96 protein-coding genes, 3 tRNA genes, 1 pseudogene and 1 CRISPR repeat array (1 of these 101 running past the window's edge) are annotated in these 115,343 nt (G+C 39.4%); of the genes and pseudogenes, 44 read left to right on the forward strand and 56 right to left on the reverse strand.

The genetic code is table 11. The annotated features are described in order from the left end of the window. On the forward strand, positions 1-371 hold a 371-nt coding region (locus DVR12_RS17855; RefSeq protein WP_199417139.1), incomplete at its 5' end, for a transposase. A gap of 201 nt (positions 372-572) precedes the next feature. Here the strand turns inward: DVR12_RS17855 and DVR12_RS17860 are convergent. The 3 genes from DVR12_RS17860 to DVR12_RS17870 all read right to left on the reverse strand — a co-directional run bounded on the left by DVR12_RS17860 (position 573) and on the right by DVR12_RS17870 (position 4,306). Continuing rightward, positions 573-645 (reverse strand) — tRNA-Lys (locus tag DVR12_RS17860). 78 nt (positions 646-723) lie between these two features. Next, complete coding sequence (locus DVR12_RS17865) at positions 724-3,147, reverse strand: penicillin acylase family protein (protein WP_116977163.1); 2,424 nt, start codon at positions 3,145-3,147, stop codon at positions 724-726. A 49-nt stretch (positions 3,148-3,196) separates the two neighbouring features. Continuing rightward, on the reverse strand, positions 3,197-4,306 hold the full coding sequence (locus DVR12_RS17870; RefSeq protein WP_116977164.1) for an aminotransferase class I/II-fold pyridoxal phosphate-dependent enzyme: 1,110 nt from the start codon (positions 4,304-4,306) through the stop codon (positions 3,197-3,199). 61 nt (positions 4,307-4,367) lie between these two features. On the opposite strand from DVR12_RS17870, the gene miaE reads away from it, so the two are divergent. Further along, positions 4,368-4,964 carry a tRNA-(ms[2]io[6]A)-hydroxylase gene (gene miaE / locus DVR12_RS17875; protein ID WP_116977165.1) on the forward strand — a complete coding sequence of 199 codons (597 nt, stop codon included), beginning with the start codon at positions 4,368-4,370 and terminating at the stop codon, positions 4,962-4,964. Here the strand turns inward: miaE and DVR12_RS17880 are convergent. Next, a complete protein-coding gene (locus DVR12_RS17880; RefSeq protein WP_116977166.1) occupies positions 4,961-7,234 on the reverse strand; it encodes a patatin-like phospholipase family protein in 2,274 nt (757 codons plus the stop codon). The genes miaE and DVR12_RS17880 overlap by 4 nt on opposite strands. 141 nt (positions 7,235-7,375) lie before the next feature. On the opposite strand from DVR12_RS17880, the gene DVR12_RS17885 reads away from it, so the two are divergent. Then, positions 7,376-8,872 (forward strand): MFS transporter, encoded by a 1,497-nt coding sequence (locus tag DVR12_RS17885; protein WP_233522422.1) that lies wholly within the window; start codon positions 7,376-7,378, stop codon positions 8,870-8,872. Positions 8,873-8,949: 77 nt separating this feature from the next. Here the strand turns inward: DVR12_RS17885 and DVR12_RS27825 are convergent, their stop codons facing one another. From DVR12_RS27825 to DVR12_RS17935, 10 genes are all read right to left on the reverse strand, one after another. Further along, positions 8,950-9,603 (reverse strand): hypothetical protein, encoded by a 654-nt coding sequence (locus tag DVR12_RS27825; RefSeq protein WP_199417140.1) that lies wholly within the window; start codon positions 9,601-9,603, stop codon positions 8,950-8,952. A 178-nt stretch (positions 9,604-9,781) separates the two neighbouring features. After that, entirely contained in the window at positions 9,782-10,756 is a 975-nt protein-coding gene (locus DVR12_RS17895) for a GSCFA domain-containing protein (RefSeq protein WP_116977167.1), read from the reverse strand. Positions 10,757-10,765: 9 nt separating this feature from the next. Beyond that, positions 10,766-11,617 (reverse strand): hydroxymethylglutaryl-CoA lyase, encoded by an 852-nt coding sequence (locus DVR12_RS17900; protein ID WP_116977168.1) that lies wholly within the window; start codon positions 11,615-11,617, stop codon positions 10,766-10,768. A gap of 30 nt (positions 11,618-11,647) precedes the next feature. After that, positions 11,648-12,466 carry a 23S rRNA (guanosine(2251)-2'-O)-methyltransferase RlmB gene (gene rlmB / locus DVR12_RS17905; RefSeq protein WP_233522423.1) on the reverse strand — a complete coding sequence of 273 codons (819 nt, stop codon included), beginning with the start codon at positions 12,464-12,466 and terminating at the stop codon, positions 11,648-11,650. Positions 12,467-12,486: 20 nt separating this feature from the next. Beyond that, a complete protein-coding gene (locus DVR12_RS17910) occupies positions 12,487-13,050 on the reverse strand; it encodes an NUDIX domain-containing protein (protein ID WP_116977169.1) in 564 nt (187 codons plus the stop codon). A gap of 13 nt (positions 13,051-13,063) precedes the next feature. Beyond that, the gene (locus DVR12_RS17915; RefSeq protein ID WP_116977170.1) at positions 13,064-13,504 is read right to left on the reverse strand and encodes a GNAT family N-acetyltransferase; all 441 of its coding nucleotides are present in this window, start codon (positions 13,502-13,504) and stop codon (positions 13,064-13,066) included. Between the two features lie 116 nt (positions 13,505-13,620). Beyond that, the gene (locus DVR12_RS17920; RefSeq protein WP_116977171.1) at positions 13,621-14,538 is read right to left on the reverse strand and encodes an EamA family transporter; all 918 of its coding nucleotides are present in this window, start codon (positions 14,536-14,538) and stop codon (positions 13,621-13,623) included. A gap of 115 nt (positions 14,539-14,653) precedes the next feature. Beyond that, entirely contained in the window at positions 14,654-15,139 is a 486-nt protein-coding gene (locus tag DVR12_RS17925) for a methylated-DNA--[protein]-cysteine S-methyltransferase (protein ID WP_116977172.1), read from the reverse strand. 8 nt (positions 15,140-15,147) lie between these two features. After that, positions 15,148-16,044, reverse strand: coding sequence for a DNA-3-methyladenine glycosylase family protein (locus DVR12_RS17930; RefSeq protein ID WP_116977173.1), 897 nt, complete (start codon positions 16,042-16,044; stop codon positions 15,148-15,150). A gap of 104 nt (positions 16,045-16,148) precedes the next feature. Continuing rightward, positions 16,149-16,595 (reverse strand): carboxymuconolactone decarboxylase family protein, encoded by a 447-nt coding sequence (locus tag DVR12_RS17935; RefSeq protein WP_116977174.1) that lies wholly within the window; start codon positions 16,593-16,595, stop codon positions 16,149-16,151. 100 nt (positions 16,596-16,695) lie between these two features. On the opposite strand from DVR12_RS17935, the gene DVR12_RS17940 reads away from it, so the two are divergent. Together DVR12_RS17940 and DVR12_RS17945 are read left to right on the forward strand one after the other, a co-directional pair. Then, a complete protein-coding gene (locus tag DVR12_RS17940; RefSeq protein WP_116977175.1) occupies positions 16,696-18,126 on the forward strand; it encodes an aminotransferase-like domain-containing protein in 1,431 nt (476 codons plus the stop codon). A gap of 43 nt (positions 18,127-18,169) precedes the next feature. Further along, positions 18,170-19,597 carry an aminotransferase-like domain-containing protein gene (locus tag DVR12_RS17945; RefSeq protein ID WP_116977176.1) on the forward strand — a complete coding sequence of 476 codons (1,428 nt, stop codon included), beginning with the start codon at positions 18,170-18,172 and terminating at the stop codon, positions 19,595-19,597. Positions 19,598-19,833: 236 nt separating this feature from the next. Here the strand turns inward: DVR12_RS17945 and DVR12_RS17950 are convergent, their stop codons facing one another. The 3 genes from DVR12_RS17950 to DVR12_RS17960 form a co-directional block, all read right to left on the reverse strand. Beyond that, on the reverse strand, positions 19,834-20,586 hold the full coding sequence (locus DVR12_RS17950) for an SDR family NAD(P)-dependent oxidoreductase (RefSeq protein ID WP_116977177.1): 753 nt from the start codon (positions 20,584-20,586) through the stop codon (positions 19,834-19,836). A gap of 18 nt (positions 20,587-20,604) precedes the next feature. Further along, on the reverse strand, positions 20,605-21,363 hold the full coding sequence (locus DVR12_RS17955; RefSeq protein WP_116977178.1) for a glucose 1-dehydrogenase: 759 nt from the start codon (positions 21,361-21,363) through the stop codon (positions 20,605-20,607). A gap of 133 nt (positions 21,364-21,496) precedes the next feature. Beyond that, positions 21,497-21,766, reverse strand: coding sequence for an ArsR/SmtB family transcription factor (locus DVR12_RS17960; RefSeq protein WP_116977179.1), 270 nt, complete (start codon positions 21,764-21,766; stop codon positions 21,497-21,499). A 227-nt stretch (positions 21,767-21,993) separates the two neighbouring features. Between DVR12_RS17960 and proB the strand changes: the two genes are divergently transcribed. Both proB and DVR12_RS17970 read left to right on the forward strand, forming a co-directional pair. Further along, entirely contained in the window at positions 21,994-23,028 is a 1,035-nt protein-coding gene (gene proB, locus DVR12_RS17965) for a glutamate 5-kinase (protein ID WP_116977180.1), read from the forward strand. Positions 23,029-23,043: 15 nt separating this feature from the next. After that, entirely contained in the window at positions 23,044-24,291 is a 1,248-nt protein-coding gene (locus DVR12_RS17970; protein ID WP_116977181.1) for a glutamate-5-semialdehyde dehydrogenase, read from the forward strand. A gap of 86 nt (positions 24,292-24,377) precedes the next feature. On the opposite strand, the gene DVR12_RS17975 is transcribed toward DVR12_RS17970, so the two are convergent. The 4 genes from DVR12_RS17975 to DVR12_RS27620 form a co-directional block, all read right to left on the reverse strand. After that, a complete protein-coding gene (locus tag DVR12_RS17975) occupies positions 24,378-24,800 on the reverse strand; it encodes an MAG6450 family protein (protein ID WP_116977182.1) in 423 nt (140 codons plus the stop codon). A 16-nt stretch (positions 24,801-24,816) separates the two neighbouring features. Beyond that, positions 24,817-25,281 (reverse strand): Panacea domain-containing protein, encoded by a 465-nt coding sequence (locus DVR12_RS17980; RefSeq protein WP_116977183.1) that lies wholly within the window; start codon positions 25,279-25,281, stop codon positions 24,817-24,819. A 200-nt stretch (positions 25,282-25,481) separates the two neighbouring features. Beyond that, positions 25,482-26,555, reverse strand: coding sequence for a class I fructose-bisphosphate aldolase (locus DVR12_RS17985; RefSeq protein WP_199417141.1), 1,074 nt, complete (start codon positions 26,553-26,555; stop codon positions 25,482-25,484). Positions 26,556-26,587: 32 nt separating this feature from the next. Continuing rightward, positions 26,588-26,755 (reverse strand): hypothetical protein, encoded by a 168-nt coding sequence (locus tag DVR12_RS27620; RefSeq protein WP_158563300.1) that lies wholly within the window; start codon positions 26,753-26,755, stop codon positions 26,588-26,590. A 178-nt stretch (positions 26,756-26,933) separates the two neighbouring features. Between DVR12_RS27620 and DVR12_RS17990 the strand changes: the two genes are divergently transcribed. From DVR12_RS17990 to DVR12_RS18015, 6 genes are all read left to right on the forward strand, one after another. Continuing rightward, on the forward strand, positions 26,934-27,509 hold the full coding sequence (locus DVR12_RS17990) for a histidine phosphatase family protein (RefSeq protein WP_116977185.1): 576 nt from the start codon (positions 26,934-26,936) through the stop codon (positions 27,507-27,509). 81 nt (positions 27,510-27,590) lie between these two features. Then, positions 27,591-28,310 (forward strand): response regulator transcription factor, encoded by a 720-nt coding sequence (locus DVR12_RS17995; protein ID WP_116977186.1) that lies wholly within the window; start codon positions 27,591-27,593, stop codon positions 28,308-28,310. Continuing rightward, a complete protein-coding gene (locus tag DVR12_RS18000; RefSeq protein ID WP_116977187.1) occupies positions 28,294-29,652 on the forward strand; it encodes a sensor histidine kinase in 1,359 nt (452 codons plus the stop codon). Before DVR12_RS17995 ends, DVR12_RS18000 begins: the two co-directional genes overlap by 17 nt. Before the next feature lie 108 nt (positions 29,653-29,760). After that, positions 29,761-30,243 carry a hypothetical protein gene (locus tag DVR12_RS18005; protein ID WP_116977188.1) on the forward strand — a complete coding sequence of 161 codons (483 nt, stop codon included), beginning with the start codon at positions 29,761-29,763 and terminating at the stop codon, positions 30,241-30,243. 11 nt (positions 30,244-30,254) lie between these two features. Then, complete coding sequence (locus DVR12_RS18010; RefSeq protein ID WP_116977189.1) at positions 30,255-31,169, forward strand: bestrophin family protein; 915 nt, start codon at positions 30,255-30,257, stop codon at positions 31,167-31,169. Between the two features lie 381 nt (positions 31,170-31,550). Next, positions 31,551-32,012 carry a hypothetical protein gene (locus DVR12_RS18015; RefSeq protein ID WP_116977190.1) on the forward strand — a complete coding sequence of 154 codons (462 nt, stop codon included), beginning with the start codon at positions 31,551-31,553 and terminating at the stop codon, positions 32,010-32,012. A 52-nt stretch (positions 32,013-32,064) separates the two neighbouring features. Here the strand turns inward: DVR12_RS18015 and DVR12_RS18020 are convergent, their stop codons facing one another. The 3 genes from DVR12_RS18020 to DVR12_RS18030 form a co-directional block, all read right to left on the reverse strand. After that, entirely contained in the window at positions 32,065-32,391 is a 327-nt protein-coding gene (locus DVR12_RS18020) for a hypothetical protein (RefSeq protein WP_116977191.1), read from the reverse strand. Then, positions 32,388-32,864, reverse strand: a complete 477-nt coding sequence (locus tag DVR12_RS18025; RefSeq protein WP_116977192.1) for a hypothetical protein — start codon at positions 32,862-32,864, stop codon at positions 32,388-32,390. Before DVR12_RS18025 ends, DVR12_RS18020 begins: the two co-directional genes overlap by 4 nt. Positions 32,865-32,999: 135 nt before the next feature. Next, complete coding sequence (locus tag DVR12_RS18030) at positions 33,000-33,875, reverse strand: serine hydrolase (protein ID WP_116977477.1); 876 nt, start codon at positions 33,873-33,875, stop codon at positions 33,000-33,002. A 148-nt stretch (positions 33,876-34,023) separates the two neighbouring features. Here DVR12_RS18030 and DVR12_RS18035 point away from each other — a divergent pair, with 148 nt between their 5' ends. The 4 genes from DVR12_RS18035 (at position 34,024) to DVR12_RS18050 (ending at position 36,765) form a co-directional block, all read left to right on the forward strand. Further along, entirely contained in the window at positions 34,024-34,821 is a 798-nt protein-coding gene (locus DVR12_RS18035; protein WP_199417142.1) for a helix-turn-helix domain-containing protein, read from the forward strand. A 75-nt stretch (positions 34,822-34,896) separates the two neighbouring features. Then, positions 34,897-35,265 (forward strand): VOC family protein, encoded by a 369-nt coding sequence (locus tag DVR12_RS18040; protein ID WP_116977193.1) that lies wholly within the window; start codon positions 34,897-34,899, stop codon positions 35,263-35,265. Positions 35,266-35,309: 44 nt separating this feature from the next. Continuing rightward, positions 35,310-36,191 (forward strand): SH3 domain-containing protein, encoded by an 882-nt coding sequence (locus DVR12_RS18045; protein WP_116977194.1) that lies wholly within the window; start codon positions 35,310-35,312, stop codon positions 36,189-36,191. Positions 36,192-36,294: 103 nt separating this feature from the next. Beyond that, entirely contained in the window at positions 36,295-36,765 is a 471-nt protein-coding gene (locus DVR12_RS18050) for an SRPBCC domain-containing protein (protein ID WP_116977195.1), read from the forward strand. A 62-nt stretch (positions 36,766-36,827) separates the two neighbouring features. Here the strand turns inward: DVR12_RS18050 and DVR12_RS18055 are convergent, their stop codons facing one another. Continuing rightward, on the reverse strand, positions 36,828-37,481 hold the full coding sequence (locus tag DVR12_RS18055; protein WP_116977196.1) for a hypothetical protein: 654 nt from the start codon (positions 37,479-37,481) through the stop codon (positions 36,828-36,830). A 154-nt stretch (positions 37,482-37,635) separates the two neighbouring features. On the opposite strand from DVR12_RS18055, the gene DVR12_RS18060 reads away from it, so the two are divergent. Continuing rightward, positions 37,636-38,085, forward strand: coding sequence for a DoxX family protein (locus DVR12_RS18060; protein WP_116977197.1), 450 nt, complete (start codon positions 37,636-37,638; stop codon positions 38,083-38,085). Between the two features lie 8 nt (positions 38,086-38,093). Here the strand turns inward: DVR12_RS18060 and DVR12_RS18065 are convergent, their stop codons facing one another. Then, entirely contained in the window at positions 38,094-38,939 is an 846-nt protein-coding gene (locus tag DVR12_RS18065; RefSeq protein ID WP_116977198.1) for an alpha/beta hydrolase, read from the reverse strand. Between the two features lie 152 nt (positions 38,940-39,091). Then, positions 39,092-40,225: a dienelactone hydrolase family protein gene (locus DVR12_RS18070; RefSeq protein ID WP_116977199.1), complete on the reverse strand. Its 1,134-nt coding sequence runs from the start codon at positions 40,223-40,225 to the stop codon at positions 39,092-39,094. A 234-nt stretch (positions 40,226-40,459) separates the two neighbouring features. On the opposite strand from DVR12_RS18070, the gene DVR12_RS18075 reads away from it, so the two are divergent. Continuing rightward, a complete protein-coding gene (locus DVR12_RS18075) occupies positions 40,460-41,296 on the forward strand; it encodes a sulfurtransferase (RefSeq protein WP_116977200.1) in 837 nt (278 codons plus the stop codon). Positions 41,297-41,563: 267 nt separating this feature from the next. Next, positions 41,564-41,995 carry a hypothetical protein gene (locus DVR12_RS18080; protein ID WP_116977201.1) on the forward strand — a complete coding sequence of 144 codons (432 nt, stop codon included), beginning with the start codon at positions 41,564-41,566 and terminating at the stop codon, positions 41,993-41,995. 67 nt (positions 41,996-42,062) lie between these two features. Here DVR12_RS18080 and DVR12_RS18085 read toward each other — a convergent pair whose 3' ends face one another. After that, complete coding sequence (locus DVR12_RS18085; RefSeq protein WP_116977202.1) at positions 42,063-43,067, reverse strand: PDDEXK nuclease domain-containing protein; 1,005 nt, start codon at positions 43,065-43,067, stop codon at positions 42,063-42,065. 590 nt (positions 43,068-43,657) lie between these two features. On the opposite strand from DVR12_RS18085, the gene DVR12_RS18090 reads away from it, so the two are divergent. The 4 genes from DVR12_RS18090 to DVR12_RS18105 are packed head-to-tail and all read left to right on the forward strand — an operon-like array spanning position 43,658 to position 46,462. Then, positions 43,658-44,437 carry a helix-turn-helix domain-containing protein gene (locus tag DVR12_RS18090; protein ID WP_116977203.1) on the forward strand — a complete coding sequence of 260 codons (780 nt, stop codon included), beginning with the start codon at positions 43,658-43,660 and terminating at the stop codon, positions 44,435-44,437. A 27-nt stretch (positions 44,438-44,464) separates the two neighbouring features. Further along, positions 44,465-45,220: a hypothetical protein gene (locus tag DVR12_RS18095; protein WP_116977204.1), complete on the forward strand. Its 756-nt coding sequence runs from the start codon at positions 44,465-44,467 to the stop codon at positions 45,218-45,220. A 7-nt stretch (positions 45,221-45,227) separates the two neighbouring features. Then, positions 45,228-46,022, forward strand: a complete 795-nt coding sequence (locus tag DVR12_RS18100; RefSeq protein ID WP_116977205.1) for an NAD(P)H-binding protein — start codon at positions 45,228-45,230, stop codon at positions 46,020-46,022. Continuing rightward, a complete protein-coding gene (locus DVR12_RS18105; protein ID WP_116977206.1) occupies positions 46,019-46,462 on the forward strand; it encodes an anthrone oxygenase family protein in 444 nt (147 codons plus the stop codon). The genes DVR12_RS18100 and DVR12_RS18105 overlap by 4 nt, the downstream gene beginning before the upstream one ends. A 212-nt stretch (positions 46,463-46,674) precedes the next feature. On the opposite strand, the gene DVR12_RS18110 is transcribed toward DVR12_RS18105, so the two are convergent. Beyond that, positions 46,675-46,759: transfer RNA gene (locus DVR12_RS18110), tRNA-Ser, on the reverse strand. A gap of 165 nt (positions 46,760-46,924) precedes the next feature. Here DVR12_RS18110 and DVR12_RS18115 point away from each other — a divergent pair. Continuing rightward, the gene (locus DVR12_RS18115) at positions 46,925-47,359 is read left to right on the forward strand and encodes an acyl-CoA thioesterase (protein WP_116977207.1); all 435 of its coding nucleotides are present in this window, start codon (positions 46,925-46,927) and stop codon (positions 47,357-47,359) included. Positions 47,360-47,422: 63 nt separating this feature from the next. Here DVR12_RS18115 and DVR12_RS18120 read toward each other — a convergent pair whose 3' ends face one another. The 3 genes from DVR12_RS18120 to DVR12_RS18130 form a co-directional block, all read right to left on the reverse strand. Beyond that, complete coding sequence (locus DVR12_RS18120) at positions 47,423-47,950, reverse strand: hypothetical protein (RefSeq protein ID WP_116977208.1); 528 nt, start codon at positions 47,948-47,950, stop codon at positions 47,423-47,425. 272 nt (positions 47,951-48,222) lie between these two features. Beyond that, positions 48,223-48,969: a GLPGLI family protein gene (locus DVR12_RS18125; RefSeq protein WP_116977209.1), complete on the reverse strand. Its 747-nt coding sequence runs from the start codon at positions 48,967-48,969 to the stop codon at positions 48,223-48,225. Between the two features lie 7 nt (positions 48,970-48,976). Beyond that, positions 48,977-51,763 carry an outer membrane beta-barrel protein gene (locus tag DVR12_RS18130; RefSeq protein WP_116977210.1) on the reverse strand — a complete coding sequence of 929 codons (2,787 nt, stop codon included), beginning with the start codon at positions 51,761-51,763 and terminating at the stop codon, positions 48,977-48,979. Between the two features lie 154 nt (positions 51,764-51,917). Between DVR12_RS18130 and DVR12_RS18135 the strand changes: the two genes are divergently transcribed. After that, positions 51,918-53,636, forward strand: a complete 1,719-nt coding sequence (locus DVR12_RS18135) for an IlvD/Edd family dehydratase (protein ID WP_116977211.1) — start codon at positions 51,918-51,920, stop codon at positions 53,634-53,636. A gap of 11 nt (positions 53,637-53,647) precedes the next feature. Next, positions 53,648-54,406, forward strand: coding sequence for an SDR family NAD(P)-dependent oxidoreductase (locus DVR12_RS18140; RefSeq protein ID WP_116977212.1), 759 nt, complete (start codon positions 53,648-53,650; stop codon positions 54,404-54,406). On the opposite strand, the gene DVR12_RS18145 is transcribed toward DVR12_RS18140, so the two are convergent. Both DVR12_RS18145 and DVR12_RS18150 read right to left on the reverse strand, forming a co-directional pair. Further along, on the reverse strand, positions 54,395-58,393 hold the full coding sequence (locus DVR12_RS18145; RefSeq protein WP_116977213.1) for a DEAD/DEAH box helicase: 3,999 nt from the start codon (positions 58,391-58,393) through the stop codon (positions 54,395-54,397). The two genes, DVR12_RS18140 and DVR12_RS18145, sit on opposite strands and share 12 nt — an antisense overlap. A gap of 14 nt (positions 58,394-58,407) precedes the next feature. Beyond that, positions 58,408-59,139 carry a GntR family transcriptional regulator gene (locus tag DVR12_RS18150; protein WP_116977479.1) on the reverse strand — a complete coding sequence of 244 codons (732 nt, stop codon included), beginning with the start codon at positions 59,137-59,139 and terminating at the stop codon, positions 58,408-58,410. 191 nt (positions 59,140-59,330) lie between these two features. On the opposite strand from DVR12_RS18150, the gene DVR12_RS18155 reads away from it, so the two are divergent. The 3 genes from DVR12_RS18155 (at position 59,331) to DVR12_RS18165 (ending at position 64,907) form a co-directional block, all read left to right on the forward strand. Beyond that, the gene (locus tag DVR12_RS18155; protein ID WP_116977214.1) at positions 59,331-59,939 is read left to right on the forward strand and encodes a hypothetical protein; all 609 of its coding nucleotides are present in this window, start codon (positions 59,331-59,333) and stop codon (positions 59,937-59,939) included. Between the two features lie 362 nt (positions 59,940-60,301). Then, complete coding sequence (locus DVR12_RS18160; protein ID WP_116977215.1) at positions 60,302-63,367, forward strand: SusC/RagA family TonB-linked outer membrane protein; 3,066 nt, start codon at positions 60,302-60,304, stop codon at positions 63,365-63,367. Positions 63,368-63,407: 40 nt separating this feature from the next. Then, positions 63,408-64,907 carry a RagB/SusD family nutrient uptake outer membrane protein gene (locus DVR12_RS18165; protein WP_116977216.1) on the forward strand — a complete coding sequence of 500 codons (1,500 nt, stop codon included), beginning with the start codon at positions 63,408-63,410 and terminating at the stop codon, positions 64,905-64,907. Positions 64,908-64,967: 60 nt separating this feature from the next. Here DVR12_RS18165 and DVR12_RS18170 read toward each other — a convergent pair whose 3' ends face one another. Then, on the reverse strand, positions 64,968-65,939 hold the full coding sequence (locus DVR12_RS18170; protein ID WP_116977217.1) for a quinone oxidoreductase family protein: 972 nt from the start codon (positions 65,937-65,939) through the stop codon (positions 64,968-64,970). A gap of 129 nt (positions 65,940-66,068) precedes the next feature. On the opposite strand from DVR12_RS18170, the gene DVR12_RS18175 reads away from it, so the two are divergent. From DVR12_RS18175 to DVR12_RS18210, 8 genes and pseudogenes are all read left to right on the forward strand, one after another. Then, complete coding sequence (locus DVR12_RS18175) at positions 66,069-66,560, forward strand: DinB family protein (protein WP_116977218.1); 492 nt, start codon at positions 66,069-66,071, stop codon at positions 66,558-66,560. A gap of 126 nt (positions 66,561-66,686) precedes the next feature. Further along, positions 66,687-67,478 (forward strand): CRISPR-associated endoribonuclease Cas6, encoded by a 792-nt coding sequence (locus DVR12_RS18180; protein ID WP_116977219.1) that lies wholly within the window; start codon positions 66,687-66,689, stop codon positions 67,476-67,478. Positions 67,479-67,883: 405 nt separating this feature from the next. Next, a pseudogene (cas1, locus tag DVR12_RS28155) lies at positions 67,884-68,306 on the forward strand (CRISPR-associated endonuclease Cas1); the annotation flags it as partial. Then, positions 68,306-68,569 (forward strand): CRISPR-associated endonuclease Cas2, encoded by a 264-nt coding sequence (cas2, locus tag DVR12_RS18190; RefSeq protein ID WP_116977221.1) that lies wholly within the window; start codon positions 68,306-68,308, stop codon positions 68,567-68,569. The pseudogene cas1 and the gene cas2, both read left to right, overlap by 1 nt. Positions 68,570-68,765: 196 nt before the next feature. After that, a CRISPR array of direct repeats spans positions 68,766-69,654; the repeat unit is 30 nt; unit sequence GTGCTAATCGAATCATTATGAGATTGAAAT. A gap of 180 nt (positions 69,655-69,834) precedes the next feature. Next, complete coding sequence (locus DVR12_RS18195; RefSeq protein ID WP_116977222.1) at positions 69,835-70,449, forward strand: 2,3-bisphosphoglycerate-dependent phosphoglycerate mutase; 615 nt, start codon at positions 69,835-69,837, stop codon at positions 70,447-70,449. 71 nt (positions 70,450-70,520) lie between these two features. Next, entirely contained in the window at positions 70,521-72,221 is a 1,701-nt protein-coding gene (locus tag DVR12_RS18200; RefSeq protein ID WP_116977223.1) for a GMC oxidoreductase, read from the forward strand. Between the two features lie 17 nt (positions 72,222-72,238). Further along, on the forward strand, positions 72,239-72,868 hold the full coding sequence (locus tag DVR12_RS18205; RefSeq protein WP_116977224.1) for a hypothetical protein: 630 nt from the start codon (positions 72,239-72,241) through the stop codon (positions 72,866-72,868). A 320-nt stretch (positions 72,869-73,188) separates the two neighbouring features. Beyond that, on the forward strand, positions 73,189-74,715 hold the full coding sequence (locus DVR12_RS18210) for an FRG domain-containing protein (RefSeq protein WP_158563301.1): 1,527 nt from the start codon (positions 73,189-73,191) through the stop codon (positions 74,713-74,715). Between the two features lie 187 nt (positions 74,716-74,902). On the opposite strand, the gene DVR12_RS18215 is transcribed toward DVR12_RS18210, so the two are convergent. Further along, entirely contained in the window at positions 74,903-75,925 is a 1,023-nt protein-coding gene (locus DVR12_RS18215; RefSeq protein ID WP_116977226.1) for an LLM class flavin-dependent oxidoreductase, read from the reverse strand. Positions 75,926-76,160: 235 nt separating this feature from the next. Further along, a complete protein-coding gene (locus DVR12_RS18220; RefSeq protein ID WP_116977227.1) occupies positions 76,161-77,150 on the reverse strand; it encodes a hypothetical protein in 990 nt (329 codons plus the stop codon). Positions 77,151-77,596: 446 nt separating this feature from the next. Here DVR12_RS18220 and DVR12_RS18225 point away from each other — a divergent pair, with 446 nt between their 5' ends. Continuing rightward, a complete protein-coding gene (locus tag DVR12_RS18225) occupies positions 77,597-78,049 on the forward strand; it encodes a hypothetical protein (protein ID WP_116977228.1) in 453 nt (150 codons plus the stop codon). Positions 78,050-78,195: 146 nt separating this feature from the next. Here DVR12_RS18225 and DVR12_RS18230 read toward each other — a convergent pair whose 3' ends face one another. The 11 genes from DVR12_RS18230 to DVR12_RS18290 all read right to left on the reverse strand — a co-directional run bounded on the left by DVR12_RS18230 (position 78,196) and on the right by DVR12_RS18290 (position 96,969). After that, a complete protein-coding gene (locus DVR12_RS18230; protein WP_116977229.1) occupies positions 78,196-79,251 on the reverse strand; it encodes a CRISPR-associated protein Cas7 in 1,056 nt (351 codons plus the stop codon). A gap of 12 nt (positions 79,252-79,263) precedes the next feature. Further along, positions 79,264-80,541 (reverse strand): hypothetical protein, encoded by a 1,278-nt coding sequence (locus tag DVR12_RS18235; RefSeq protein WP_116977230.1) that lies wholly within the window; start codon positions 80,539-80,541, stop codon positions 79,264-79,266. Positions 80,542-80,570: 29 nt separating this feature from the next. Beyond that, on the reverse strand, positions 80,571-82,688 hold the full coding sequence (gene cas3 / locus DVR12_RS18240) for a CRISPR-associated helicase Cas3' (protein WP_116977231.1): 2,118 nt from the start codon (positions 82,686-82,688) through the stop codon (positions 80,571-80,573). Next, positions 82,667-83,266 carry a hypothetical protein gene (locus DVR12_RS18245; RefSeq protein ID WP_116977232.1) on the reverse strand — a complete coding sequence of 200 codons (600 nt, stop codon included), beginning with the start codon at positions 83,264-83,266 and terminating at the stop codon, positions 82,667-82,669. The genes cas3 and DVR12_RS18245 overlap by 22 nt, the downstream gene beginning before the upstream one ends. 863 nt (positions 83,267-84,129) lie before the next feature. Next, positions 84,130-86,895, reverse strand: a complete 2,766-nt coding sequence (locus DVR12_RS18260) for an AAA domain-containing protein (protein ID WP_116977234.1) — start codon at positions 86,893-86,895, stop codon at positions 84,130-84,132. Between the two features lie 449 nt (positions 86,896-87,344). Continuing rightward, positions 87,345-87,429, reverse strand: a tRNA-Ser gene (locus tag DVR12_RS18265). 187 nt (positions 87,430-87,616) lie between these two features. Continuing rightward, a complete protein-coding gene (locus DVR12_RS18270; RefSeq protein WP_116977235.1) occupies positions 87,617-89,032 on the reverse strand; it encodes an efflux transporter outer membrane subunit in 1,416 nt (471 codons plus the stop codon). 19 nt (positions 89,033-89,051) lie between these two features. Beyond that, positions 89,052-92,216 carry an efflux RND transporter permease subunit gene (locus DVR12_RS18275; protein WP_116977236.1) on the reverse strand — a complete coding sequence of 1,055 codons (3,165 nt, stop codon included), beginning with the start codon at positions 92,214-92,216 and terminating at the stop codon, positions 89,052-89,054. A gap of 134 nt (positions 92,217-92,350) precedes the next feature. After that, entirely contained in the window at positions 92,351-93,526 is a 1,176-nt protein-coding gene (locus DVR12_RS18280; RefSeq protein ID WP_116977237.1) for an efflux RND transporter periplasmic adaptor subunit, read from the reverse strand. A gap of 347 nt (positions 93,527-93,873) precedes the next feature. Beyond that, complete coding sequence (locus DVR12_RS18285) at positions 93,874-94,758, reverse strand: helix-turn-helix domain-containing protein (RefSeq protein WP_116977238.1); 885 nt, start codon at positions 94,756-94,758, stop codon at positions 93,874-93,876. A gap of 90 nt (positions 94,759-94,848) precedes the next feature. Then, positions 94,849-96,969, reverse strand: a complete 2,121-nt coding sequence (locus DVR12_RS18290; protein WP_116977239.1) for an endonuclease MutS2 — start codon at positions 96,967-96,969, stop codon at positions 94,849-94,851. 427 nt (positions 96,970-97,396) lie between these two features. Here DVR12_RS18290 and msrA point away from each other — a divergent pair, with 427 nt between their 5' ends. The 4 genes from msrA to ygiD all read left to right on the forward strand — a co-directional run bounded on the left by msrA (position 97,397) and on the right by ygiD (position 99,916). After that, a complete protein-coding gene (gene msrA, locus DVR12_RS18300; RefSeq protein WP_233522424.1) occupies positions 97,397-98,038 on the forward strand; it encodes a peptide-methionine (S)-S-oxide reductase MsrA in 642 nt (213 codons plus the stop codon). A gap of 163 nt (positions 98,039-98,201) precedes the next feature. Further along, positions 98,202-98,612 (forward strand): hypothetical protein, encoded by a 411-nt coding sequence (locus DVR12_RS18305; protein WP_116977241.1) that lies wholly within the window; start codon positions 98,202-98,204, stop codon positions 98,610-98,612. Positions 98,613-98,668: 56 nt separating this feature from the next. Further along, a complete protein-coding gene (locus DVR12_RS18310) occupies positions 98,669-99,085 on the forward strand; it encodes an Rrf2 family transcriptional regulator (protein WP_116977242.1) in 417 nt (138 codons plus the stop codon). 6 nt (positions 99,086-99,091) lie between these two features. Further along, on the forward strand, positions 99,092-99,916 hold the full coding sequence (gene ygiD, locus DVR12_RS18315) for a 4,5-DOPA-extradiol-dioxygenase (protein ID WP_116977243.1): 825 nt from the start codon (positions 99,092-99,094) through the stop codon (positions 99,914-99,916). A gap of 63 nt (positions 99,917-99,979) precedes the next feature. On the opposite strand, the gene DVR12_RS18320 is transcribed toward ygiD, so the two are convergent. The 8 genes from DVR12_RS18320 to DVR12_RS18355 all read right to left on the reverse strand — a co-directional run bounded on the left by DVR12_RS18320 (position 99,980) and on the right by DVR12_RS18355 (position 114,909). Continuing rightward, on the reverse strand, positions 99,980-104,623 hold the full coding sequence (locus tag DVR12_RS18320) for a DUF3320 domain-containing protein (protein WP_116977482.1): 4,644 nt from the start codon (positions 104,621-104,623) through the stop codon (positions 99,980-99,982). Positions 104,624-104,761: 138 nt separating this feature from the next. Then, complete coding sequence (locus DVR12_RS18325; protein WP_116977244.1) at positions 104,762-106,606, reverse strand: outer membrane protein assembly factor BamB family protein; 1,845 nt, start codon at positions 106,604-106,606, stop codon at positions 104,762-104,764. Next, entirely contained in the window at positions 106,603-108,366 is a 1,764-nt protein-coding gene (locus tag DVR12_RS18330) for a RagB/SusD family nutrient uptake outer membrane protein (RefSeq protein ID WP_116977245.1), read from the reverse strand. Before DVR12_RS18330 ends, DVR12_RS18325 begins: the two co-directional genes overlap by 4 nt. A 21-nt stretch (positions 108,367-108,387) precedes the next feature. Further along, positions 108,388-111,612: a SusC/RagA family TonB-linked outer membrane protein gene (locus DVR12_RS18335; RefSeq protein ID WP_116977246.1), complete on the reverse strand. Its 3,225-nt coding sequence runs from the start codon at positions 111,610-111,612 to the stop codon at positions 108,388-108,390. Between the two features lie 46 nt (positions 111,613-111,658). Beyond that, positions 111,659-112,696: a FecR family protein gene (locus DVR12_RS18340; protein ID WP_116977247.1), complete on the reverse strand. Its 1,038-nt coding sequence runs from the start codon at positions 112,694-112,696 to the stop codon at positions 111,659-111,661. A 70-nt stretch (positions 112,697-112,766) separates the two neighbouring features. Then, the gene (locus tag DVR12_RS18345; protein WP_116977248.1) at positions 112,767-113,288 is read right to left on the reverse strand and encodes an RNA polymerase sigma factor; all 522 of its coding nucleotides are present in this window, start codon (positions 113,286-113,288) and stop codon (positions 112,767-112,769) included. A gap of 276 nt (positions 113,289-113,564) precedes the next feature. Further along, positions 113,565-114,155, reverse strand: coding sequence for a Crp/Fnr family transcriptional regulator (locus DVR12_RS18350; protein ID WP_116977249.1), 591 nt, complete (start codon positions 114,153-114,155; stop codon positions 113,565-113,567). A 157-nt stretch (positions 114,156-114,312) separates the two neighbouring features. Further along, positions 114,313-114,909, reverse strand: coding sequence for a hypothetical protein (locus tag DVR12_RS18355; RefSeq protein ID WP_116977250.1), 597 nt, complete (start codon positions 114,907-114,909; stop codon positions 114,313-114,315). Between the two features lie 322 nt (positions 114,910-115,231). Here DVR12_RS18355 and DVR12_RS18360 point away from each other — a divergent pair, with 322 nt between their 5' ends. Next, positions 115,232-115,343, forward strand: the beginning of a protein-coding gene (locus tag DVR12_RS18360) for a PorP/SprF family type IX secretion system membrane protein (RefSeq protein ID WP_116977251.1). The gene runs 887 nt beyond the window's last position; 112 of the gene's 999 nt are visible here — the first part of the coding sequence; its start codon is at positions 115,232-115,234; the stop codon falls past the right edge of the window.

Below are 115,343 nucleotides of genomic sequence, written 5' to 3' on the forward strand. Positions count from 1 at the left end.
ATCCCGTTCGTCTTATTAATGGGGATACAGCCAAACAATTGCTGGCCAGAAGCCGATATCTGCTCTTTAAACATCCCAGATTATGGACTAGAGAGCAACGACAAAGAGCAGAGATTTTGTTTGCAAATTACCCACTCATACATAAAGCATATCAGTTATCCCTGCGACTGGGAGAGATTTACAAGCATTGCAAATGCAAGGAAGAAGCATTTAAGAAGCTTGCATTGTGGTATAATGACGTAGAAGAATCGGGCTTATTATCCTTCAAAACCGTTGCCAGAACCATACGTACACACTATCTGGGTATACTCAACTTCTTTAACAACAGAGCCACTAACGCAGCACCAGAATCATTTAATGCTAAGATATAGTCATTTAGAAATGCTCTTCGTGGGGTGAGAAATGTGGAGTTTTTTCTGTTTAGATTACACAAGCTGTATGCGTAAAATTTATGCCATCCCCCAAGTTTTCAACTTGATCCCGAAGTTATGCATAAGCCTAAGTGCACTAATCACATATCGAATCAAAAAAGGCTTCAAAACTAATAAGTTCTGAAGCCTTTTTTATTTCTGTGATTCCGTTGGGACTCGAACCCAAGACCCATACATTAAAAGTGTATTGCTCTACCAACTGAGCTACGGAATCTTCTTTTTTTACCCCCTTATTTTCGTAATGGGAGTGCAAAGATAGGAATTATTACAAACCAACCAAATTTTTCTTAAATTATTTTAAAAACACAAGCTTGTAGCGGATTGCAGCATCATCCTTTTCTTCTTTTTGGAAGATATGAAGCTGGTAATACTTGCCCGCTACCCAATCATTCACCGCATTATCATAAAACGGACTTCCCGGATTTCCGCTTTGTCCGCCAGGATAAATTCCATATGCCAGAGTCTTATCTGTTAGTTCTACGATCATACGCCAGGAAGGACCAAACGTCTGCTTGGTAGCATTTACAATATGGGTACCTCCTCCTGTATTTAAATGTAGCGCGCTAAAGGCAGGAATTCCTCTGGAAAGGTGATTGATGTTGGTACCACGTGATTTACCTAATTCTAATTGATTCGCTTTATTTAGTTCAGATAAATCTTTCACAATACTTACAAAAGCACTATGCATTTGTTGAGTTAGTGTTTCCTTTTCAGGAGTATTGTTATTATCAATGAAACGCAGGCTCGAATCCTTAGTCAGCAATTGTAAAGTAACAGATGATTGCGGATAAATCATCACTGAAGAATCTTTTGGATGCATATCATCATACCAGAGATTATCCTCTAACTGAGCCCAGAACTTATTAAAAATCGTAGCTGCTTTACTATCTGGCGATGCAACAAAATCCCAGGATGATAATAATTGCCAATAAGGCTGCTGCTCTTCAGTGAATGATGTACTATCAATAAACTTTCTGATTAATGGCAATGCATTCGCAGCAAAGAGATTCATATCATCATTCTGTAGCTTCATCATATCCTGAGGTGTAATAGCACTCATTGCAGTTAACCGCTGATTAATGCGTACTCCACGATACACATCATACATTCCATAAACCGGATAAGGATAGGTATCGTCTGTAGCCCGCTGATTGGCAGAACTAACAAAACCACGCTCAGGATTCTTTATATGTGGTAATTCTTCGTGCGGAATATATCCCTGCCATGCAAAGCTGTTGTCTGTTCCCGGCATAATCCATTTTCCCTGATCTTTCCACCGCATAGGAAACTCTCCATTATGCCAGAGTCCAATATCACCGGATTTATCAGCAAAAACGAAGTTTTGGCCCGGACACGAATATCCTTTTAATGCATTCAGATAATCGTCGTAATTCTTTGCTTTATTTAGTGAGTAAAATGTATTCAGTTCATTCGAAGAATCAAGTGCCTTCCAACGCATAGAGAGAAATAATTCTCCTTCAACCTTATTCGGATAGCTATCATCAAAAATCACAGGTCCAAATACTGTGTATGCAACTGAATCGTAAAATGGCTGTTCACCCCGAACTTTTATTTCTTCAACCCGTATATCTGATTTCTGATAACTGCCATTAAATAAATATTCGGATTTGCCATTTCTAAATTGCATTCTGTAGAAATCCTTTACATCATCAGCTCCATTGGTAACACCCCAGGCTACATGATCATTAAATCCAATAATAACCCCGGGAGAGCCAGGTAATGAAGCTCCATATACATTCATTGTAGGTGTATGAATCTGGATTTCATACCACAGAGAAGGTAATGAAAGCCCTAAATGCGGATCGTTACATAAAATAGGCGCACCAGAACGGGTTTTACTGCCACTTACTGCCCAGTTATTACTTCCATTCTCAGGATCTGGTTTTTCCATTTTGAATTTCAGATAGGCTTCATTCGCCGCAATAACACTATCTGCCGGTGCTATGGCTTTTACTGAAGGAGATGGATAAACAGTTCCTTTGGGAATGATAGGATCTGTTGCATCAATGAAATCAGGATAAAGCTGATTAAAATCTTTTAATGTAAAAAACCTGCGGGCATTGGTGAATTCAAGATCTGAGCTGTAACCGGCAAGATCGTTCGACATATACTTCAACAGCAATGCTGTTTTCAAAGGATCCCAGTTCTCAGGCTTGTAGTCGAGTATTTTGTATTCTACAGGGTAAGCGGAAGGATTTAATGTGGCGATATAGGCATTTATTCCGGCTGTATAACTCTCAACCGCCGTTTTAGTAGCCGGATTCTTATTCATCTCGGTTACAGTTTTTTCTGCAGCATATACCATCCCCAAACGCCTTTGCTGCCTGTCATATGCAATCAGCTTAGAACCCAGAATTTCAGACAACCGCCCCGCTGCTGCAAAGGTCTGCAACTCCATTTGCCATAACCTGTCTTTTGCTGTTATATAGCCCTGAACGTAATAGGCATCGGCTTCACTGTCTGCAAAAATATGAGGAACCATTCTGTCGTCGTACCAAACTTCCACCTTTCCCTGCACTCCAGGCACCGATATTGATTGTTGCGGGAATTCCCCAACCGGCTCGGCATTTTGCCAAAATCCGGTTTGTGGACTCAACAACTTTCCCAAAGGAGGAATCTGCCCAAGTTTGTGGCTAAAAACGTAGGTTAGCGATAATGTAATGGCTCCGGTAATGACAGCTGGAATGATTCTCATAGTAACAAAACTGTTATCTATGAAAATACATTAATTTTCTATTACTACCTTATAACTGCAAGACTTTTATCAGCGCTGTTGTTTCCACTTCTGTATTAAAACTATGAAACACAATTCTTAAACGCTCTGCACCAGCCGGTACTGTTGGATGTAAAATTGGTCTTACATCCAATCCTGCTGCCTGTAAATTTCCTGCTATTTTTCTGGTATACTCATTACCCGGAGTTAAAACTGCCTGAATAGGTAAATTACCGGGCATCATTGTCGCATTGGTAATACCTGCTCTAAACTGCATGATTAATCGCTGCAAATGCCTGCGTTCTTCATCCATATACGGAAAATGTGAATAGCCGGCTTCAATAGCCGCCAGGGATGCAGGTGGTAAAGAAGTTGTATAAATAAATGATCTTGAAAAATTGATGAGATACTGCCGCAATAAGGCCGAGCCCAGAACTACCGCACCATGACAACCTACAGCTTTTCCGAAGGTATGTACACGAGCAAAGCAATCTCCTTCCAGTTTCAGTTCCTGCACCAATCCTGCACCAGCCGGACCTACCACTCCCGTAGCATGTGCCTCATCCACAATCAGATGAGCCTCGAACTTATTACAGATCTCTGCTATTTCCTTCAAGGGCGCCACATCTCCATCCATAGAGTATACCGACTCCACTGCAACGAAAATATTGCCTGTAGCTTTCTGCAGCTTCTTTTCCAAATCCTGCACCTCATTATGCGCAAATGAAAAAGATTGAGCCGCAGATAATCTCACTCCATCACGAATACTGGCATGAATTAACTGGTCATAAATAATGGTATCGTTTCGCCTTGCTACACTGGAAAATAAACCAAGATTGGCATCATAACCCGAATTAAAAAGCAATCCTGCCTTTGCTTTATGGAAGCTGGCCAGGTCCTGCTCTATCGACTCTATCCACTCATAATTTCCACTGAGCAAGCGGGAACCTGTACTTCCATGAGCCGGATGCCTTTCTTCCATCAATGTATGTATCTGCAGCCTGACGTCCGGGTTTCTGGCTAGCCCCAGATAATCATTCGAGCAAAAATCTACCTTCCCGGCAGGTAAACGTAATTCGCGGTAAGAATGAGCAGCTTTGCGCTCATCTAACCATTTCGACAAAAATTGCTCTCTATCCATACTTTTAACTTTTGGAACGCACAATTTAAACTTTGCAATTATCTTCGCAAAAAAAGCTAAAGTGAGTAAAGTTTCGATACTTGGATTAAAGTTACCTACAGATCCCCGCTGGGTGAATCTTGCAGCCATTTCTCTGCAGGATATACTTACCGATCATGCCTACTGTGAGCAAAAAGCTGCATCTTCCGCAATTTCGTTAATTCAGCGCAACCCTGAAAGAACCAAACTGGTTGAAGCATTGGCGCCAATCGTAACAGAAGAGTGGGGCCATTTTCGGCAGGTACTGGCCGAGTTAAAAAAGAGAGGCCTGGAACTAGGAAGACAAAGAAAGGATGAATATGTAAATGCATTGTTGGAAAACCGCAAAAAAGGCGGACATGCTGAAGATAGCTTCCTGGATGCTTTATTGATCTTCGCTTTAATCGAAGCAAGAAGCTGTGAACGTTTCCGATTATTAAGTGAAGGATTGGAAGATGAGTACCTGAAAGAATTCTACCGCCGGTTTATGATTTCGGAAGCAGGACATTATCGCCTGTTTATTGATCTTGCCAATGAATACTTTCCTGAAGAAAAAGTATATCAACGCTGGCAGGAATGGCTGAAATATGAAGCCGAAGTATTACTGAATATTGATGTCAGAGGAGATAGAATGCACTAAAAGTTGAATCCCAGGTTCACATAAAACCTGATTTTGCCAATTTGATCGCTATACATCATAGTGGCTTCAACAGGTCCTAAACGGCTGCTGTACGCTGCTCCCAGCCCATAACCCATAATAGAACTATATCGGCCACCACCCATAGGGGTTCCATCGTACAGCGCCCCTCCTATCCGGGGTATTGCATAAAAATTCCTGATAAACTCATATTGCCAGGCTAGTTGAGCAGCCCCAATCTTTGGTGTAACTATTTCTCCTTCGTATAGTCCTACCAGTGGCACCTGATTCCTTACCACATTATTCATCCCTCCAACTACATATCCGTTTACCTGCCATTCGTTATAATTCATATTATATCCCACATTGCCATCCAGTTCCAGAGTCGATTTCTTTCCTAACGGAATATAATATTTCAGGTTCATCAGGATACGCTGATAATCTTTAAAATTGATCCCTGCACTGTCTATATCCACCGGCACGCCGTCGGCATTGACCTTGATTCCGGAATGCTGATTATAAATGTATCCGGCTTCCAGATTCATCAGCAAACCTTTTGTAGGAAATTGTTTCTGATCAAGAGAATTTACTCCGAATGAAAAATAAGTATTTAGTTGGTTGGTGCTGCCACGTACTTCAACATAAGGAGAAAACTGTGGTTTATATTTAATATACTCCCACCTGGTACCTCCACCAAATGCAATATCCCTTCCAATTGTATACTGCATGCTCATATTCACATTAGCGTACTTGTTACGATAGGTTTGCATTTTATTAAAATCGGAATCAAAAAAGGCCAATCCATTGTTTTCGTAATAAGTACTAATTCCAAACCCAAATGTTCTGCTACGCCCCATATATTTAAAATATTCTGCTTCCAGCCGGGGGTTTTCACTGATGGCAGCCGAAACGAAGGAGCGGGAATTGGGTACGATGAAATTGCGTTGCGTCAGATTTACAATGGCTGTAGCTCCAGTAAACGTATTATAATTGAGCGCAAACTTTACATAGGTTAATGGATTCTCTTCTACCTGAATATCCATTTTGCTTCTACCATATCCTTCAGGCACCAGGTCATAGGTAATCAGTTTATAGAAGCGTGTTCCGTATACATTCAGAATAGCATTCCTTAATTGCTCAGCGGTATAACAACCTCCTGGTTTCAGATGTAATCTTTGTAAAAAGAATTTCTTATCAGAATGCACCAAACCCGAAACTTCAATGCTGCTCAATTCTATGTCTGTAACGAAAGGCATCCTGTCTTCTTTCTGTGGTGCTTCAGGATACAATGTTTTCAGAGAATCTGCCAGGTGTTTGAAAACCGGGTAAAGCTCCTGGCCTTTTCTTTGCCCGATTGTAATGATAGAATCTACACTACTACTGCCAAAACTGGCAGCGGAGTATTCAGACAATTCTTTATTAATGGAAATATAAATATCACAAACAGCTCTTTCTTTCTTAAAATCATCTGCATCTTTATAAAAACCTAATTGATAAACAATATCAATAGGTGTAACCAATTGATCTGCTTTTCTCAGCCCGGCACTTACATTGGATCCAATAACAATATCGGCCCCCATTTCCTTGGCGGTAATAACAGGAAAATTTCTAACCACTCCACCATCAACCAATTTCCTGTCACCTATCTTAACTGCAGTAAAAATAGAAGGAATTGCCATACTGGCCCGCAAGCTGGTTACAATTTCTCCACTATCGAGGGTAACTATTTCTCCGGTAGCAATATCGGTTGCAATACACTTAAAAGGGATATTGAAATCTTCAAACTTCTTTACATTTTTGGCAGGCCAGCATAATTTTGCTAATTCCAACCACAATGCTTCGCCGGATATTACCCCGGAAGCCAATTTGGGTTTGCCGTATTCGAAAGGGATTTCAATGATATATTTACTGAATTCTTTCTTTTCTTCGTATGAGATTTCTGTTTGTTCGGGTTGATTCGAGAACAGACTATTCCAATGTAGGCGGCGGGCTATTGTTTCTATCTGTTTTCCAGAGTACCCCATTGCATATAGCGCTCCTACAATGCTTCCCATGCTGGTTCCGGTAAGCCTGTCTATTTTCAGTCCGGCGCTGTCTATAGCCTGAAGAATACCGATATGGGCAAGCCCTCTGGCACCTCCTCCACTGAGTGTTAATCCAATTTTGGGCCTCTCACGTGCATTCTGCTGCCCTTTTGCGGTGAAAATCACCGCACCTAAAGCCAGCATTGTTAGCCCTACTATCTTCCAGATTGATATTAAGCCTTGCTTCATGATTTTTTATCCTTATTAAAGATAAGAGTTTATAGGTATTTACGGTCATGCCACTCCGTAGATTTTTCGTTATCATTCTTGTTGGCCAGCTAAATTTTTGTTATCTTGATTTGCTGCTTATCAACGCGCTAATTAACACGTATGAAAAACTCTACTTCCTTGCCTTTAATGCGCAAGCCTGGTAGTACCACCTCCACCCAGAATATCTGGCAGGTAATCCTGGCCTCTTCGGCTGGTACGCTCATTGAATGGTACGACTTCTACATTTTTGGTAGCCTTGCTGCTATTATTGCTGAAAAGTTCTTTCCTCCCAGCAATCCAACACTGGCTTATATTGCCACTCTGGCAACATTTGCCGTAGGTTTTATTGTAAGACCTTTCGGGGCAATAGTGTTTGGCAGACTTGGAGATATGGTTGGCCGTAAATACACTTTTCTGCTGACCCTCATTCTGATGGGAGGCTCCACCTTCGCTATAGGTCTGATTCCCAGCTATCACACTATTGGAATATTAGCACCTATACTGGTATTGCTGTTAAGGTTAGTACAAGGACTTGCACTGGGCGGCGAATACGGAGGAGCAGCTACTTATGTAGCAGAACATTCTCCGGAAAACAGGCGTGGGTATTATACCAGCTTTATTCAAACAACGGCTACATTGGGTCTCTTCGTTTCCCTGGGTGTGATTCTCCTTACCCGTATGTCGATGACCCCGGAAGATTTTAGTTCCTATGGCTGGCGTATACCATTCCTGTTATCGATTCTGCTGGTAATAATGTCGTACTATATCCGTATACGACTAAAAGAATCACCTCTCTTTGCTCAGATGAAAAAAGAGGGAAAAACAAGCACCAATCCCATTAAGGAAAGTTTCGGTAATAAGGAAAACCTCAAACTGGTATTAATAGCTTTGTTTGGAGCTACAATGGGGCAAGGTGTTGTATGGTATACCGGGCAATTCTATGCATTGTCTTTTCTGCAAAAAACAATGAATATTGAGTTTGTTCAGTCCAATACTATTATTGCTATTGCTTTATTAATGGGTACTCCGTTCTTTATTTATTTTGGTGGATTATCGGATCGGATAGGCAGAAAAAAAATCATGCTTACCGGGATGTTACTGGCGGCTCTAGCCTATTATCCTATTTACAGTGCAATGGATAACATAGGAAATATTAGTAGAAAAACTGAAGAAACTTCATTATTCCGTATAGAAGGCCATACTAATAAAGCTGAAAATGGAGAATTCATAACTACTACTACCCGTATTCACAGCTATTCCGATGGCAGTGTATTAAAGGAAACCGGAGATAAAAAAGAATTGACTGTTAGCAGAATGAATAGCGTATGGCTTGTGTTATTGATTTTCGTGCAAGTGCTATTCGTTACTATGGTTTATGCACCTATAGCCGCATTTTTAGTGGAGCTGTTCCCAACCCGTATACGCTATACCTCTATGTCGCTGCCTTACCATATAGGCAATGGTATATTTGGAGGTTTGCTGCCTACTATTTCAACAATACTGGTTGCAAATACAGGTAACCATCTGGCTGGCCTTATATATCCTATAGGAATTGCGCTTGTTTGTTTTGTTATTGGGTTGATTTATCTGAAAGATAAAAAGAACGAAGTATTATAAGTTGGATTATTGGCCGGAGGAATGACGGAACAAGTTCTTCCTCCGGTCAATAAGTTATATATTAATCCCAGCCCCAATTACAGCAACGTTTTCACTTCATTTTCCGGATAACTATTTATATCAAACCCACTCCTGTTCAGTGGTTGTGAATCTCCGCTATTCTTAATAATCACCAGACGCAATTTACGTTGTGTAGAATTTGTCAATTCTGAGTTATTCTGCGATTTTACTAATCTTACGCTTCCAACAGTAATTGTTGCAGTCATGGTAATATCAGTTACCGTATGAAATGGCAATAGCGTCCATTGCGAACCAAAATCTGAAGACACAACATATACCAGGATGGTTGAGCTATTTAATGTGGCTTGAGTCAGCACATTAGGCGCATTGATTACCAGATCGGAATACGTAACATGACCAACCCATGGCCAGTCATTAATATCCTTATCATAGACCATTACATTTGCATTACCTGTGGCACCGGTAGCACCTGTTGCTCCTGTAGCGCCGGTAGCTCCTGTAGCGCCGGTAGCTCCTGTAGCGCCGGTAGCTCCTGTGGCACCTGTAGCTCCAGTAGCACCTGTGGCTCCAGTAGCACCTGTGGCTCCAGTGGTACCTGTAGCGCCGGTGGCTCCGTTAGCACCAGGAGTACCTTGCGGACCTTGCGGGCCCTCTTTGGAACAGGAAATAAACAGGAATGTAAGCAGCGTTGCAACTAAAATGTGTTTCATTTGATTGAATATATTTATGGAGTAAAAATGCGTTGGTTTCTGGCTACTATTGGGGAAATAGATAAATGGTTACAACTAGATTTTTCAGGAAGAAAGGTAGGAAGTAAATGCTTTGGAAAATAGTAAAAAAACGCATTCCCATGATACCTCATAGCTAAGCATGGTATCACGGGAACGGTTATCTGATAAAAGACAATAATAAAGGTTGAAAATCAATTTGTGGATATAATATCATCAACTTTCTCACCTTATCTTCATATCGTTTCAGAAATAAGATATGCTTTTCACTTTCAGGGTTAAATGGTTTATGGGCGGCAGCTTTCCTGATTTCAGCAATTTCTTTAATCAATTCCTGGCTATCGGGAGAAATACAATATTTAGTTACATGCTCCCAGACATATTGAATAGCCTGCTCGTTTGGGTGAACAAGATCTTCTTTATAAAAACGATAATCGCGCAGGTCATCTATCACTAATTCATATGCAGGGAAATAATAAAGGCGATTGAATTTATTGACTAAATGATGTACTGCCTGCAGTAATATTGCTTTACTCAGATTATTTTCCACTACACCATCTCTCACATATCTGACAGGGCTAACGGTGTAGAGTATATTAACTTTTCTGTTTCTGAAAAACAAACGATGCATTACATTATCGAGAGAGGTTACAATTTCCTCTACTGTTAACAATCGTTTATCGAAATTGGAAGCCGGCACCTTATGACAGTTTCCAACTATCTGGGAATTTTCCTTAAGTGTATATGCATGGGCAGAGCCAAGTGTGATTATAAGCCAATCCAGCTTCTCAACTGCCTTAATAGCAGTAGTCTGAGATTGATTGATTTGCTGCAATACAGCTTCCTTGCTCAGTCCAGAGAACCGGCTATGATGTTGCCAGCTATGCCAGATATCCTGATGTTGAAAAAGATCTGATTCGGTATACAGCTTTCCATCCAGGTAACTGGTTAAAGCACGTGTAATACTGAGTGGATTAAATAAAATCCCATTGGGATTAATAATTGTGTTAAATCTATGGTCTGTTAATTGCGCCCCTACTTCCTCGGCAAAGCAAGAGCCCATAAGCATTAATTGCTGGTTATGCTGAATACCAGGAACTAATGGAGATATCGGAAAGCTTAAATGAAACTGCATGTAATCATGTTAATTGCGGAAAACGGTATCGGCCATAGCCTGAGCTTCCAATAAGGCACCCGGATCGAGTGATAATGGTTCGTTATGCGCTTTACTGAAAGCAATCATATTCTCAGTTGCCAGATTTCCCACCAGATCATCTTTCGCCATCGGGCAACCACCAATACCTTTCATGGCACTATCAAATCTTTTGCATCCATTGTTATAGGCAGCGAGTACCTTTTCCTGCCAGTTATCGGGAGCAGCATGAAAGTGCGCTCCTATTTCGATATTTGGATAAGCTGGAATTAAATGCCTGAATAGATTAGTGATAGTAAAAGGGTCGGCCACTCCTACTGTATCTGCCAGAGAAACTATTCCAATTTCCATTTTCGCCATTTCTTCCACATACCTTAAAACAATTTCAGGGCTATAAGCATCTCCATACGGATTACCAAAACCCATAGAGATATAAATAACAAGCTCTTTGCGGTTCTTTATGCATAACTCCTGCATAGCGTGAACCTGCTCCAAAGATTCTGCAATTGTTTTATTGGTATTTCTTAACTGAAATGTTTCTGATACAGAAAAAGGAAATCCTAAATAGGTAATCTCTTCAAAAGTAACAGCTTCTTCTGCTCCCCTAAGATTAGCAACGATGGCCAATAACTTACTCTTACTATTACTTAAATCCAGTTTTGTTACTACGTCTTTGGTATCGGCCATTTGAGGGATGGCTTTGGGCGATACAAAACTGCCAAAATCGATGGTATCAAATCCAACTTTAAGCAATGCATTCAGATAAGCAATTTTTTCCTCTGTCGGAATAATTCTGTGCCAACCTTGCATGGCGTCGCGCGGACATTCAATCAATTTAAGCATATCGTAATATTTTACAATTCAGAAGATTGATCAGACAGTACGTTGCTTCAGGGCTTCATAAAGAATAATCCCTGCAGCCACTGATACATTGAACGACTCAAAACTCCCTGCCATTGGAATATGGAACAGTTCATCAGAGGCCTTTATCAATGCAGGATATACCCCTTTATCTTCAGACCCCATAATTACCGCTACAGGTTCTTTCAGATTACAATCATACAATTTAGCAGGGGCTTCCATTTCGCTGGACAATACCTTAATTCCATTGAGATGCAGCGTATCTATCGCCTTATTCAGGCTATTTACCCGGCAAATAGCGATTTTTTCCAGTGCACCGGCAGATGATTTCATTGCTTCCTCATTTAAGGCTGCAATGCCTTTATCAGGAATAATAATTGCCTGGGCTCCGCAACAAACAGCACTACGGGCAATGCCTCCTATATTTCTTACATCTGTAATTCCATCGAGGATGAGAAAGAGTGGTGTAGCACCCTGCTCAATTACATGGGAAATTACATCCTGCAAATCGAGATAGGTAACATTACTGGTAAGCGCAATACAACCCTGGTGATTAGCCTGAGTAAGCGCATTGAGCTTTTCTACAGGTACATAATTTACAGGGATACTATTATTTTGAGCTAATTCTATTATTTGAGGGATAATATCTCCCGTGGCAGAACGCAGCATATAGATACGTTCGATTGGCTTGCCAATTTTCAGGGCCTCTAAAATAGGCTGACGGCCAATAACCATTGCCGATTGCTTAGGCCTTTGAGTAGCGTATTTATTCGGGCGATGCCCCCCTCCTGATTTTCTTTCTCCTTTGAAAGTATGAGATTTTCTTTCCATGTACCACAAAGGTAACGGGTTTATTTGTTTAATGAGCCTTCATAGCGCATTAACATCACTTTTTGTATGGCAGCAACAGTTATAGAATCAGTAATTTCTGCCTTATTGATCATATTATAGGCTTCTTCAAGCGGGATTCTCTTAACCAGAAGTTGTTCTGTTTCTTCCGGCTCAGGGGTTTCCTGGGTCAGGCCAGTTGCCAGGAAAATAACACCTTCCTCGTCAGATACGGAATTGGAAATATCTAATTTCAATATTTCTTCCCAATGTTGTGCTACCAGCCCGGTTTCCTCCAGTAGTTCTCTTTTGGCTGTAGCCAGGGGTTCTTCCGTCAATGGCCCACCACCTTCCGGGATTTCCCAACTAAAGCGGTTCATAGGAAATCTGTACTGCCCAACCAGATATATATATCCTTCATTATCTAATGCAACAATACCAATAGCCTTGTTTTTAAAATGGACAACACCGTAAATTCCGGGAGTTCCTGCTGGGTTTAATCCTTCGTGATGCCATACGCTGATCCAATTATTCTCATATCTTATTTCTTTGGAATGAATTTTCCAAGGGTTTTTTGTTGTGTCCATATACTTATGCTGGCTATATTTTCTTGTAATAGTAGTAAGAATTTGTATCCCGCACAAATCCTTCTTTTTCATACAGCGCCTGGGCAACAGTATTTGAAATGTAGGTCTGTAGCATTATCCAACCAGATTCAGTATCTTTTGCATGTTTATACGCTGCTGCCATAAGAGCCTTCCCTGCTCCAATTCCACGATGTTCTTCCAAAACATAGATATCATTTAAAATCCATGCCCGCTTCATTCCTATTGAAGTAAATATTGGATATAGCTGCAAGAAGCCGATTATTTCTTCCTCCAGCATTGCAATATAAATTATACTGTCTTTTTTGGTAATTCTGTCTGTAATATATTCGAGGGCTCCTTTAAAATCGGGGGCTTGATCGTAAAAACTACGATATGCATCAAACAATACTGCTACCTCATTTGTATGCAGCTCTGTTGCCTGAGTTACTTCCATAAGATAATAATTGAGAGGATTAAATACACTCTCAATTTAATTCATTTATTCAAACTAATAAAAAGATGCCCGATGGTAAAGACCATTAGAGCAGTTGTCATTCTACCTTAAAAAATTTATGATGCCGTATTCGACAGGTTTCGTTGCCGGTTGATGGAATAGTTCACCAGATATACTCCTCCAATTGTAACTAAAGAACAAAGACCGGTCAGCCAGGTCAGACTTTCATGTAAGACTATCCAGCCTAACAATACAGCCACAATCGGATTTATATAGGCATATATAGCTGCCTGTGCAGGCGGCAAATTTCTTAGTGTAAAAACATAAGCAGAATAGGCGAATACAGACCCTACCAAAATCAGGTACAGTAAGCTCTCCCAGAGATCAAGCGTAAAAGTGGAAGGATGAATTTCCTCACCCAGTATGAATGTGGAAATCAGTAACATTATAACTCCACTGAAAAACATCTGAAATCCAGCACCGTATAAATAATTAATACCAAGCGACCATTTCGCCGTTAATACAGAACCCAGCGCCCAGAAGATACAGGACCCAAAAGCTATTAGTATTCCAAACCGGAAATCGGGGTTCATTAAGCTCGACAAATAATTATAGAAGATCCCTGCAATTCCGGCAAATCCAAGCAGCATCCCTGCAATCAATTGCCAGGTGATACGGGTACGTTGCACCAGGAAGTAGCTTGCAATGGTGACCCAGATTGGGATAGTAGCCGCAATAATTGCTGCTAATCCGCTTGGGATATATCTCATTGCAGTAGTTAACAAACCATTTCCACCACACAACATCAGTGTACCAATGATGAATAGTCGGGATAAGGCCATTTTGCCCGGAATTTTATTTCCCTTCAGCAAAAAGAAGCTAATTAATAAAATTCCTGCCATTAATTGACGAATTCCTGCCAATGTAATTCCATGCATTTGCCTAACTCCAATACTCGAGGCCAGATAAGTGGTTCCCCAGAAAATACTAACAATAGCCAGTGCGATATATGCACTGTTACTCGGTCTGTTCATAAAAAAGTTTCAATTTTGAGGCCTTCATTCCTGCTTTGGAAACTGAACCCAAAATTGAAACTTTTATCACTATAAAAACAGATGCAGTTTTTACTATTATGACCAGATCAGTTTTTTATAACAATCCGGTAAAAAGATCTACTCTTTCATGTTCGATCAGCCAGCGCTTCCTCCATAATCCGCCCGCATAACCGGTAAGTGTACCATTACTGCCTATAACCCTATGGCAGGGCACTACAATCGCCAACCTGTTTTTACCATTAGTAGTTCCTACAGCCCTGATACTCCCTGGATTTTTAATCCGCCTGGCCAGCTGCTGGTATGAAATGGTCTGACCAAAAGGAATAGCCAGCAACTGAGTCCATACCTGTTGCTGAAAATCAGTTCCTTCCTGAAACAGGGGCAGGTCAAATGTTTTGCGGGTTCCACTAAAATATTCGTAAAGCTGCTGAGCGCAATCCAGCAACAAGGTAGGAGGTTTGGGAAAGTTTTCCGGTGGCTCTTCCGTAAATGAAATGGCATTAATAAATTCATGGGTGCCTGTAATCTGAATTGCACCTACGGGACTGTCTATACGTAAATGATAAATTCCTACTTCCATGAAAAATACTATTGGGGCAATAATGATCTCCACAAATAAAAAGTGGCATATGCTGTATGTTCCTTCCATAACCGGGTATATGTCTGCAACTCCGGCATTGAAGGCTTATTCTTCAAATTTAATCTATTTTTTATAGCATTTTGTAATCCAACATCTTCCAATAAAACAGATTGGGGAAAACGACGATATTTCATCAATGCATAATTGGCCGACCAATTGCCAATTCCTTTCAAGGCCACTAGACTTTCCCGGGCTGTTTCATAATCCATCTGATCTAAACGTTCGGGCGATAACTCCCCATTCACCATACTGGTTGCTGTGTTGATCAGGTATTGTGCCTTACTCCTGGAAAATTGCATTGGCTGCAATTGTTCCGGCGTCAAAGCAGCAATTACCGCGGGTTGAGGGTATAAGTAATAATCCATCCCGTTTACGTTCGTATGAAACCCGAATGTTTTAATCAGTCTTTCTCTCAGTGTATAGGCAAACGTAAGGTTAATCTGTTGCCCGATGATTGCCCAGCTAAGCGCTTCAAACAAATCGGGCATCCCTATCAATCTAAGTCCTTTAAATTCCTGTGCTAAACCTTTCAGCAAAGGATCGGTTTCTGTAAATTGATAAAAATTATTTAACGATTCATCCAAATGTAACCAACGGGTAATATAGGCGGCAATGGGGGCAGTAGCAACTGGTTCTTCCGGTGCCAGTACTTCCACTGTCAGGTAATCTGCTCCGGGTTCCATTGTTATTTCAATTACTGCAGGTTCTCCTTCAGTGAGGATCATCCGCCTGATTTTTCCATCAACAATGTAGTGCAGACATTCTTTGGGAGAACGGCTCAGAAAACATAAACATTCACTAAAAGAGAAGTTAACAGGATCGGTAATTGGCACTCTGAATTGCATAACTCAAAGATACATTATCCCTGTTTAAACAACATACAGACATGATATATTCTCTTAATACAGCAGCAATTTTTTACTACTGTATTAAGAGAATAAATAACTTATTATAAATTATCAACCGGTTGGGTTCTTGTTGATACAGCTATTCTGTTCCAGGAATTGATAATAACAATATTCATTATAATTTTCCCGATTTCCTCAGGTGTAAATACTTTCAGTGCTTCGTTGTAAACACTGTCTGGTACATGGGTACTGCTAACAAGGGTAATAGCTTCTGTAAGTGCCAGAGCAGCTCTTTCCCTATCAGTATAGTATGGAGCTTCTTCCCAGGCAGATAATGCATAAATACGTTGTTCAGTTTCCCCCTGCTTCCTGGCATCTCTGGTATGCATATTCAGGCAAAACACACAACCATTCAATTGAGAAGCCCGTATTTTTATCAATTCTGCAATAGTATGATCCACTCCCAGAGTATCTACAAAATTTTGCAGGTGTTTCATGGCATCATATGCACCAGGAACCAGTTTGTAAAGATTCATTCTTGCTTCCATTGTATATCTGTTTTTGATAAGACAAAATAACTACAATTACAGACACCAGAACAGATACAGAATATTACAACTTAAACCATAACAGTTTAACTTTGTGTGCATGGGAAAAAACATTGCTTACAAATACCTTCAGCTTGCTGAAAAATTGCAGCAAATGATTAGTGATGGCGCCTATTCAGAGGGGAATAAACTACCTTCAGTACGCACTCTGCATCTGGAGCATAATATCAGTATCAGTACAGCCCTTCAGGTATATGCTTATTTAGAAAAACAGGGCTGGATTGAAGCCAGGGAAAAATCGGGATACTATGTCAGATATTCCCACAGGCGCAATCAAAGAGCCCTTCCTCCAATTAGTAAACCAATATTGAAACCGGCTCAGGTTCAGGTAAATGAGCAACTGGCCCGGTTAAATCACTATAACGTTGGTATTAAATCAATTTCCCTGATTGGAGCAGCTCCCAATCCTAAAATATTACCAGTTGCCAGATTAAAAAAAGCTCTGGCCGCTACCGCCAGAGAATTAACAGATGAATATATCCCCTATGGTCATATTCAGGGATATGAGCCTTTGAGAAAGCAAATAGCCCGGCTTTCCCTGAACTGGGGCAGAGCTATTGCTCCTGGAGATATTATTATCACAAACGGGATGTTGGAAGCGGCAACCTTATGCCTGAGAGCCGTTGCCAAACCAGGTGATACCATTGCAATTGAATCTCCTACCTTCTTCGGATTATTACTGGCAATAGAAAATCTTGGTATGAAAGCATTGGAAATACCAACAGATCCGGTAACCGGCATACAGCTCGATAAACTGGAACATGCATTTAAGCAGAAGAAGGTGCAGGCTTGTTTGTTGGTTCCTAATTATGGTAACCCTCTCGGCTGCTGTATTCCTGATCCTCAAAAGGAACAACTGGCTAAACTGCTGCAGCAGTATCAGGTTCCGCTTATCGAAGATGATGTTTATGGTGATCTGCATTTTGGGATCGACAGGCCCAAAACTGTTAAATCCTATGACCAGGAAGGCTGGGTACTCTATTGCTCTTCTTTCTCCAAGTCAGTGGCGGCCGGCTTACGCATTGGATGGATCATTGGTGGCAGGTACCATGAGAAAATCTCTCAACTTAAATTTATGGCTTCAGGGGGCACCAGTACCTTACCTCAACTGCTGTTAAATAAATATCTCAATCAAAACCGCTTCGATCTGCATTTAAAAGCACTACGACAAGCCCTCAGTATGCAAACCAGGCAAATGAGTAAAGCCATTCAGGACTACTTTCCTGCCAGCACTCAACTTACCCAACCACAGGGAGGCCTGGCTATCTGGGTTGTTTTACCGCCAAAAGTAGATACCTGGCAATTGTTTGATGCTGCCCGGCAGGAAGAAATAATATTTACTCCCGGCCCCTTGTTTTCGAGTCAGCATGTTTATGGTAACTGCCTGCGATTAAGTAATGCCAATCCCTGGACCGAAGAACAGGATTACGCAATAAAAACATTGGGGAGGTTAATTAAAACCCAATTATAACAGTTGCTTTTTTTGTATTTTTGATCATATCAGATTTACTGTTATGATTAAAACCGCCGACCATCTTTATTTGCAGGTAGCAGATAATATAGAGCAATTGATTGAAAAGGAAGTAATGAAAATTGGAGAGAAACTTCCTTCCGTCAGAATGCTTAGTAAACAGCAGGGAATCAGTTTAAGTACGGCTTTCCAGGCTTATTATCACTTAGAAGCAAAAGGACTGATTGAATCCAGGCCCAAGTCGGGATATTATATAAAGTTCAATTCCCGCCGCATGCCTGCAATGCCTAGTGCTTCTGCACCGGTAAGGAAATCCTGCGAAGTAACAGTATCAGAGATGGTATTACAGGTATTTCATCAATACAGAGGAACAGGGATTATGGATTTCTCCATAGCCATGCCACCGGCTACTGTTTTGCCGGCAGCAAAAATGGCAAAAGCTGTTACACATGCACTGAGAACACTTCCGGATTATGGCGTGGGATATGAGCCTTTACAGGGGAATGCAACGTTGCGGCAACAGATTGCCCGGTTGTCGTTAAGTTGGGGCGCAGCATTTACGGGCGATGATATAATTACCACAAACGGTTGTATGGATGCCCTAACTCTTTCGCTGTCGGCATCTACCAAACCCGGTGATACAATTGCCATAGAAAGTCCGGCCTATCACGGCTCTATGCAACTGGCAGAAAGCCTGGGGCTTAAAGTACTTGAATTACCAATGCATCCGGTTCATGGGGTTGATCTGGCGTATCTCGACAAAGCCATTCCCAAGCATAAAATCAAAGCCTGTTTGTTTGTTACCAATTTCAATAATCCACTGGGTACCTGCATGGCGGAAAAGGATAAAAAGAAGTTGGTAGACATCATCGTGAAACATGATATAGCATTGATAGAAGATGATATATATGGGGATCTGTATTTTGGGAAACAAAGGCCGGTAAATTGTAAAACATTTGATAAACTTGGGCATGTGATCCTTTGTAGCTCTATCTCCAAATCATTAGCCCCCGGTTATAGAGTGGGCTGGGCAATACCAGGGAGGTATAAAGATAAAATGCTAAGGATCAAGCATAATCACTCATTGGCAACAGCCTCTATTACTCAGGCGGCAGTAGGACATTTTTTAGAAATAGGAAGATATGAGTTTCACTTGCGGAATCTCCGTAAGATATTACATACGCAATGTCTGCGGTATACACAGGCGATCAATGAATATTTTCCGGAAAGTACAAAAGTATCCAGACCTTTAGGTGGATGTGTGCTTTGGGTAGAACTGGAAGATCACATTAATACATTTGAGTTATTTCAGCAGGCCTTAAAACATCAGATCACGTTTTGTCCTGGCCGTATATTTTCTTTGCAAAACAAATACAATAACTGTTTACGTATTAGTTTCGGAACCCCTTTCAGTAAGCAGGTTGAAGATAGTCTGAAAACATTGGGAAAACTTATTCGGAAGATGAGTTAAAAAATTAACCGGGATAAGAATATCCCGGTATTGCTTAACCTACAACTAATGTCAAAATTCTTTTATTTAGCTGCCACCGGGCAATTTTATGACAAGCAAAATGCCCGGCCGGCAACTAAAAATGGGATTCGCAAACTTTCTAAACAACCATAACTGTAAATCAACAAAGGAATATCTTTTATCCGTGTTGCCAGGGGTCAGCTGAATGAGTTGACCCCGGTACAACTACTGGACTCTTATGAGGCAATCAACGGATGCACGAAAAGGCCGCCGTCTACATTATATTCTGCACCAGTAATAAAACCAGCATTTTCTGAAGCCAGAAAAGTTACCAGGTTTGCCACATCGGCTGGTTTCCCTAATCTTCCAACAGGTGTTTTATCGGCAATAAACCTACGGGCTTCTTCAGTGAGACCAGCTTTATCCAGCAATGGAGTTTCAATCACACCAGGGTTCACTACGTTTACTCTGATTCGCCGGCCAGCCAGTTCACGGGCCAGCGTTCTGGCAAGTGAATTCAGGGCCGCTTTGGAGGCGGAGAGAGCTGAAGTTCCCGGCATTCCTGCATTTGCATTGAGCGCCGATAAAATTGTGATGGAGCCACCATCCTTGATATATGGTAAAATGTATTGGATAGTGAAGAAGGCACCCTTAAAGTTGGTGTTCATGATTTTATCATACTCTTCTTCAGTTAATGCATCTGCAGGCCCCACGGCTGCAAAACCAGCGTTGATGAATAACGAATCTATTGTTCCAAACCTACCCTGTATATAATCTGCCAGTCTGCGTACTTCTTTTAAATCGCTCTGATCAGCTTTAAATCCTTCGGCAGGATGCCCGAGTGCATATACAGCCTGCTGTACTGCACCCGGATTTCGACCTGTTATCAAAACCTTTGCGCCTTTTTCTAAAAATGATGCTGCTGTTGTATATCCAATCCCGCTGTTACCACCAGTGATAACAACTATTTTATCTTTAAATGATGTCATTGATTTTAATTAGTTGAATTAGCCCAACAATGGATGTACAAACAACCCGCCATCGATATTATACTCTGCTCCGTTTATAAATTGTGCGTTATCTGATGCAAGAAATGTCACCAGCTTTGCTATTTCTGATGCTTCTGCTGATCTTCCTACCGGTACCGATTTTGCGAAATCCTTTCCAGCCACTACTTCTTCAGGAATACCTGCTTTAATGAGAATATCTGTTTTAACCGGACCAGGGTTTACTGTATTAACTCTGATTCTTCTGCTAACCAGTTCACGTGAAAGTGTTCGCCCGAATGCATTGAGGGCAGCTTTACTGGCATTGTAAACGATGGCGCCTGGCATACCACTTAAGGCATTTACGGAAGAAAGAAGGATAATTGTACCTCCGTCTTTTATTAAAGGAAGGAATTGTTGAATAGTAAAGAAAGCACCCTTAGTATTGATGTTCATTACTTCGTCAAAATTCTCTTCGGTCACTTCCGAGAAAGGCCCGATCTTCCCGGTGATACCTGCATTTACAAAGAGGATATCAATTTGCTTATATCGTTCATGTATAAACGCTGTAAGTTTTTTAGTATCGGCAAGGATACTTTGATCTGCGGTAAACGCCTCTGCCTGTGGTCCTAATGTTGCTGCGGCATTATTGATGGCAGCTTCATTGCGTCCTGTGATTATTACATTGGCGCCCTGTTCTATAAAGTCTTTGGCTGTAGCATATCCTATTCCACTATTTCCACCTGTTACAACAGCTATTTTATTTTCGAGTGATAACATTTATTGATTTATTTAAGTTTATCAATATTTAAACCCTTTAAAAAAGAGAATATAATTCTCTTCCATTCATTAATTTAAAAATATCAATATATTAATCTATAAAAAAAGCTTAGTGCTTTTGCCCGTATTGCACTTAGCTTAATTGAAGAAAGAACATCGACAGTTGTTTCATCATCTCTTTATTAAGAGTTAATTCAACTACTCGTCCGTTTTTGGTAGAATTAAGCACGCCACTGTCTACCAGAATTTTGACATGGTGAGAAACTGTTGGTTGTTTCAAGCATGTAAATTCACAAACATCACCACAAACCAGCGACCCTTTCCGAACTACTTCCATTAGTATGCTTAATCGATGTTTATCGGCGATGGCATTTGCTGCTTTTTCTATAACTGCTAAATCCATAACACAAATATAAGCACATTTTCGAAATATCGAAATATTTCGATAGATTTTTATTTTGAGATTTTTTAAAATGCTGAAACCTCGTTTCAATCGTAAATAGATAAATTGACGATTTCATAGTATTTACAGCAATTCTTATATTTTTTTCAACAATTCGAGGGCTTTATGTGAAATCATTCCAAAAAAGCCAGGAATAGTTTTTATTTTAGTCACCAAATCTGGAAAAAGTGAGTAAACCGATATTAGTTATAAAGTTTGGAACCGCATCCATAACACATCAAAACGGCGATCTTGATGAAACAGTTATTGCCGGCATTGCCCGTCAGGTTGCGGAATTACATGCCAATTATCATATAGTTTTAGTGTCGTCCGGTGCTGTGGCTGCCGGAAAGCAGTTCCTGCGCCATTATAATGGAACTATCAGTGAAAGAAAAGCTGCCGCCGCCATTGGAAATCCGCTACTTCTAAATAAATATAGCCGCTATTTTGCCCCCTATAATATTGCAGTAGCTCAAAGTCTGTGCGAGCGCCAGCATTTCTCCGATAGAAATCAGTTTTTACAATTAAAACGGACCTACGAAGAACTATGGGCCAGCAACATCATCCCGATAGCCAACGAAAATGATGTGGTAAGCAGCCTGGAATTAAAATTTTCAGATAACGATGAACTGGCTACACTGATTGCCGTTGGATTTGGAGCCTCCCTCCTGCTGTTTAGCACCTCCGTAGCCGGAGTGCTCGACAGAGAAGGAAAAGTAGTGCCCCAAATTGATGTAATTGATAAAGAAGCCCTGGGCCTTGCCGACAAAGAAAAATCGGCCCTCGGCCTCGGTGGAATGGTATCTAAATTAACCTTTGCACGATTAGCCACTCGTATGGGCATCCGTGTTGTCATTTTCGGAATCCGGACCGAAGACGGAATTCTGAATGCCATCAAAGGCAACACCGGTACTCTATGTCTCCCTCAGCCTTGCAGTATGCCAGCCCGTAAAAAATGGCTTGCAAGCGGAAGCCTGGTTACCGGACGCATTCAGGTTGATACAGGCGCCCAGGAAGCTTTAGAGAAAAGACACAGCCTCCTGGCCGTAGGTGTGAAAGCTGTACTTGAAAAGTTTGAATGCGGTGAGGTTATAGAAATAGTTAATGATACAAATATTGTAATTGCAGTAGGCAGAGCCAAAATTGCTTCCGATATACTGGAAGCCAATCATAGAGCTCAAAATATTGAGGTAGCACATGCCGATGATATTGTGCTGCTATAAAATTCTGATCTGATCATGGAAACGATACAACCTTTATTAGAAAAGGCCAGACAGGCAAGCATTTCGGTCAGGCAGCTTCCTGATTCACAAAAGCAGGCTTTACTCAAACACTTAGCTGCTGCGATTTTCGACAATACAGCCGCTATAATTGAAGCCAACAAAAAGGATCTCGACAGGATGTCGGATGCCGATCCGAAAAAAGACAGGTTACTACTAACTGAATCACGCATAGGTGATCTGGCAAATAGCTTGCACGAAATAGCTGCATTACCTGATCCCGCAAATGTTCTGTTATCCGAAAAAAGACTGGCAAATGGACTCCTGGTCCAGAAGAAATCAGTTCCTCTTGGCGTGGTTGGTGTTATCTACGAATCGAGACCCAATGTAACGATTGATGTAGCAGCTCTTTGCATACGCTCCGGAAATGGTTGTGTACTCAGAGGTGGCAGTGATGCTTTTGATACCAACACAATTCTTGTTCAAATTATACAAGCCTCACTAAAAGCATTTGGAGTAGACGAGCATGCAGTACAACTCTTACCTACAGATCGTAGTTTGGTCAATGAGCTACTTACTGCTGTTAAGTATATTGATATAATCATTCCCAGAGGTTCAGAACAATTAATTGAATTTGTAAGGGCTAATTCAAGGGTACCGGTTATTGAAACCGGAGCCGGAGTATGTCATACCTACATAGAAAAAACCGCGGATCTGGCCCAGGGCGCCACTATTGTAACCAATGCCAAAGTATCCAGACCTTCGGTTTGTAATGCTTTAGACACAGTATTGATCGATGCTCCTGTAGCTTCCGAGTTTCTTAAACTTCTATCCCCTCAGTTAGAAAAATTTGAAGTTGAAATTTTCGCCGACGAAATTTCCTATCCAATTTTGAAGGAACTGAAATATCCATATTTGGTAGCTGCAACCCCTGAGGATTTTGGTAGAGAGTTTCTTTCATTGAAATGTTCTGTCAAGGTAGTTGAGGATACGACAGCCGCTTTATCACATATCCAGCAATTCAGCAGCAAACATTCAGAAGCTATCATTACTAATGATGACGCTGCCAGTGAGCGCTTTTTAAATGAGGTAGATGCAGCAGCTGTATACCTGAATGCTTCCACAAGATTTACAGATGGAGGAGTATTTGGATTAGGCGCTGAAATAGGTATTTCAACACAGAAATTACATGCCCGCGGACCATTTGCTTTAGAAAAGCTGGTCACCGAAAAATGGTTTGTGTTTGGAAATGGGCAGATAAGATAGTTTAGGACTAAGCTATTGATACGGGTTGGCAGTGTCAATAGCTTAGGTATTATTACTTGTGTTTATACTCAGGACCTTACAATAGATTATTGACAGATCACATGATTCTTATCTAACCAGCAGATGTAAAAAAGTGCGTCCACTCTGAAACCATGAACTCTTTTTGTATGATCTATTCTCAGTTCAAATAATTGAACATCCTCTGTAAGCCCGGCTTTGAAATCACAATCAGGGTATTTGCTTCTTGGAATTATTGTTGGTGCCAGTCCTGTTTTATTATGCTTTCCTCCAGTATTCAATAAATCCTGCCAATTGTAGCGATGTAGTTTTTCGATAAACGTCCAAAACACCTTCATATCCTGTTTGCTCCAATCAGAAAAGCATTGATAGGTATGTTGAACAAATCTTATCGATGCAATAACACCAGCCTTATTTCCATCAAGTTTCCAGTCGTTAATATTAGATGCAAGTCTTGTAATTCTTGCTTTTTGTTGACCTATATTTGGCATAATTATTAACAGTTTACTATTCCATTTGCAGACTACTATAATATTCAATCATAGCTTCATGAGTAATTTTAGTATCGTTCTTTTCGTAAATTTGTAGTCCTCTTCTTGCCTCTATCCATGGAGGTTCACTATGAGTTAGTTTTTCGAGATACCCCGCAGAATGTTCTCCATAAACGAAATATACCTCCTCCAACAATTGATTAGTCGCAAATGGGAAATCAGTAACATCAGAAACTTCAAGACTATTTATTATTCCTTCCCTGCAGGTATCTTTAAATCTGTAAAATAAGCTGGGCACTACAGGTCCATGCACCCAGGCCTCAATTGGTTCGTCAAACAATGGTTTATTAAATTTTGTAAGATGCCAGGCCTGAGCATAGTAAACTAACTTCTGTAATTTCAGCGGAGAAATTGTATCTCCGGCATTTGTATTCAAATGGGCTAAAAACCAATCTGCTACTTTATTTGCGGTATAACTCATCAATGAAATTTTTATTTCCACTAAATATTCAATACTTGCTTTTCATTCTAATAGGGGAAAATCACTTTTGAGATTACTTAGGCTGTTATTTAACTCTTTATATCAATCAATATTTTCAAAACTACAATACCCTAAAAAAGAAGAACGAAAATACTATTATGGCTTATCGCCACAAAAAGCATTTTCGTTCATTTTGATTTTTATGCGATGGTTATTTGTTCATTTAAATATACATCCTGAATAGCATTCAGTAAAGCTGCTCCGTCAGCCATCGGGCGTTGGAAGGCTTTCCTTCCGGAAATCAGCCCTATGCCGCCTGCCCGCTTATTGACAACCGCCGTACGCACTGCATCCGCCAGATCAGCAGCCCCTGTTGATGCCCCACCGGAATTAATCAATCCCATTCTTCCCATATAGCAATTTGCTACCTGGTATCTGCATAAATCTATTGGATTATCGGAGGTCAGTTCTGTATAAATACGCTCGTCTAATTTCCCATATGAAGAAGTACCAGTATTGAGAGCTTTAAAACCTCCGTTATACATTGGTAGCTTTTGTTTGATAATATCTGCCTGAATGGTTACGCCCAAATGATTGGCCTGCCCTGTAAGATCGGCCGATAAATCATAGTCCACATCCTTCTTAAACGCATCATTACGAAGATAGCACCAAAGTATTGTAGCCATTCCCAATTCATGCGCTCTTTCAAATGCCTGGGCAACTTCCACTATCTGCCTGTCGGATTCTTCAGAGCCAAAGTATATCGTTGCGCCAACTGCTACTGCTCCCAGGTTCCAGGCTTCTTCTACCGTTCCGTACATTATCTGATCGAACTTATTCGGATAAGTAAGCAGCTCATTATGATTAATCTTAACGATAAAGGGTATACGATGTGCATATTTACGTGAAACCGCCGAAAGTACGCCAAACGTAGAGGCTACAGCGTTACATCCTCCTTCTATCGCCAGCTTTACAATATTTTCGGGATCGAAATATGCAGGATTCTTCGCAAAGGAAGCCCCACCACTATGCTCAACTCCCTGGTCGACCGGCAATATCGATACATAGCCGGTTTCTGCTAACCTGCCATGCCCGAAGATCTGACCTAAACTTCTTAATACCTGTGGATTGCGGCTGGTAGTCTGATAAATACGATTCACCGTATCAGGGCCCGGTAGATGCAACATCGATTTATCTATAGTCCTGCTCTGGTGATTTAAAAGGGTTTCACTTTCCTTCCCTAACAATTCACTGATCTTGTCTAATGATAACATAAGCATTGCTATTTAGAAATCAACAAAACAATTTAATAAGGTGTAGGACCCGGAGATTTTGGCACATCTTCCCGCTCCTCAGAAACCATTTCCGTACTTTCAAATGCCCCGCCCGAACCATCATGTATTATGGGTTCTTCTCTCTCTTTCTTTTCTGTTTTTTCAGGGGCTTCTGTAGCAGGTCGATTATCTTTCTCCATACAAACAAATATACATAATCCTAAAGAAGAGACATTTCATTAATCGTTCTTATAATTTATTCATAATATCAATATCCTCACCCTTTTGTTAATTTTCTTATAAGCAAACACCTCAGGAGTAGGATCAGCGTTTCTAATTTTCTATATTTGCCCCCCAGAAAATAGAAAAAGAGAAAATATGACTGAGATCGCAATTATTCGTCATGGTACTACTTCCTGGAATAAAGCAGGCCGACTACAAGGATATTCAGATATTCCGCTGGATGAAGAAGGCATTGCACAAGCCATGAAACTAGGTCAACGCCTGAGCAGCGAAAATTGGGATCTGATATTTTCCAGCCACCTGATCCGTGCCCGCCAAACCGCCGCTATTATCGCTCAGGAATTAAAACTCAACAGCGTAATTGAAGATAAAAGAATCGGAGAAGCAGGCGGTGGACTCATCGAAGGCACCACTGAAGAAGAAAGGCTCAGTAAATGGGGCGCCAACTGGAAACAATTAGATTTAGGCATGGAGCCCAGAGAATCTGTTGTAAACCGGGGCCTATCCTTTCTCCAGGAAATAAGTGCCGAAAATAAGGGCAAAAAAATAGTTTTAGTTACCCATGGCAGCTTTATACGCCAATTGCTAGATACTATTGTTCCAGCTCTGAACCCTACTCCAGCAATGAAAAACACGTCATTCACCAGACTTTTACGATTGGATGACAGTTGGAACTGCGAACTATTTAACTGTATTAGACATCTTGATTAACCTATCAAGATATTGTTAAAAAACTGCCTGTACCATTTATGAACTTTGTGACTTTAGTCATGAGGGTTATATTTGTTACCCATGAAATTATTGTTAATAGAAGATGAACCTGCTGTAGTATCAGTCATCACCCGCGGGCTTACCGAAGCCGGATATGAGGTTAGTGTTGCCCCCGATGGCAATAGCGGGTTTCAGATGGCCCTGAATAATACAAACTTCCGGTTAATTATATTAGACGTCATGCTACCAGGCATGAATGGTATTGAAGTATGCAGATCTCTCCGTCAATCGCAGATAGATACGCCTATTTTAATGCTGACCGCCCTTGGCACTACCGAAAATATAGTAATGGGATTGGATTCCGGCGCCGATGACTACCTGCTGAAACCTTTCAAACTACAGGAACTGGAAGCACGTATCCGTAGCCTGTTAAGACGCAAAAACGGAAATGATACACCCGTACCCGTTATCAGCACAGCTGCCCTTCTTAGCCTGTCGGACCTCTCTCTGAATACAGATACCAAAGCGGCCAGCAGAAATGGGAAAAGTATTCCGCTTACTGCTACCGAATACAGGTTGTTAGAATACCTGCTTAAAAATCCTCGTAAAGTATTATCCCGGCTCGAAATTCTGGAACACGTATGGGGTATAGAATTCAATATGAATACTAAAGTAGTGGATGTCTATATTAATTATCTGAGAAAAAAAATAAATAAACATAACCCAACTGAACTTATTCATACAGTAGTAGGATTAGGTTATATGTTGAAAGAAACCAAACTGGATGAGGATACGCACTAAAATATTAATGGTATTTGCAGGCCTGACTATTTCTACCATCCTGATGATGAGTATATTGGTGTATTATTTTGCCAATCAGCACTCCTTTGAGGATTTTTATAAACGCCTGGAAATACGTGCATATCTGGCCGCCAAAGCCACTCTTCCCAATTACGAATCTGATAGTGCCATTTACAATGAGATCAGAGATGAACATCTTGAAAAACTCCCTGCAGAAAAGGAATACTTTCTGTCGGTAAATACCAATGGTGCCGTAGCTACCAATGAGCAACTGGATCTGCCCCCCACCTTTTACCAGCAGGTTATCCGGGAAAGTAAAGCTACCCACCGCGAAGGTGACAGGTTCTTTGAAGGCGTCTTATATAAAAGCAAGCAGGGCCTTTATATTGTAATTGTTTCTGCTATTAATCAATATAGTATTGAATATCTTTCCTGGTTACGAAAAATATTATTTATCTGTTCGCTGGCTTCCAGCATCATTTTTATAACTGCAGGCATCTTCTTCTCTAAATATATTCTAAAGCCTATCAGGCAAATGATGATGCAGGTTAAAAGTATCAGCTCCAGAAACCTACACCTACGGTTAAACGTAGATAATAGTAAGGATGAAATTACCGACCTGGCAGATACATTTAATAATATGCTCGACCGGCTTGAAACGGCCTTTGAAACTCAAAATAACTTCGTCAGCAATGCATCACATGAATTAGGAACTCCCCTGACCGCAATCATCGGAGAAGCAGAATTAGCTTTAAATAAGGAAAGAACTTCTGAAACCTATATCTACTCTCTTCAAAATATTCTTAGCGAAGCAGAGCGACTGGAACATATTACCAGAAGCTTATTACACCTTGCCCAGACAGGATTTGATGGTAAAAAACAGGAATGGGAATTTATCCGCACAGATGAGCTCCTGTTCACCGCGAAACAGACCATTGATAAGATGTATCCCGATAACCATGTTGAAATAGATTATAGCTTGTTTCCGGAAGAAGAAGAAAAACTTCAGATTTCGGGTAATATGCAGTTATTAGAACTGGCTCTTACCAATATAATCGTCAATGCCATAAAATACTCCGGTAATAAACCTGTTTCTGTAGCATTGGCAGCTACAGAAAAGAAAAACATCTTTATTATAAAAGATATGGGCATTGGTATTCCACCCGAAGATCTGCCTTATATTTTCTCTCCTTTCTTCCGTGCTTCCAATACTTCATCCTTTAAAGGATATGGAATTGGACTGCCCCTGGCTATGAATATTATCAGAATGCATAAAGGCGATATTATTGTTAACAGCGAGGTAAACGAGGGAACAGAGATCAGAGTGGAACTTCCACTGTAGAACCTGCTTTCTTACCGAATTCTTACCAGATTTTTACAGCCTTTTAATTCCGCTCTTACTGGTTACTTATTTCACGATAATAATTTTGTCGTATAAAAGTTACCAGATATGAAAAATATACTCATTCCTACAGACTTTTCAATTCGCTCATTAAGTTATGTGCACAACATTGTAGCCCAGCATCCGGGAGAAAAGTTGAATATCATTTTTATGCATGCACTGGAAATGCCCGATTCATTGTTTGATCTGGTGACCTATACCCGTAATAGCAGGCATATAGAATTGATTTCATCAGATTTCCAGGATGGATGCGAGATTATCAGAAATAAATATTCTTCCGCCATTAATCAGTTAAAGATTGAATTCTTTCATGGTAGTACTAAAGCGGCATTAAGACATTTCCTCATTGCGCAGAATATTGATCTGATTATTCAACCGGCCGATCATGATTTTAATGCTCCTTCCAAAAGAAGTTATGATCCGGAGAAGCTGTTGAATAAATGTAACTATCCCAAAATGAGGATACAGATGCAGCGCAGGAAGTTCATTACCGACAGGTCAACAATCTCTGCGCTATTACTAGCTGAATAAAACACATTGTTATGTTACTTAAAAAGAACATTCCCTTAAAGTATGTTTTCGGTAAAATTAAAGTAGAGATGTTGTTGGTAACCATCTATACCCTCGCCATCAATTTGCTTTATTACCGATATGATTTCACCAGTCTGGTGATCCCACTGGCTGTACCTATGGTATTAGGAACAGTATTATCGCTACTCCTTGCCTTCAGATCTAACCAGGCATATGACAGATGGTGGGAAGCCAGAACAATCTGGGGAGCCATAGTAAATGATTCGCGTTCACTGACCAGACAGATTCTGTGCTTAATGGACAGTACTTACCAATCGGAAGAACTGACAGAGTTCCAGGAACGCATGGTAAAGCGACAGGCAGCATGGTGCTATAGCCTTGGACAATCGTTACGGAAGACTGATCCCCTCAAAGGTTTGGAAAGATTATTAAGCAGAAGGGAATTAAACTATGTGATGAGATATGATAATGTACCGGCTGCCTTGTTGCTTTTACACGGTAAGGATCTGAAGTTTGCTTTGGAACAAGGATGGATCAATCAATACCAGCAGGTAGAAATTGATAAAACCTTATCGAGGCTCTGCGATGCTATGGGTAAATGCGAAAGAATCAAAAATACCGTGTTTCCGGCCACCTATAGCCTGTACACCCATTTCACCTTGATATTCTTTATACTGTTATTGCCATTTGCATTGATAGATGTATTAGGCTTCATGGAAATTCCGATTGTAGTTGCCATTGCATCATCCTTTTTATTAATTGAAAAGATGGGCATCAACCTACAGGATCCATTCGAAAATAAACCTACAGATACACCAGTAACAACAATCGCAAGGAATATAGAGAAAGATTTGAGACAGCAGTTACATGAACAGTATAACACACCAGAGGAACAGTTAGAAGTTGGCCGATTCTATGTGTTATAAACTATTGATTTGTGTTTAAGGCGCCCTCTCCCACAGGGCCCGTAATTTATAGCGTAAAAAATGGCCCCGGTATCAACCGGGGCTTATTATTTTACTGGTCTACCAGTTCTTTTTAGATAGGTGGCAACCAAGGTTAATTTATTTACTGATTAGCTCCAAAATAATTAGGAAAATAATATTCATTTAAAGCAAATTCAACACGAAACCTTTATAAATAGGCTTCTTACTCATATAAACAGATTAATTGCCGGAGTATTGAAAAAAGAATTAATGATTATCAATCTCCATATTAAACAAAAATCATTTATCAGTGTTCTTATGAGTTAGCTATTCAATCGGAAACCAGGATAGCCCTAACTGATTCACTAAAAAAATTAAGTTATGAAACTTGTACATTATTGTCTGTTAGCTGCCCTATTTGTAGGCGCTGCTTGTCAGAATCCTCAAAAGCACGATGAAAAAATGGCGGAACAAAAAGCCGACGAAGCCACTCAATCTGCACAGGCTTCCGCTATGCACGAAGCAGCCAGCGATGCTAATGCTGCCAATGCCGCTGTAGCAGCTGTTCAATCAGCTATAAATGCTGCTATGTCTAAAATTCCAATGCCAGAATTTAAAAAGAATAATGCTAAAATGCTGGCTGAAGACTTTCACAAATACCTTTCAGAACTGGTAAATGCCAATAGCGGTAAAAAAGCCGGTGAATACATGGATAAACTGAATTCGCTCAGAGATGAATACAATAAAAAAGTAGCAGCTGAGAAAATTGATGCTGAAGATAAAGCTAAACTCGAAAAATACTACAATGATATGATCAACGCTGTTCAAACAGCGGCACCATAACAATTCAAATAGGTTTTATTTCTTTTGCTCAGGCGCTTCCAAAAGAGGCGCCTTATTTATCTCTGAAATCAAAGGGGCACGGGCAAGGCCCATCAATACCTAAAACTTCTGGTGTATGATCTGAGAACCCATTGAAATAAATGGAAAAAATAATTCCAACTATTAATACAGATAAAGCAGTTAGCATCATTAATCTATATAACTCCTTTTTTCTATAAAACAGAAAGAAAACAACCAAATACAATGACCCTACTATAGCTAATGTATGTGCTAAATAGTCGAATATTATAGTACAACTATCCATAGGTGCATAGGCGATTAAAAGCCCAAAGAACATAGCTATCCCCCATAAAAAAACAATTAAAATCAGTTTCTTCATGTTGCCGGTTTTATCTCTTTTAAATTTCCTTTCACATAAAAACCTTTCAATGGCAATTTCCTGTTTTCATACAAAATCTGAAAGGCTGGCGTATCATATGTAGTAAATTCATTTTTATTATTTCCAACTAAAAACATTGCCAGTTTTATAGTGCCATAATAATACTGCAGCTCACCTTTATAAATAGTAGGAGAAGTATTGATGATATATTGAACAGATGACTTTTTCACATACGCTCCTTCAAAATTGCAGAAGGCTTGCGGATCATCAATACCAAAGGAAGTTTTGGATAAAGCCTCCCAGATTGATAAAGAAGAATCCGGGCATGGCTGGAATAATTTTGCACCGTCTAAGTTGATAATATAACCAGAAATAACAACATCCAGACTATCATTAGATTTGCTCTTTCTTTGCTCAAAACCTGATTGAATACCAATTAGAACAACAAGTAAAAATGTAAATAAAGCTTTCATAAGAAATTTCATATCGCTCCGCTAAACTTATCGACATACCACCTCAGTATGAAATTTTTAAAGGTTTATGCATAGCCTAATAGCAACCGGATAGGGATAAAATAAATAAACATTGCCAATGTAGTGAAGAAATTCCTATTTCTCAAAATGCTTCCAGACTAAAGCTGATATTGACCTGATGAGCATAACAGCTTCATTGTCGTCTGTCCACCTTTGATCCTGAATATCTTTGGTACCTACATACAAAACATAATCTCCATGTGGTGCATTCACCAGCAGCACTTCCGACTTCGAATCATCTACCGACCCGGTTTTGGCAGCAACCTGGATATAAGCAGGAATTTGCGCAACAGCCTGTTCATCATAATATCCCTTCGTCATTAAACGATACATTCTGTCACTCGCTTTAGGACTAACTACCTCGCCCCTACGAATTTTAACCAAAAGTGCCGCCATCTCCCTGGGAGTGGTTTGCCCCCAACCATATATCTTTCTGATTGCCTCTCTGCCCGGTGTGCGGGAATTGACCCTCGTATCCTTTAACCCATATTGTTCCATCAGTTTATTGACAGTTGCCCCTCCGCCTGCCAGATCCTGATTCCATAAGGATGAGGTATTATCGCTGTACGACATCATTAAAGCAGCCAGCACACTCAATTCTGTTTTGGTACTGTCTTTAAAGAATTGCATGATTCCAGACCCTCCATACCTGATAGAATCCCTATATAACATAGGCTGATGATATTGTAATTCACCTTTATCAATTTTATCGAATAACCCTACCAGCAAAGGGATTTTTACAATACTGGCTGTAGGAAAGACAGTATCTGCATTTATAGCCGCAAACCTGCCTGTGGAAAGCTGACATACATAAATACCTGCAAAGCCTTTAAACTGACTAACTGTTTCTTCCAATTTCTTTTGCAAAACCTTATCGTGCTTCAACTTCTTTTGGGCATAGGTAAAAACAGGCAACAATAGTAACAGGGTAAATATTTGAAACTTTTTCATTCCAACAAAATAAGCTATCGATATAAAAAAACAAAGAAGGATAATAACTGGTGTGGGAAAATCCATATATCCTATGTTTGAACGTTAGGATTTCGATGTGTAAAAGATAATTGATATCTTAGGAGAAGGAAGTTAATATTCATTTGTGATGATGAAATATCTTACTATTCCACCTGCTCCAAGATTCAGGGAGATTATAAGATCCTATTGGTTATTGGAAAGTGATGAACCTTATACTCATCACTCTATGGCTGATATGTGTCCTGAATTATTATTTCATTATGATGGCCGTTTCAATGAGATATTTAAAAACGGTAAGCAGGAAAGTTCATTTACCGCAGGAATTCACGGTCAAAGTCGTGTTATCCGGCAATTTCACATAACCAGCGGATTTGGAATGTTTGGGGTATATTTCTATCCACATGCTATTCCCCTCCTTTTCAATATTCCGGCAAGCGACCTAACCAATCAGGTGCCTGAACTATCGTTACTTTTGAAGTCAACCGGCCTAGCATTGGAAGAAAAGATAGCGGCTGCTCATACCCTCCCTGAACGAATAGCTATTATTGAACAATTTGTTGATGAACAGCTGGCCAGGCAGTATGATGAATTACCTATCTTTCGGGCTATCAGACAAATAATTGCAACAAGAGGGCTAATCAATGTTAAATCGGTATCTGAGCAATATTACTTATCTGAGCGACAGTTTGAAAGGCAGTTTAATTACTTTGCAGGTTTTTCGCCCAAGTTGTTTGCCAGAATTACCAGGTTTAATCATGCCGTTAAACAATATGGCAGCAAGGGCAAATCACTTACGGAAATAGCCTTGGAATGCGGGTATTACGACCAATCTCACTTTATTCATGATTTTAAAGAGTTTTCCGGACTTCAGCCCAAAGTGTTTTTTGCTGGTAAATCACCTGCCACAACCTGGATGGAAGAATGATTGTCGGATTTTTCCAATTTGGTTAGCTTATTCCCGAATAATTTTACATCATTGTTTTACTTAAATAATTAAGTTATGAAAGTACCAGCAGGACATCAAACTGTAATGCCTTATTTGATTCTTAACGATGCAAAAGGATTTATGGAGTTTACTAAGGAAGTATTCAATGCGAAGGTTACGCATGAAGATTATCACGATTCAGGGATTTTGAGACATGGAGAAATTCAGATTGGCAATAGTACTATTATGTTTGGTAATGTGCTTCCTGAATGGGGCTCAGCGCCGGCAGGGCTGTTTGTATATGTAGAAAATGCTGATGAAACCTATAACCTTGCCTTAAAACATGGCGCCATCAAAATTATGGAGCCGGCAGACCACCCTTATGGCAGAAGTTGTGGGGTTAAGGATGCCAATGAAAATACCTGGTGGATCACTTCGCTTTAATGAATATATTTGCACCTCTTTTTTGATGCAAATATTTAGATGAAATGAGAAAGCTATTTCTGCTACTGTTAATTTTTTCCAGCAAAATTGTTGCCGCCCAGGACTTCCCGGATATGCGTAGCTGGGCTATTTATGGAGATAGTACCGAACGTTATATCTTCTCCGATACAGCTTTTATACGCAGTTCGCCAGACACAAAGCAACCCCCTATTGATACGTTGCTGGCAGGTGATAATATCCTGGTTCTAAATGTGACCAATAAGCCACTGACGATCCGAGGAATTAAAGGCCCGTGGTTAAAAATCAACTACACGAAAAACGGAGAACAAAAGAATGGTTATGTATGGCAGGGCCTAATTAGTTGTGCCCCTCTACGCCGGGGAGATACCAAGTTTGTATATGGAATTGAGAGAAGAGCAGATAGTATAGCAATAGATGGCAAAAAAAGGGATACCATTCCTCAGTTCCTGGTTCGCTTGAAGGTGGTTCAGAATGGAAAGATCATTACTAAATCCTCGCTCATAGTTAGTGATGATGAAAGTGCTAATTTCAGTGGTGGTAAAATAATGAGTGGGATGGGCTTGTCTAATGTTCAGAACATTATTATTCTTTCCTTTAGTGGAGAAGCATGTGGAATTCCAACTTATGACTACTATTTTGCATGGACAGCAGACAGTAAACTGGTGCAGCTTCCACACAAAACATCTATAGGAGATGCAGATGTATTTTATCATTCTGAAAATTTCATCTTCCCAAATGAGAAAAATGGGAAACCTGATTTAATTGTTTGGGAAATGTCTACCGAAGAAGCAACAGAGAAAGTAGACAAAAACGGTTTGAGCATTATGAAAGTAACAGGAAGAGGTAAAACTACCTATCAGTGGGATGGAGTGAATGGAACAATTACTGAGATCAAAGGTAAATAATATAAGTATCGTAAATTTAAGGGAACGAGGGATAGTTCATCTATCTCCCGTTCCCTTTTTCGTTTCCATTAATTAACTTTAGTGTGTCCAAATATTTTCAATCATGGAAAACCGTGCCTCATCGAATACCCGAATAATAAAAGCTACACCAGAGCAGCTCTATCATGCTTTTACAGACCCATTGATATTAGAACGTTTCCTGGCCCCAGGTGATATGATTGCGCAAATCCACTCATTCAATTTACGGGTTGGCGGAGGCTATAGTATGTCGCTCTTTTACCCTGCAACTGACCAGAAGAGCCAAGGCAAATCAGGAGCGAAAGAAGACCGCTTTACCTCTAAATTCATTGAATTACAGCCATTCCATAAGATCACTACTGCTACTCAATTTGATACGGAAGAGGAAGCATTTAAAGGCGAAATGACTATGACAGTGTTGTTTACACCTGTTGATGAGAAGCATACTAAAATCTCTATTAGCTTCAACAATATACCGGATGGTATAAGAATAGAAGATAATGAAAAAGGTACCGAACTGACGCTCAACAAACTTACTTCTCTGTTTGAAGATTAGCTATACAAATGTAGTTTATGGTATAAACCAAATTATTTTATGAATATTTATTCGTAAAATAATTATTGCTCCTGCTTTTCTATAGCTGTCATAAAAGTAACAGCTTCACCCACATCAGTTAATGGAATTGATATACTGTAATTAATTACAATCCGTTCGTAATTTTGAATTGTAAAAACGGGAAACATTAATGCTCCATATTCTCTCAGATAGGTTGGAAGACTATCAGTAAATACTATTTTCTGAATAATAGTATCAAGAATAACCTTATTATTTGAAGCAACTTTTAAAGTTGATTCAAAGTTATGAGTAATGAAATTTTTCAGTCCATAAATCTGTGTATATTTTGCAGGAATACGTAGAGTACTATCATGTAAGCAATAATGACGAAATGAAATTTCTATATTCTTATTGCCGATCATTACTAAAGTATCTATACGTACAGTATCATTATATCTCTTTATACATGATTTATAGAAATCCATTAACTCAGCATCTTCCTCCAGTACAGTATTTACACTATTCATTACCATTGTTTGTATTGAATCCTTATTGCCAGTGCTGTTTTTAGTGGCCACTTTAGTAGAACTATCGCATGCAACTACTGATAACAGGCAAATAAAAATAATTACAACTCTAATATTTTTTTGTGCTGAAGAGAAACATTTGATAAAAAATGCAGTTATTAATTTAGCATAGGGAATTGACATTGGCATTGTACCTCGATTTATTAAACTCCATTAATTTATAAAAAAACTATTCAAAATCTATATTCAGACCTTTTTGTACTTTAGCAGTTGATTATCAGCAAGGAAATTAGTTAACAATTGTTCATTGATTCAGACTTCAGGACAAAATAATTTTGCAAAGATGAAACCATTATTTGTTTTACTTGGAGTATTTATTATATCATTGATTATCACATTTTTACTTAATGGCAATCCGGATTACAAGTTCTCGGGTAAACTAGCATTGTCTATAATGCTCCTATTTACAGCTATCGGACATTTTGCTTTTACAAAAGGTATGTCTATGATGCTGCCAGATTTTATTCCCTTCCGGGTTCAACTAATCTACTTAACCGGATTTATAGAAATAGCTGCAGCTATAGGGATTTTTATTCCTGCCCTAAGAACAATTACAGGAATACTACTGATCATATTTTTCATATTAATCCTGCCATCCAATATAAATGCAGCTATTAAACACCTCAACTACGAAACTGGAACTTTCGATGGGAAAGGGCTTTCCTATCTGTGGTTTCGTATACCCTTTCAGGTGCTTTTAATTATCTGGACTTATTTCTTCGTAGTAAAATAAGCGATTTCCTATTTATTGGTTTGGGCATTCAACCATTCTATAATATCATTCATTACCACTTCTTTGTCAACATCATTTAACAGGTCGTGATAATGTCCTTCATAGAGCTTTATTGTCTTGTCGTCTGATGAGGCATTATCATAAAAGTATTTGCTGCCTTCAGGCTTTGTAGCCTTATCGGCCGTACCATGCAGAATGAGAAGAGGCAGATTAATGGTGGCCACTTCTGATTTAATCCTTTCATCCGCCAGGGCAAGTTGTTCTACCGTTTTGGTAGGCTGCACTTCATGGGCAATGAGAGGGTCGTTATTCATAAAATCAACCACGTCGGGATTCCGGGAGAAATCTTCATTCTTCAGTTTCAGTACATGAGCATGTGGGAAAATATGGCTCAATCCTTTCAAAACTGCAATGGCAAAATCGGGTGCAGGAACCTGAAATGCAAAGCTCTCACAGATGAAACCATTCAGCTTTTCCTGATGCTCTAATGAATAAACGGTAGACATAACCCCTCCGGCACTGTGTCCTAATAAAAAGGTTGGCAAACCAGGTTGAGCTGCCTGAGCAATATCTATCAATTTATCTAGATCAGATATCCAAACATTATACTCTGCAATATAATAGCGTTCACCATCGGATTTTCCTCTTCCGGGGAAGTCGAGTGCATAGACTTCATAACCCTGTGAGGTTAATTGTTCTGCAGCCCATTGATAATAACCACTGTGCGAGTTAAACCCATGTGCAATAACTACCAGGCCTTTGGGCTCGTTTAAAGATTTCCAGTTCCTGTAAAATACTTTCGTTCCATCTTCAGTAATGAAAGTATCTGTTTGGGGTTGAATGTTTGAAGCCATTTTAATACACTTTTAAATATTTGAAGTTTAGATAGTTGTGTTAAAGGGGGATTGTTAGTCTATTGTCTATAATAATCGGGGCTGATACTATCAATATAATGTTTTTAAATCTAAACTTGTTTAATACCTGAAATATTTCATGTACGGTTAACCTACTTTAAGACTTCAGAAAAGAACTTGCTTAATAATTTAGCTGCAATTTCAGGGTCATAAATAAAGCCATGTGTGCCTTCCTTTATTGTTTCAAATTTCCAGCCTTCCGCTTTAGATTTATTTTCTTTGTATACCCTGGCTACCTCGTTATATTTGAAGGCTTCATCATCCTTCGAGTGGATGGTATATAATGGATGTTTTGATGTTATATTTTCAAAATTTATTGCTCCGATTTTTAGAATAGGATTGGCAGAAAATGCATAAAATGCTCTAAAAGGCGTTTCTTTTTGTGATGCAAACCAAAATGCAGCAGTGCCACCATTCGACATTCCACCAAGATATATTCTCTCTTTATTGACATTATATTTTGCTTCTACCATTCTTACAACGGTAAATACATTTTCAAATGCTTTTTCCTGGTTAACCCATCCAAAATCCTTCTTGGCAAATGGATAGATAATAATACTTTGAAACTGCTCTCCTATGGAGAATATTGGTTCCTTTCTGACATCAGAACTCTTATAGAAAAATTCATTGACGGAAACCACCCCACCATGAAGGAAAACTATTGCCGGATAAGAGGTAGCTGGATTATATCCTTTAGGTACATATACAATATAAGGAACCTCCAGTTCATCTACCTTTGTAAAATAGAGAGCGAAGCCTTCTGAAGCCTTTTGAAATGGCACTTGTGCCTGTATCTGATGGTCAACAATCTCTTTATTCCAGGCTGCTGCATCTTCCTTTTTCTTCTTTTCGCTTTCAGCCAAACGCAGCTTCATATCCTTTAACACAGATAGAAAAGCTTCCGTTCCGAATATGTTTTTGAAAGATTCATTTGTTTCCAAAAAAGAGATTTCTTCCTGATTGGTACCAAGACCAAGATCATAACTTTTCTTCAACCATTTAAGCGCTAACGGGATGTCATTACAATTAGCAGCAGCACTAACTCCGCTTATATAATCATATGGGCCAATTTTTGATTTTTTAGTGAAGGCTATTTTCAAATCAGATAAGGCCGCGCAATAGTCTTTTTTATTTAAGTTACTGGCTGCGCTGGCTCTAAGCTCATCGTAGGTTTGGGAAAATGCGAGATTACAAAACAATAGACACGGAAATAGTAAAATTTTCATACATGATTTTTGAAACCAATGAAATATCTGATCATAAAATACAGGTCATTTTCAACTTTACAAAATATTAAATTCCATCAGGGAAATCGGTAAAATCTATGGTCTCAACGTTATTATGTTGGTAATTGCTGTGGACAAATTTGTCTATCTTTACTTATCATTTATAATATTTTATTGAAAATGAATGCAATAGCTCGATAGCTACTTTAGTAATCATTAACATTTGTCTAAAAAATGGAACCAATAATAACCCTACAATCATTCAAAACAATTTCCAATCAGGAAAACCTAATTGTTTTCGATGTAAGAGTCGGAAAAGATGCTTATCAGAATTACCTTTCCAAACATCTGAAGAATGCCCGGTTTGTGAATCTTGATAAAGATCTGGCAGCTGTTCCTGAAAATGCAGCCAACGGTGGTAGGCATCCTTTACCTGCCATAGAAGATTTTCGAAAATTATTGGAGGAGTCCGGTGTTTCAGAAAACTCACACATTGTTGTTTACGATGATAAAAATGGGGCTAATGCAGCTGCACGACTTTGGTGGATGTTAAAGGCTTTCGGGTTAAAAAATGTTCAGGTACTGGATGGAGGATTTCAGGCAGCAGAAAAAGCGGATTTGGAGTTTTCTCAAGGAGAAGAATCTTTTGAAAAAGGAAATCTAAGCAAAAGAGACGCCTGGTCACTACCGCTTTCAAGCATTGAAGAAGTTGAAAAAGAGATAGCAAATCAAACAGCAGTAGTTATTGATGTTCGGGATGCCTATCGCTATCGTGGAGAATCAGAACCCATTGATCTGGTAGCAGGCCACATACCTGGAGCTATCAATATCCCGTTTTCTGAGAATCTTGATGAGAACGGAAACTTCCTCGTTCCTCAGGTTTTAAAGGACAAATATTCCGGCTTATTGTCTGGCAAACCGGAAAAGCTGATTGTTCACTGTGGCTCAGGTGTTACTGCCTGCCATACAATTCTGGCTCTGACATCTGCCGGCTTTGAAGTTCCGAATTTGTATGTAGGCTCCTGGAGTGAATGGAGCAGAAGAGATAAACCGGTTGCCAAAGAAATATAGACAACATGAAACTATCAGGGATTATTAAGTAATTCTCTGATAGTTTCATCCTTTTAGCATTAATTAATTGGCTTGCGGTTTCTCTTGAATTAAGTATCAATAATTATTACGTAGTAGATAACTTCAATTTCGTATACCTAAGCAGTATAGAAAATATTCTTACATAGCAACCTACATTTCTATCCCCCAAAATTCCACTGCAGAAATACTTCATTTTCCACAGGTATATTTCAGATAGCAATTTTGCTAAGATTCAAAAAACTATTTATGGAAGTTACCGCTTTTTCAACCACACAACCGATTACAGCCGACCAGGCCGCAAACATTCTGGAAACCCGAACTACTATTACAGATCAGCTTCGTGCAGCCACCATGAATGCTGCAAAGCAATTAGGCTCAACTCATGAGCATTATGTACAAGGACAACAAAATGCATTTCTGTTCGACTTACAGCAGCTTATTAGTATGGCTAAGGATGCAGAATATCTTATGGTAGTAATGGGCGCCCATCCTGAAAATGATGGTGGATTTAAAAAAGGTGATCCAACAGTTATGCTGGTACCTTGTAATACTGAAAATATTAAGGAACAGGATGCTTCCGGCAAAACAATAAAAATGTCTTTCCCTGATACCGGAGATGATGATCCTATCGGATTAGAACATCCTCCTATTCTTACTATTCTGGGATTTGGATTCTAGATATTGAAAGTTAGTAGCCAGGCTACTAACTTTCCTCCATCCTCTTATTTCTTTGAATAAAAATCAATTATCCCTTTTCTTCAAAACTTACTATCTCTTTATTTACTTCATCCAATAATTGCTTTTCGGTTGGTAAGTAAAGCTCATACTTACTTGCAAAAATTTGTTTTTGCCCTACTGGCAGGGTGAATTTTACTACAGCATCATTTTTACTCGCACAAAGTAAAATACCAATAGTATCATTTTCATGTGGTAGTTTCTCAATTCGATCGTAATAGTTTACATACATCTGCAGTTGCCCAATGTCCTGATGGGTTAGTTTATGGGTTTTTATTTCAATGACTACAAAGCACTGAAGGAGTCGGTTATAACATACCAGATCTACATAGAACTCATCGCCTTCAATATGGATTCGCTTTTGCCTCGACACGAATGAAAATCCATTTCCCAATTCCAATAAGAAATCCTGTAAATGTGTGATAATAGCGCTTTCCAAATCTTTCTCATAATATGAAGCTTCCCGCTTCATTCCCAAAAATTCCAACAACATAGGATCTTTGATAATCTCTTTGGCATCAGAAGGGAGTTTTTCCTTTTTAGCTACTGCCAGCACACTTTCTTTATCGTTGCTCATCAAAAGACGTTCATAAAGATTGCTATCTACCTGACGTTGCAACTGGCGTACTGTCCAGTTATTCTTTACAGTTTCAGCAATATAAAATTCCCTTTGTTCTTGATTTTCAATTACTAAAAGTAATTTATATTGGCTCCAGCTCAATTGTGCATACAGTGTATGCACAATTGGAAAAGTACGGTAAAACTGTCTATAGAGATTGATTTGCCTTACTGAAAAGCCACTACCAAATTCCGGTTGTAATTGCCCTGAAAGATATTTTATAAGCTGGGAACCATAATCTGCGCGGTCTTTTCCCTCCTGTTCTTCTTCAAAAATACGTTTACCGATATGCCAGTACATCAGGGTTCTCTGATGATCTATTGCGCGAATGGCATTTTCTCTTGAATTTGAAATGATTGATTTGATGTCTGTAATAAAGGATTGGTTGATCAACATAATTTATGGTTTTAACAAGTTTGTATTGATTAGAAAATTCTCCATTTTTAAAGCCATGTATCAATTGAAGCATGGTTCTGTGTTTTGCATAGTGGGTTAACAGACCTCGTTAAAAGTGACTACAGTCATAGCGTTCCCAAATAACAAAGCAGCGATACAAATTCTTTCGAATTTCTATCGCTGCTTTAGTAATATGTCGGAAGCCTGTTTACTCCTCCGAGTAGTTAAAATTAAAAAAAACTTCAAACATAATCTAAAGGTTTTATTTTTCTACGTAATGTCAGGGAGCATCATGGAAACCTTGATTCTACTTTTAATTTTTTTTTAGACTATTTAAATAAATGATAATTATCTAATCATAAAATAAAAATAGATGATTATGTGATACAGATAAAATAACACCACATCAGCTCTAATACATTTAAAAATTAAAATAAATTAAGCCGATATGGCTGCACAACCTTTAGATTATTCTCTTGTTTTAGGTCTTATCGGGTCAATATATCCTATGAAAATTTTAATAGTAGCAAAATAAAAGTCCAAAATGAAATTATGGGATTAATCTTTAATTTCTTCTTAACTTCATTCAAATGGATTTTTTGCCACCCATACAAATTCCTCCTCAGCTGCAACCCTACATTTCTCGTATCTGGTACACGGAAGGAGCTGCTGAAAATGCCTTCCCCATCTTTGCTGATGGCCGAACCGGCCTCATTTTCCAGCAGTCCGGAATGACATTGAACAACACTCAAAAAGTTCTTGCCCATGCCTTTGTATTTGGCCAAACCCTTGACCCCATTATTTTACACACGAATCCTAATTGCCGGGTTCTAGGCCTTATTTTCCATCCACATGTACTTCCTTCCATCTTTCGGCTACATGCCAAAGAACTGACAGATGAATGTGTGGATATATCCCTTCTCCCAGCCGTTCCCCGCGTCAACCTACCTGAACAGCTATGGAATACATTCTCGCCCCAGCGACAATTCGATATCCTCTTTTCCTACCTTGGGAAGATGATTACTCCTATAGATACTAGTATGCAGTACGCTACCAATCTCATTCTGACCGCCAAAGGCAAAACTTCATTAAAAGACCTGCATTACCACCTCAACCTCACTGAGCGCACTTTTGAACGAAGATTTGAGCAATACGTCGGCATCTCTCCCCGCTTATTCTCCAATATTGCCCAGTTCCAGTCAGCAATCGGCATGCTTGACAGTGGACAATTCTCAAAACTATCCGACATCGCCTATGCAAATGGCTATGCAGACCAATCCCATTTTATCCGCTGGTTTAAGAAGTTTACCGGCGTCACCCCACGCGAACATTGTCGGAATCATTCTATTTTAAAAACCGAGATCACCTGACTTTTGTGTTGTTAATAACACAAACAGATGACACATTTCTTAATCTTAATAGTTCTTCTTTTTCCAAAACTATCTGATTACAAACAGGCAGTATCCTATGACGTGGCTACGCCGTTATTTTCCGATTATACCTATAAGGAAAGAATGATCAGTATCCCATCAGGAAAAAAAATAGTCATCACTGATAATGGATTACCGCAGTTTCCCGAAGGTACCATCCTGTTCAAAACATTCTCCCAACAAGGAATCAAAATAGAAACAAGGGTATTATTAAAAACACCCACGGGTTGGGAACCAGGCATCTATATCTGGGATGCTGCACAACAGGACGCTTACCTGAGCAAAGGAGGAGAAAAAAAGGTAAATAGCTATATACTCCCTACAATCAAACAATGTCATTCCTGCCATGGAAAAGATATACAGCCTATAGGTTTCAAAGCCCGGAACATATACCACCAGATTCCCTTTTTCGTACAGGCTGGCATCCTGGAAACACCAGATCTATCAAAGATATCACCACTTCCTAACTGGCAGGATACTACGGTTACAATAGAAAGTCGCGCCCGTGCCTACCTAGATGTGAACTGTGCACATTGTCACAATGCCACCGGAATGTGCAATAAGTCTGACCTGCGCCTTGCATATGAAGCATACTTAGACCCAACATACAAGAAACACATTTTGAAATTTATGCAAAGCGGCAAAATGCCTTTGTTGGGTACACACATGATCCACAAAGAAGGCGTTGCCCTCATTGCAAATTATATCGCCACTCTAAAATAATATCATCATGAAAAACATTCTCGTATTAGGCGCCAGTGGAAAAACAGGTCGCCGTGTCGCCGCACGCTTACAAGCATTCAATGTCCGCTTAGGCTCCCGTAATGCCCCTATTCCATTTGACTGGGAAGACAGCAATACATGGGCCCCTGCGTTACAGGATATAGATGCTGTGTACATTTCCTTTCAGCCCGACCTCGCAGTACCAGGTGCAGATCATACCATTGCTGCATTTTCAAAAACAGCATTAGCAGCAGGGGTACAAAAACTGGTTTTATTATCTGGCAGGGGTGAACCGGAAGCAGAACGCTGTGAACAGGCAGTCATACAATCAGGAACCGACTGGACAATTGTCAGAGCCAGCTGGTTCATGCAGAATTTCACGGAAAGCTACATGGCAGAACCTATACAGGCCGGATTTGTAGCCTTACCAGTAGGTGAAGTAGGAGAGCCTTTCATAGATGCTGATGACATTGCAGATGTTGCCGTAGCAGCCCTAATAGATAATAAGCATTCTCAACAAATCTATGAAGTAACCGGCCCTGCATTATTAACATTCAGAGAAGCAGTAGCCGAAATTGCAAAAGTTATGGGCAAGAATATATATTATGAAACCATCTCTATGAATGAATACACCGCGCAATTAGCCCTTCATGGCATACCACCAGACATCATAAATTTGTTAACCTATCTCTTCACAGAAGTACTGGATGGCCGCAATGCTACTGTCGCCAATGGCATCGAACAAGCATTGGGGCGTAAACCCACAGACTTTTTCACATTCCTAAAAAAATCACTTCAATGAAAATAATCACCATTACCATACTTGGATTGGTTGCAGGAATCTTCTATTGCTGGTCTGTATCGGTAACAAGAGGATTGGCACTACTACCAGACAAAGAGTATATCCTCGCTTTTCAGAAACTGAATCAGGCCATACAGAACCCGCTATTTTTTATCTGCTTCTTTGGGCCATTAATTTTATTGCCTGTGTGTATATGGCGCAATTTCAGCATCTGCTTGTTACTGGCTATCCTAAGCTATTATATCGGCGTACTGGGTGTAACGATAGTGGGCAATATCCCCCTGAACAACTTGCTGGAAACATTCTCTGTTCAGGGTGCCAAAATAGAAGAGTTACGGCTGATGCGTGCTCAGTTCGAACTGAGATGGAACACACTGAATCACATCAGAACATTGTGTAGCCTGGCCTCATTTATACTGACACTGATAGCTATGCTTTAACAACAGCTTTCCTGGTTTTCATCATGGCATAGATTTGCAACTTCTACCTACTTCAATATCTACATACACTATAGATAAATACAATTTTATTCAATCAGCTGGTGCCTAGAACCCCGGAACCAGTTACAGTCAAATTCCTTTTTGCGAAAACTGACCTGAATACCATAAGCACAAAAAAGCCTTCACGCAATGTGAAGGCTTTTAAATTTCTGCGGAGAGTCAGGGATTCGAACCCCGGGACCTGTTACAGTCAACAGTTTTCAAGACTGCCGCAATCGACCGCTCTGCCAACTCTCCAATGGATTGCAAATGTATAACAGTAATTAATTTAAAAAAAATTCATACCTATTTTTTTACATCTTTTTTTACCTTATAATCGCGCGTATACATCTAAGAAAACTTTAAAATAATTGCAAATAAATTTTAGCGCGTACCTGCAGCCGAATTCGTAAATTTAAAGCTATGAACATATTCTTTGAAGGGCCTGTATTATGGTCACAGATCGATGCAAACATGCACCTCCGGCACTCGGCCTATGCCGACTTTGCCGCGCAGGCGCGTTTAAACCTGTTGGAACACGTTGGGATCAAAGCAGTTCAATTTATTCAACATCAGCTAGGTCCAATTCTATTCAGGGAGGAACTTATTTACCATCGGGAAATAGGGCCAAATGATACCGTAAAGGTGAGCTGTGAAATGACAAAATGTAAAACAGATGGCTCCCGGTGGTCTATAAAGCATGAAATTTTTCGTAGTGATGGTACAAAATCAGCTACTGTCAATGTAGACGGAGCCTGGATAGATTTTCAAAAACGGAAACTGACAGCCCTGCCGGCTGAACTCATGGAGAAATTTATGGAAGTTCCCAGAAGTGCAGATTTTGTTGAGGAACCCTAAAAAAATTACGGAGATATTCAACCAGTGAATATCTCCGCTTTCTTGCCAGCTATCTCCATCAAATTATCTACGGGTAAGAGGTCGACCTTCCCGTTTATCCGATTCTAACTCCTTAATAAAAGGCAGCTGATTTTGAATATAGGTTCTGGTAGATTGTTCCAAATAATTATCTAATTGGAAGAACTTTGCTGCCCGGGTTGCGCCCAACAGCTTGTTCATACGTCTGAAATAACGCAGTTGTAAACGAGTAAATTCTAAATCGTTATTAATCATTTGGCGGGTAAGTGAGTTCATTTTACGCTCATCCAAAGATGAAAATTCTTCGTTGTAAAGCTTCAATAAAGCTATTCTTTCTGTTAACCAGGGCCCCTTTTCTGTCTCATAATCAGTAAGGGTCGTCTGAAATGCTTTTTCTTCGATTGGTGATAGATTAAGTAATTCACTCAGCAGCATTAATTTATTTTTTCCAAATATCTGAGCAACTACATCTTCATCATTTACTGCAACAGCATCCGTTGCGGGGGTCGACTGAGCAGCCAGTCTCCAAGTCATGGCTACCAGTAAAATCAACAAACAGCTTACTTTTTTCATGCGTTAAAATTTTTTTAGGATTAAACGCAGTTCCGCTTAAGTTTAGATCAGTTTTTAATAAAAGGGGTAACAACACCAGCTCTGCTCTCCTGAGGGTTCAATAGTAATACGACAGATAATAATAAGTTTTAAGCAAGTGTAGTAACCGCCAAGGATATATGATAGCGAAACCACCGTGTTTTAACAAACACAGTTCTCAAATAAATAGTTGCAGAATTAAAATAAAAAAAATATTGTGCAGTCTGCACAATATTTTTAGCCATAATAGTATTTTATAACATTAAATCTTTTAAATAAGCATTCACACTCCCTCCCCATCTACTTATAGCTTTTGAAACAGCATCTGCGGCGCCTTTATTATTCATGGCCTTGCCTTTTGTTGGCGGCTTCAGGCTTCCCTCTTTTATCTCTTCCAACAAAACTTTCGTAGCAAACCAGGTAATATGCTCATGCGGCAGAGCTAAGCCTAGTATAGCCCCAGGTAACCCGGTAAAAGATTCTGGTCCTCCTCCCGGAATAATGGCATCTGTATAAAAAGCTACAACATAAATCGAATCCATAATAATAGCATTCGCCCTCCTGCAATCAAAACCTGCTATTTTCCTGGTTTCATTAGTAATCTTCCACTTAATCTGCCTCACCGAATCAGTTATCAGAACCTGTTGATCAAAAATCTTCTTTTGTGAAATACTCTTCATACTATCCAACATCGTATACACCGTATTCTCAGTTACACTGAAAAATGGATTGCTACTACTATTTGCAGGTACCGGTTTATACAATGAAACGTTTCCATCAAAATAGAAATCAAAATAGGTTGTTGAAAACTGAGGAGTATTTGCTTTCATTGATTCAAAAAAACTATTTTCCTCACCAGCCTTGGGCTTATACATTCGGGCATGCAGATTTATACGACGCTCATATTCTATATGGCCCTTTTTTAAAAAGGTAACCATCTGAGCACTGGCACCCTGAACCAAAAATATAACGAGAAAGAATACACGAAATATACGTTGCATAATTATCTTATTTTATAACAGGAGCTGGTGCTGGTGTAGCTCCTCCCAATTTGGTAAAATTCCAGACAAAGGTTAGCATAAAGTACCTCCGGATGGTAGTATTGTGTGATTCAGAAATGGTATTATCGTAAATAGACCGATTTATTCCAATGTTCTGATTCAATAAATCGTTTACAGATACTCCCAGGATAATATCATCCTTCTTTCCGAATTTCTTATTAATACTGGCATTTACAATAGCCACGTTATTATTGCCGGTGAAAACTGATGTCTTCTGCCGCAGGTTCCAGTTCATATTAGCATTCACCGTAAACTTAGCAGGCAAAAACAGTCCGAAACTAGGTCTGATTTCAAAATCCCAATAATTAGGTTGAATACGCTGAACTGATGACACGCTGGAGTGATAATTGGCATTACCATCAAAACCAAACTCATATTTCTTGTCCACATATTTATTCAAAAAGAGACCCATAGAAGGATTTATTGTATTAGTTGTTACCAGTTCACTCTTCGTATAGTTAACATTTCGCGATAAATTCACTCTGGCAGATGGACCAATCCTCAATTTCCATGGACTTATCATCCAGTTATAATTAAAGTTAAACCATCCGTATCTGTTGCCATTTAGGTTTACAGTCTGAGAGGTTGTCACACCATTACTGCTAATATCATTTTTACTACTAAAAGAATTCAACACAAAATTATACCCCATACTAATCCAGATACCACGTTGGGAAACAACCTTATAGTCAGAGAAATTCATATTAAATGAGTTCTGGAATGAGGGCTTCAGATCAGCATTTCCTATTTTAATATAAAGTGGATTATCGTTTACCACTAATGGCTGTAAATCTCCTAAACTTGGTTGGCTGGTATTTCCATTATAGGTAAATGCGAACCTTCTGTATTGAGAAAAATTATATCGGAACAAGGCTTTTGGATAGAAATTAATAAACTGTCTGTTGTATTCATGATCTCTAAACCTATCTGTTTGTGTAAAATTAGATAACCCCGCCGAGCTACCGAAGCTCACCCTTACTTTATTCTTCGTATATCCATAATTGATACCCGCATGATTTGTAAAACTCGTTACACTAAAATCATTACTATATATAGAATCCAGCGCCGAATATTTACCCAATGGGTCCTGGTTATAGGAATACCTGTTAGAATTATTATTTAACCAGTTGAACCCATAATTGAGGGTAATTGTACTGTATTTCGATATTGGTTCCGTATAGGTAAGATTCGCATTAATATTTAACTTATCATTCTTCCCGATTTTTAATTGATCGAGCAGGTATAACGAATCTTCTTCATTTGGCCTGTAGAAGGTAGTGGTAGCATCCACAATTCCTCTGCCTGAGCTATTTTCATATGTTTCAGACAAATTGAAAGACATATTTCTTCTGTCTTTCTTAAACTTCTTACGCCAGAAAATGTTAGCATTTATACTCTTATTGTCCGATACATTTGATACTTTCCTGTCATTGCTATTCTTCATCACATCATTGATCCATGTAGTACTGGTACCCAAACCTACAGTATTCTTATGATCCAAAGCCCCATCCACGAGGATTCGAATTGAAGAAGTGGAATCAAATTTTAGTTCATAATCTCCATCTAACCTGTTTCTGAAAATGTGATTTTCGAAACTACCTGAGGAATTATCGTAATAGGTGGTATCTTTTGTTAGTACCTGTGATTTACTCCAGCTACTCCCTTCTACTCCCAGGTTCATAATTTTGTAGTTGGCATTCACTCGTTGTTTATCCTTATCCCATTTATCGTTATAGTGAATACCACCTGTTTGTACTAAAGGATAGCCATTATCACCAAATTTACCATCCCAGCTATCATAATCATCTCCCCGGGATGAAAAATCAAAATCCCCATCTTCATTTACAGAAAAATCTCCATTGCCAGCCCCAAACTTGTCTCTATCGTTCCAATTCAGACCGATTTGTCCTGTATTTGAAAGAATGCCAAAGGCTGAAATCTTTTTCTTCCCTTTGAAATAGTTAAACATTATCTGATTATCAAAAAAGCTTTCTGTACCTCCACCTGCAGCAACCTTTCCAAAAGCTCCTTTCTTTTTATCTTCTTTTAATTGAATATTAAGAGTGCGGGATCGTTCTCCATCATCTACCCCCGTAAAAGACGCCTGATCGCTCTTTTTGTCATATAACTGCACTTTATCTACCATGTCTGCTCTCAAATTCTTTGTGACAAGTGTAGGATCATCTCCAAAAAATTCCTCTCCGTCTACCAATACCTTCTTTACACTTTCTCCCATGGCTTTAATTTCACCTTTACTATTAACTTCAATACCGGGCAAAACTTTTAGCAGATCCTCAATATTTGCGTTCTCTGCCGTTTTAAAACTGCCCGCATTGTATTCAGTAGTATCGCCTTTCATCCTTATTGCTGCAATTTGTTGTTTTACAACTACTTCCTTCAATAACTTTGAAAGTTGAGTCAGCACAATCTTATTAACATTTCTGACGGATCCACTGTCTAACGTTAATGTATCAACGTAATCAGCAAAAGTAGGATAACTCACTACCATTATATACTTACCCTGCTTCAAATTTGGTATCTCAAACTTCCCGGTTTCATTACTTCTCGAAAATTTATACAAGGTAGAATCTTTAGGCTGCAACAACATAATAACAGCATTGTGAAGCTGAATCTGGTTGAGCGTATCTACAATAGTTCCCTTTACTGTGGCTTGTTGTGAATACGTAAATTGAAAAGCGCACATCAATAGGGTCAGTACGATAAGTTTTTTCATTGTGGGATTTAAATCTATTTAGTACAGACGCAATAGTTTTAAAATTCCATAATAAATTCATAACTTTTATTTCGATAATGATAAACATCTGTTAAATCATTGTCTATTTATCATGTAGACAATATAGTTTTTTAAACATACACGCGCCTACGTTATGAAAACAGCAAAAGAAAGGAGAAGTAGTAATTGGTTTGGGAGAGATGGGAAAGATGGATTTATTTATCGAGCCTGGCTAAAAAAGCAGGGAATTCCCGCTTATGAGCTGGAAGGTAAACCCATCATCGGCATCTGTAACACCTGGTCTGAACTTACTCCATGCAATTCACATTTCAGAGAATTAGCTGAATCAGTAAAAAGAGGAGTCCTGGAAGCCGGTGGATATCCACTGGAATTTCCTGTAATGTCGTTGGGCGAAACGCTTATGAAGCCAACTGCAATGCTCTACCGCAACCTGGTTAGTATGGATGTGGAAGAATCGATCAGGGCTAACCCGTTAGATGGAGTAGTATTACTATGCGGATGCGATAAAACCACACCAGCCCTGGTTATGGGAGCCTGCAGTGTAGATATTCCAACAATTGTTGTTTCTGGTGGCGCTATGCTAACAGGCAGACATATGGGAAAAAGCATTAGTACCAGTGATGTATGGAGATTCAGCGAAAACGTGAGAGCCGGAAAAATGACCAATGAAGAACTGGCAATGGCCGAGGCAGGTATGTGCAGAAGCGATGGCCATTGTGCAGTAATGGGTACTGCATCCACTATGGCCTGTATGGTAGAATCGCTGGGCCTTTCCTTACCTCAGAATGCCGCTATTCCGGCGCCGGATGCTGCAAGAAAAGTAATAGCACAACTCTCGGGTATTGAAATTGTGAAAATGGTGAAGGAAGACAGACGCTTGTCTGATATTCTAACCCGCCAGGCATTTGAAAACGCTATACGTGTAAATGCCGCTATTGGAGGCTCCACCAACTTCGTAATACATTTACTGGCCATTGCCGGCCGAATGGGTATTCAGCTGGAATTACAGGACATGGATACTTTCTCTAACGGTATTCCGTTACTAGCTAATCTACAACCTTCAGGAAGCTACTTTATGGAAGATCTGTACTATGCAGGTGGATTACCGGCTGTAATCAATGCACTTCTTCCTCATATGAATAAAAATTGTATCACTGCCAACGGGAAAACTGTTGAAGAGAATTACAATAAAGCAGTGAGTTATAATAAAGAAGTCATCACAGACCTCCATGCTCCGTTTAATCCTCTTTCCGGAATAGTTGTACTACATGGAAATATTTGTGAAAACGGGGCCGTAATCAAACCTTCCGCTGCCAGTAAACACCTGATGCAACATACAGGCAAAGCCGTTGTTTTTGAGGATATTGATGATTACAAACACAGAATTGATTTACCAGACCTCGATGTTGATGAAAATAGTATACTGGTACTGAAAAATGTAGGTCCTAAAGGCTACCCGGGAATGCCGGAAGTGGGGAACCTTGGATTGCCTGCTAAGGTATTGGCTAAAGGCATTACCGATATGGTTAGAATTTCTGACGGCAGAATGAGTGGTACAGGCTTTGGAACCGTTGTACTTCATGTTTCTCCGGAAGCTGCGGCAGGCGGCACACTGGCTATTCTGAAAGATGGAGACATCATCACACTGGACGTAGCCAAACGTACTTTACAGGCACATATTTCGGACGAAGAAATTGCACAACGAAAAGCAATCATGAAACCTAATTATCCTGTTGCTACACGCGGGTATGTACAACTCTATCAACAACACGTTGAACAGGCACACCTGGGCGCAGATCTGGACTTCCTGAAAGGAGGCTCCGGTAGCGAAGTAACACGAGATTCACACTAAAACTGATTGTTATGAGATTTCATAAAAAAGTAGCTATTGTTACAGGAGCAGGACAAGGAATTGGTTTTGAAATAGCCAGACAGCTGGCTGTTGAAGGTGCATCTGTTATATTGAATGACCTGGATGAAAAACTGGCTAATACTGCTGCCTCTGAGATCAGCTCTAAAAATGGAATTTGCCAGGCCATGTACGGTGATGCCAGCAATACTACTTTCATTAAACGGATGGTAGATATGGCTGTTAAAAATTATGGCAGTCTGGATGTTGTTATCGCTAATGCAGGTATCACTTTATTCGGCGATTTTTTTACGTATACTCCTGAAGCCTTCAACCGGGTAATGCAGGTAAATTTAGGTGGAACCTTCTTCCTTGCACAAGCCGCAGCTAATCAGATGAAGCTCCAGAAAAACGGAGGCTCTATTCTTTTTACCTCGTCTGTTACGGGGCACCAGGCACATAAAGACCTTGCTGCCTATGGGATGAGCAAAGCCGCCCTTGAAATGCTGGCTAAAAACCTCGTAATTGAGCTTTCTGCACATCACATCACTGTAAATACAATTGCTCCGGGAGCTACGCTCACTGAAAGAACAATGGACGATCCGACCTATGAAAAAACATGGTCGGAGCTTACTCCAACCGGCAGGCCGGCTTATACGTCAGATATTGCACAGGCGGCACTTTTCCTGGTTTCAGAGCAGGCGCGCCATATTACTGGTCAAAGCCTGATTGTTGATGGCGGCTGGACTAGCATCAGTCCTTCACCCTTCTGATAATAAATCCAGCAAATCTTCTGTAGTGAGGCTGCCCGCAGCCTCACTACCAGTTAATAACTGTTCGGCCAACTCCTTCTTCAGATGATGCAGTTGAATGATTTTCTCTTCTATGGTTTGTTCTGCTACCAGTCGATATACCGTTACAGGCCTGGTTTGCCCTATACGATACGCCCTATCGGCCGCCTGGTCTTCAATTGCAGGGTTCCACCAGGGGTCTAATTGGATGACATAGTCGGCTGCCGTGAGATTCAAGCCCTGCCCACCAGCTTTGAGGCTAATTAAAAACAGGGCACCTTTGCCCGCCTGGAACTCCTTCACCCGTTGCTCTCTTTGTTTGATAGTAGTACTCCCGTCCAGATACAGGTATTCAATGCCTAATCTGTCTAACGCCTGTTTTACTAACCCCAAATGTTGAACGAACTGGCTAAACACTAAAGCACGATGATTATTGGCTATCAGTTCTTCAACAATTTCCTGGAACGCCGATAACTTGGATGACAGAATATCTGTTTCAGTATCTACCAGGGCCGGATTACAGGCCGCCAATCTTAGCCTTGTAATTTCGGCCAATGCCCTGATATGTTGTTGTCCATGTTTTCCTTCCTGCGTTTTGATATGTTCTAAAGCTGTACGCCGCAAAGCCTCATAAAATGCCTTCTCTGAAGGCGATAATCTTATCAGCTTTGTAATCTCTGTTTTTGGAGGCAATTCATCCAATACACTTGTTTTTGTACGCCTTAATAAAAACGGAGACACCAGTTTTCTTAAATGCTGCTTGATTTCAGCTGCCGGATTTCTTACAGCAGGAAATACAAATTGTTTATTAAAATGTTCAAGAGAGCCCAATAGTCCTGGGTTCAGGAAATTAAACAAACTCCACAGTTCCAAAGTATGATTTTGTATAGGCGTTCCAGTTAGCATTAACCTGAAAGTACCTTGCAACTTCAATGCAGCCCTGGCAGTTTTAGTCTGGAAGTTCTTAATAGTATGCGCTTCATCTAAAACGATAGTATGCCACTTTGTAGCTGGCAGCTCATCGGAGGTTTGCAGAACCCCATACGTAGTAAGAACTACAGTAAATGGACCCGCATTCTTAATGATAGCAGCTCTGTCGCCCTGCGCCAGGGAAACTACAGTTAGAGTTGGTGCAAATTTATTGATCTCACTAATCCAGTTTGGTATCACGGATGCCGGACAAATAATCAGTGCCGCCCCATCTTCGGCCCTGTGTAACAGCAATGCAATAGCCTGAATAGTTTTTCCGAGTCCCATATCATCCGCGAGGCAAGCGCCTGCTCCCCATGCAGCTAACCTGGTCATCCAGTGGAAGCCTTCCTCCTGATACGGCCTTAAAGTAGTTTGCAGCGCAACCGGTACAGTTGCCTGCTCCATTAAGGCAGCAGCTCTTTTATGTACAAATTTATCAAAACCTTTATCGGTAGTTACACTACCGGCTTTCTCCAATAACTCATCCAGAAGCGGTAAAGCGAAGGGTTGAATATTTATTTTTCCATGATCAAAAACAGATGCTATTGCTAATTCATTGAGCCTTTTACGCAGATCTGAATTAAGGGCAAGATATGCTCCTCCCTGTAATTCAATAAATCTCTTCTTGGATGTTCTGGTAGTATCTAATAATGATTGCAGAGACAGTACGGTATCTTCATCTACCTTGAGTTCACCTTCACACTGGAACCAGTGATGTTTTTCCTGAATCGACATGCGAAGATGCATAAAGCCGGCAGATTTAGTAACCTTATATCGTTCCCCTTCCGGCCATTCTGCCCTAACAATATCGGGATTTTGCTGAATGATTTCCAGTAATTCGAGACAATCTAAAGGGTCTTCGAAAATGATGGCATCTTCTGTAAATTCAGAAGATACGATTCCTTCGATGAGGGATAAAAAGCTATGGAATAAACGTTGTTCCTCTTCGAGGTTCCTGGTTGTCTGCACTTTTATTCCCTTGCTTATTCCAATGACGTGTAAGGCACCTTTACCGGGTTTGCAGTATGGGGGTTCTGCATTAAATGGTTTTACATAAAATGCACCTTTAAGGCCTTCTCCCAGAGGTACCAGTTGCACTACTATACGAGCATCGGCCGTTACCTTCATCAAATCTGCGTTCAATTCTCCAATATCGGCATGGATGGTAAGATGAGTACCCAGGCTTTTAATTACCTCCGTTAGTTTCGTTTTTCCAGTTTCAGGCACATAGGCTATCTGATCTAAGGTTTGCAATAATTTTCTTTGCTGAGGAGTTAGTTGAATTACCTTTAGCCTTGTTTCAGATTCACGGACGAAAACGGTATTACTTGAGAAATCTTGCAGATTAGCAGAAAACGTGTAGCCATAACTGTTGGTATTAATACTTAACTCAGGTTTCCCAATGATCACCTCAACATTAGTACTGGCGTCATCAGCAAATAAAAACGGATGACCGGCAATCTCCTGCCAAACCCTTTCGCTGAAAGAATAATGCTCTCCATCATTATTGTAATAATGATCTTTCTGAATGGTATTGGCAATTCTGAAATCCTGGTCGGTCATGCCTTGCATCTTACCTTCCTTAAGTTTTTTAAGTGCTAAATTCCTGCCATTACTCCAGCTATTGCCTTGGTATGATTGTATAATTGGTTGTATGGTATAATGATTGAAGTCTAGCAGGTAGATAATCCTGGTAGCTTCAGGAGTTTTAGCCTTATTGTTATTTTGTTCTGTTTCCAGTAAGATATTCAGCAAACGTTCCCATTCCGGTGCAGGTGCAGATTGTAAAAATAATGATGGAGTTCCTATTTGTTTATTGAGTTGGTGAAATAATGTTTCATAACCCATATAATTTTCTTCCTGATATAATCCTAAAAGTTCATAAGCCAGGAGGTTGTATTTAGCAGCCACAGATTCCGATAAAAGCTGCCCAATTAACGGATAGAATTGTTTTAGCAACTTACTGCGGGGATGAAACAATTTCAGACTTAGAATGGCCAATAAACTAAGTAAAGGGCTATCATTACGTTCGAGGATCAGCAGCAATTGATTTTCAGCTTTTTCCTTACGACCAGCATGAAGATGCAATAAGCAAATTGCAGGAATAAAATCGGGGATCGACTTTCTATCGTAGCTGGTCGTTAACTTTTCTACAAGTGCAGTAATCTCCTTTCCAGATAACTGTGTGAGTAAATACGCATAGTAGAAAGCCCAAACAGAAGAAGCAGGGAGTGTATTCTTTTTATCCAGCTGGCGCTGTGCCTTAAGTCCTTTATTGAAGAAGCTTTGAGCCTCCTCTATTTTTCCGGAATACAAACCTTCTACCCCTTTCCAGTAAAACGAATCAGAACCGGTAGTGAGAGTGCCTTGAAGTAAAGGAATTAACGGATAGGCATAAGAATATTGATCAGCGAATATTGATAGCTCCTGAAGTGGAGCAAGTTTTAATAATTGATCGTTTAATGCATATTCTACCAGTTTATCCATACTTTCCTGACTGAAATAATTCAGTAAATCTGTATAAACAGGAAAGTAGAGCAGGTATGAGATAGCAGGTAAATAACTGGAAAGCTCTTGTTCCAGTTTCTTTACGGGCAGGAGCAGCAAGGACCTGCTACCCGTAAAATAAGCAGTTAGCAATTGTTGGAATTCCTGGGCGCGGATATTAACCTGAAAGAAGATAGGATTTATACCGCGGGTAAGTTGAGTTAAAAAGGAATAATCAGGATTTGAAACTACTTCCGGGAAAATCAGGAAGTTGAGTGCAGGAGGTACAGAATAGGTTCCAGTGACTTGTTTAACTACCAGTTTTTTTGCGATGAGAATTTTTACAAGAGCGGCGATATCGGCATCTTGCAACGGTGTAAGTTTCTTTAGCGCATCGATAATAATATGATGTTCCAGGGGATGAAGATAGAATGAGAGGACATCTACGATGTATTTCATTTCTATGCTCAGTTCCTTGTATTGCTGCCGGTAATATTGTTCATTCACCATACCGGCAAATGTAGCTATTCTCTTCTGCTTTCTACAGTATAAACGAAGCTATCCGCCCGGTAATATCCTAGGTTGTATTCAATAGGTCTTTCGCCCTGGTCGTATACAAAACGTTTACGGAACAGAATAGGGCTACCTGATTCTAGTTCGAGTTTGGATGCGAGAAATTTATCGGCAGATTTGGCACTGATTTCTTCTTTGGAAAGAGTGGCAATAGTCATGTAATCCTTTTCCAGGATATCGTACAGTGGGCGTTTAAAGTCTTCTTCTCCGGTGAGTCCAACCCTTGGGTGGAAGTAGGAAATAAAATAGACGAAGGGGCCTTCTGCTTTACCTCTGAGTCTTTCTAATTTTAATATTTTCTTGGTAGGTTCTATTTCGAAGAAATTGGCAATATTTTCATCGGGGAGTACCCAGGTGACATGAAGTTCGAAGTTTTTGATCACAATTCCTCTTGCTGTCATTTCCTGAGTGAAGCTTTGCCAATTTTTTGATTTAGAGCTGATGGTTGCTTCAGCTACTTTGGTTCCAACACCTTTTTTACGTACCAGCAGGCCTTCATAGACCAGTTTATTAATTGCATGACGAAGGGTGGATCTGGAAATGGCTAATTGCTTGGCTAGTTGTACTTCATTCGGAAAGAATTTGCCCCCTGCATATTGCGGGTCCCGGATCATGTTGCGCAACAAGTTCTCTGCCTGTATATGAAGGGGCAAAGGATTTTTATGATCAATACTCAAATTCATGCGTGCAAAGCAACTGGAAATAAGTAAGAAAAACAAACAAGCCCTGTTAGTTTATCGATTTTGCATAAAAATTAAATTTTATTTAATTCTTAATAATATGAATAATAATATATTATCTCTATTCTTTAAATTTTCTTGTTATAATTAATTTATGTTTATATGTTTGTACATAATAATCCGGGTTCCACATTATGAGAAACGATTTTCTTTCCATAATCTCAGGCTTAAGACCGTTCATCAATCAGATGGAACGTAGCTATTCCCCGGCTTCTTTAGGAGAAAATATACTTTTTCAATATCAATTTAAAAAAACAAAAAAATCACTTGCAGAGATGCCTTTTCAGTATATTTCAGTTACTGATAAGCGCTCGATAATTTTTTTATTTCTCAATGGTAAAACGATTTTGCAACGAATTAAACCTTCATTGCAATATTGTAAGCCGAATAACTATTATTTAATTGGTGCCGGTACAAAAGGTCGAAATGGCACAATTAACGGGCAACCGAAAAGGTCGGTTATTGCTTATGACAATGTAATGTTTGTTGAGACGATCCGGGAGATTCCGAAGATCTGTCTTTTTGCTTATGAAACAGTCCGAAATGATGCTAAAAGTGGCATGACTGTTTGTCCTCCTTATCCCCTATCAGTATATCCTAAAATGGCGCAAAATGTTTATGAGAAGCATGGTAATTCCAGCGCCACAAAGACTCAGGTATTAATTAAACAGGAATTTGTTCGAGGAAGCACTGGGTGCTCTAACTCCAATGCTTACACGTGTAATTTTTTACGAATGGTTTGATGTAAAGGGCCCCTCCAATGGCACTTGGAACACTATTGAATTGTTTGACACCATCGTAATGTTGAAAAAATGGGCATTAAATCAACAGCAAGGAATAAACAATTGATGGCCTTTAGTCATTATTTATTCTGATAGTCTATTAAATCACTTGGTTAAACGTTAATTCAACCGGATCGAAAAATGATTTATGATCAGCCAAAATCAGATGCCGGACACTTGTTTCCAAAAAATCGTAATACATGAATAAACGAAAACACTTGTAATCAACCGTGGTTCAAAGTCTCTAATCTTAATGTAAACCACACCTTTTAGTATCAGAACAAATTGATTGATTATTATTTCATGATCTCTAAAGAATTGTTATGAAAAAAATCCTGGTCTATGCGCTTGCATGCCTGTTATTTTCCATGCATGCAATGGCTCAAATTAGAGTTAGCGGGAAAGTGACCAACGCTAACGATGGCAGCCCTATCCCCAATGCCACAATCGCTATTAAAGGTACCTCCTCCGGTACAATTGCCAATGAAGCTGGTAATTATACTGTTCAGGTACCCAATCAAAATGCCATTTTGGTCATTTCCTTTACTGGATTTGCAACTAAAGAAGTACCGGTAGGTGCTCAGACGGTGATCAATGTTGCTTTATCCGAACAGGTGAGCACCCTCAACGACATTGTAGTTATCGGTTATGGTACCGTTAAGAAATCTGACCTCACAGGAGCTGTTGCAACTGTAAAGGCAGATAAACTGATGGATATGCCAGTACCCAACGTTTCACAGGCCCTCCAGGGTAAAGTAGCCGGTGTTGATGTAAACATCAACAGTAGCGCTCCTGGTCAACCCGCCAAAGTACGTATACGCGGTATCGGTTCCTTCAACTCCAACGTAGACCCTATCTATGTAGTAGATGGAGTAATCGGAGTAGATGCCAACCAGCTCAATCCAAATGATATTGCTTCCGTTGAGGTACTGAAAGATGCCTCTTCAACAGCTATCTACGGTGCCCGCGGTGCTAATGGTGTAATCATGATCACAACCAAACGGGGACGCCCAGGCCCCACAGAAATTTCCTACCAGGGCGATGTAAACGTCAGCACACTTGCCCGTCATATGCCTACCCTGAATTCAGAAGAATTCATCAAGGTATATAATACAGCATTTGCGAATGATGCTAAATTCGGTACCCTCGTTCCGCATTTAGAACTGAATCATATCAACTACCCTAAGCTGTTCGATCAAAACGACAAACCATTATATAATACCAACTGGGAAAAAGAAACGTATAAACCAGCAGTATCTACCAGCCATCAGTTAAATGTGCAGGGAGGTAATGAAAAAACTTTATATAGCTTCTCCCTGGGTTATTTAGATCAGAACGGTTTGATGATCGAATCCTGGTTCAGACGCTACTCATCCCGCCTTACCATCGACACCGATATTAAAAAATGGCTGAAGATGGGAGGTAATATCAACCTGGTATCCAGCAAACAAAGGTTGGTTTCTGATGGTAACGGTTCCTTAAACGTTGCCAGAATGGTGACAGAAGAAGTACCTATTGTACCAGTAAAATATCCTGATGGTACCTGGGCCGGCAACTTCGATATAGCCGGTTTGGAAGGTGGTCCTAACCCTGTGCATATTGCTAATAACCGCTATACGCTGAATAATAATATAAATGCATTGGGAGATGCTTATGCTCTCTTCCATATCATTCCAGGACTGGACTTTAAATCAGATTTCGGCTATTCATTATTTAGCCAGAAAAGTAACTACTATTCTGCCATGAATCTGCCTCACTTATCCCAGGATCAGGGTGGTGTAGGAAGAATCAATAATACAACAAGTAAATACTGGCAATCAGAAAACTACTTTACATACGATAAGAAGTTCAATGCTAATAATGCCCTGACTGCCTTATTGGGTATTTCCTTCCAACAATATAAACAGGAATATGTAAACGTAGAAACTCAGAACTTCATTGATGACTTCTTCCAATGGAATAACCTGGCAGGTGGTACTGTAAAACAAACCTCCGAATCCAGCGACTATTCCTGGTCAATGAACTCCTATTTTGCCCGTGCTACATATAACCTCATGGACAAATACCTGTTTACAGGAACAGGAAGGGTGGATGGTTCCTCCAAATTTGGTAAAAACAATAAATATGCATTCTTCCCATCCATTGGAGCAGCATGGCGTATTTCCCAGGAAAACTTCATGAAAAACAGCAAAGGAATCAATGAATTGAAATTGCGTGCCAGCTACGGTGTTTCCGGTAACCAGGAAATTGGTCAATACCAAAGTATTCCTCAAATCAGAACTACCCAGGTGGTATTAAATAACGCCAATAATGCAGGTTTAATTCCAGGTTATCTTGGAAACCCAGACCTTAAATGGGAACGTTCCTTACAGTTTGATGCCGGCGTAGAATTACTGGCAATAGACAACAGAATTAATTTAAATGTTGATTTCTATACACGTACTACGAAGGATCTGTTGTTAAGAGCTCCTATTCCATGGGGAGCTGGCTTCCAGGATGCATTTGTGTATAAAAACATAGGTTCAGTAAGAAATACAGGGTTGGAAGTAAACCTTCAAACTACCAACATCAAAAACAGAGATTTTACCTGGACAACCAATTTCATCTTCGCAACCAACAAAAACAAAATCCTTAGTCTGAATAGCGGTGCAGGAAATGCTGACATCTTCCCTGGCCCTAACTTCCTCGGACAAACAAATATTCTGAGAGTTGGAGAACCGATCGGATCATTTTACGGAATGTACCGCCTGGGCACCTATGGCTCTGATGAAGCAGCAGAAGCAGCTACACATAATCTTAAAACAGGTGACCGTAAATACCTTTATTATCCGGGAACCAACGACCCTGTATATGGAATCATTGGTCGTGCATACCCAAAATGGACAGGAACTTTCAGCACTACATTCAAATATAAACAATGGGATCTGACTGCTGATATCCGCTTTGTTCAGGGTATTAATACAGCTGCTGCCTTCAAACACTCAGCAGAAGACAGACAAACAATTGCAAATAGCTTAAAAACTGTATTAGACGCCTGGACACCTGATCATCAGAACACCTATATATCACAGGTACGTAGCTATAAATACGCTCAGGACTCACACTTCGATACCTGGTGGGTAGAAGATGGTTCTTATATCCGTGGTCAGAACTTTACTCTCGGATATAATTTTTCTCCGGACTTCTTAAACAGATCAAAACTTAACAAGTTCCGTATTTACTTCAGTGTTCAAAACCTGTTTATCATTACCAAGTACACTGGCTATGATCCGGAGATAGATACCTTTAACTCTACTTATGGTTCAAACTCAGCTTTCTCTCAAGGCATCGATTTCTTCCCTTATCCACGTCCACGCGTTTGGAATTTGGGTGTAAATCTGGGATTCTAGTCATGAGTTAAAGCTTTTTTTGTCATTAAACCATTTGAAAATGAAAAAGATCAATTATATACTAATCTCATTGCTCGTGTTAATGAGTTTTTCCTGTAAGAAATTTCTGGAAGAAAAACCTACAGGATTTATATCTCCTGATGCTAACCTAACAAGTAAAAAAGTAGCACAGGCATACACAGTTGGATGTTATAAATATTTGCAGGGCTTCCTGGCTGGTCAGCCATCTTCCTATGGAGGTAACGTTTATAACGTCATGGAATTCCTGACTGGTAAATCAAACAGTGATCTTGGACAAACAGGTTTTTCTACCTTTTCCAGTCTAAGCTATATTCCTTCGAGTTTTTATTTTGATACCTGGTGGCAACAATTATACCTCGGAGTAGGAGCCTGTAATCTTGCCATTGAAAAGTTACCAACTTTCACGGTGTTGACAGATGTGGAAAAGACCAATATGCTGGCAGAGGCAAAAGCCTTAAGAGCATTGTATTATTTCTACCTGGTACGCATGTACGGCGCTGTGCCAAAGGTTACCCAAATGGCTCAGGATCTGAATATCTATTTTCCACGTACTCCGGCTAAGCAGATTTATGATGAGATCATCATACCTGACCTGGTAGCCGCAGCCAATTCAACTTTACCATGGAGAGCTACCACTGTTTCACTAGGCTTCATCCACTCCCTGACAGCCGATGTATACCTGACTTACGCAGGTGCAGCTATCAATGGTGGAGCCGATTATTATGCAAAATCAGCAGCAGAATCTAAAATGGTAATTGAGCAAAGTGGTAATACGCTATTTAAAGAGTATACGGATATGATTAATCCGGCAAATAAGGGAATTGGAGAGTTTATATTCCAGGTACAATACTCAGCTGCTGTTCCTAGCACTAATCCGCTTACAGCACTCCTGATTCCTAACTATTCCGGTATTTCCAAATATTCTGATGAATACGGATCTGTATATCCTACTTCTCAGTTTCTGGCAACTTACTTGCCAGGAGATAAACGCAGAGCTGAAAAACAATTCTTTTATAGCAGTTATAAAAGTATAAAGGATAACTCTATCGTTACGTTCCGCCAGCCATATATCTACAAATTCTTTGATAGTTTGGCTGTAACCTCCACTGCCAAATCTGATCTGAACTTTACGATCTATCGTTTGGCAGATGTAGAGCTCATGTACGCCGAAGCTTCCAACAGAGCTACAGGAACACAGGATGCTTTGGCTACTCAGAGTGTAAACGATATTAGAGGAAGAGCCCAACTCACTCCGATCGGCAAGATGTCGATGACCGATTTTGAGCATGAAGTATGGATTCAACGTTACTGGGAGCTTTGCTATGAAAATAAAATGTGGTTCGATATGCTACGTACCCGTAAAGTACATAACGACGTAACAGGCAACTGGGACGATTTCATTGGTCATACTACTGTTTTCGGTGCTACCTTTGCAGAGAAAAATCTGTTGTTCCCGGTACCACAGCAGGAAATAGATGCCAATCAGAATTTGTTACCTAATAATCCTGGATTTAAATAATCATCTGATATCTGTTAAAAAAGAAGAAGCGAAGATTTCTCTTCGCTTCTTCTTTTTTAATTACATTGTTATTACCAACCGCTTCCCCGTAGGAATAGTGGCATTCCATACGGTTTCAATATCTTTTAATTCAGCCGTTATGGTCGCCAGTTTTAGCTTGCCTTTTGCTGCCTGTTGAAATAAGTCTGGTAATACCTTAGAATAAAGCTCCTGCATAGCCTGGGGAGAAAGGCTTCCGATGCCCGAACCAAGTATTTCAATACCTGAACTCCGCAGAGCCGCGGAAGTTAACAGAATATTTTCTCCTGCCATACTGCCAACAGTAATAATGCGGGTACGATGGGAAACCTGATTGAGTCCACCGCCCTTCAAACCATCTATCAGCAATTCAACCGGATGGCCCCATAGGTAATCAATAACAATATCGATAGGACTTTCCTGGTTCAGGGCTTTAAACTGAGCCCGTATATAGTCATCATCCTGTTCCAGCGAAATTACCTGATCTGCACCCAGCTTTTTTAAAGCCTGCAGTGCATTATCATTTCGGCCGGTAGCAATAACTTTACCGGCACCATAGTATTTGGCAATCTGAACAGCCGCATGACCCGTAACACCAGTTGCGCCATTTACCAGTACCACCTCATTCCTTTGCAAATTGGCCCTGTATTTTAATGCCAGTGCAGAGCCCATAATAGCATTAGGAAGTGCTGCGGCAGTGATGGAATCGAGCCCTTCGGGAATTACCACATACTGATTTTTATTGATTACCGCCTTTTCAGCAATCATACCCCTGCTGCTACTCGCATAAACGCGGGTACCGTCTGCTAACCTGCCTATGCCGTCGATTCCGACTACTTCGGGAAGGTTTTTATGAGGTGCATAATGAGCCCCGCTGGCCCTGCCTTTATCAAGATTTTTGACAGCAGCTGCTTCCATGGTAATTACAATATCATTATCAGCTACCGGGGTTGGGTCTGGATACGTTTCATAGCGAGGTGTTTCACCTAAAGCATGTAATACTGCTGCTTTCATAGACAAGCATTTTTTTACTAACAAATGTAGAAAACCTTTGTTTGGGTTAGAATTTCATATTTTTTTAAGACTACTGACATAGGGCTGTCACAACCCTATCTTTTCTTTGTGATACAAAAACAAAATAAGATGTCACAAATTGAAATGTTACTCAAAGAATTCGAGAAAGAAGCTGTTACCACCAAAAAGATGCTGGCACTGATTCCCGAAGACCAATACGATTGGAAACCTCACGCTAAAAGTGGATCTCTTATCTGGCTATCCAAACACCTGGCAGAATTACCAGCCTGGGTAAAAATGGCGCTTATCACCAATGAACACGATTTTCAGAAGAACCCATACACTTTGCCGGATATTAAAAACAATGGTGAACTTCTGGCTTTCTTTGATTCCAACTTTGAAAAAAGTAAGCAGGAATTACTGCAGGCAAATGATGACCAATTAAAGGATATGTGGACATTAAGAAGTGGTGAAATTATCCATAACCATTCTACGAAAGCTGAAGTTATCAGAATGAGCTATTGCCAGACCGTACACCACCGGGCGCAACTAGGCGTGTATTTAAGGCTGCTGGATATTCCAATTCCAGGTAGTTATGGTCCGAGTGCCGATGAACATTAATTTTAGTATATATCTAAAACGAATAGCGCAACTTTGTGCTATTCGTTTTATTCATTTTTTGTTAGTCCTTTTTTTGTTGATTGAATTCATTTATCTTCGTCTCTTCCCCCAATATTTAATTTAGAGATGCATATTCAACTGAAGCTTAGAGCCATTAGCAAGAGTAATCTTTTACCAATTAATTATCAGTATCCAATTAGCGCTGTTATTTACAAAATAATAAACAGTGCGGATGAAGAATACGCCAAATTCTTGCATGATACGGGTTATCAGAAAGAGCAATCTTTAAAATCGTTTAAATTTTTTACATTCTCGGATCTCATCTGTTCCTTTAAAATAGAAGGTGATCGCTTAAGAATGACCAGCCCCGAAGCCAAATTAAATTTAGCTTTTCATTTACCCCCGGCTGCTGAGAAGTTTATCTCCGGATTATTTCTTAATCAGTATATCACAATTTCAGATAAACGTAGTGGCGTAGACTTTGTAATCTCCGAAGTAATATTACAGAAACCTCTACCCCTACACGAAGAAAATAATGAGGTAGTGTTAAACCTTCTCTCTCCCATCGTTTCGGGCAGAAAGGAAAAATATTCACATTATGAATTCCTCTCTCCAGACAATCCCGAATTTACCGCAATGCTAATTCACAACTGGAAAGAAAAATACGAAACCATGTATGGTCTCGGATCTGCAGCCAGCGATATGGCTTCCGTTAGCATGGAAATTGTTCCCAATAAACTCCCTCCCCGCTCCCGTTTACTCACGATTAAACAAGGTACTTACGAGGAAACAAAAGTAAGGGCATGGTATAACTACCGATTAAAGGTGACTGCACCAGGAAAAGCTTTGGAATTGCTGGTGAATACAGGATGTGGGATTTATAATAGTACGATTGGGTGTGGTTTTGTGTATATGTAAGGAAAGGCTTTATGGTGGGTTAAAGGTATTGTCAGTAACCTTTGCCACAAAGTCATTCCCTAAGCTTATATATATTCATTATATTGAAACTGTATGTAGGTTTTTCAGTTTATTATTTATTTCACGTATTAAAATTCATGTGAGGAAAAATAGGTTTAGCCATTATTCCAAAAGCTATATTTGGGAAGTGGTAACTTTTACTGTAGCGATAATTAATTAACAATTTAAACATGACATTGTATAATCCCTGGTTAACCTCAATAACCGGCGATCCCTATTCCGACATTGGAGGATTAGTAATAAAGCCCCTTTGGAGTTTACCACAATTTAGAGATAAAGACATCCTATATATAGTTGACTACATATCCAAAGTCTATGTAAACAACTGGGGAGCCAAACGAAGTCAATGCCCTAATTTCCTTTCTGAACTCCCTATGTTACACAGTTTGTTTGGATATGATCTATCATACACAACTTAATCCAACAATCAGTTTTCTTCATGAACCCGGATTCAGACATTATTCTTTAGCGTTAGATATTTCTGAGATATTTAAACCAATATTAGTTGATAGATTAATTTTCAATCTACTTAACAAGAAAATTATTCAATCTGATGATTTTGATTCTCACCTCAATGGTTGTATTTTAAAAGATAATGCCAGAAAAAAAATTATTAAGTATTGGGATGAAAGATTACATGAAACCTTCAATCACAGGAGTCTTAAAAGGAACATTAGTTATAAATATTTAATCCGGTTGGAATGCTATAAATTAATTAAACATATTCTTGATATAGAAGAATATAAACCTTTTAAATCCTGGTGGTGATGTATGTTATACTTGTATATGATATCTCAGAAAAGAAAGTAGGCAAAATGCTTAAGCTATGCCGGCAATATCTCAACTGGATACAAAATAGTGTATTCGAAGGTGAAATATCTGAAGTAAAGCTGAAAGAATTAATAAATTTAGCTAAAGAAATTTTGGACGAAAAAAAGGATAGTATTATTATCTTCAGTAGCCGACAGGAAAAATGGCTCGATAAAAAGATTGTAGGCATAGAGAAAAATGACCTCTCAAATATTCTGTAGGCGTCGACCTCCTGGAATTCTATAATAAAAAACCCGTTTTGCCGCATAAAAACACATAAGTAACTGATTATCATTAGTCGTCGATCTCCAGGGTAAATCCGGTTATTGGAGGTCGACGACTTAAAGTTGAAAAATGGGCACCTTAATTTTTTGTAAGTAATTGATAATTGTGTTTTTTTATATTAAATAGAGGCGGGTGCTAATCGAATCATTATGAGATTGAAATGAAAGACCTGTTGCAGTTATTTCGCCTCGAACTTTTGTGCTAATCGAATCATTATGAGATTGAAATGAATCTGAAACAAGAAAATACCAACCTTGGGTATCAGTGCTAATCGAATCATTATGAGATTGAAATCTGGAAAAAGTCCTTAGTCTTTAGCCAAACAATTTCGGTGCTAATCGAATCATTATGAGATTGAAATTCATTTATCAGCTCACGGAATAGGCGAAACTTAACAAAGTGCTAATCGAATCATTATGAGATTGAAATAGAGTAAACTTGTTCACCAAGTTCATCGTAGAAATAGTGCTAATCGAATCATTATGAGATTGAAATTATCTACCGGAATAAAAGCATTAACTCATCGGTCGCGTGCTAATCGAATCATTATGAGATTGAAATGGTTCAACATTTAAAGTCAAGGAGCTACCGAGAAAGGTGCAAATCGAATCATTGTGAGATTGAAATAATGATCCCTTAAACTGGGAGCGTGCTGCAATTAAATGTGCTAATCGAATCATTATGAGATTGAAATAACATGGTGCCAATACGCCGGAATAGCTGGGGTAAAGTGCTAATCGAATCATTATGAGATTGAAATTTAATTGATGTTGAAATAATGCGATATGAATTACGGTGCTAATCGAATCATTATGAGATTGAAATATAAATGACACTGGATCTATTACCTGTTTACTATCGTGCTAATCGAATCATTATGAGATTGAAATAGGCTAAACTAAATACCTAAAGTTATTTGAATCTGGTGCTAATCGAATCATTATGAGATTGAAAGCGCAGTCCGGTTAAATCAACCCCCAAAATGCTTACAGTGCTAATCGAATCATTATGGGATTGAAATAACAGACACAAACAAGCATTACCCGCGCCATGAGGCGTATTAATCGGATCGTAATGAGATTATAATATTTAGGAGTGAGGCTCACAGCACCTGGGTTGACTGAATGTAAATCAAATCATAATGAGCTGAAAATCTATTATCAAACCATCCCTTCTCTAATGTGTTAAAATAAAAAAACTCATGCAGGCAACATTATACTTAATCCGCCATGGGCAATCGCAATGGAATCTTGAAAATAGATTTACTGGTTGGAAAGATATAGATCTTTCTCCTACAGGTGTAGAAGTAGCTATAAAAGCCGGCGATGAATTGAAGGGAGAAAAGATAGATATAGCGTTTACGAGTACTTTAATAAGAGCACAACATACGCTTGATATCGTACTAAAAGAGTGTGGGCTTGAAGATATCCCAGTTTTTAAAGATGCTGCGCTGAATGAGCGGGCATATGGAGACCTCGAAGGGTTGAATAAAGCTGAAACAGCGAAGAAATTTGGAGATGAGCAGGTACATATCTGGCGTAGATCCTTTGATGTAGCGCCCCCAGGTGGAGAAAGCCTGAAGGATACTTATAACAGGGTGATACCATATTTTGTAAATACTATACTTCCATATCTGAAAGATGGAAAGGATGTTTTGATAGTTGCTCATGGAAATAGTCTGAGGGCCTTAGAGATGTTTTTGGAGAAATTAAGTCCTGAAGAAATTGTGAAAAAAGAAATAGCAACTGGGGTGCCTACGGAATATCAGCTTGATGATCAATTCATTTCTTCTTTACACTTTGAACCAATAAAGTAATCCAATACCGGTCATCCTAATTTTTTAAATTTCAGATAGGGATTTACTATTTTCAGTTCAAACCACACGTTATGATTAACCTGAACCTAAAAGCCAACACAAATCATACTTTTGATGCAATTGTTATAGGATCTGGAATTAGTGGGGGTTGGGCTGCAAAAGAATTATGCGAGAAAGGATTGAAGGTATTAATGCTCGAAAGAGGAAAACAGTTAGAACATATAAAAGACTACACTACCGCCACCGCTGCCCCCTGGGAAACGCCATATAGGGGTGCAGTTACCAACGATCAGAAAAAAGATCATCCCTATCTGATCAGAGAGCGGGTATACTCCGAATTTAATGAGAACTATTGGATGAAAGATTCCGAAAGTCCTTACCTGGAAGAAAAACGGTTCGACTGGACCAGAGGCAACATCGTTGGCGGTAGATCCATCATGTGGGGAAGAGGTTCTCTAAGATTAAGTAACCTCGATTTTGAAGCTAATGCGAAAGAAGGAATTGGGATCGATTGGCCAATCAGATATGAAGATTTGGCTCCCTGGTATAGTCATGTCGAAGCATTTGCAGGAATCAGCGGGCAGGCAGAAGGACTTCCTCACCTACCAGACGGTGTATTTCAACCTCCAATGGAAATGAACTGTTTCGAGAAACAAGTCAAGACGCGATTAGAAGCAAAGTTTCCAGAAAGAAGAATGACCATTTTCCGCACGGCTAATCTTACTCAACCTATTGGCGATAGGGGTAAGTGCCAGTATCGCGATCGTTGCGCAAGAGGTTGCCCTTTTGGGGCATACTTCAGTACACAATCCTCTACCCTTCCGGCAGCAACTAAAACAGGCAACCTGACATTGGTTACTGATGCCATAGTAAATAGTATTATCTATGATGAAAATAAAGGGAAGGCAACGGGTGTAAGGGTGATCGATAAACATTCTAAAGAAATTACTGAGTTCTATGCCCGTATCATTTTCCTGAATGCATCTACATTAGGAAGTACCTTTATTTTGCTGAATTCTGTTTCAAATCGATTTCCAAACGGATTAGGGAACGATAGTGGTGTATTAGGTCACTACCTTATGGATCATCACTTTCATGCCGGTGCAAGTGGAAGCTCCGATGAGTTTCAGGATAAATATTTTTACGGTCAACGACCCGCCGGATTTTATATCCCCAGATTTAGAAATATTGGGAAGGATAAACGTTCTTACTTAAGAGGCTTTGGATATACAGGGTATAGTAGCAGATCTGGCTGGGCCAGAGGTATTGCCGAATTAGGAATTGGTAATACATTTAAGGATTATTTGTCTGAACCCGGAAATTGGCAAATGGGATTGATGGGATTTGGAGAATGTCTCCCATATGAAGATAACAGAGTTACATTGGATAACAGCATAAAGGATGCCTGGGGCCAGCCAGTACTGAAATTTAATGTAGATTTCAGGGAGAATGAAAAACAAATGCGTAAGGATATGGACCAGGATGCAGTAGAAATGCTGGAAGCAGCCGGACTTAAAAACGTTACTCCATTTAATCGCGACTCCTACCCCGGAATGGCCATTCACGAAATGGGAACAGCCCGAATGGGAAAAGATCCGAAAACTTCCGTACTTAATAAATGGAATCAGGTGCATGCCGCGAAAAATATATTCGTTACCGATGGCGCCTGTATGACTTCTTCTGCTTGTCAAAACCCTTCCCTTACTTATATGGCTTTAACTGCCAGGGCAGCAAATTATGCGGTAGAAGAACTTAAAAAACAAAATCTCTAAGTAAACATTATTCTAAATTGCAACCAAAAGAACTGCTTGCCGACCTATTATCTGAAATAAACGACTCTTATACTAATATCAATCTAAATTCAAAACCAGAATACATTTTAGTTGAAGATACTTTATCTTATAAGATTTTCAAATCTGGAGCCCTTTTACATTTGCTCGAAAATTCTACCAATGATATTTCAGCTTTAAACATAATTGCTGAATATTTAAGAATGAGAGGTAGTTTCTATAATGTCTATCCTGAGAGTTCAGCTATTCTTGAACTAATGCTGAGTACTGGGATTCAACTTGCAAATCATTATATTCTCGATCCTAATGACAGCTTAACACCATATCTGACAACACTTTACGACATTATTTTTCATCAGATCAGGTTCGAAGAGTATTCTCTTAATGTTAGAAAATTATTCTTTCAGTTAAATATCCTGATTCTCGATATTGAACTTTTACAATATAAAAATACCAGAGTATACTCTGGACGTATGTTCTTTCTTTCAACAACAAATTTTGAATATAAATCTTATAAGGAAGAATTTCTAGTATTATACAACAAGTATTTATTGATTGAAAACCTGGATACTAAGCAAGTTATCAGGAAGAATGGCAAGAAGACTATGAATGGATTATTAATGAATTAGACTGATCAAGAAATAGATTTCTGATTAGCTGCAGTTATTAATGGCTTAAGATTGTTTTGACTACAGGCCTCCAACTTTTCAGTCTCCATTTACTTAGACGGAAAATGATAATGAACCTGGTCTGCCTAATGGCAAACCAGATTCATTATATACTGGTTTATAAGAGGTAACCAGATCAATATCGGCAAATTATTTTAGGGCAAATCTATATGCCAATAAGACACTTCCATATATTGATTTGTAAAATATCGGTGCTCAATATGATTTGTAAAATGATATCATCTAGATTTATTATTTTAAAGGGCCTCAATCCCTCTTATATGAATTACCAAACCTATTATGTAAAAAACGTAGAAGAAGCTATAGAGCTAGCCCAGAAGTTCAAGGAAGAAGGAAAATATGATCATTTTAGAGGACAAACACATGAATGGCCCCCACATTCTTCAGCACTTAGAAATCTTAATAATCCTAAAAAAAGGAACTCAAATTTACTTCGAATTATCGAGCTGCGTAGATGGATGGCTGGAATTGAGCAACTAAGATATTTGCTGGAAGATGAACATATTGATGAATTTTTTGCTATTTGTCAACATTACGGTCTTTCAACCAATTTTATTGACTTTTCAACTATGCCAGCTGTCGCAGGTTTTTTTTCTGCAGACAACTATAAAGAGCAACCAAGTATGAATTGTTGTATATATTGTCTGGATAGTAATGATCTAAAAATTTTCGCTAGTAATATGGAAATAGTTGTCAAAAATTCAGATTTGGAACAGAATAGGCAAGGCACAATTCTTAGATTAATAGAAATTAATGTCGACAATCTATGGAGATTACAATCACAGCATGGTGTTTTCCTTTACTGTAATTATAATTGGGAAATAGATTATCCTATGGATAGAATTCTATTTCCTTACACTGGTAATCCGATCTATCCACCCAAAGATATTATCTATCCATACCAAAAAAGCCCCCTCGAATATCTGTTGGATCACTACTTTAGGATGGAAAAAGATAATTCTAATTTCACACACTTAAGGCAAATAATAGAAAAAAGGCAAAATACCAAATTCGAGTGGGAGTTTATTCCACATAGTGATATACCAAAGGGATTCATCGCAGAAGTTTTTCTACCAGAACTCAAAGAACACCCAAGCTGGAACGATGAACCTGCTGCACCATGGAAAAATTATTCCATTGAAATTTTTGATCAAACAATTGGTGAAGCTGTGGAAATAAATTTTGAAGGTAAACTGGCGCCAGGTTCGATGTGTGACATACTCTATTATTATGTAAAACATGCACTGGAAACGAGGTTAGATCTTCGCAAAAAAAGCATCAACTGGAAACTTACTCATTTACCGTCCAATATTGATCAATTAAAGTTGTTCAGAAATCTTACATGGGCTTGGGACGGAATGCGGCGATTGCCATATTCTGCTGGAGAAATAGCTGGTGCATTGAGTAATATCCTTCTACTAATGGCACATAATGCTGAAACTATGGATCCGCAAGAGCAATCCGCATTAGAAGAGGAGCTGTTTGAAAAAGCTATTAAAATTGAGTTTGCTTACAATGATCAAGTATCTTCTCAGGCTTTAATTCATCAAACAGCCCTGAAAGATGCCTTACGTTCAGATATCAAAAAGCTACTCGTTCCTGATCAAAGGTTTCGCTTAAACGATATGGATTTATTATTGATATGCGTAAACAACCCTCGCTACATATTTGAATTTCCAAAATTTAAAGCATTATTCGGTCGGTTTATCATTCCCTGGCAATTCATATTATTCCGGCAACCTGTTTTTTTTGATTGCTACCATTTGAGTGTTTTTGGACTAAAATAGTTATCCTTAGAGAACTTTCTTATTGTCGATCAACTAATCCGACATCTAAAATTTTTACATCAAGAATTTGTTTAAAACAAAAAGCGATACAAAATTCAAGATGAATTTAATATCGCTTTCTGAAGCATACCCATATAACTATTAACTTCATCTTCGTATAATACTAATAGTTCCTGTTATCTACACTTTACCGCCAGCCTAATCCTGGGGCCACATGCTCTAAAATTGAGGACAATACATGCACATTGTACTCAACTCCCAATGTATTGGGTATAGTCAGAAGAAGAGTATCTGCTTCCTGAATCGCTTCATCTTCCGCTAATTCTTTTATGAGCTTATCTGGTTCTGCTGCATAACTTCTACCGAAAATTGCACGTTTATCAGGTTCAATCATTCCGAATTTATCGCCACTTCTTCCTTCCTGACCAAAATAATAGCGATCCTGGTCATTTACCAGAGCGAAAATAGAACGACTCACAGAAACTCTCGGTTCGCGATTATGACCTGCTTTTTTCCAGGCTTCTTTGTACAATCTGATTTGTTCTGCCTGTTGTATATGGAAAGGCTTACCACTTTCATCATACTTTAATGTTGAGCTTTGCAGAAACATACCGTTTTCAGCAGCCCAAACAGCAGTAGCATTTGAAGCGGCACCCCACCAGATACGATCCCTCAATCCTTCTGAATACGGCTCCAAACGCAACAAACCAGGTGGATTCGGAAACATTGGATTAGGGTTAGGTTTAGCAAACCCAACACCTTTCAACTTATCCAGGAACTCCAGGGCTTTACGGCGGCCCATATCTGCATCTGTTTCCCCGGCAGCAGGCTCATATCCAAAGTAGCGCCAGCCATCGATCACCTGTTCAGGCGACCCTCTGCTAATTCCCAGTTGTAAACGCCCTTCCGAAATCAAATCCGCAGCACCGGCATCTTCTACCATATACATTGGATTTTCATAACGCATATCAATTACCCCCGTACCAATCTCTATTTTGCTTGTTTTGGCACCAATAGCCGAAAGCAATGGAAATGGAGAAGCCAACTGAGCTGCAAAATGATGAACTCGAAAATAGGCGCCATCTATACCAATTTCTTCAGCTGCAACCGCCAAATCAATAGATTGAAGCAGCGTATCACTGGCTGAGCGAGTTCTATAGGCCGGATGGTTAGACCAATGCCCGAACGACAAAAATCCTATCTTCTTCATAAATCTATTTTCAAAAAAATAATACCCAATATTATCCAATTTTCACTTGCTATACCAATTTCTTTTTTCGAGATTCTTTACCAAGGTATTGGCTGATTTTGCCAACTTCTTTAATTAATAAACATTCAATCAAAATCATTTTAGATAAGTTTGCGTATTATATAAATGAAAAAGTCTTCAGGTCAGATCTGAAGACTTCTTCATTTATGATTCAAAGAAAACAATTTTCAATAACTCATGGATGGTGCTTTTCTACCCAATCAGCAATTTCTTTGATCTTTGCATCTACTAACTCCTTAATTGGCTGAAAAGGAGTACCATCGAAATGTCTTGCTGATCTTCCTTCTCCGGTAGGACTAGTATGATCTACATCAATTGATTCTCTCCATAATTCTGCATGTTCTTTCCATTCTTCCTGGTCAACCAGGCTAGGCTCAGTGAACCAAACATTCCATGTTAGTATATTGTCCTTTTGTAACATATTGCCGGAGCACAGGTTGTGAAGATCCAGAACCAATTGGTTAAAGGTATCCACATATTCATTATTTGTCTTTACGATTGGCCCCATCTGCACTTCTACATTTCCTACTCCATATGCTTCATAGTGCTTTGCAAAATCAGGACTTTCAAATGTTGTTGTTTCCCCTTTTCGAACAGGAAAAATGCCCTGATTTGGATCTTGAGCTTTGTGAGTAGTAACTTTGATGGCATTTTTTTTATCTGAAGGAAAGGGTAGATTGCTTTGACTAAACTTATCCCATAACTTCTTAACGAATGGAGTTTGTTTAGCACTTGGACTAAACCAAACCTTACCTAAAACCATCATATCAGCAGCAAGATTATTCACTGTATCTGATTCATCAACCCAACCTCCCTGGCCCGTAACAGTTACTTCTACATTCATAGTACCTACGCCAGGAATGAAGGTACCTTGCTGAGGACAAATAATAGAATATACTCTTCCTGTGTTGTCATAACCTATTCTGGAAATATCCGGAGAAAACATCACAAAACATCTATCAGGATTAGAAGCCCCTTTTTGGGCCTCCCAACTAAATTCCGGCCATTGTACTTTTTGTTGTCGTTTAAGCAATGAGATGTTATCCATATTATCTAGCATTGGCAACGATGATAAGTCTGGATTTGGATAGGCAAATGCAGAATTTGATTGTGCGAATCCACCTTCCCATCCTGGAGGAATGTTCGAATACTTTTTAGAAGTCATAAAACTTTTAAATTTTCCTTTTAGAGTTATAAAATAGCTCTATCCATTTTGGAAGAACTGTGAACAAAAATCTTAACATTAAGTAGTGATTATGAATCACTTATTCCACTAATTAATTATCAAAATATTTGCTAGCCTAATACAAAATCAAGCTTGATATTGTTCTGTAACTTTTAAAAAAGATTGAATTATTTTTATTAAATTTTCTATAATTCCTAATAGTAATAGAGTAAAAAAATAACCCGGAGGTAAATACAGTTAATTCTTTACTTGTTACCATAAATCACTGGTCGTTTTTAAATCGTTTTCATAAATATGAAATGAAAAATTCTACAGCATAGGATTACTCTAAATATCAGGGTTAGGCGAAGTTGTATCTTTAATAATTTTTCATTTATTTTTATATAAAATACGGAATATTAATATTGAGCAACAAATCCCGACTTATGAAATACATATTTAGCTTCCTATTCCTTTTCTGCGTGACTACTGCTTTAGGGCAAACTTCATTTCCTGCAGGTTTTAAATTAATAAAAGGTGATAATCCCATGGGAGATCATGATAGGTACTCTAATGGAAAATATGTTTTTCAATCGCATCTATATTGGAGATCCTATGATGACTATACGTGGAATGATGAGAAATATAAGCAATACGTTGCTGAAGGACTTGGATATCCATTTTATCAAACAAAAGATAGTCTTTTGTGGGGAACAGGTAAAACAACTGATGGCCTATACTCCTATTCAGTTGTAGATTATAATGGAGAGGTATATGAACTTTTTTCTCAATACAACGATGCTGATTTCTCTAAGTATTCCAAATGGCTGATTTCTTCCATTAGAGAATATCGAAAGCAAGGAAAGGTGTTTATATTTCCTAGAAGGTTCTTAAAATAAAACCAAACCAGATTCCGGAGTCAAATATTTGTTTTGAGTTTATATTATTTCAACTTAAAAATGCCTTCAACCATAATGATTTGAAGGCATTTTTAGTTTCTGTTGATAATCAAATATTTTGACCAGTTTTACAGATCATTTAATAATTAGTTCTGCTTTTCATAATCAAAAGCCCTCATCATAGCGATTAATTTTTCCTCTGCTTTTATAAGCGCATCTGCACTTTCATTTACATCTGCTATATAACCTGCGCAAGGCAAGGTAACAAACAAATCAGCACCAGCTGTTTCATCAAGGACAGGCTTGGCCTTAAGATCATCACCATCGTCTGTAAGTTTGGCTCGAATCGTTCCGGCAATAGTACTTGCATTATCACTAATGGCAACTGCCAATGTTTCCATTAAACTGAAAGTTCTTGCCTGGTTTGAGGTAATTCTCCAATGTAATAATGACTTTGCCAGTGCGGGGATGATCTTCGTCCTTTCATTATTAGGCAGAACCAAACATTTACCAAAAGTATTTTCACTCTCGATCCATCCTTTAGCCTTTAATTCTTCAATTTTTTCTTTACTTAATTCTGGTTCATGTTGATTGGTAGAAACTGAAAAAAGTGTTCTTAGGTCAATGGCTACATCGTGCACAAAAAGTCCGTTGGCCCTCCGGTTTTCTGGGATCCAGTGACGCCTCGTAAGTGCGCGGCCATTAGTTGTTAGAAAAGTCTCTATCTCTTCTTCTGTCAACAGCTTATCGCTACCAGCTACACGCACATTCACTGGATTATTGTTAGGACGATTGCTTCTGTCGAATGTCAAGTTTTCAGATGTTGTACCTGATAGAAGTGGGTGCAAAGGACGCATTGCTGATATAGACAACGGACTACGCCTTTTTAAAGTAGCCCCATCCCCGGCACGCATCCACCCACCAATAAGTTGATCTACATAATTAGGATCGCAAGGTGACCAGATTTCTTTATTCTCCAACTGCTTATCTTTAGTTATCTGATAATTATAGGTTACTGGCGCCATAGGAACATTCAGCTTGGAGGTAAGCTCTTCCAACATGGAACGTTTTACCTGCTGGCCGCTGGAATATGGGCAGTATCGTCTAAACATCGGATTATAGTAAGTCTTTTGACCATCCTGTACACCAAAAACTGTATGTTCAGCATGTTTCAATGCTCTCAAAAAAATGTAGGGGTTCATTTGTTGTATTTTTTATTTTGTGATGAATGCATAATGCAAACGAATAAGTGTTAGAAAGTATGGTACATTATCTTTAGGCATCATATGGATAAGTTGGGCAATTTCATGCATCGATTCCCCAGCATTGTCCTTTACTAATGGAATAAGATGATCCAAAAACTGTTTTTGACTAATGGCACTAAGAACTTCTTTAACCTGGTTTGTCTTGTCCATTTTGCCTTTAGTGCTGCTGAGTGCATACACTGAGAGGGATGCCGCAAACTGTTGTGCGCGTTCCCACAGTTGTTCATTGTTAAGCATTGCTAATGTCCAAATTAAGTATGATTGAAAATTCAATTTCTTTTCCTCGTCTTTCTCTTTAAAAACAGGGAGCTTACCTTCAATAAAATCCTGCAATCCCTTGGGCTGCATTGCATTTACACCGATAGAACCAAATTGGCATGCTTTCAAAAAACCAAATGCAGTAGCAAATAGTTTTTCTACCTGTATGACATCACTGGTGCCAAAGTATTTTTCGTAAAGATCTACCGGTCTTTTAATGTGTGGCAGGCGGAAAGGAATAAAACCTACAGTAGTATTGGTTTGTCCGAGGTTATATACATAACCGGTCAGCTGTGAATCAGGGAAGGTACGCGCAACTCCTATTAATACCATTGTCCACGACTGGGTAGCTACCTCGAGCCCACCATCCTTTGCTACACTTATTCCGTTGAACATTGCAGTAGGATCTTCAGGATCAAAAACACGTTTATCATAACGATGTGCCAACCATTGTCCGTTCCAGGTATTAATTTGGTTAGCTCTTAACTTTGGGGTTTTATTTAAGTATGCACGATAAACCTTCCAGCCATCATATATATCCAGAAGCAATTTAGGCTTATCGAAGAAGATAGATAAACCACCCTGGATACCGATTCCCAATCCACTGCCTATCCATGATAAATAAACATCTTCTTCCTTATAAGGTATTTTCATACTAGAAATTTGCCCTGATGTTGTTGCTGTGATATCCAGAGATGGGAAGCCTATTGCAATACTAGCATCAGCTGTGGTATTTGATATTTTATCTATAAGTACATCTAATTTCCGCCGTCGCTCAACTGCCGAAGGAGGTGATCCTTTCTTGATACCCTGAACCAATGGTGAATTAGTAACCCATTGCATGTATTTTTCCTCATCAAAGAATAATGGAAAATATTCTTCTATGAAAAATTCTTTTGCATTGTAGGTCTTTTCGTATTTCTCATTAAATGATTTCAGGAATGTCTTCCCAATATTAACTGCTATCATGGGGAGCAACGTTTAAAGGAGTTTAAAAACTATTGTACACTCTCTAGCTTTAAAGAAGCGGCGATAAGGCCCTCATCCACATCGTATGCTCCATCCGGAATAACAAAGGGATGATTACCTATCTTTAACTGTGGAAAATTTTTAAATGACAAGATTTTATAAGAAACAGGTATTTCCATGTCTAGCCTGATAGCATTGTCTGCCAATTCATATAATTTAACGTCCGACTCTATAATACAAGGAACTGTATCTATATCCAGTTTATCCAACAGGGCCGACTTTGGAGCATGATACAATTCCCTTATACGCCATTTTCCTGCCACAAAAGCTGCATTCAAATCAATGTTTGGGGCTTCAATTTCGGGGTATACCTTATCTATTAACTCCTGCAATTTCCTTTCCTGCAATAGCTCACCTTCAGGTAATAGGTCATATGTTCTTCGTAATACCTCTAACTTATATGGTCTTGCATCCCTGTTGTTTTTAGGTGGTGGTAACACATATATATCTTTATATTTTCCTATTGTATGAGCATTTCTGATTCTGTTGATTCGACCAAATCTCTGAATTAATGCATCAATAGGCGCAACATCAGTAATCATCAGGTCGAAGCTAATATCAAGACTTACTTCCACTACCTGTGTAGCAACTACCCAGCAAGGCTTTTCCTTCCTATTAAAATCATTTTGGAGTAGTCTTTCTAATGCTCTTCTGGATGACCTCTTAAATCTGCTATGGATAAGCATCTTATCTACATTTAAATTCTCCTTATTTAACCATCTGTAAAGCTTTTGTGCACGTTCTACCGTGTTGACTACTATTAAAATTTTCAATCCATCCTTAATAGCATCCCTGATAGTTGGCCCGAGGTCTTCTATTTTTTCTGCTTTATGAATGATATGTCGGTCGAATGTATCCAGCACATTGTCGGGTAGTGACACATCATACACTTGTTCCTTTCCACCCATAATCTGTAACAGATGATTATATAATGCTGTGGGCATGGTTGCAGTACCAATATGTATTCTGCAATTCAAGGAATAAAGTATTTCTACAATTTTCAATACTAAGGCCTGCGCATCTTCTGAATAGGTATGAATTTCATCCAAAATCACATCACAACCAGCAAGATCTGTGATTAATGCTTCATAGCCTTTTGTTGCATAAACAAGCGAAGCAAGTTGGTAAGGGGTAAGAATTTTTATTGAAGCGCCTATATGACGTTGCAATACTTTTTCCTTCAGACTCTCTCCATTTCCCTGGAGCAAGGAAGCTGCATGCAATAGATGAATCTCTGCATCTGTATCCATTAAATCCTTTTTAATTCTTTCATACATGGCATTGATAGAAGCCTGAAAGGGGAGGATATAAAATATACGTCCGGTACACCGTTTGAGGAGAAAATAAGTTTTGCCTGTTCCAGTACCGGCCTTTAGCAACGTATGCTTTCGAGGATCGTTACCTGGAATAAAAGATAATGGATACCATATACTTTGTTGATTATAAAAATTTAGATCCGGAGTGATAAATAATTTTGGAAGGATGTCACCTACTTCGCTTTCCATATCTGATGCCAGATGGTCAGCCGCCATTAATAATCCTTTCCATTTGGAATAACCAATTCTTTTTACTTCACAATAAGACACTGCCGCTTCAAAGCTTTTCCTTGCTACTTCTTTCGTAATAGGATTTACTTTTAACCCCAAGTGATGTAAAATCTCTAATGCATTCGGCATCCAGATATCAAATCCAACAGCATGTACTTCAAAACAATCTCGTAATCTGTCGTTCAAATCCAATAAACCCATTTCGCCTATATCTTTAAAAATAGACTTATGGTGCGCTACCACCATTTCTATTACAGCTGGTCGATCCTGTTCATCTACCAACGATAAGAAAAACAGTGAGGCAATTTCATGTCGAAATACCATTCCAGGTGGCCGTCTGAAATTCACGTCAAGTGTCTTCTGAAATTGGGTACTCGCCTTGCCAATATCATGAAGTATTGCACCGATATATGCTATTCGCTCGTCGAGGCCCCCATTCCTGGCTATTTTCATAGCTATGGAGGCTACATCCTGCAGATGGCGAAGTAATTTGACATTTCGGCGTTTCGATTTTTTGGCTAATAAATGGAGGAAGGACATTCTTTCTTATTATTCACAGGGTTACCGGTAATTTCGAGTCGGCCGTACATTGGGGTTGCATTGTCGAACCTATGAAACCCCGTTATAAATGAATCCTCGGCTTCACCAAATCGCAATTCAAATCCTTCTAATTCGTTAAAGGCATTTTCATCCATTGCTACAACTTCAGGGTCAGGCAAGAGAATGTCTTCATTCCGACAAACACAAATGTGTTGCTTAATGGCAATTTCGGCAGAATCCTTATCAATAAATGCTAAGAGCAATTCAGGGTCAATCAACAATCCTCTTTCTAATACAGCTCTATTTCTGATCATCAACGATTGTTGCTTTTTATACTCCCATCCCCTGGTTTGGGTGACTTCCTTCTGCAAACTAATCATTGTATAAATAATCTTATACCTGGCTATTTTCTGTAGCCCTTTTTGGGATAATGTTTCAGGGAATAATTTCTTCTCAATTCCTTCCAATGTTGAAGCAGTTAAAAACTGCTGACTGAAGGTCGTCTCATCACGAACAGCCGTAAAAGGTTTGATAAAACCGAAGGGACCTCTAAATTTAGCGACGTATAGAACGCACATAATGAAAATTGTTTATGGGGAACATATTTTTAACTATGATTAGGAATCATAATTAAGATCATTTATCATTTTCATTATTACATACGACAAACCAATGTTAATAGTCTTTTACAAAAGAATATTTTTTAAAAAAATTACTCATTACTATATTAACTTCGCTAACGGATGGATTAGCGGAATTGAAAAATGTTCATAGTCTTTTATATTAATCGTACCCTCAATCCATCATCATGTCAATGCTTCCAAAACTAATCCATACTAGTATTTCCAACACCAGTATAATGTGTTCACCATCACCTTTCTGATTGATAGTTAAATGATACATTTTAATGGAGGCATTGGAGTTATAATTAAATTCCCATATTTCAGGTCAGTTTATTGTGATAATATATTTCTAATTTCTTCAAGAAATTGTTATTAGAATGTTATTCAATTATTTAATCCTTTATTCCATTATATAAATGACTATTATTTCAAAAAAGGCCATATAATAATTAGTAGTTGGATACCTAACCTTTATTGCCATTCTCCTCCCCCCTCCTTTAGTGCGACCTTATTCTGTATCTGATGCGCCAATATCCCTTGATTTCAGATTAGAATCTTTGTTAAAGTGGTAGTTAAATAAAAATTGACCTACCATTACATCCGTACAATAGAAACCCACTAATTCCAAAGATCAGGTTTTGCTGATCACTACTTGATTTTCAATATTGATCATCCAGTAGGTGGCATTAGTATTAAACTGACTATTACATAATACTCCTTCAAATTTATTATTGATTAATTCCTTGTATAGCAAAACAGAAGGAAACAGTCTGATGAACAAAAAACGAGCATTTCTAACAAAGGAGAACATATTATGATCATCCTAGTTCCATGGCAGTGTTTAATTTTTCAATAATCCTTGCTTCTTCACTATGCCCATCAGTTGATAACCTAAGCAATGGAAGGCCTATTATTTCCAAGATATGATCTTTCTTATTGTCTCTTTCCTGCTGCAATTTATTGTCATGAAATGACACTCCATCTACCTCTATAGCCAAGACAGGAGTTTTGTCAATCTTGTTATATAACAAAAAATCAATTCTTGAATTATTTCTTATGAAGCGGATTTCATCTTCTGAAAATGGTTGAAAATCGCGAATAAGATCTATAAGCTTGTATTCCCTAACCATATCAATAGATGAGAATTGGGTATCTAATAATATATTTTCACTTAACAACTTGTGAATAATGATCTCTGCTGGAGATCCTTTCATATTCTTGTTAGATGAAAGAAACGAAATAAAGACTTGATTATATTCCTTGTATAAAAGATCAAAAACAGAACATATACGGCCTTGAACAATTGTTTCTCTCGGATCAGTGGTATAACATATGTAGCGTATCATATCACCGATGTTTGTTCCGTGAGGTAGTTCCATAGACGCCGATTTTACTACAATAAATTCTTTCACAGCTCTTGATACTGCCACATTTATCAGGTTAGGATTATCTATAAATGCTCCTATTTTGTTTTTAACTACATTAAATATAATCACCTCTTTCTCACGTCCTTGAAACTTATGTATAGTATCGGATTCTGTTCCAGAGGGCAACTGTTTTTGCAGTATAGCTACATGATTTCTGTATGGTGCAATAACACCAACTTTAGTAAAGTCTGCAGAATATTTCTCACGGATATACAAATCTGTTTCATCGATCTGTCGTTGATTGTGATTCCCTTTTTCTCCCGATATATTTGTTTCAATAATCCTAAACGGATGATTATACCCGGAAGTCATAATAGCCAGATTATTCTTGTAGTATTTCTTGTTACAGAATCCAATAATAAGAGGGTGGCATCTGTAATGTTCTTTTAGTAGTACCGACTTAATGTTAGCTCCATATAAGCTTTTTAGAGAGTCCAGAATATTCTTTCTAACATAGTCGTAAGCAGGGGAAATATTGTATTTAACCTGAAATTGCTCCGCAGTTGCTTTACTCTGTTCGTCTACGATATGGGTAAGCTGCATACTATCTCCCACTACAATTGCATTTCGGCAACAAGAGAAACAGGTGGTAGACTTAATAATATCTACCTGCGAAGCTTCATCTATAATCAGATAATCAAAAAGGTACCCTTTTGGAATGCTAGTGTGTAATGATAAAGTGGAACTCAGAATTACAGGATAACGTGTTGTAAATGCATCAAATTGCTTGCGATAATCTTCAACTTTAAATGTAACTTTATCTAACCTCCTATACTTTTCAAATAATACAGCATTGAATATTTTTTTAGAACCCTCAATAAAACTGTTAAGATTAGACTTTTCATTATTTGATGTCAACCAGTTTTTAATGTCCTGGATTTCTTTTTTTATTTTTGCTATATATGATTCATAGAATTTGTGATTTACAAAAATGGGCAACTCTTCAGTATACTGGCTAATAGTATTCAGGTCGAACAAGCCATATTGCAGAACAAACCGTAATTTATTGATGATCGACAACTTGTTTTCTATATCGATGATTGATAATAAGTTTTTAAATTTTAAGGCTCTGCCAGAAGTCCATTTGCGGTAAAATTTCTTGTCGAGTTTAGATTTTATACTCTGATTGAGTGGTTGTTCTGCTTTTATGTGTCTAAACTCTATTTCAGCATCTGATAACTCTGTTTTCAAAAAGGCTAATTTATTCTGGTAATGAAAACTTCCTGTGAGTATGTTATTCAGATTGAGAACTTTATTCTTTAGCTTTTTCAACTGTTTCTCCGAAATCTCGAAATCCTGATGTACTGTTTGTTCTTCGATATTGTCGAAAAAAGAGGTTTTGTTGTTGTTATTCCCAAGTGAAGCCACAATCATCTCATAACCACATTTCGATAACTTCTCCCGTACATTAAATACTGCAGAATTATTGTTCGATACAATTGCAACAGTTTTATTCTGTACAATTAGATTGGCTATAATATTTAGTATAGTTTGAGTTTTTCCTGTACCTGGCGGGCCTTCTACTATACTTATACTATTGCTGAGTGCAGTCTCAACTGCCAATTTTTGACTCTCATTACAGCCGAAAGGATAAATCAGCATCTCATTTAGAGAGCTCTTACAAGGATTAACTCCATCGATATAGCTAGACAGCACCGTTCTTGTATCTAATATATCGATATCATCAATAGCCTTGAGTAATATTTCGGTGCTTATTTGATTTGAAAATTTACGATCCGTCTCCTCAGGTTGAATATCAAATGCTATATCATTATTTTCTTTCAGTATCTTCCTAAAATAATTGAATACCGATTCTGTCTGTCCAACATTCTTTTTGGTATCACAGATTTCAATATTGGCATTGTTTTCAACCGGATAAGAATAATTATCTCTATTTCTAAAAATCAAGTAACGTCCATAATTATCAACCGTATTATATAACTTATTTAATTTGCCCTTCTCATATATGCGTACATTTTCTCGTCTTGATACAAGGGGATAATATTGTACTTTGTCAACTCCATAATTATAAGTTCTCCCATTTATAAATGTAATACGATATCCTTTATCAGTGCGGATAACCGTAGAAACATCACCTTTGTACTCAAATTTCAGGGATGCTTTATTTTTTAAGTACACTATGAATAAATGATTCATCAAACTTGTTTATTACATTCAGGATAGTTCCGATGTTACTAATTGAACCCTTAAGCCTGTCGCTCCTTGTATCATTAATCAATACTGTAGGATAATATAAAGAAAAATCTATTACTTACCACAGTTAGAGTTACCAAAATCTGAGTTTCTGTTTTTCGGAAATTTAAAATGGAAAATGTAGTAATAACAAAAAAGCTTCAAGCTTTCGATTGGGGCCATAGCTAGGCAGGAATTATATTTTCGGGAAATATGGTAACCAAAATCATTTTTACAAAGTCTTCCTAAAGAAAAATAGCCTCCAGATATTATCCGAAGGCCATTAATTATTTGCTAGGAGTCAGGGAGTCGAACCCCGGGATCTGTTACAGTCAACATCATTGAAACAATGGCTAAGAAAAGCTTAAAACAAAAAAGCCTTCGCATTATCTGCGAAGGCTTTTTTGTTTCTGCGGAGAGTCAGGGATTCGAACCCCGGGACCTGTTACAGTCAACAGTTTTCAAGACTGCCGCAATCGACCGCTCTGCCAACTCTCCAGTGGATTGCAAAAGTATAAAAGTGATTTCAAATAAAAAATTTTTTCTCACTTTTTTCTGTAAAAACCCACTATTTATGGCTTTGCGATCTACGGACCTAAGCGATTTACTTATTCCTGTCTATTGGTAAATGCTCGTCGGTATTGATTTCCATGCGATTTCGCTTTGATCCGTAGTTCGCAAAAATTTATTTCCAGCCACCGCCCAAAGAGCGATAAAGATCAACCATAGCGCTCAAACGCTGCCTGTCGATATCGGCCTGGGCTAATTCTGCCTGTAATGCCCTTCCCTGTGCAGTGATTACTTCCAGGTAATTTGCCATACCACTTTTAAACAGCATCTTTGATTGCTCTATTGCCAATTGGGCTGTTTGAACCTGCCTATGTGCTATCTCCTGCTGGATCTTTACTTTATCCAGCTTTACCAAAGCATCGCTTACCTCGCCAATCGCTAATAATGCAGATTGACGGAAAGAAATTACTGCTGATTCACGCTTAATTTTAGCTACTTCCAATTGAGTTTTCAAAGCTCTGCGCTGGAAGATAGGCTGAGTAAGACTTCCAGCGGCCGTTCCAAATAAGGAGGCTGGCATCGTAAACCAACTGCTGGCTTTAAATGCATTTAAACCACCATTAGCCGTAATAGATAAGGATGGGTACATATTGCCTTGTGCAACTCCCACTCTCGCATTCGCTGCCATCAGTGCCATTTCAGATGCCCTGACATCCGGGCGTCTGCTGATCATAGCTGCCGGAACCCCTGCTGGTAGCCAATCTGCCACCTGAAAATCGGCAAGTTGACTAGTCCTTGCAACCGGACCAGGTAATTCTCCCGTTAAAATACGAATCGCATTTTCCTGGATGGCAATACCTTGTTCCAGTTGTGGTACTAATAATTCCGCTGCCTGCCTTTGTGAAATAGCCTGTTGTACTCCTAACTCTGTAACCTCACCTGCGGTTTTTTGCAGCTGAATCATCTTCACAATGGTGTCGCTCAATGCCAGATTCTTTTTAGCAATCTGTAATTGATTATCTAACATCAACAAATTGAAATAACTGCTAGCCACAGCCGATACCAGACCTGTCTGAACCGCATGTTCTGCTTCATAAGTCGTCAGGTAATCTGCTTGTGCCGCCTCTTTTTGTCGACGTATTTTACCCCAGACATCCACCTCCCACGATAATCCGGCTCCCAGATTAAAATCTTCCAGGTGAACACCTAAATTATTGGCGGAGAGATTCACCCCTGTAAAACTGTTCTTCGATGGAAAATTGGTACTGGCCGATGCAACAGCATTTAAGGCTGGTAACCATGCAGCTTTTGCCTGGCGAAGATATGACTGCGCCTCTTCTACTCTTTTCACTGCCAACTGCAAATCATAATTTCCAGTAAGTGCTTTACCTATCAATTGTTGCAGCGTCGCATCTTTAAAAAACTCATTCCAGCTGATGGTAGCAATACTACTATCGGATGCCGTGGTATTGTTAAACTGTTCGGGCAGTGCTACCGGTGGTCGCTCGTAATTACGACCAACCCGGCAAGCAGCTAACCCTACAACTAAGGACAGTAACAATGAGAAATTAACTATATATCTTGTTTTCATTTGATCTCTTTAAAGAATATTAATGCACTAACTCTGCTTCCTCTTCCTCTACCATCAATGGCTTGCGACTTACTTTCTCCTGCAGATACTGGAATATTACATACAATACCGGTATCACAAATACACCTAATATTACACCGGTCAACATTCCTCCGGCCGCACCCGTACTAATAGAACGGTTACCCAATGCCGACGATCCTGTTGCTCTCATCAATGGTAATAACCCCGCAATAAAAGCAAATGATGTCATCAAAATTGGGCGTAAACGCAGACGGGAAGCTCTGATAGCCGATGCAACCAATCCCATACCACTACGACGGCGCTGTACCGCATACTCCACAATCAGAATCGCATTCTTTGCCAACAAACCAATAAGCATAATTAAACCAACCTGCACATAGATGTTGTTGTCGATTCCGAACATATTAATGAAAATAAATACTCCGAATATACCCAGTGGAATAGATAAGATAACAGCCAATGGGAGAATATAACTCTCGTATTGTGCTGCCAGCAGGAAGTACACAAAGATCAGACAGAGTGTAAAGATGATCAATGCCTGGTTTCCGGCACTGATTTCCTCCTTCGTCATACCTACCCATTCAAATGCATACCCTCTTGGCAAATATTGCGCTGCAACTTCCTCTACCGCCTTAATGGCATCACCACTACTATAACCTGGTTTTGCTTGCCCGTTAATTGTTACCGCATTAAAGAGGTTATTCCTGGTTACGGTTTCCGGACCGAATACGCGTTTTAATGTAACCACAGTATTCATTGGCACCATCTCTCCGTGCGCATTCTTCACATATATACCATCCAGAGAAGCTGGCGCTGATCTGCTCTCCGCTTCTGCCTGAACAATTACACGATAATACTTACCAAACCTGTTAAAGTCAGATGCATACATACTTCCGTAATACACCTGCATGGTTTGCAGAATATCACTAACGGGAATGCCTAATTGTTTTGCTTTCTTATCATCGATCTCAATTTCATATTGAGGATGAGAATTATTGAAAGTGGTAAACGCAAATGCTATTTCCTTACGCTTCATCAATTCACCGATAAAGCCATAAGCTGTCTGGCCAAGTTTATCCAATGAACCACCGGTACGATCCTGCAACACCAGCTCAAAACCCGCTACGTTACTAAATCCTGGTACTGTTGGCATGTTAAATACAAACACGCTGGCTTCAGGAATCGCTGCTAATTTTTGTTGCAGCATCCCCATGATTGCCTCAATGTCTTTTACTGCACCACGCTGATCATGCGATTTCAACTTAATAAACCCTACACCAGAGGTAGCACTGCTGGAGTTAGAAAGGAAGTTGAAACCCGAAACGCTCAGGTACATTTTAGAAACGTTCAGACTTTCAATAATATGCTCTACTTTACTAACTACCTCGCGGGTACGTTCCAGGGAAGATCCCGGCGGCATTGTTACTGCATATACAGCAAACCCCTGGTCTTCTGTAGGAATAAATCCAGATGGTGTTTTTCTCATCATCCAGAAAGTGGCACCTATGATTATCACTAATCCGCCTATGGTTACCCATTTACGTTTTACAAGGAATTGAAGGCTATTGACATATTTATTAGTCATAGCATTAAACCCGGTATTAAACGCATTGAAAAAACGTTTCTTAAAGCCTTGCTTTTGAGCAGGTGCATTTCCATGTCCATCTCCATGCGGATTCTTCAGAATCAGGGCACAAAGTGCAGGACTAAGTGTCAATGCATTAAGCGCCGAGATGATAATGGCTATAGCAAGGGTAAAGGCAAATTGCCTGTAAAATACGCCGGCCGGACCTTCCATGAAACCAACCGGAATAAAAACCGCCGACATTACCAGAGTAATGGATATAATCGCACCTGAGATCTCCTGCATGGAAGATAAGGTAGCATTGCGGGGATTTGCCCCTCGTTCCATTTTGGCATGCACGGCTTCCACTACCACGATGGCATCATCCACCACAATTCCGATGGCTAATATCAACGCGAAGAGTGTTAACAGATTGATGGAGAAACCGAACAACTTCATGAAGAAGAATGTACCAATAATTGCTACTGGTACAGCGATAGCAGGAATCAGTGTAGACCTGAAATCTTGCAGGAAAATATACACTACAATAAATACCAGGATAAATGCTTCTATCAGTGTGTGTTTCACCTGATCGATAGATTCATCAAGATATTCTTTAGTAGAATAGATATTAGAATATTCGACACCCGCTGGTAAACTAGCGGCGGCTTTTACCATCAGTTTATTAATCTTTTCCTGGATTTCGTTCGAATTGGAACCTGCCATCTGGAAGATAGCAATACCAATACCATACTTACTGTTTACACGGGTATCGCTACCATAGCTAAAGGAACCAAATTCAACTCTGGCTACATCTTTCAATCGAACTACGGAACCATCGGCGTCTGCACGCAAAATGATTTCTTCATATTGTTGATCCTTATTTAGCTTGCCTTTGTATTTGATGATATATTCGAACGATTCTTTACTTCCTTCACCAAAACGTCCGGGTGCTGCTTCCAGGTTCTGATCGCGTATAGCGCCCAGTACTTCCTGTGGAGACATATTATATGCAGCCAGTCTGTCTGGTTTCAGCCAGATACGCATAGAGTAATCTTTAGCACCGAACACCATAGCCTGACCAACACCATTTACCCTTTGAATTTCCGGGATGATGTTAATTTTTGCGTAGTTCTGCAAAAAGGTTTCATCATATTCATGTTTGTCGCTGACCAGGTTAATAACCATGATCATGCTGTTTTGCTGCTTTTGAGTGCTGATACCAGCCTGTACAACTTCTGCCGGTAACAAGCTGGTAGCTTTAGCCACGCGGTTTTGTACGTTTACCGCTGCCAGATCGGGATCTGTTCCCAGCTTGAAGTAAACGTTTAAAGTCATGGAACCGTCGTTATTGGAGTTGGAGGTCATGTAAGTCATGTTTTCCACTCCATTTACGGCCTCCTCAATTGGAGTAGCCACAGAGCGGGCTACCACTTCCGCGTTAGCACCCGGGTAGGAAGCTGTAACGGCTACACTAGGCGGGGCTATTTCGGGGAACTGGCTCATTGGCAACGTATATAGTGCCAATATCCCCAGCAACACAAGGATGATAGATATAACTGTAGCCAATACAGGCCTTTGTATAAATTTTCTAAACATAGAAACAAGAGAGTTTAAAGTCGTGACACCTTAGGTATCAGACGTAATAAAAGGGTGCTGACAACAGAGAATGGCATCTCCGGTAGAATGCTAATGCATTCGCAAACCAATAATCACAGCCATTCTCTGCTAGCTTAGAGCGGCCTAACTTTTAGGAGACTGTCAAGAGAAATCTGTAATGGAGTGATAGGCGTTCCATCATGTAATCTGTCTAATCCAGAGTATACAATGCTTTGTCCTGCTTTTACTCCTTTCTCTATGAAATAGTAATTACCACTTTTGCCGGCAATGGTAATTGGGGTACCAGTTACCTTGTTACTATCGGCAACAACAAATACCATTACTTTATCCTGTAATTCAAATGTTGCTTCAGTTGGAACAATTACAGCATTGGCAAATTCTTCAGGAATTCTTACTCTGCCTGTATTACCCGAACGTAGTAAGCCAGAAGCATTTGGGAAGGTAGCACGGAAACTAACGGCGCCCATTGTTTTATCGAATTGGCCTTCCATTGTTTCGATTTTGCCTTTCTGAGGGAAGATGCTGTTATCTGCCAGTTTCAATTCTACAGCAGGTAATTGTTTAACTTTTTCTGCGATGCTGGCGCCTGGCGTTTCATTTTTAAACTTCAGGAAATCCTGCTCACTCATAGAAAAGTAAGCATATACTTCACTAACATCAGATAATACAGTAAGTGGCTGAGGTTCTGCTCTGCCAACCAATGCACCAGTTTTATAAGGTATTCTTCCGATATATCCACTAACTGGTGCAGTGATTAAAGTATATCCAACATTGATATGTGTAGTTCCTAATTGCGCCTGTGCTTGTCCGACAGCTGCTTTTGCTGCCTGATAATTTGCCTGGGCTGTTTTCAGTTGTACATCAGAAACAACTCCATTATTTACCAGAGGAGTAAGGCGATCTACTTCTACCTGTGCTTTTTCGAGGTTAGCTTTTGCAACCTGAAGGGAAGCGCTGGCATTGCTTTGTTGCTCATTGTAGATACGATCATTAATTTTAAAGAGTGGTTGCCCGGCTTTTACATAAGCACCTTCATCTACGAATATTTTTTCGAGAATACCTTCCACTTGCGGACGTATTTCAACGTTTACACGACCTTCCAGGGAAGCGCTGTATTCACGATAAGTGGTGGCAGGTAAACTGCTCACTTTTAATACAGGTAATGGAGAAGGTTGATGCCCCTCGGTTTTTGCCTGGGATGTGCTGCATCCAGACAAGGAAGCGAGAATAATTACGCTATAGAGTAAGCCTGCCGGCCAGTTTACAAATGTTGACTTCAATGAATTCATACGACTTTTTTTAAAACATCTAAACAATAAAATCCCATTTACGATTCATGCGCACAAAAGTGCAGACATGCTTCGTAGCAATCAATATCAGTGACAGCAATTGGGTTTTGTAAATACAGAAAGGACAGCTATTAGATACGCTATTCGTAATAATGTTACAGCACATTATACGTACAGGTACCTTGCTTTGTTACTTCTGTAAAAAGAAAAATGAAGATTCGCGGTTGGCCGCTAACAAATTCTCATCGGTTTTCAATTTTAGCATGATGCACGGGCAGCATCATTTAATTTAAACACTGTGCAAAAATAGATATTTAAAGTTAACGGACGTTTAAATTATTACGGGTTTAACTGTACTTTTCACGGATACTCTTTTGGAAAGAAAGAGGGGTATGTCCCGAATGCTTTTTAAAGAAACGATTAAAATAAGCGTCATCTTCAAAATTTAATCTTGCTGCAATCTGTTTCACCGAATGTTCCCCCCAGTATAGTAACCGTTTTGCCTCCATAACACGCTTTTCATCTATAAGGAACTTAGCATTCCTACCTAGCAAATCTTTAACCGTATCATTTAAATGCCCAGGCGATACATACAACATTTCTGCATAATCGGAGACCTGCGTTTTCACACGATAATGCTGATCAACCAACATTTTGTACTGGCGTACCATATTATGCTGGGAACTTTCGCCTTCTATCCACTCACCCGATGGAACTGAAATTCTTCCACACACAACCACAAATGCACTTAGTAAAGTACGTATTACCGTATCTCGCTTCAGATTCTCACCATTGAATTCTCGCATTATTAAATTAGCATATAATAATAATTCTTCAAGTTGGCTATTATTTAATGGAATGATTCCTGAACTGAATAAACAATGCCAACAAGTAACAACGCCCATCATCTCCGGAACCATAAACTCTTCCGTAAAGTAGATGTTAATTAATTCAATGTCCGGGCTCATCTCATGCTGATGAACCTGATTAGGTTCCATCAGCATGATAGCCGGTGCTGTTACTTCGTATTTCTTGAAATCGAGAGATTGTCTTATGCTTCCTCTGATTAAAATATCTATACTAAAACCATTATGGCGATGCGGTACACTCATCTCATTCGCATCTTCACATCCACGCCATTCTCCAATAAAAAAAGGAGCGCCATTAGTATAATCACAATTATATACCTGCGTATCAGAAATGCGTGTTATAACGCCAACTTCTTGCATCATTGTGCTGCACTTTTTTAGGGTAAATATAGTGGGTAAAGGTAGCTGATATAAAAATTCATACCATCTATACCGGAATAGATAATTTATATATTATTTATTCTCTTCTGCGTTTTCTGCAGACCTTTCCTTTACCTGCACCAGATCACTCAATTTTACATTAATAGGAATGTTCCCAATCTTTACAATCGCTCTCTTATCGCGTAATTCCAGGACTTTTCCGACTTGTCGGTTAGTCTTGATCTTCACCTGCATTCCTACTTCAATAGTTCCGGAAATTTCTTCAAATTTCTCCTGTACTTTTTTATTGAGTTGCTCGTTTTGTTGTTTCTCACGGCGGCGGAACAATAAAATTTCAGCCAGTTTAATTACTTTATCCTTATCGTCGTTGCGCTTCCACTCTACAACAATTTGTTTCAACTTACGCTCCATATCCTTCAGATATTGTAAGTCATCTTCCTTAATCTTATTCTGCAACTTAAGTAAGGTAAACTGCTGATGTTTACGTTCCTTATCGGCCAGGACCTCATACTCTTTTTTCAACTTCTCATTTTCCTTCAGCAATTTTTGCAGATCCTTTTCTTTCTCTTCTACATGCTGCAAATCCTGCTCTGCTTTATTAAGGAGCTTATCGAGTTGAAAGTGTCCTTCATCTACCAATTTCTTGGCTCTGGCTATTAATGCCGGATGCAGGCCAATTCTTTCTGCAATAGAGAAAGTATAGGAACTACCTGGTTTTCCGACCATTAATTTATACATAGGCATCAGAGTTTTTTCATCGAAGCCCATTGCCCCGTTGATAATACCCTTAACCTTATTTGCCATGACCTTCAAATTCAGATAGTGAGTAGTCACAATTCCATAAGCATGCTTTTTCGCCAGTTCTTCCATGATTACTTCAGCAAATGCCCCTCCCAGATTAGGGTCAGATCCACTACCTAATTCATCTATGAAAAACAATGTTCTGCCATTGGCATTCTCCATAAAGTATTTCATGTTCTTCAAGTGAGAACTGTAAGTACTTAGTTCGAATTCCAACGATTGGGTATCTCCAATATGAATCATCAACTGCTTGAAAATTCCAAAAGAAGAGGAAGGATGTACAGGTACTAATAACCCTGCCTGCAGCATAAGCTGAATCAGTCCAACTGTTTTCAGGGTTACCGTTTTACCACCGGCATTGGGTCCGCTGATTACCAGAATATGCGCCTCTTTATCCAGTTTAATATTTACCGGAATGGTTGGCTTCTGGTTTTTGCGATTGTATAAAAGTAATAAAGGGTGATAGGCTTGTACGAGATTCAGTTCTGAATGTGGCACCAACATTGGATAATTCGCATCCATGTCTAATGCCAGTTTAGCTTTTCCTCTGATAAAATCGAAGGTGCCCAGTATTTGATAATAACCATTGAGCAATCCGGAGTAAGTGCTAAGCTCGGAAGTCATTGTTTTCAGAATACGATATACTTCTCTGTTCTCTTCCCGCTCAAGTGACTGGACATCATTATTAAGGTCGATCGTTTCTTCGGGTTCCAGGAAAGCTGTTTTACGGGTATCTGATTCTCCATGAATGATTCCCTTTACCATTCGCTTATTTTCGGCGTAAATGGCTACTACTCTTCTGCCATTGAGGAAGGCTTCTTCCTGGTCGGCGAGGTAATTTAGCTTCTGTAATTTCTGAAGAATACGGTCGAATACTCTGCGAAGCTCGGTACGTTTACGAAACAGGGTAATGCGGATTCTGGCCAATTCCGGAGATGCATTATCTCTGACCTGTCCGATTTCATCCAATACGGCATCGATAGTTGCGGTGATCTTTTTTTCATAGTGGGTATCCTGGATTACGTCGAATAATCCGGCATATTGAATCCTACGATCATGATCAAAGAATTTCACAATGCTATGCATGCTTTCCGAAAGCTTCCGTATTTGCATTGCCTGCTCCCCTGTGAGTACTGCTCCTTCGATTTCCAATAATCTTAATTCTTTTTTTAAGTTGAGAATATGATCATTCGGAAAATGCTCTTGCAGGAGCGTTAGTTGTTTATATTCATGGGCCTGTTGAAGGCGGCTTTTTACGTAGTCTATATGCGTATGCAGGCGAAGGGATGCTGCCATCTCCTTACCTAATTCTGTTTTGCAATGCTCTTGCAGCAATGCCTGAACTTTATCGAATTCCAACTGCATTAACGCAGACTCAGGAAAGTATTTCAAGTTGAAAATATTTAATGTAAGATTGGCATACCCTATAATAATAAAATAGTTATGCCGAGGTAATTGTTTACTATCAGGCGCAAACGCGCGTTGCCAAGTGTTTGGCGGAGAAAAGGTGCTGGGAATCTATTTTTTAATTCTTGTTCATCGTTTTAGTCATTATGTTTTTCAAACATATCCGTTTTACCGGTTTATCTAGTTGTTCCTGCTGCGCTGATGTACTTTTTTGGCGGTTTCAGAGGGCCTGTGGGTTCCTTCTAACTGCAAAAGAACGTTAAAGTTACTAACTTGTCGCCTCTCTGCCTCATTTATTACGTAAATTATAAGTAAGAAAATTATGGCAAAGAGACAGATTCTCCACGCAATGGAGCCACAGTATTGAATTTGCCATGCCATGAACAGCTATAATTTTTTTAAATTTATTTTTATGAGGAAATATTTCATCTTTATCAGTCTGATCAGTATGGCCTTATTTGCCTGCGCTCAGAAAAAAAATAAAGTCCCAAATTATATGGAAGTAAACGATCATACTAAAACAGCTACTGCCGTATTTGGAGGCGGGTGCTTCTGGTGTACTGAAGCACAATTCCAAAGCCTGGAAGGGGTTTATAAAGTAGAATCAGGTTATGCCGGGGGAAATGTGCCAAACCCGACCTACGACCAGGTTTGTACCGGAACAACCGGACATGCTGAGGTTATCAGAGTTACTTACGACCCGGCTAAACTCAGTTATAATGAGCTTTTGCAGGCGTTTTATTTAAGCCATGATCCCACTCAGCTCAATCGCCAGGGAAATGACGTAGGTACCCAATACCGCAGTGTTATCTTTTATGGCAATGAACAACAAAAAGAAGAAGCTGAATTCTATACAAAGAAATTGAATGAGTCAGGGGCGTACGATAAACCTATTGTTACCCAGATTGCACCTTTGGATAAATTCTATGTTGCCGAAAATTATCACCAAAACTATTATAACGAAAATGGTTCACAACCGTATTGTATGATGGTGATAAGACCAAAGCTGGAAAAATTTAAGAAGGCTTTTGCCAGCCATCTCAAAAAACAATAGCTAAAATACAAAGTGCAAAAACTTAATATAAAACTATTTTATATGCAGTTTTTGCACTTTTTTAATGTGATATGTCATTAATCTGAACTTTTTAAGCGATTTCTGCCAACTTTTAATAAGTTTTCCTTAATTTAATAGGCATCAATCAAAGTTCCACAGATTAATGAGCACTGAACAAGTATGCCCCTGGTGTGGTAACGCTAACGCACCAGAACGAACTAATCTTACTTCCCAACCTAATGTATGCCCGCAGTGTCTGCGGGATCTAAGCAACCTAAATGGTCCTGCTGCCAACAAAATCGCGTCTACCCGTCGGAAAATCGAAGAAAATTCTATTCAACTATGCATCAGTAGAGGTAAAATCAACGCCATCAAATATTACCGCACTGAAATGAATAAACTTCCCGGCATCAGCGTCAGTTTATTGGAGGCAAAAGAAACAATTGAAAGTATGCTTAACGCCAGGAGACTACATGACCTTGTAAAACCTCCGGGCAGAAATGGATACGTTATCGCTCTATTCCTACTGGCCCTTATTATCGCCAGCATCATCTACTTCTTTACTCATAGATAAATTGTTCCTTTCACCCGAAAATAGTAACTTTGTACTGTAATAATATAAATTACAGTATGAATAATAGCCGTTTCCCCATCTCACTCCATATTCTCACTCTGCTCGCCAGCGATGAAGGTGTGCTGAAGTCGTCTGACCATATAGCAGGAAGTATTAATATCAATCCTGTACTGGTTAGAAAAGAAATCAGTAACCTGCGCAAACATGGCATGATCGAAAGCAAGGAAGGAAAAAATGGTGGGGCTACTCTTTCCCGCCCTGCCAACCAGATTTTATTATCTGAAATTTATCACGCCGTACAACAATCATCATTACTAGGTAATAGTAAAAATAAGCCGAATCCAAACTGCCCGATTGGCCGCCAAATAAACCAACACCTCGACGATTTGTATAATGAATTGGAAAATGTGCTGTTAAATAAACTGGCACATATGACATTGAGCGATTTCGTTAAGCAGTTTGAAAATCAGTAAACAGTTATGCACTTAAACGAACTTAAAAATATTAGCCGCGATTACAAAACCACCAATGAAATGCCAGTAATGTTCATTGGCCATGGCAACCCGATGAATGGAATCAGCGATAATGCTTTTACCAAAGCATTGGGCAATATGGGCAAAGCTATCCCCCAAAAGCCCAGTGCAATTCTCGTAATCTCTGCTCACTGGCTTACCAAAGGTACTCATGTACTGGTTTCTCCTCACCCTACTACGATCCATGACTTCGGCGGATTTCCTGAACCACTGTATCAGGTTCAGTATCCGGCACCAGGTGCACCTGAATTGGCAAGGGAAACCAAGAACCTGATAACTTCAGTAAATGTGGTGGAAGACCATGAATGGGGTCTGGATCATGGTGCCTGGACTGTATTACGTCATATGTATCCTAAAGCCGATATTCCTGTATATCAGTTAAGTATTGATTATTATCAAAAACCAGAGTATCATTTTAAATTAGCTGCTGAATTGAAAGAGCTACGTAAAAAAGGTGTACTGATAATGGGTAGCGGCAATATCGTCCATAATTTACGCCAGGTAAGTTTTTCTGATAATGCAAAGCCTTACGACTGGGCTATTTCTTTCGATGAAACAGTTAAAAAGAAACTCTCGGAAGGCGCATTCCAGGATCTGATAAATTATCATGAACTTGGACAGGAAGCAATGCTCTCTATTCCAACTAATGATCACTACCTTCCTATGATTTACACGCTGGGTCTGATTAATAAAAACGAAGTTATTCAGTTTACATACGAAGAAATACAAAATGGCAGCATCAGTATGCGATGCTTTCAGACAGCGATATAATTTAATTTTAATTTGTTGTAATAAAATAAAAAGGCTGATCATTAATCAGCCTTCAATATAAAATTAAGCAACGGTTAACCGAAGCTTTAGAAAATCGCCTTCCTGTTCTAAAACTTTTTCTTCGATACTAACATCTATTACTTTATTCACTTCCTCTTTAATATCTTCTGTAACCCTAGTAAATCCAAGGAGTTTTGATACCATTGGCACTGCATCTTCACGTTGAATAGCAATGGCATCACCTACTATCTTCTCTAATGCCAGGGTCAGTTCTTCCTGAGAAATGTAATTGATCTTTCGAGCTACTGCTGGTAAATGGCTCCTATTACGCAATACAGGAGGCGACATTGCCAGATCCCATAAAAACTGCCCTTTTATTTTGATGCGTTTACTTGCATCGGCATGTCGAACTGCATGTCTCAATATTTCTCTGATACGTGGTCCTACTCTCGTAATACCTGCAGCTTCTACCATCCGTCTTGCTACCTCATCAAAATGTACAGGGCTTTCAACGTTTACAATCTGCTGCACCCAATCGCACAACTGGCCAATAGGATGCAAATGAAACTCTTGTTGACCTATCGCTGGGGGCAGTGTAGCTGTTTCATAAACCGGAATACTGATTTCCGGAACAATCACAGTTTCTCTGGTCAGCTTTGCTACTTCTTCTGCAGCAATAGTATTCTCATTATTCTCTGTACCCTGCTGACGTTCATGCTCAATAGCCGCCACTAATTGTTGTAAGGCTCTTACAGGATCTCTTAACCAATCTATACTCCATATCTGGTAAATCTTCCAGCCCATGGCAGTTAATACCTGGAAACGAAGCCTGTCTCTATCTCTGGCCGATCGAGGCGCCTCATAGGAGGCCCCATCACAGATAATTCCCAGTAAATATTTCTCGGGATGCAGTGGATCAACAATAGCCATATCAATATAACAACCCTTAGAGCCAATCTGGCGTCTGACGGTATAACCCATTTCTTCCAGCTTAGCTGCTACATGGGTTTCAAATGGCAGGGTTTCTGGTCTTATGCTCTCTTCCGGTATATATAACTTACCATGCTGAGCAAAATATAAAAAGCTTTTTAGCGATTGAATACCATAACTCTTTGTTTTGCTTAGATCAATATCATCGGCCGTCATATTGGTAAACACAGCACAACGACTCTTTGCTCGGGTTATCAAAACATTCAGTCTCCGCTCTCCTCCTTCATTGTTGAGTGGACCAAACGACATAGGAATGGCTCCGGTTTCCGTACGTCCGTATCCGATAGAAATGAAAATAACATCTCTTTCGTCTCCCTGCACATTCTCCAGATTCTTAACAAAAAACGGTTCATCGTGATGGGCCGAAAAAAACGCCTCTAATTCCGGTTGCGCTCTGCGCCGCTCTTCCAATACATCAGTAATCGCCTGGCGTTGTGCCGTACTGAAAGCCACAACACCCAAACTCATTTGTGGATACTTTTTCGCATGCTCCATCACAGCATCTGCAACTACTTCTGCTTCCTTAGGATTCGTACGTGTTTTACCTCTATCATAAACCGCATCTTTCAGATAATGAAATACCAGACCTTTTTGGTCTATAGATCCGGGTCCTGGAAATATTACCAATTTGTTTTCGTAGAACTCCTGATTTGAAAGTGCAATCAACGACTCATGCCTGCTGCGATAGTGCCAGCGCAGCATACGCTGAGGCGCTCCCTGAGCATCACATAAGCCCAGGATGCTTTGCATATCTGCTGTTACATTGTCTTCGTCCTCAAAATCTTTCGTCAGTGTATCAAAGAAACTGGTAGGTGGTAATTGTTTATTATCACCTACTACAATTAATTGCTTACCACGTAATATAGCTCCCAGGGCATCTACCGGTCTAACCTGACTCGCTTCGTCAAATATTACCATATCAAATTCCAGTGATGCCGGAGGTAGGAAATTAGCAATAGACATTGGACTCATCATAAATACAGGTTTAACCGCCTGAATAGCTAGTCCAGCTTCCTGCATCAGTTTCCGCAACGGCATATGCCTGGCCTTTTTATTAAACTCTGTTCGGAGGATATTTACTTGTCCACCAGCCTCCATTGGAGGAAGATGTTCCCAATGTTCCAACGCTGCTCTTGCCCTGTTATATTGTAAATTGAGCTGATCTAATTTTCTGAAATCAGCTATAATTGATTCATGGCTTCCTTTTTCGAATTTACGTAATGGCAACTGGGATTTCACCGCCGTTTCAATCAGAAACTCGAACCATGTTTTGTGTAATAATGTTTTCAATAACTGGTTTGCAGCCGTCCAGCTTTCTGCAATTGGAAGCAGGAAAGCTAAATTCTCCTGTATAGCTGTTTCCGATATATTATTCCATGCAATCAGATGGTGAATTTCAGGAAGTTTACTAATCCATTTCTGAAGTAACAATTGTTGTATTTCAAATGGTTTAGGAAACTCTGTTTTCTGATACTGTAATTGTGATAAAGTTGTATCTAACGCCTGGCGATAAGCCTGTAGCATCTGCTCCAGCAATGCTTTATCAGATGTGGCAATTGCAGCGGAAGGATACTGGCTGAGATATTTAATAATTTCTACCGGAAATTGTTCCTGCTTAACTCGTTTATACGTTTCAGTTATATATGCTGTGGATTGTTTTAATGACTCCCAATCCGTCATAAATTTTTGCCAACGGCTTCCATATAGCGTACTACCTAATCCGGCGTTTGCCTTCAGAGTGGCATCCTGACGTCGAAACTCCATGATTGCATCTATATATGCCAGTTTTTCTTCATTGCCGGCTGGCAATTTTTGCTTGCATAAGGCGGCCAAACGGCGATTACTGCGTTTATAGGCACCAATCAGAAACTTATACCATTTGTTGCCATGGGCAATCAGATTCTCCCTGATTTCGATTACATCTTCTTCCCAGGCTTCAGGTATAAGGATTTCCTGATATTGCTGTCTGATAGAAGTAGCTATAGTTCCTGCTTCCAGCCATTCGGCAATATCTGAGGCCTGAACTATCCAGGCTTTATTATTGATGTCGAGTTCACTGATATCCGGTTGTTGTGCTATCCATTCAGAAAGCATTATTAGCTCTTCAATACCGCTTTCACCTGCAGGAGCAGCCAGGCCAATCTTAGTAGCTATAGGCAATGCTGCTTCAAGTAAAGAAAGCAGACTTTCCTGCAATAAGTTTAATTGTTTTGCCAGCAACTCCTGCTCATGGGGTAGTAATACCGTTAATTTACTCCCTTTAAACACCAGTGCCGTTGGCAGACCAATCTGTTGCAGGCAGGCCTGAATACGTTGGGCCACTGCAGTAGCTCTGGTCATTGTTACCGAATCCCAGCTTTCGATTCCCGGAATTGTTAGTAGGGGTAAAGCTACCCCAGCTACTTCTTCGTTTAAGCGTAATAGATGCCCGATCAATTGATGGGCTGTTAACCCGCTTTTTGCAATTTCCGTATTAATTGCCTGGCAGTAATTATTTAATTCAGCTCTATGGCTGTCTAATAACTGTACTTCTTCCTGAAGCTGTTTTATGGTTGGTTTCCCTAATTCCAGCACCCGGCGCAGCTCATGGTGTAACTCTTTCTTATTGGCTTTATGGCTATGAAGTTCCAGACAAGCTTCTCCTAACTGAATATTATCCAGGCGCCTTTTAACTACTTCCAGTGCAGCCAGTTTTTCTGCTACAAATAATACTTTCTTACCACGACCAATTGCATCTGCAATGATATTCGTAATAGTTTGAGACTTTCCGGTACCGGGAGGACCCTGAATAATTAAATTCCGTCCTTCCTGTACTGCAAGCATTGCCTGAATTTGGGAACTATCGGCATCCAATACCTGGAATAGTTCACCGGCATTGGAATTTGTATCTAAAAAAGCTGTTTCGGCAACAGTAGGTAAAGTGTCTGTGAAGCCATTTCCAAATAGGCCTTGCATAACCGGATGTGTGAGTACATCCTGGTCGTTCTGCCAGTTGGAAACATCAAGGTCATTATAGATCAAAAATTTACCGAAAGAGAAGAAGCCCAGTTCTATTGCGTCTGGTTCTACTTTCCAATGTGGTATTCCTTTTATAGCAGCAGCTATTGAATCGAAGTAGGCTTGCACATCAATATCCTCAGTTTCAGGCAAGTCTGGCAATTCGAGATTGAATGTTGCCTTCATTTTGGCTTGCAGGGAAATATTTCCTCCTATTTCCTCCAAAGAATACTTCAATCTAAATCTTTCCCGCACATTGGATCTTTCCAATGTAACAGGGATTAATAATATGGGAGCCTGACGAATCTCTTTACTATTATCCTCCTCATACCATTGCAACATACCCAGAGTTAGATACAGGATATTTACTCCCTGTTCTTCAATACTCATTCTGGCAGCATAGTATGTATTTAATAATCGGGTATGCAAACTAATTTGGTTCTCATTAGTTTGCAACCGGGTATCTGTAATTACTTCTTTGGAAACTGGTTCGTTGTAGGAAACAGCAGTATTGTCGTCCTGTTTGGAAATAGAACGACCTAAAAAAGACATAGTTTTATTTTCCCTTACCAGAATATCATAAATAGCAACAGATTGCTCTTCTACTATATGTAACCCTTTGCTGGCAGGCAACTTGTAGTTCAACAATGGATTCCTAAGCCCCAAATCCAGTAACTCTTTACGAGAGGATTCGAGCCTGGTTAATATGGATGCGATCATAACCTGTAGTGATAAAAACGGCACAAATATACTCCTATTAACGCGGAACAGGGGTAAGAAGTATAAGACGTGGATAAAAACATTAAGGGCTAACCAGATTTTAATTCCGGTTAGCCCTTCTGATTATAGTTGACTGTTCTAAAATCTTATTAAAGCCAATTTGCCATCCATGGTACTGAACAGCAGTTGTTTATTGCCCAGGGGAGTTACAGTGTTAACCAAACAGTTAGATAGTTTATATTTCCATAACATTCCATGTGTTTGAGCATCTATTGCATAAACCACACCTGAATGTGTGGGTGCATAAATCACTCCATCTCTTTCCACACATGATGCCGGATCTAATTCATAACCCATGTCAACATCTGCATTCCAGTTAATATGCATGCTGTCTGCAACTGTAGAAACTCCATAAAGCTTACCCTCCATCGTTTTAATCAGCACATCTGTACTATCGGCGCTAAGACCAATAGATTCACGTACCCTGATATCAGGATTTGTTTTGCGCCAGATTACATTACCTGTGGCTGCATTGAATGCAGTCATATACCTGTCCGGAGCCACAATAAATACTCTATTGGCGGCTGCTACAGGCCAGCAAGCGGCAGGAGAAAACATTCTGTTGGAGGCTCCATTATTCCACTTCCACTTCAATTCACCTGTTTTAGCATCAAGTGCGTAAAAATCATTCCCCCAGCTACCGAAATAAATATTACCCTGGTAGTACAATGGTTTATCTTCCACAAAACCTATTACCTTATCGAAATCCCAGACTAATTTGCCATTCGTTATATCAATTGCCCTGAAGTGGCCATCTGAGGCTCCTGTATAGGCAATTCCATTGACGATGGTTGTACTGGCAACGATAGGTTTATCAGTTTTATAATTCCATAATTGTTTACCGTTGGACGCATTCAAACAATAGATAATACCGTCTGAAGATCCTACTACCAGCTTATTTCCTTCTATCGCCGGAGTAGCATAAATTTTACCCAGGGTTTTATAGGTCCATTTACGTTTTCCGTTTTGCAGATCGAGGGCATATACTTCTCCGGCAGTATTGGTAGTAATCACCAGATTCTGATACAGTGCAATTCCCGCACCGATATCGCTGTTATCCTGATATTCCCATACTTTTTTAACAGCCGGAAAAGAATCGTTCATTGCAAAAGAAGGACGTTCGTAAATCTTTTTGTCTGGTGCTGCAAGAGCTGCAGTAGCCCATTGGCGGTTTTTACCAATTACCGGAGTTCTTTCTTCAAAAGTAGCTTTACCATCCGCAATAGTTACAATGTTGTAACCTCCGATGCTGTCTTTGGCGCGGAGATTAGATCTACACATGACTCCGGGAATTCCATCAAAATCGAATTGTTTATTGGTATGCCCATGACCACATAGAATCAGTTGAATATTGAATTGCTTTAGTCTGTCGATCGCTTCATACCAATTGTTGAGATCCGCATTTTGAGGATAGTGATTTATGTAGATGATCGGTGTTTGTTTGTCGACCTTCTTTAACATCTTATCTAACCAAACTATATTCTCACGAGGTACCTGTCCGGGGCCCATCCGCATATTTGGTCCGCAATTGGTACCGATAAACTGATAGCCTCCATACTTAAAATCGAAGGTTTCGCTGCCAAATACTTTACGGAAAGTATTACCTCCACTCTCCGACCACTTGGTATCGTGATTCCCGGGGATGATGTACCAGGGCTTTTTCAGTCCGTCTAATACAGATTTGGCAAGACTCAGTTCAGCGTCAGCTCCAAACTCGGTGATATCGCCGGAGATAATGACAAATGCGAGGGCAGGTTGACTATTAATATCACTCACTGTTCTTTGGAGATCTTCCAATGCATTATCACTTCCTATATGCGTATCTGTTATTTCAGCAAACTTAAACGATTGCTGAGCTACGGCGGCGGGAGTTATTCCCACCAGCAGTAGCAATCCTGTTAGTATTTTAAAATAGGTTCTCATGGTACATTCCATCCTTCGTTTTGTACAAGATTCTTATTTAATAATAAGTCTGTCAATGGCAGCGGAAACAAGTAGTTCTTTTTCTCTGAAAAGGTCTTTGGTAAATTTGGAAATACCATCAATCTACCTTTTGTTCCATCTTCCAGTTTCTTATCATTCATAATATAGTATTGAACTGAGCTGTTGGCCGGATCAGGTTTCTTGTCAACAATCGCCACATCTGCCTTACCATCTCCATCGAGGTCTAACTCTCCTTTTGCCGGAACATACATACCATAAAACGGATCTGCTAATATATCGCCCATTTTCCATCTCATTAGATCCTGGTATCTGAATCCTTCGGTTGCCAGTTCAATTCTTCTTTCTCTGCGCACTTCCAATACAACCGGATTAATTTCACCCGGAGTAGTTGGCCTTGGGCGATAAAGATCTGATAATTGTGGATCTGGAATAATGTTGGCTACATTTAAATCTGGCATTCCTACTCGGCGACGTAACAAGTTAATAGATTTATCTGCATTCGCCTGGTTTAAATCGCCCAGGATCGCTTTCGCTTCAGCATAGTTCAATAATACCTCTGCATATCTGAAAATAGGCAAATCGTTGGTATTAGTATTATAAGCATCCTGGTTCGTGCCAGTTACAAATTTTATACCCTGATAACCTGTTAGCGAAACTGTGAAATCAGTAACCAATTTTTTGGTAGTTCCGATACGCATGTAACCGGGAGTACGGATAATCTGTGCCAAACGAGGATCACGATTCTGCGTTTCCTCCAGGAAGGTTTTAGTTTTATATCCTGGCTGTGCGGAGAATGGAGTTCCATCACTCATTAAAAAACCATCTATAAAGGATTTGGTATACCCTGGCATGGCTAATGTTGAAACTGTGAAAACACCATTGGCAGCATGTCTTTTTTGCTGACCATCATCGTATACTTCAGCAAGAATTACTTCATCCGGATTAGCGCTTTCTGCCACAAACAGATTCATATAATCTTTTGATGGATTCCCTGTACTATATAGCTTATATCCACTGGTAAACAGCGCTTCAGCCGCGGCAACAGAGGCTTTCAACAAATCAGTTGCATCGCCTTCCAGCTTTAATTCGGTATGATACTTACGATATGAACCTTCGTACAGACAAACACGTGACTTCAGTGCTAAGGCTGTCCATTTAGTTATTCTACTGATACTTTTTGTAGATGCCAGATGGGCAATTGCATAATCAATATCTGCGATAACAGAATCCATCACTTGTTTACGCGGTGTTCTTGGGTTGTATAGCTCGGGGCTCGACTCATTAAGAGATGTGCTATACCATGGTACATCTCCAAAACGCTTTACTTTATCAAAATAAAAACTCGCACGCCAAAAACGGGCCATACCAGCATATTTGGCTTTTACACTATCCGGAGCCACTGCACGATTATAATTTTCCAGGAAGAAATTAATATTTCTTAATCTATCCCAGGTCCAACCTGCATCTCCGGCACTTGATGGTGTAATTAATCTTCCTGCAACCAGGTCTGAGTTCGATGATTCAACGTTATCACTATTCCAGTCGTCGGAATATACACTGGGTCCTGGCAGATAGGCATAGAAACCATTTGTATAAATTTCGAGGTCTTTTTCTGTATTAAAAAACTTACCCGGCTCTATCTGGCTTTTAGGTGATTTATCCAGAAAGTCTTTCTGACAGCTGCTCACCAACGCCAATCCGGATAAAAGTAATGGTATATAGTAAGATACTTTTTTCATATCTCTGATGTCTATTAGTAATTAAAAATTAATGTCTAAACCGAAGGTATAAGTGCGTTGCAGCGGATATACGAAACCGTTACCATTGCCAGCAGCATCAGGATCATCTCCGATGGCTTCCGGATCAAATGCTTTTGAAAGTTTTGTCCAGGTAAAGAGGTTTTGTCCGGAGAAATAAACTCTGACTCTGTCGATCTTCGCCAGCTTAGTAATACGGTTAGGAATAGTATAACCCAGACTAACATTCTTCAAACGCAGGTAAGCAGCATTTTGTAAATAGCGTGTTTGTGCTACTGTTAATGCATTTCCACCATTTAAAGCCTGGTAGGCACGTAATCTCGGGAAGTAGGCATCTGTATGCTCTGGTGTCCAGTAGTTGTTATAAATATGCTCATAAACCGGTTGGTTCCATCTGTTGTAGAAACCCCAGAAATTACCAGATTCAGAACCTGGCCAGAAATCTTTCTTTCCAATACCCTGGAAAAATACATTCAGGTCGAAGTTGGAATAATTAGCACCCAGATTTACTCCGTAAGAATAACGGGGAGTGGTGTTACCAATAACCATCATATCTCCCGGATCATCGTAAGTATTTTTACCATTGTTGATCTCCCCATTATTATCTATATCTTTAAACTTAATATCTCCTGCCAAGGGGTGACCGGATACTTTATAGGGAATTGCAGAAACTTTCTTCTGATCTGCATGATTTTTATACTCATCATCGGTTTGGAAGAAGCCTTCAGTTACATATCCCCAGATTTCACCCAATCGTTGTCCTTCGTAGTAATCACCCAGGTATTTGGATGGGTTGTCGTACCGTGTAATGGAAGAACGACTATCTGCCAATACTACTGCTACGTTATATCCAAATGGTTTACCAGCTACTTTCAGTTCATCTTTCCATTTCATAGAAAGCTCCCATCCTTTGGTACTGAGGTCCGCAGCATTGGTACGAGGCTCTCCTGTTCCTAACACCGCTGGTAAGGATTTGCTTTTTGTGAGCATGTTGATGGTTTGGCGATTGTACCAATCCGCACCAATTTCAAGTCGGTTATTTAACAATCCCATATCCATACCGAAATCCAGTGTTCTGGCACTTTCCCAGGTAAGGCTTCTGGCAACAAGTCCAGGGGCATATGTTACTAATTGTTTGGTTCCATCCAATACCGCACCGGCTGTTGATACATTCATTAAACTGTAATAAGAATAGTTGCCTGTTTGTTGATTACCCAAAGAGCCATAAGATGCTCTCAGTTTGAGTGAGTTTACTGTAGGTTTCAATACACTAAAGAAGTTTTCCTCACTCACTAACCAACCTGCAGATACTGAAGGGAAGAACCCAAAACGGTTACCAGAAGGGAAACGGGAAGTACCATCGTAACGTCCGTTTGCTTCAACAAAATAACGACGATTAAAATTGTAGGATGCACGATAGAACAAACCACGTATGGCCCATGCATTATAGTCGTCCCCCAATTTTTTCTCTCCTGTTGTCAGGTTTAATGAGCCATAGTTATCACTGATATTGTTATTGCCTGACGCATAAAACCATTTGGCAGTACTTTGTTCCTGATTGTAACCAGCCAGGAAGTCTATATTATGTTTGCCCAGATGTCTTTCATATTCTGCATACAGGTTGATAGCTGAATAAATATTCTCATCAAATGATGAATAATAGAAATCCTGGTTTGAGTAGGCAGCCACGTTACCTGGCACATTCTCATACTTAAGCTGGCGGGCTTTTCTTTCGTAACGGTTCTGATTTTGTACTAAAGTTGCATCTCCGTTAATTCTCAGGGTATTATCGAAGAAATTGGTTTTGAAGCCTGCAGTATTACGGAAGATTTGTCTGGTTTGAATTTCCCTGCCTCCGTCTACCAGGCTTCCGAATACCAGCATACCGGCCTGAGTCCAGTTGCCATTTGGAGTTTTAACTACTTCATAAGGGTTAGCAAACAGGGATAAATAGCGGTAAGCATTGAAGTTACCATTTACAAAGTTATTGGGAGCATCGTTCTTACCATTATCATACTCACTATTGGTATAAACTTTCAACCAATCCGTTGCCTGAAATTCGAGGCGGGAGCGGAAGTTGTAACGTTTATACTTATCCGTTGCCACCCGAAAGGTTCCATCCTGAGATTGGGCACCACCAGAAATGTAATAGTTGATTTTTTCATTACCGCCAGAGATGCTTAAGAAGTTCTTAGCGAATGGCTGTTTATCGTTAAAAAATTCGCTGTACCAATCAGTGTTTCCACCACGAATCCATTTGTTATTGGGAACATCTATTCCAAGCGCTGGTAGAGATGGATCTGCCTGACGTTGTTTCAAATAATCGATTACCTGTAACATATCAGGAGAATCGGTACCTGCATATCCGCGATATGCTTCATTTTGAATAGTAGCTGCGGCCAGCGGATCTTTAATCACTTTAGGAATACCCATAGGAGAGCTATAACCCAGTGAATTGGAATAATGAATATTTACCTTACCGTTAGCTCCTTTTTTAGTGGTAACCAGAATTACTCCGAAAGCTGCTCTGGCACCATAGATAGCAGCAGATGCAGCATCTTTCAAAACAGAAACACTTTCCACATCTTCCGGATTCACCATATTAATATCTCCTTCCACCCCATCAATCAGGATGAGGGGTCCGCCTCCATTGATGGAAGTAGTACCACGCAGGTTGAAATTACCTCCTCTGCCGGCGCGGCCATCAGAGAAAGTAATATTCAGGTTAGGGATAACACCTTGTAAACCCTGTGCAACGTTGGTAATCGGACGATTTTGGAAAACCTCTTTACCTGCCTGGTTTACAGCCCCAGTGATCTCTTCTTTTTTACGGGTACCATAACCAACTACCACTACCTGTGATAAGAGTTTATCTTCCTGTGGTAGTTTCACTGCCAGAGTGATATGACTATCCTGGCTGATGGTATAGCCGGTATATTCCTTTTTCTCATATCCAATAAGGGAGAAGGCAAAAGTATATTTCCCGGCGGGTAATTTGGTGAAAACGAAATTACCGTGTTCATCGCTTAATGTACCGGATTTCGTTTTCTTTTCTACATCTATCGCTATCACATTTACACCAATCAATACAGCACCTTTTTCATCGCGAATAACGCCTTTTACCATTGGTGCGGATGTTTGTGCATTCGCCAAAACCGGCAACAGGCACAATAAGATAAAGGCATAGCAATGCCGTAACAACGGCAATAGTTGTTTTGTAAACTTCATAAGTTTGTATTATGGATAGGTATTAATTTTTAGAGATCTACTCTCCTTATTTGGTGCTTAGAATAATTGTACTATCGTGCTTTTCAATATTTAGATTATTAAGATCGGCCAGAACCTGAATTATATTACTAAAGGATTCCGTTTTATTAAATTCCCCTGTGAAGGTGGCCTTGTCCGACACAGCAGGCATGGTTACGCTTTCATTGTAATACGCTTGCAGCGATTTAATTACGTTTAACAATTTTTCATTGTGGAAATTAAATGTTGAATCTGTGATGACAGTTGTATTTTGAACTACTATTTTGTTGGCTTTAGGAACAGGAACTGCCCTTGCAACCTGTATTCCTGGTACTTGTTCTTTTACATTAAACATATCTCCGGGCAATAAAACTACCGGTTTAAAAACTTGCTGCATATGCGTGCCCGTTACCTGTACTTTTCCTTGCAACAAGGTTATGCTCACTGTGTTTCCCTTACCTGTTTCAATACCAAATCGGGTACCTAGTGCTGTTGTGACAATCTCATTGGTGGTTACACTAAATGGATGCTTATCATCTCTGGCTACATCAAAGACTGCACTACCCTTAAGAGTGATATGGCGATTTTTAAGAAAATCGATACTGAACTTAACATGGCTGGCTGGAGATAGTTTAATCCAGGAACCATCCTTTAATGTGATTAATTGACTATCGTGACCCTGGTTAATTATTGTTGTATCTGTTGCTATTTTAGCGGGAGAATCAATATTCGTAGCCATTGGTTTGGTTATGGCAGGTTGATTTACCAAATAAAAACCAGCTCCGGCCAATAGTAATACTGCAGCTGCGGCCCACCATTTCCAGGCATTGGATCTTCCGTTGGAAATTGGTACTACAGGAACTGTAGCTTTTAATATTGCAGCTTTCATATTTGCAGAAGCGGCAACTGATGGTAGTTCTACCTCATTTTCTGCCGGCAATTCTTCATCAAAATACTTGTCCAGTAGGTCTGGCTGTTGTTCAAGCAACACTAATAGTTCATTTTTTTCCTCTTCGGAACATTCACCATTAAAGTATTTTTGAAGCAATATTTTTAAATCCTGCATAAACGAAGCTGCGCATTTATAAGAGTATACGATTGTCGGGCAGGTATCCCCTAGTCTGGGAAGAAAAAAATTATTTTAAGAGGTGGCGAAGTTGCTTTAATGCTTGTGTGATATGGTTTTCAACAGTTTTGGGAGAGATGGCCAGTTCTATGGCTATTTGTTTATGGGAGAGACCACGGTAACGGCTAAGGTGAAATACCTTCTTGCGAACAGGGGGCATTGCCTCCATTACTTTTTCAACAATTTGCAATTGTTCATTACTAAAATCTTCGGTTTGTTGAGTAGGGGCAACTTGTGAAATATGTTGATTATATAGTTGATAGGCTTTTGCGTCACGTACTTCTTTTCGTAATAAATCTATCAACGAGGTTTTCATGATACGTAGTAACTGTACTTCGAGTGGCCAGTTGGTCGACAATTGGTGGCGGCTATTCCATAGTTTTATGAAAGCAATTTGTACGAGTTCTTCCGACAGATATTTAGAGCTGGTTTTTTTATAGAAATAACCGTATAACCTGCCATGCCATGCATCGTACAGCTGCTCCAAAGCACTATGATCGCCCGATTTGATTGCTGCCAACAAGTCCTCCATGTCCAATTAGTTATTACTGCACAAACCTACTGTATGTGTTAGTTGCTAGTATGTTATATTTCTGTGAACTACCGGTTTGGTTGAGAACCGAGACAAAAGTCAAAGTACAAAAAAGCTTCGCATACTATACTAAAAATCAGTAAAAAAAATTTCTCCGGGTTCTGGTTGAAAAATCCGGTCAATAACGTGAATTATGAATTTAATTAATAGCTAATTAATTAGACAATATTAACTTATTGATTAATTGCAGCAAAATTATTGGGGTATTAAATGGTGTCAGACCAATAAATATTTCAAGTTGCCATACTTATAATCAGACATGCATAAAAAGGAGGCCATATCTTTAGGAGAAACTTTTATTGCGATTTCAGGATAACGGATAATAAATTTCTTAAAGGCTTTGCTGATCTCCTTTTCTTTAAACATTTCCTTTCTCTCATCTATTCTGAATATCGTTTCCTGTTGCAGGATACTATTCATTAGCTCTCTAAAACATGGAGATCCTACCACCATTGCATCCAGGTCTCTCTTCGGAAATAATACTATTTCAGAATCACACGCTGCAATTATGGTTTCATCAGAAGCTGTATTCAGGTAATAACTTCTTGGAGTAGTACCGAATTGATTGGTAGAAATAAAGTAAAGAACACCTTCCTGCCCATGCTCATTTTTCCCTGAAACTTTCAGGACACCATTATTAATGAAGTAAATTCCTTTTACTCTTTGCCCTTTCTCTAAAATTACTTCCCCTGCTGATACTTTTTTGTATTGAAGAAAATTGTGAACTCTTTGTAAATCGATAGCATTCAGGTCATAAAAAAGAGCAACAAAATCAAAAAACTGCTTTAAATTCTCATCAATAACCATTTTTAAAATAAATTTTGAGGTTTGGAGGGTTATGGAATAGCCGGTGGTGACTATTATTTAAAATGGAGCCAAAGATAGGGCTAATACAATCGCGACAAGTGATCTACTAGACAACTTTGCATGATTGAACAAAATGGATAGAGACAATCAAAATGAATCACTTACCAGCATACACTGTAACATCAGGGGTCTGACAGATAGCAGCCCTATGCAAGATCAGCTTTTCCGTAGCCTGATTGAAACTGATTTCAATCCACCCATTAATTTTATGCTGGTTCCTTAATAGCTGTATACCTATAAATTGATGATTGGCCGACTTCCATTCACCCTCCCAATAATCATCTCCTGATAACGGCATTATTTTCTGAGCGATAACAGATGCAGCTGCATTATACCAGGTATGGGCAGGAAGATTTGCTATAGGTATGCTATCCAATAATCTGAATACAGGCAATTCTTCTGCACTACCAATTAATAAGGAGGCTTTAAGGGAAGTACCAGCCAGCCATTGTGACTTATCTACCTTCTGAATTGGATCCCCTACCAGTAACGTACTAAACACAACATCGTATTCTTTATCATTGTCCAGATCCAACAAACAATACTTACCTGCCTGAACTACAGAATCTTTAAGGTCGAAATATTGCATTAAGGGATAAACATCTGGCGATGGTTTGACAACCTCTTTTTTGCGGCATGAAACTAAAATCAGCAGAATACCTAACGCGTAGGTATATATTTTTTGGGGCACCATTGTAATATAAACTAAAGCACAAAGATAATATTATTCCAATCGAAGCCTACGGTAGTTAGATTGGTTTACCTTTTATTCCTATAAAATAACCTGTTGCCCGGTTTCTTATAGTCTTAGCTTTTCCTGGGATAATAACGTAAACGAATACACTGAGTAAATAAGATTAAAAATCGTCAGACTTACAATTATTAATAATGAAAAGCGTATAAATACGCATAATAAATTTTAAATATTATATATTTTTGCGGCCTATTAGAAAGAAGACTCCTTGCTGTTAACCCGTAGACAGTACCAATTTTCAATTTATCTCTAAAAGCCTAGCATGAAACCAGGTCGTTTTTTATTGTTTTGTTGTTGTTTAATAACAACCGGACTAAAAGCCCAAGACCCTCACTTTTCCCAGTATTTTACTTCTCCAATGACTCTTAATCCTG

Source organism: Chitinophaga silvatica (genome assembly GCF_003419895.1).
Taxonomy (GTDB): Bacteria; Bacteroidota; Bacteroidia; order Chitinophagales; family Chitinophagaceae; genus Chitinophaga; species Chitinophaga silvatica.

What these genes read in the sequence shown, in the direction of transcription:
- DVR12_RS17865 (WP_116977163.1), bottom strand. Translation starts at nt 3,147, where the DNA reads ATGAGAATCATTCCAGCTGTCATTACCGGAGCCATTACATTATCGCTA.
- DVR12_RS17870 (WP_116977164.1), bottom strand. Translation starts at nt 4,306, where the DNA reads ATGGATAGAGAGCAATTTTTGTCGAAATGGTTAGATGAGCGCAAAGCT.
- DVR12_RS17880 (WP_116977166.1), bottom strand. Translation starts at nt 7,234, where the DNA reads ATGAAGCAAGGCTTAATATCAATCTGGAAGATAGTAGGGCTAACAATG.
- DVR12_RS17885 (WP_233522422.1), top strand. Translation starts at nt 7,376, where the DNA reads ATGAAAAACTCTACTTCCTTGCCTTTAATGCGCAAGCCTGGTAGTACC.
- DVR12_RS27825 (WP_199417140.1), bottom strand. Translation starts at nt 9,603, where the DNA reads ATGAAACACATTTTAGTTGCAACGCTGCTTACATTCCTGTTTATTTCC.
- DVR12_RS17895 (WP_116977167.1), bottom strand. Translation starts at nt 10,756, where the DNA reads ATGCAGTTTCATTTAAGCTTTCCGATATCTCCATTAGTTCCTGGTATT.
- DVR12_RS17900 (WP_116977168.1), bottom strand. Translation starts at nt 11,617, where the DNA reads ATGCTTAAATTGATTGAATGTCCGCGCGACGCCATGCAAGGTTGGCAC.
- rlmB (WP_233522423.1), bottom strand. Translation starts at nt 12,466, where the DNA reads ATGGAAAGAAAATCTCATACTTTCAAAGGAGAAAGAAAATCAGGAGGG.
- DVR12_RS17910 (WP_116977169.1), bottom strand. Translation starts at nt 13,050, where the DNA reads ATGGACACAACAAAAAACCCTTGGAAAATTCATTCCAAAGAAATAAGA.
- DVR12_RS17915 (WP_116977170.1), bottom strand. Translation starts at nt 13,504, where the DNA reads ATGGAAGTAACTCAGGCAACAGAGCTGCATACAAATGAGGTAGCAGTA.
- DVR12_RS17920 (WP_116977171.1), bottom strand. Translation starts at nt 14,538, where the DNA reads ATGAACAGACCGAGTAACAGTGCATATATCGCACTGGCTATTGTTAGT.
- DVR12_RS17925 (WP_116977172.1), bottom strand. Translation starts at nt 15,139, where the DNA reads ATGGAAGTAGGAATTTATCATTTACGTATAGACAGTCCCGTAGGTGCA.
- DVR12_RS17930 (WP_116977173.1), bottom strand. Translation starts at nt 16,044, where the DNA reads ATGCAATTCAGAGTGCCAATTACCGATCCTGTTAACTTCTCTTTTAGT.
- DVR12_RS17935 (WP_116977174.1), bottom strand. Translation starts at nt 16,595, where the DNA reads ATGGAAGCAAGAATGAATCTTTACAAACTGGTTCCTGGTGCATATGAT.
- DVR12_RS17940 (WP_116977175.1), top strand. Translation starts at nt 16,696, where the DNA reads ATGGGAAAAAACATTGCTTACAAATACCTTCAGCTTGCTGAAAAATTG.
- DVR12_RS17945 (WP_116977176.1), top strand. Translation starts at nt 18,170, where the DNA reads ATGATTAAAACCGCCGACCATCTTTATTTGCAGGTAGCAGATAATATA.
- DVR12_RS17950 (WP_116977177.1), bottom strand. Translation starts at nt 20,586, where the DNA reads ATGACATCATTTAAAGATAAAATAGTTGTTATCACTGGTGGTAACAGC.
- DVR12_RS17955 (WP_116977178.1), bottom strand. Translation starts at nt 21,363, where the DNA reads ATGTTATCACTCGAAAATAAAATAGCTGTTGTAACAGGTGGAAATAGT.
- DVR12_RS17960 (WP_116977179.1), bottom strand. Translation starts at nt 21,766, where the DNA reads ATGGATTTAGCAGTTATAGAAAAAGCAGCAAATGCCATCGCCGATAAA.
- DVR12_RS17970 (WP_116977181.1), top strand. Translation starts at nt 23,044, where the DNA reads ATGGAAACGATACAACCTTTATTAGAAAAGGCCAGACAGGCAAGCATT.
- DVR12_RS17975 (WP_116977182.1), bottom strand. Translation starts at nt 24,800, where the DNA reads ATGCCAAATATAGGTCAACAAAAAGCAAGAATTACAAGACTTGCATCT.
- DVR12_RS17980 (WP_116977183.1), bottom strand. Translation starts at nt 25,281, where the DNA reads ATGAGTTATACCGCAAATAAAGTAGCAGATTGGTTTTTAGCCCATTTG.
- DVR12_RS17985 (WP_199417141.1), bottom strand. Translation starts at nt 26,555, where the DNA reads ATGTTATCATTAGACAAGATCAGTGAATTGTTAGGGAAGGAAAGTGAA.
- DVR12_RS27620 (WP_158563300.1), bottom strand. Translation starts at nt 26,755, where the DNA reads ATGGAGAAAGATAATCGACCTGCTACAGAAGCCCCTGAAAAAACAGAA.
- DVR12_RS17990 (WP_116977185.1), top strand. Translation starts at nt 26,934, where the DNA reads ATGACTGAGATCGCAATTATTCGTCATGGTACTACTTCCTGGAATAAA.
- DVR12_RS17995 (WP_116977186.1), top strand. Translation starts at nt 27,591, where the DNA reads ATGAAATTATTGTTAATAGAAGATGAACCTGCTGTAGTATCAGTCATC.
- DVR12_RS18000 (WP_116977187.1), top strand. Translation starts at nt 28,294, where the DNA reads ATGAGGATACGCACTAAAATATTAATGGTATTTGCAGGCCTGACTATT.
- DVR12_RS18005 (WP_116977188.1), top strand. Translation starts at nt 29,761, where the DNA reads ATGAAAAATATACTCATTCCTACAGACTTTTCAATTCGCTCATTAAGT.
- DVR12_RS18010 (WP_116977189.1), top strand. Translation starts at nt 30,255, where the DNA reads ATGTTACTTAAAAAGAACATTCCCTTAAAGTATGTTTTCGGTAAAATT.
- DVR12_RS18015 (WP_116977190.1), top strand. Translation starts at nt 31,551, where the DNA reads ATGAAACTTGTACATTATTGTCTGTTAGCTGCCCTATTTGTAGGCGCT.
- DVR12_RS18020 (WP_116977191.1), bottom strand. Translation starts at nt 32,391, where the DNA reads ATGAAGAAACTGATTTTAATTGTTTTTTTATGGGGGATAGCTATGTTC.
- DVR12_RS18025 (WP_116977192.1), bottom strand. Translation starts at nt 32,864, where the DNA reads ATGAAAGCTTTATTTACATTTTTACTTGTTGTTCTAATTGGTATTCAA.
- DVR12_RS18030 (WP_116977477.1), bottom strand. Translation starts at nt 33,875, where the DNA reads ATGAAAAAGTTTCAAATATTTACCCTGTTACTATTGTTGCCTGTTTTT.
- DVR12_RS18035 (WP_199417142.1), top strand. Translation starts at nt 34,024, where the DNA reads ATGATGAAATATCTTACTATTCCACCTGCTCCAAGATTCAGGGAGATT.
- DVR12_RS18040 (WP_116977193.1), top strand. Translation starts at nt 34,897, where the DNA reads ATGAAAGTACCAGCAGGACATCAAACTGTAATGCCTTATTTGATTCTT.
- DVR12_RS18045 (WP_116977194.1), top strand. Translation starts at nt 35,310, where the DNA reads ATGAGAAAGCTATTTCTGCTACTGTTAATTTTTTCCAGCAAAATTGTT.
- DVR12_RS18050 (WP_116977195.1), top strand. Translation starts at nt 36,295, where the DNA reads ATGGAAAACCGTGCCTCATCGAATACCCGAATAATAAAAGCTACACCA.
- DVR12_RS18055 (WP_116977196.1), bottom strand. Translation starts at nt 37,481, where the DNA reads ATGCCAATGTCAATTCCCTATGCTAAATTAATAACTGCATTTTTTATC.
- DVR12_RS18060 (WP_116977197.1), top strand. Translation starts at nt 37,636, where the DNA reads ATGAAACCATTATTTGTTTTACTTGGAGTATTTATTATATCATTGATT.
- DVR12_RS18065 (WP_116977198.1), bottom strand. Translation starts at nt 38,939, where the DNA reads ATGGCTTCAAACATTCAACCCCAAACAGATACTTTCATTACTGAAGAT.
- DVR12_RS18070 (WP_116977199.1), bottom strand. Translation starts at nt 40,225, where the DNA reads ATGAAAATTTTACTATTTCCGTGTCTATTGTTTTGTAATCTCGCATTT.
- DVR12_RS18075 (WP_116977200.1), top strand. Translation starts at nt 40,460, where the DNA reads ATGGAACCAATAATAACCCTACAATCATTCAAAACAATTTCCAATCAG.
- DVR12_RS18080 (WP_116977201.1), top strand. Translation starts at nt 41,564, where the DNA reads ATGGAAGTTACCGCTTTTTCAACCACACAACCGATTACAGCCGACCAG.
- DVR12_RS18085 (WP_116977202.1), bottom strand. Translation starts at nt 43,067, where the DNA reads ATGTTGATCAACCAATCCTTTATTACAGACATCAAATCAATCATTTCA.
- DVR12_RS18090 (WP_116977203.1), top strand. Translation starts at nt 43,658, where the DNA reads ATGGATTTTTTGCCACCCATACAAATTCCTCCTCAGCTGCAACCCTAC.
- DVR12_RS18095 (WP_116977204.1), top strand. Translation starts at nt 44,465, where the DNA reads ATGACACATTTCTTAATCTTAATAGTTCTTCTTTTTCCAAAACTATCT.
- DVR12_RS18100 (WP_116977205.1), top strand. Translation starts at nt 45,228, where the DNA reads ATGAAAAACATTCTCGTATTAGGCGCCAGTGGAAAAACAGGTCGCCGT.
- DVR12_RS18105 (WP_116977206.1), top strand. Translation starts at nt 46,019, where the DNA reads ATGAAAATAATCACCATTACCATACTTGGATTGGTTGCAGGAATCTTC.
- DVR12_RS18115 (WP_116977207.1), top strand. Translation starts at nt 46,925, where the DNA reads ATGAACATATTCTTTGAAGGGCCTGTATTATGGTCACAGATCGATGCA.
- DVR12_RS18120 (WP_116977208.1), bottom strand. Translation starts at nt 47,950, where the DNA reads ATGAAAAAAGTAAGCTGTTTGTTGATTTTACTGGTAGCCATGACTTGG.
- DVR12_RS18125 (WP_116977209.1), bottom strand. Translation starts at nt 48,969, where the DNA reads ATGCAACGTATATTTCGTGTATTCTTTCTCGTTATATTTTTGGTTCAG.
- DVR12_RS18130 (WP_116977210.1), bottom strand. Translation starts at nt 51,763, where the DNA reads ATGAAAAAACTTATCGTACTGACCCTATTGATGTGCGCTTTTCAATTT.
- DVR12_RS18135 (WP_116977211.1), top strand. Translation starts at nt 51,918, where the DNA reads ATGAAAACAGCAAAAGAAAGGAGAAGTAGTAATTGGTTTGGGAGAGAT.
- DVR12_RS18140 (WP_116977212.1), top strand. Translation starts at nt 53,648, where the DNA reads ATGAGATTTCATAAAAAAGTAGCTATTGTTACAGGAGCAGGACAAGGA.
- DVR12_RS18145 (WP_116977213.1), bottom strand. Translation starts at nt 58,393, where the DNA reads ATGGTGAATGAACAATATTACCGGCAGCAATACAAGGAACTGAGCATA.
- DVR12_RS18150 (WP_116977479.1), bottom strand. Translation starts at nt 59,139, where the DNA reads ATGAATTTGAGTATTGATCATAAAAATCCTTTGCCCCTTCATATACAG.
- DVR12_RS18155 (WP_116977214.1), top strand. Translation starts at nt 59,331, where the DNA reads ATGAGAAACGATTTTCTTTCCATAATCTCAGGCTTAAGACCGTTCATC.
- DVR12_RS18160 (WP_116977215.1), top strand. Translation starts at nt 60,302, where the DNA reads ATGAAAAAAATCCTGGTCTATGCGCTTGCATGCCTGTTATTTTCCATG.
- DVR12_RS18165 (WP_116977216.1), top strand. Translation starts at nt 63,408, where the DNA reads ATGAAAAAGATCAATTATATACTAATCTCATTGCTCGTGTTAATGAGT.
- DVR12_RS18170 (WP_116977217.1), bottom strand. Translation starts at nt 65,939, where the DNA reads ATGAAAGCAGCAGTATTACATGCTTTAGGTGAAACACCTCGCTATGAA.
- DVR12_RS18175 (WP_116977218.1), top strand. Translation starts at nt 66,069, where the DNA reads ATGTCACAAATTGAAATGTTACTCAAAGAATTCGAGAAAGAAGCTGTT.
- DVR12_RS18180 (WP_116977219.1), top strand. Translation starts at nt 66,687, where the DNA reads ATGCATATTCAACTGAAGCTTAGAGCCATTAGCAAGAGTAATCTTTTA.
- cas2 (WP_116977221.1), top strand. Translation starts at nt 68,306, where the DNA reads ATGTATGTTATACTTGTATATGATATCTCAGAAAAGAAAGTAGGCAAA.
- DVR12_RS18195 (WP_116977222.1), top strand. Translation starts at nt 69,835, where the DNA reads ATGCAGGCAACATTATACTTAATCCGCCATGGGCAATCGCAATGGAAT.
- DVR12_RS18200 (WP_116977223.1), top strand. Translation starts at nt 70,521, where the DNA reads ATGATTAACCTGAACCTAAAAGCCAACACAAATCATACTTTTGATGCA.
- DVR12_RS18210 (WP_158563301.1), top strand. Translation starts at nt 73,189, where the DNA reads ATGAATTACCAAACCTATTATGTAAAAAACGTAGAAGAAGCTATAGAG.
- DVR12_RS18215 (WP_116977226.1), bottom strand. Translation starts at nt 75,925, where the DNA reads ATGAAGAAGATAGGATTTTTGTCGTTCGGGCATTGGTCTAACCATCCG.
- DVR12_RS18220 (WP_116977227.1), bottom strand. Translation starts at nt 77,150, where the DNA reads ATGACTTCTAAAAAGTATTCGAACATTCCTCCAGGATGGGAAGGTGGA.
- DVR12_RS18225 (WP_116977228.1), top strand. Translation starts at nt 77,597, where the DNA reads ATGAAATACATATTTAGCTTCCTATTCCTTTTCTGCGTGACTACTGCT.
- DVR12_RS18230 (WP_116977229.1), bottom strand. Translation starts at nt 79,251, where the DNA reads ATGAACCCCTACATTTTTTTGAGAGCATTGAAACATGCTGAACATACA.
- DVR12_RS18235 (WP_116977230.1), bottom strand. Translation starts at nt 80,541, where the DNA reads ATGATAGCAGTTAATATTGGGAAGACATTCCTGAAATCATTTAATGAG.
- cas3 (WP_116977231.1), bottom strand. Translation starts at nt 82,688, where the DNA reads ATGTCCTTCCTCCATTTATTAGCCAAAAAATCGAAACGCCGAAATGTC.
- DVR12_RS18245 (WP_116977232.1), bottom strand. Translation starts at nt 83,266, where the DNA reads ATGTGCGTTCTATACGTCGCTAAATTTAGAGGTCCCTTCGGTTTTATC.
- DVR12_RS18260 (WP_116977234.1), bottom strand. Translation starts at nt 86,895, where the DNA reads ATGAATCATTTATTCATAGTGTACTTAAAAAATAAAGCATCCCTGAAA.
- DVR12_RS18270 (WP_116977235.1), bottom strand. Translation starts at nt 89,032, where the DNA reads ATGAAAACAAGATATATAGTTAATTTCTCATTGTTACTGTCCTTAGTT.
- DVR12_RS18275 (WP_116977236.1), bottom strand. Translation starts at nt 92,216, where the DNA reads ATGTTTAGAAAATTTATACAAAGGCCTGTATTGGCTACAGTTATATCT.
- DVR12_RS18280 (WP_116977237.1), bottom strand. Translation starts at nt 93,526, where the DNA reads ATGAATTCATTGAAGTCAACATTTGTAAACTGGCCGGCAGGCTTACTC.
- DVR12_RS18285 (WP_116977238.1), bottom strand. Translation starts at nt 94,758, where the DNA reads ATGATGCAAGAAGTTGGCGTTATAACACGCATTTCTGATACGCAGGTA.
- msrA (WP_233522424.1), top strand. Translation starts at nt 97,397, where the DNA reads ATGAGGAAATATTTCATCTTTATCAGTCTGATCAGTATGGCCTTATTT.
- DVR12_RS18305 (WP_116977241.1), top strand. Translation starts at nt 98,202, where the DNA reads ATGAGCACTGAACAAGTATGCCCCTGGTGTGGTAACGCTAACGCACCA.
- DVR12_RS18310 (WP_116977242.1), top strand. Translation starts at nt 98,669, where the DNA reads ATGAATAATAGCCGTTTCCCCATCTCACTCCATATTCTCACTCTGCTC.
- ygiD (WP_116977243.1), top strand. Translation starts at nt 99,092, where the DNA reads ATGCACTTAAACGAACTTAAAAATATTAGCCGCGATTACAAAACCACC.
- DVR12_RS18320 (WP_116977482.1), bottom strand. Translation starts at nt 104,623, where the DNA reads ATGATCGCATCCATATTAACCAGGCTCGAATCCTCTCGTAAAGAGTTA.
- DVR12_RS18325 (WP_116977244.1), bottom strand. Translation starts at nt 106,606, where the DNA reads ATGAGAACCTATTTTAAAATACTAACAGGATTGCTACTGCTGGTGGGA.
- DVR12_RS18330 (WP_116977245.1), bottom strand. Translation starts at nt 108,366, where the DNA reads ATGAAAAAAGTATCTTACTATATACCATTACTTTTATCCGGATTGGCG.
- DVR12_RS18335 (WP_116977246.1), bottom strand. Translation starts at nt 111,612, where the DNA reads ATGAAGTTTACAAAACAACTATTGCCGTTGTTACGGCATTGCTATGCC.
- DVR12_RS18340 (WP_116977247.1), bottom strand. Translation starts at nt 112,696, where the DNA reads ATGCAGGATTTAAAAATATTGCTTCAAAAATACTTTAATGGTGAATGT.
- DVR12_RS18345 (WP_116977248.1), bottom strand. Translation starts at nt 113,288, where the DNA reads ATGGAGGACTTGTTGGCAGCAATCAAATCGGGCGATCATAGTGCTTTG.
- DVR12_RS18350 (WP_116977249.1), bottom strand. Translation starts at nt 114,155, where the DNA reads ATGGTTATTGATGAGAATTTAAAGCAGTTTTTTGATTTTGTTGCTCTT.
- DVR12_RS18355 (WP_116977250.1), bottom strand. Translation starts at nt 114,909, where the DNA reads ATGGTGCCCCAAAAAATATATACCTACGCGTTAGGTATTCTGCTGATT.